This window comes from Klebsiella sp. GFKo11 (genome assembly GCF_056490265.1).
The window spans coordinates 4,704,223-4,819,565 of sequence record NZ_CM151369.1; the positions used below are offsets into that span (position 1 = coordinate 4,704,223).

A 115,343-nucleotide genomic window follows, 5' to 3' on the forward strand; every position below is an offset into this window, starting at 1 on the left:
CTTACACAAAAAAGGCCGCTTCAAATCATCGGCGACGAAACACTATTCTCGCGTCTCCTGACGATGGAGTAAATCCTGATAAATCGTCGTTAATATTCCTCCTGGACGAAACCCTTTTTTGATCCATTGCGTCACCTGGCCGGTCGCGGCGTGCTGGGTCGCCAGCAACATTCCCGAGTCCTGTCGCGGGTTGTGGATCTGGCGGGTCACCAGCAATTTCTTCTCCATCGCTTCATGCGCCATATAATCCGGCAGAAATCCGATCCCTTCACCGAGGATCTGGCACTGGCATTTGGTATTAAAGTCCGGCACCAGGATCGCCTCCTGACCGTGCAGCAGCCAGCCCACCTTTTTATTAATGGTGCTGGCGGTATCCTCAACCATGATGTTGGGGTACAGGCGCAGCTGGCTTTCGGAAATCGGCTCCGGCATAAACGCCAACGGATGATCCGGAGCAATAGCAAACACCCAGCGGATCGCACCGATCTCGGTGTAATCAATACCGCCGCCGTCGAGCAGGGTATCCGGCGCGCCGATAGCGATATTCGCCTGATTATTAATCATCGAGTCCCAGACGCCGTTATAGACCTCGGTGGTCACGGTTATCTGGCAGGTAGGAAACTGCTTTTTCAACACCTGCAGCAGCCGTGCCGTGTGGCGCGGCGTATAGAGCAACTGATTAATACAGATGCGCACCCGCGCTTCAATTCCCTGAGAGATGGTATCGATACTGCGCTTGATAGCGTGAAAATCATTCAGCAGGTCAGTGGCTTTGCGAAAAAGATAAAAGCCGGATTCGGTCAACTCAATGCTGCGGGTATTGCGGGTAAAAAGCACCACGTCCAGCCCCGCCTCCATCCGCTTGATGGTATAGCTGATGGCTGAGGTGGTCAGCCCCAGCTCATCCGCGGCTTTACTAAAGCTGCCAAAACGTGCCGCCGTGGTAAACGCCAGCAGGTTCTCTTCAGTAAAAATGGAATTCATGTGGTGCTCCTGCTTTTATTTACCCATATATACCCTAAATAATTCGAGTTGCAGGAAGGCGGCAAGGAAGAGAGTCCCCAGGAGCTTACTGAAGTAAGTGACTGGGGTGAGCTGACGCAGCCAACACACATGCAACTTGAAGTATGACGGGTATAGCTGAAGAATGTATTGGCAGTACTGATGCAGGGCAACCATTTTTGAATATCTTTTAAAAACTCTCGGCTTATTACACGTTCTCCTTCGACGTCGCCTCGCTGAGTTTTCGCCCGCTATACTCGGAAATAAAGCCCACGCAGTTACCCGCCAGGAACCCCAACAACGTCACCGTCCAGTTCAGTCCGGTGGCGAAAAATAGCGTCATGCCTAAGAAACCGCCGGGAATAAAAGAAGTCAGGGCAAACCGTCCCTGCCAGACGATAACCGCCGAAAACGGCACTGTGGTAATTACGCTGGCCCAGAAGCCCGAAATTCCCGTGACTGAAGCAATCGCCCCCGCGGCCAGCGCGGCGAGATACGCCCAGATGGCCCCGGAATAGTTAACGAAGAGGCTTTTTACCCAGCCTTCTTTACCGCCGCCCGCCGCGTAAAAACTGCAAAAGGCGACAAAGCCAATGGTACCGAGTAATTCCCAACCGTGTTGCAGCCCAACGTGCGAGGAAATCAGCTGCCAGACGCCAGCGCAGATGCCAACCGTAATCCCCGTAGCGGTAAGTCCGTTCATATCTCTCTCCTCTTAGAACCTATCTCATTAGGGCTATTTTGCTTGCCACTTTGAACCTGGGCAGTGCTCAGAATCCTCACGTACTACGTGTACGCTCCGGTTCTTCCGCGCTGTCCGTGTTCAAACTGCCTGCGCCAATAACGCCTACTGGGATAGGCTCTTAGTAAAATAGCCTGATGAAGTATTTCAGCGAGGAAACTATATCGAAACAAAACCCGATTGAGTTAAGGGACAAAGAGGGAAAGAAACAAACGTTGCACCAACGCACAGTCTGCATCGATTATTAAATAATATTCAACAATCAACCTGATTATGGCGAATAAATTTTAAGCGGGTTCTTTTCTCATAATTTCGTTGCTATTCTCAGACCATCAATAAACAGCCACAAAAATCAGGGGAATGATAATGAGCACACCAAATCTGCTGAATGAATATCTACTGGCTGCTGAACTGGGTAATTTACATCAATTAAAAACCAGTCTAACACAAGGTGTCGATATTAATGCCAGCAATCGCCAGGGACAAACGGCCATTACGCTGGCAAGTCTTAATCAACATTATGACTGCGTCTCTGTGTTAATTTCCGCTGGAGTCGATATTAATCAGCAGGACAGGACCTGCCTCAATCCTTTTTTACTCAGTTGCCTGAATAACGATATTAAATTGCTGCAATTAATACTCCCCGCAAAGCCGGATCTGAACTGTTTAACCCGATTTGGCGGCGTGGGCCTGACGCCTGCCTGCGAAAAAGGCCATATTGAGATCGTTAAAATACTGCTGGCCGAGACCGATATTAACGTCAACCACACCAACTTTGTTGGCTGGACGCCGCTGCTGGAAGCGATCGTTCTCAATGACGGCGGTCCGACGCAGCAGGCCATCGTTAAGCTGCTGCTGGAGCACGACGCCAGCCCGCATATGACCGATAAATATGGCAAAACCCCGCTGGAACTGGCTCAGGAGAAAGGGTTTGAAGAGATTGCCCAGTTGCTAATTTCTGCGGGAGCATAAACAGGAGCAGCGCTATCGACACCTTCACACCACGATGTGTGCAAGCGCTAACTGCGGATGAGGGTTTTCTCTGTGCGCGCGGTAGCGGACGGATTGAACAGGTCTTTTCCCGGGCGGTCAATATCTGGCTCCCGACAGAGCAGCAGCTCCTGACGCTGCTTGGCGAAGGCTACGATAACGCCCCCAACAGCTGTAGGTTAGCGCTCACACACTTAAACACCCTGTTCCGGCCAGGTGAAACGGTCGAATTTAGTGATTCGGGCATCAGCGTTGGCAAGAATATCTGGATAAATAACGGTACCTGCCTTCGCTGGCAGACGCCGAAAATGACGCTGAATACCGAGCGATTTGGGGCTATTCCCTGGTCACGCTGGCAAGAGTTTATTCACCTGCAACTCCATGAGGATGAAACGTTATTTCTCTATCGCGGCGACAATCCTTTTTATCGGGAGCTCGCCAGGGAATTGCAAGAGCGACGGAAAAGATTACTTAACGCCATTACGCAAAAACAAAACATCACTCAGGCGGTTAGCCAGATGATTGGGTTAGGAATTGGCCTGACGCCGTCAGCGGATGATTACCTGGTAGGGCTAAGCATTATTTTATTTATTACCGGCCACCCGGCAGAAAAATACCGGGAAGCATTTTTAACCGCACTGCAACGTGCCAAAAATAATACTACGCAGCTGAGTGCAATAACGTTAGAAGCTGCTTTACAGCAGCGTTATCGTGAAAGTATTGCCATCTTGATTAACCAGATAATTAATCAGGTGGAACATTTTTCTATTCAGACCATTGCCGAGATTAAAAATATTGGCTCAAGTTCCGGCTGCGACATGCTGTATGGCATAGCGGACGCCTGCGCGCTGAGCCAAACCTACGGAGGGAATTATGTCAGTCAAAATAGTTATTAAAAAGAACACGTATTTTGATTCCGTGTCGCTGATGTCGATATCGACACGCGCCAACCAACTCGACGGCGTCGAGCAGGCGTTTGTGGCGATGGCGACCGAGATGAACAAAGGCGTGCTGAAGAATCTAGGGCTGCTGACGACAGAGCTTGATGAGGCGAAAAACGGCGACCTGATGATCGTTATCAACGGCAAAGACGGTGCCGATAACGAGCAGACGCTGGCGGCTATTGAAGAATTATTCACTAAAAAGGCCGACAGCGGCTCGCACGAAGCGCGCTACGCCACCCTTGCCAGCGCCAAAAAGCATATACCCGAGAGCAACCTGGCGGTGATTTCGGTCAACGGTCTGTTCGCCGCCCGCGAAGCGCGTCAGGCGCTGCAAAATGACCTCAACGTGATGCTGTTCTCCGACAACGTGTCGATTGAAGATGAGCTGGCGCTTAAGCAGTTGGCGCATGAAAAAGGGTTACTGATGATGGGCCCGGACTGCGGCACCGCCATCATCAACGGCGCGGCGCTGTGCTTTGGCAACGCAGTACGGCGCGGTAATATCGGCATTATTGGCGCATCCGGCACCGGCAGCCAGGAACTGAGCGTGCGCATTCACGACTTCGGCGGCGGCATCTCACAGCTGATCGGCACCGGCGGACGCGACCTGAGTGAAAAAATTGGCGGGCTGATGATGCTCGACGCCATCGCCATGCTGGAAAACGATCCGCAAACTGAAATCATCGCGCTGGTCTCTAAACCGCCCGCCCCTGCGGTGGCACGTAAAGTACTGGAACGCGCACGGAGCTGCCGTAAACCGGTGGTCGCCTGCTTCCTCGGTCGCGCTGAGCCTTCGGCGGATGAACAAGGGCTACAGTTTGCGCGCGGGACCAAAGAAGCGGCGCTGAAAGCGGTTCTGCTGAGCGGCGTAAAAAAAGAATCTTTAGACCTGCACCCGCTGAACGAAAAGCTGATTGCCAAGGTTCGTGCGCAGCTCACGCCACAGCAAAAATATATTCGCGGCCTGTTCTGCGGCGGCACCCTGTGCGATGAAACCATGTTTGCGGTGATGGAAAAACACGGTGGCGTCTACAGCAACATTCAGCCCGACCCAGCCTTCCGCCTGACAGACATTAACCGCAGCGTCAAACACACCTTCCTCGATTTCGGTGATGACGACTTCACCAACGGCAAGCCGCATCCGATGATCGACCCAACCAACCGCATCAGCCGTCTGCTCCAGGAAGCACGCGATCCTGAAGTCGGCGTCATCGTGATGGACTTCGTGCTCGGTTTTGGCTCGCACGAGGATCCGGTTGGCGTGATGCTAGATGCAATCAAAGAGGCGAAAGCGATCGCCGCCGCCGAAGGGCGAGAGCTTGCGATCCTCGGCTACGTGCTGGGGACCGATCTTGATACGCCATCGCTGGAAAAACAGCGCCAGATGTTAAGCGACGCGGGCGTCATTCTGGCCAGCAGCAGCACCAATACCGGATTGCTGGCGCGTGAATTTATCTGCAAAGGGGAGAACGCCTGATGAGCCAGTTATTTAACCTACCGTTGAACGTGATTAACGTCGGTATCGCCATGTTTAGCGACGATCTGAAAAAGCAGCATGTTAATGTCACCCAGCTCGACTGGACGCCGCCGGGCCAGGGCAATATGCAGATTGTTAACGCACTGGATAGCATCGCCGACTCGCCGCTGGCGGAGAAAATCGCCGCCGCCAACCAGCAGGCGCTGGAACGTATTATTCAGTCCCACCCGGTGCTGATTGGCTTTGATCAGGCGATTAACGTCGTTCCTGGCATGACGCCGAAAACGATTCTCCACGCCGGTCCGCCGGTGAAGTGGGAAAACATGTGCGGCGCAATGAAAGGCGCGGTCACCGGGGCGCTGGTGTTTGAAGGGCTGGCGAAGGATATCGACGAAGCGGCGGTACTGGCGGCTTCCGGCGAAATCACCTTCTCGCCGTGCCACGAGCATGATTGCGTGGGATCGATGGCGGGTGTGACTTCCGCTTCGATGTTTATGCATATCGTCGAGAACAAAACATACGGCAACATCGCTTATACCAACATGAGCGAGCAGATGGCGAAGATCCTGCGCATGGGGGCCAACGACCAGAGCGTGATCGACCGTCTGAACTGGATGCGTGATGTACAGGGCCCGATGCTGCGCGATGCGATGAAAATCATCGGCGAAATCGACCTGCGCTTAATGCTGGCGCAGGCGCTGCATATGGGCGACGAGTGCCACAACCGCAACAACGCGGGCACCACGCTGCTGATCCAGGCGCTAACGCCAGGGATTATCCAGGCCGGTTATTCCGTTGAGCAGCAGCGCGAAGTGTTCGAGTTTGTCGCCAGCAGCGACTACTTCTCCGGCCCGACGTGGATGGCGATGTGTAAAGCGGCGATGGACGCAGCGCACGGCATCGAATACAGCACTGTGGTTACCACCATGGCGCGCAACGGTGTCGAGTTCGGCCTGCGGGTCAGTGGCCTGCCTGGACAGTGGTTTACCGGTCCGGCACAGCAGGTGATTGGCCCAATGTTTGCCGGATATAAGCCGGAAGACTCGGGCCTTGATATTGGCGATAGCGCGATTACCGAAACCTACGGCATCGGCGGTTTTGCGATGGCGACGGCCCCGGCAATTGTGGCGCTGGTGGGCGGTACGGTGGAAGAGGCTATCGATTTCTCCCGCCAGATGCGCGAAATCACGCTGGGCGAGAACCCGAACGTCACCATCCCGCTGCTCGGTTTTATGGGCGTACCGACGGCTATCGACATCACCCGCGTCGGCAGCAGCGGCATTCTGCCAGTGATCAACACCGCTATTGCGCATAAAGATGCGGGCATCGGCATGATTGGCGCCGGGATCGTGCACCCGCCGTTCGCCTGCTTCGAGAAGGCGATTTTAAGCTGGTGCGAACGTTACAACGGATAACGGATGGTCCCCTCTCCCTTTAAAAGGGAGAGGGAGCAAACCCAACAACAATAATCACATCACCTTCTGCACTGGATACCTACACCATGAAAGAACTTGTGGTCGTTGCCATTGGTGGCAACAGCATAATAAAAGACAACGCCAGCCAGTCGATTGAACATCAGGCGCAGGCGGTGAAAGCGGTCGCCAATACGGTGCTGGAGATGCTGGCGTCCGATTACAACGTGGTGCTCACCCATGGCAACGGACCGCAGGTAGGGTTAGATTTACGCCGCGCCGAAATCGCCCATGAGCGCGAGGGTCTGCCGCTCACTCCGCTGGCCAACTGCGTCGCCGATACTCAGGGCGGGATCGGCTATCTTATTCAACAAGCGCTGAACAACCGTCTCGCCGAACGCGGCGAACAAAAAGCGGTGACGGTGGTGACGCAAGTGGAGGTGGATAAAAACGATCCTGGTTTTGCCCATCCGACCAAACCCATCGGCGCGTTCTTTAATGAAAACCAGCGTGATGAGCTTCTGCAGGCCCATCCAGACTGGCGATTTGTCGAAGACTCAGGACGCGGTTACCGTCGGGTCGTGGCTTCTCCTGAGCCGCAACGTATCGTCGAGGCCGCAGCTATCAAAACCCTGACTCAGCAAGGTTTTATCGTGATTGGCGCAGGCGGCGGCGGTATTCCGGTGGTGCGCGGTGAGCAGGGGGATTATCAGAGCGTCGATGCGGTGATCGACAAAGATCTCTCCACCGCCCTGCTGGCCCGCGAGATCCGCGCCGATATTCTGGTTATCACCACCGGCGTTGAAAAAGTCTGTATCCATTTTGGTCAACCCAATCAGCAGGCGCTGGGCACAACCACCGTCAGCGAAATGACCCGCTATATGCAGGAAGGTCATTTCCCGGCGGGCAGTATGCTGCCAAAAATCGTCGCCAGCCTCGCGTTCCTGCAACACGGCGGCAAACGGGTCATCATTACCACGCCGGAACGCCTGGCCGCCGCGCTGCGCGGGGAAACCGGAACCCATATCGTGCATGACTAAAATAAAAAGGAAGAGAGATGAATAGAGACAATAGCCGCCGGGAGTTTCTCAGCCAGAGCGGTAAGATGGTCACCGCCGCCGCCCTGTTCGGTGGGGCGGTTCCGGCCGCCTATGCCGCGAACAGCCAGACTCCGGCGAGCACCTGCGAAAATAAAAGCATCAATCGCATCGCCAACAACCACTACTATCTCGACAACGTCCTGCTGGAAAGCGGCTTTGAGTATGAGAACGGGGTTGCAGTGCACACCCGCACCGAACGGCAAACGCTGGAGATTCGCGACGGCAAAATAGCGGCGCTGCTAAGCAATAAAAGCCATCCCGATGCCGCCCTTCCCCACTATGACGCAGGTGGCAAGCTGATGCTGCCGGCGATGCGCGATATGCATATTCACCTGGATAAAACCTTTTACGGTGGCCCGTGGCGATCGCTGAACCGCCCGGCGGGCACCACGATTCAGGATATGATCAAGCTGGAGCAGAAGCTGCTGCCCGAGCTACAGCCTTACACACAAGCCCATGCCGAAAAGTTGATCGACCTGATCCAGTCTAAAGGCTCCACCATCGCCCGCAGCCACTGTAATATTGAGCCGGTATCCGGGCTGAAAAATCTCGAAAATCTTCAGGCGGTGCTGGCGCGACGTCAGGCGGGTTTTGCATGTGAGATCGTCGCCTTTCCACAGCACGGGCTGCTGCTGTCAAAATCAGAACCGCTGGTGCGTGAAGCCATGCAGGCCGGTGCGCACTATGTTGGTGGGCTGGATCCGACCAGCGTCGACGGCGCGATGGAGAAATCGCTCGATACCATGTTCCAGATTGCGCTCGATTACGATAAAGGCGTCGATATTCACCTGCACGAGACCAGCCCGGCGGGCATAGAGGCGGTGAATTATATGGTGGAAACCGTCGAGAAAACACCGCAGTTGAAAGGCAAGCTAACCATCAGCCACGCCTTCGCACTGGCGATGATGAACGAGCAGCAGGTAGATGAAATCGCCACGCGTATGGCGGCGCAGCAAATCACCATTGCCTCCACCGTGCCCATCGGCACGCTGCATATGCCGCTCAAACAGCTGCGTGATAAAGGCGTCTTTGTGATGACCGGTACTGATAGCGTTATCGATCACTGGTCGCCCTATGGCCTCGGCGACATGCTGGAAAAAGCTAACCTTTACGCCCAGCTCTATATTCGCCCCAATGAGCAGACGCTGTCGCGTTCGCTGGCCATCGCCACCGGCAACGTGCTGCCGCTCAACGATAAGGGCGAGCGCGTCTGGCCCAGGGCGCAAGATGAAGCCAGCTTCGTGCTGGTTGACGCTTCCTGTTCCGCCGAGGCGGTGGCGCGAATTTCGCCGCGTACCGCGACTTTCCATAAAGGCAATATGGTGTGGGGTAACGTGGGGTAAAAAGTAGAATCGCCCGGTGGCGGCTAACGCCTTACCGGGCCTACAGATGGTTTCAGGTTTGCCAGGCCGGGCAAGGCGTCAGCCGCCGCCCGGCAAATGAACGAATCGCGGTTATTTCTGCGGACGCATGGCCGGGAACAGGATCACATCGCGGATGGTGTGGCTGTTGGTAAACAGCATCACCATACGGTCGATACCAATCCCCAGACCCGCCGTCGGCGGCAGGCCATATTCCAGCGCGGTGACGTAGTCTTCGTCGTAGAACATCGCTTCGTCATCCCCCGCCGCTTTGGCGTTAACCTGATCGAGGAAACGCTGCGCCTGGTCTTCGGCATCGTTCAGCTCGCTAAAACCGTTGCCGATTTCACGCCCGCCGATAAAGAACTCAAAGCGGTCGGTGATTTCCGGGTTCACATCGTTGCGGCGCGCCAGCGGCGAAACTTCTGCCGGATACTCGGTGATAAAGGTCGGCTGGATCAGGTGCGCTTCCGCCACTTCGTCGAAGATCTCGGTGACAATACGCCCCAGCCCCCAGCTTTTCTCCACGTGAACACCGATGGATTCCGCCAGCGCTTTCGCCGCGTCGAAGTTATCCAAATCCGCCATCTCGGTTTCAGGACGGTGTTTCTTAATCGCTTCGCGCATGGTCAGTTTTTCAAACGGCTTGCCGAAGTCGAACACCTGGTCGCCGTACGGCACTTCGGTTTTACCCAGTACGGTTTGCGCCAGAGTACGGAACAGCGATTCGGTCAGTTCGATCAGATCTTTGTAATCTGCATACGCCATATAGAGTTCCATCATGGTGAACTCTGGATTGTGGCGCACGGAAATGCCTTCGTTACGGAAGTTACGGTTGATCTCGAAAACCCGTTCGAAGCCGCCGACTACCAGCCGTTTCAGGTATAGCTCCGGCGCGATGCGCAGGTACATGTCCAGATCGAGGGCATTATGATGGGTGATGAACGGACGTGCCGAAGCACCGCCGGGGATCACCTGCATCATCGGGGTTTCCACTTCCATAAAGCCGCGCGCGACCATAAATTGACGCATAGTCGCGAGGATCTGCGAACGCACCTTAAAAGTGTGGCGCGACTCTTCGTTGGAGATCAGATCGAGATAACGCTGACGATAGCGTGCTTCCTGATCCTGTAAGCCGTGGAATTTGTCCGGCAGCGGGCGCAGCGCTTTGGTCAGCAGGCGCAGCTCGGTGCAGTGGATAGAGAGTTCGCCGGTCTGGGTTTTGAACAGCTTACCGCGGGCGGCGATGATGTCTCCGAGGTCCCATTTCTTAAACTGCTCGTTATAAACGCCTTCCGGCAGGTCGTCGCGGGCAACGTACAGCTGAATGCGCCCGCCGACATCCTGTAAGGTGACGAAGGAGGCTTTACCCATGATACGGCGGGTCATCATGCGGCCAGCAACGGCGACTTCGACGTTCAGAGAGGTGAGTGCGTCGTTATCCTTACCATCGAATTCAGCATGGAGCTGGTCAGAGGTATGGTCGCGGCGAAAATCGTTCGGGAACGCCACGCCCTGCTCGCGCAGCGCGGCCAGTTTTTCACGACGGGTTTTCAGTTCATTATTAAGGTCAATTGCCTCATCGGCACCTTGTGCTTGTTGTTCAGACATGTTGGTTCCTCATAACCCTGCTTGCAAACTTGCTTCGATAAATTGAACCAGGTCACTATCCAGCGCGGCCTGTCTCGGGTGGCAGCACCGGAGAACAATCTTAACGAACCTGGTTTCACTTCCGGCTGAATTCACTCAGCCATCGTTTCACTAACGATTTTTTGTCTTCGGCTTCCGCACTCGCCAGAATATCCTCCTCCTGATTATTGAACGGTGCAAGGAGCGGTTTTCGCTCCGCTATTGGGTATGGACCCCGGAGGCGGTGCTGCGCGCCTGTCCGGGCTACAAAACCCTCGGGCCATTCTTGTAGCCCGGACAGGCGCTACGCGCCGCCTCCGGGAACTTCACCGGCAGCCGCGCGACGCCTGCCCACGCTAAAGGCGGCGACGAAGGCGATAATGACAATCACCGCCACGCAGCCCAGCGTCCACTCGCCCATTTGCGCAAAGAAATGCTGATACGCGACAATCGCCGTATCGCTGATTTGCGACTCTGTGGTCTGCTGCGCCACCACGCCCGCCAGCCAGTTGGCCACCGCGCCGGTCGCCAGCATATAAATCCCGGTCAGCACGCCGGTCACGCCGGGCATATTGAGACGGGTGATTTGCGCCATCGCCACCGGGTCAATAAACAGCTCAGCAAAGCCCATCAGCGCCAGGCCAGCCACCATCATGCCCATCGATGCCTGCCCTTGCGCCGCACCATGGCGCGCGTTAAGCGCTAGCAGCATAAAACCGCAGCCCATCAGCACCAGACCGAAGGCGAACTTCAGCCATACGCGCAGTGCAGAACGGGTGCTGCCTTCGGGACGCATCAGCCACGCCAGCACGACGCCCGCCGCCATCACCGCGACGGCGTTGACCGACTGGAACAGCGCGGTCGGCACTTCGATATTCAGCAAGCGACGATTAACAAAGTGGTCGATAAACAGGCTTATCGAGCTACCGCCCTGCTGCGCCAACACCCAGAACAGCGTGCCGGTCAACATCAACAGAACGATTTGCCACAGCGCGCGGCGGTGTTCGGGGGATTTGATCATAATGCGCGCCACCATCTGGGCGGCGAAAACGCAGACAATCGCCAGCAGATAGCCGGACCAGTTATTCTCCAGCAGCAGAGTGAAAAACACCGGCGCGACGCAGAGCATCACCACCAGCCAGCCCCAGGTCGGCAGCACAAACTTCACCGTCCGCAGCGCCTGTTTATCAACGCCGCGCGTATTGCGGAAGTAGCGGCTACCGCTTAAGAAAATCATCAGACCGGCAAACATACCGATCCCCGCCAGCGCAAAGCCGACATGCCAACCGTACCACTGCGCCGCCAGCCCGCAGGCGATGGGCGCAGCGATGGAGCCGACGTTACCGGCGGCGTACAGCAGCGAGAAACCGCCGTCGCGGCGATGGTCATCAACAGCGTAAAGTTCGCCCAGCAGGCAGCTAATATTGGATTTGAACAGACCGTAGCCGCAGATAATGATCGCCAGCGCGAGATACAGGCTCCAGATAGAATCGGATTCGATGCCCAGCACCACATGGCCGAGGGTCATCAGCAGCGCGCCGGCAATCACCGCCGTGCGGTTGCCGAGCAGGCGGTCGGCAAGCCAGCCGCCGAGAATGGGGGTAACGTAAACCAGGGAGGCGTAAGCGCTGAACAGGCTGATGGCGTGGCTGTCATCAAAACCAAGTTGATGGGTGAGATAGAGGATGAGTAAGGCACGCATGCCGTAAAAGCTGAAATATTCCCAGATTTGGATCGCTACGATGTAGTAAATCGCGCGCGGCTGTGAGGGTGTTTTCATGGGTTCTCCTTGCAGCGTGAAAAAAGGGAAGTGGCAAGCCACTTCCCTGTTGTGCATCGATTATTTATTGTTTTCGTCTTTCAGCACTTTAACGGTGTAACGACCATCAGCCTGGCGATAGGCACCGTGGATATCGGTTTCGAAGCCCGGATAGTGAGCGCCGATTTCGCACAGCATCTGCAGGAACTCCAGCACCGGACGGCTCTCTTCGGTGATCATCTCACCCGGCATCACCAGCGGAACTCCCGGAGGATACGGCAGGATCATATTGGCGTTAACGCGACCGACCATCTCTTCGAGATAAACCTCTTCAGTCTGACCGTGCAGCTCTTTTTGGAACGCAGCGTATGGCGTGATCATCATCGCTGGCAGCACTTCGAATGCGCGGAACATCAGGTCCGGCAGGTTGTGATGCTCAACCAGTTTGTGAATGTTCTGCGCCAGTTCCTGGACACGCATGTTTTCATAGAACTCAGGATCTTCACGGTACAGCGACGGCAGCATGTTTTTCACCCGCAGGTTCAGGTCGAACGCGCGTTTGAAGTCGGTCAGCGCGCGCAGCAGGCTGAGCGCTTTGGTTTTGTCGATACCGATGCTGAACAGGAACAGCAGGTTGTACGGACCGGTTTTTTCGACCACGATACCGTGTTCGTCGAGGTATTTCGCCACGATGCTAGCCGGAATACCGAACTCATCCATGGTGCCGTCTTTCTTCATCCCCGGGGTCAGCAGCGTGACTTTGATCGGGTCGAGGTACATGTGTTCGTTGTCGATGTTTTTGAAACCGTGCCATGCGCTGTCGGAGCGCAGCGGCCAGCATTCAGCACCATCGATATGTTCCGGCTGCCAGACGTCGAAGAACCACCCTTCAGACTCGCCTTTCAGACGTTTAATCTCTTTACGGAACTTGATAGAACGCTCGATAGAACCGTCGATCAGGCGCTTACCGGCGTTGCCTTTCATCATTGCCGCTGCAGTTTCGGTAGAAGCCACCACGCCGTAGTGCGGAGAGGTGGTGGTATGCATCATGTAGGCTTCGTTAAAGGTTTCTTCGTTAACGTCGCCTTTAATGTGGATCATCGAAGCCTGGGAGAACGCCGCCAGCAGTTTGTGCGTGGACTGGGTTTCGTAAATCACTTTTCCTTCAACGCGACCGCCGCTCATCCCGCATTTACCGGCGTAAATCGGTGAGAAGTTGGTGTAAGGCACCCATGCTGAGTCAAAGTGGATGGATTTCACATCCAGGGTTTTCTTGATGAAGTCGGTGTTGTACAGCAAACCATCATAGGTGGAGTTGGTGATTACCGCATGCACCGGCCAGGTGGCGTTCGGGGTCTCTTTCACGCGTTTGGCGATAGTCGCATGCTGGAATTCGCTCTGCGGGATACCGCCGAGGATGCCGTAAGCGTTACGCGTCGGACGGAAGTAGATTGGCGTAATGTCGCTCATCATCATCAGATGGGTCAGCGATTTGTGGCAGTTACGGTCAATCAGTACGGTGCTACCTGCCGGCGCGGAGTACATCCCGACGATTTTGTTCGCGGTTGAGGTCCCGTTGGTCACCATATAGCTACGTTCAGCATTGAAGACGCGAGCGATGTACTCTTCCGCTTCTTTGTGCGGGCCGCTGTGATCGAGCAGAGAACCCAGTTCAGAAACCGAAATCGAGACATCGGATTTCATGGTGTTGGAGCCAAAGAAATCATAGAAGATGCTGCCGACCGGGCTTTTCTGGAACGCGGTACCGCCCATGTGGCCTGGAGTACAGAAAGTGTATTTGCCTTCACGCACATATTTGAACAGCGCTTTGGTCAGCGGCGGCAGAATGGTGTCGATATATTCGTCAGTGTTCTGTTTGATTTTGTCGGCGATATCATTCGCCGCGCCCAGCGCATACTCGAAGAAGCGAACCTGCATACGCAGATCGTTGAGGCTTACGTCCAGAGTGGAGTAAGTGTTAGCGAAGGCGTACAACGGCATGTATTCGTTCAGTTTGCTGATTTCTTCGCACAGTTCGAGATTGTATTTATCCCAGTCGAAGATAACGCCGCACAGACGCGCATTGTTTTCGATAAGTTTTAATAAGTCGTCACGGTCGTTCGGGTAGACAATACGGAAGTCCAGACGTTCGAGGGCGCGATGCAGTTCACGGATGGGCTCTTCTTTGAAGTAAACACCCATGTGATTCATGATTGCGATAACGTTCATAGTCAAATCTCCAGATAAAGAAAGCCCCTCCCGCCACGTCGTGACAGGTGATGGAAGGAGCCTCAGGAATAGGGTTACTGATTAATGTGCGTTGGCGGTGTTGTTATCAGCGGAATCGTTGTTGCTCTGGCGCTGGTGCATTTTGCGACCGTAGAACATCAGGATAATCAGGCTGACGATAAAGGTACCGGCCAGTTCGAAGGAGCTTGCACCCATCAGGGCGATGAAGCAGAACCCGCAGCCAAGGACTGAACAAATCAGGCTGACGAGGTTACGAATGTTGATGCCTTCGAAGCGAATCAGGTCAACGCAGGAGTAGAAGTAAGGCAGCATGGTCAGCAGAACCGCGATACCGGTCAGCTCACCGAACAGGTCGGACGCTTTACCACCGCTGGAGTTCATCAGGGTGATGAGCACCATCAGAACGGTCATTTTCACTGCGGCCAGCAGCAGGCCTTTTTTCGGGTTACCGTTTTTATCCAGTTCACCGTAGATTTTCGGGAAGTTGCCATCGTTAGCCGCACGTACACCGGCCTGGCCGACCAGCATCATCCAGGAACCGAGAGAAGTCAGACACGCAAAGGCGGTGAAAGCGGAAACCAGCGGAGCAGCCCAGCCACCGAGGATAGTCGAAGCACTCACGGCAAACGGCGCACCGGAAGCGGCCATTTCAGAGGCAGGGTACATACCGGCGATAACCTGAGTGGCGGCGATATAAACGATACCTGCCAGCGCGGTTCCCAGCATGGTGGCCAGCGGAACGGTACGTTTCGGGTTTTTCACCATCCCGGTGCTCACGGCAGCGGATTCAACACCCACGAAGGCCCACAGGCAGAGCAGGATACTTTTGATAACCGCGTGGCTATCTGTCGTAGTAGAGGTATTCCAGTTCGCCTGATAGGTGGCAACGTCAAACCAGTGCCAACCAATAACCGCCGTCATAACTACCGGAATAAGTACCAGTACCAAACCAATTGTCGTCAGGCGGCTCACCCAGGTCCCACCGAGCATATTCACAAAGGTAAATATCCACACAATGGCAATACAGGCGATACCGGCGGGAATTGGGTTATTCAGTACCGGGAAGAATGTAGAGAGATAAGATACGGCGGTAATACCGATTGCCAGATTACCGATCCAGTTTGCGTGATAATAAAGGACGCCGGTTTGAAAGCCGAATGCCGGAGATATTTCACCCGCATAGGCAATTGGACCGCCCTGCTGCGGGTTTTTGGTCGCCAGTCGGGCATATACATAAGCCAGAGACATTGCGCCAATAATAGATATCACCCAACCCCAGATGGCGATAGAACCGATACTCGCCAGGTTCGCAGGTAATAGTGCAATACCGCTCCCCATCATATTACCGGCGACGACGCCGGTACAGGCAAATAGCCCGATCTTCTTGGCAGAACTCATGTTTGCTTTTCTCCTAAGTTTATTTGGGAGGTACAGATCATGATGATGAACCTTTTATTGACCCGACCAACTGCCAACAAGATTACGGATTAGTACGAGATAAGTCCTAAAGATAAAGTGAAATAACGACAAACATCAGACAAATGACATTTTGACCTTTTTCGCGCAACATATCAGGATGACAAGTTGATATCAAAAAAAGATAAACATTGAATATTTACAGTAAGTTAGGTAGACATTCTCGTGTTGAAATTGTGTTGCAAGCCGGCTGAAAATTGCTATAGATATATAACAACAGAGATGCTCATGAGAAACATAAAATTAACCTCACCATACTTAAAACCACGAGTATGGTGAGGGTTTACTTATTCTGAAGAGAGGAAGTTATCGAGATAGGGAACAACGCGGGTCACTGAGGTCTGAAATACCGCATTTTCAATCCAGTAAAACGTATTCTCACCTGGACGCAAATTGAACGCAGTGAGATAAGCATCAGCCGCTTCCCGGTTCTGGCCTTTCATTTCGTAGACCTTACCGAGCAGCACATAGTTCATCCACGACATTTCCAGGTCAATGCCGGTATTAATGGCATTGTAGGCTTCATCCACCTTGCCTTTGCCCAGCATATCGACGGTTTTAATTTGATAGAATACTGCCATATCTTTAATCCCGGGCATATTACCCACTCGGGTTATTTCGCTATAAAGATCGGCCAGTTGTTTTTCATCCAGCGGCTGCTGCGAATGGCGTAATACATCTACCAGTGCTTTTTCCGCATAAGCATAAGTAAAGTCCGGAGACTGTTTATTAACGTCCTCCAGCAGAATGCTGGCCTTACCGAGGGAATCAACATCGCCGTACATTAATAGCTGATGGGCCTGATAGAAATGCGTGAGCGCCATACTTTGCGAGGGTTGATATTGCTTGAGCATCTCCTGCATTCGCGCTGGCCACGGTTGTTTCAGCGCCTCCGACAGGCTGCTCAGCAGGTCGTTTTGAATCGACAGCTGGTTGTCGTTAGTGACGAAGTAGCGCTTATCCATCATCGTTGAGCCGTCGGCGTTATCCACCACTTTGACAGACATAAAGCACTGCTGAGCGCGATAGTGGCGCTGGTTGACAAACTCAATGGTCAGCGTTTTTCCGGAACTGCTCGGCTCATTAATGTTGTAGTTGGTTTTATCGTGCACCATAAAGGTGGAGAAGGTGTTTAGCGAGGTGGTGATCAAGCTCCCTAAGCCAATGGCGTAGGAGTGTTGTGATGCCCAGTTGTTGCAGGTATTACCATTGATCAGATGAATATCAACATCGCGCGGGTTAAGCAGCAACCGCGTTTTAGTCACCGGGGGACGCGACTCAAGGGTCGATAGCGCCACCAACGCCACGCAGCTGCCGAGGGCCAGCAGGAAGAGCCCCCAGACGATAAAGGTGCTAATCCGCTTACGTTTTTCAGGTTTTGCGGGCGGCGCAATCTCCGGCGTAACCGTATCCGGTTGTGGAGAGTGCGTCGGCGTTTCCGATATCGCCATCGCGGTTTCAGCAGGGAGCTCCGGCGTCAGCTCCTCCCCCTCTTCCGCACACCAGATAACCGGCACCGTCAGCTTATAACCACGTTTCGGTACGGTAGCAATGTATTCAAGGCTGCTATCGTCGCCATCTTTTAGCGATTTACGTAACTCGGAAATGCTTTGCGTCACGACGTGACTGGTAACAACGTTACGGGTCCAGACGTTGTCGATAAGCTCATCCCTGCTGAGCACTTCACCAGGGTGACGGGCAAAGAAAACCAGAAGATCGATTAAGCGCGGTTCGAGAGTAAGCTGACGCCCTTTGCGGCTAATTTGGTTAACAGAAGGAGTAACCAGCCATTCTCCAACGCGAACAACAGGTTGTTGCATAAAAAAAAGCCCCAGGACGAAAAGGGAAAGGCGCGATGATAACACATTTGTCTTATCTATTTATGCCGGAACGTTTAAGCCGAGCCGCAGTGGCAATAAACCTAAAGCAAACTGTCGACATAGAGTAAATGTAGCAGACCTGGTTTTCTGTTTGCCTTTCGCGCAGATATCGTCTGCACATAATCAATAACAAAATGCCAACCAGCCATTATCGAAAAAATAGTTGAAGTAGATCACATAAACAAAACCGAAGCCGTTTTTTTTTGCGTATTTTTATGCACGGTGCTGCATAAACATGGGTGATTTTTCTTTTCTTCTGCCCAGGCCGCCGTTAAAAGTGTTTCATCCGATGACGGGGTTTTATCCCTAATGCTTAGGCGGGATAATAACATCGCCCCTGTACCGCACACTTAATAAGGTTTTTGTATGTGCAAATATTTATATTTATTTCAGAACGACTTCACTTTGATTCATGCAATAAACCCTGCATAACATCTATTTTGATTATTCGTGCGCCGTTTTTTTATTGATTAAAATCAATAAACCCTGGAACTATTAGAATCAGAATGCACGCAAATCTTCTTTGAGCCGATAAATATGGAAAACAATAGCCGAGCATGGCCACATATTAGACGCATCACGCATATCATGATGGTATGCCAACGTAGCTGCTTTGATTTTCATATCTTCAATTCTAAATAACCCTTCTTTTATGGTGTGAACTGGACATCTGCTCCGTCGCACGCTGCTTTCTTTATTCTTACTATACAAACAGTTATCAGAATAGAAAATGCACCTCGCTGCACCCTTTGCGTGATGTTTTTTCAGCGTAGCCAGGATCTTTCAATATCCTGAGCCATTCTGCTGTGCTTATTTTTGTATCGAAAAAATAAAGTAGCCCAATAAAAAATGATTCCGTTATTCCCTTTTCCGGCGACCAATAAGCCGGAGGCACCTTTTTATCTAAAATACTGATTGAGATTGTTTATGAACCCGTTTAATAACAAAATCGCCGTTAGCCCCGCTATGACATCCTGCTTTGCCAGCCGCAGAGAAACCTGCGATGTTCGCAGTACGGATTTTACCGACGTCTCCGCCGTGGTTCTCTCGGTTGCCGATGCCACCAACGGCATTCTGAAAACCATCGAAGGCACGGGTTTTGGCCTGCCGGTGTTCGTCGCCGTGTGCTGTGAAGATACGTTACCGGCAGATATCCTGCCCCGCGTGACCGGCGTTTTTGAACTTTGTGACGACAATGCGGAATATTACGGTAAACAGCTGGATGCCGCCGCCGATCGTTATGAAAGCGAAATGCTGCCGCCGTTTTTTAGCCGCATGGTCGATTATGTCGGTAAAGGCTACGCCGCATTTGACTGCCCGGGGCACCAGGGCGGGCAGTTCTATCGCCGCCACCCTGCTGGTCGCCAGTTTTTCGACTGGTTTGGCGAAACGCTTTTCCGCTCCGATTTATGTAACGCCGACGTCGCTCTGGGCGATCTGCTGATTCACGAAGGTGCCGCCTGCGCAGCTCAGCAGCATGCGGCAAAAGTCTTTAACGCCGACAAAACCTACTTCGTCCTTAACGGGACTTCTTCCTCAAACAAAGTGGTCCTGAATGCACTGCTGGCGCAGGGTGATCTGGTGCTGTTTGACCGTAATAACCACAAGTCAAACCACCACGGTGCGCTGCTGCAGGCAGGCGCGACGCCGGTTTATCTGGAAACGGCCCGTAACCCGTTTGGCTTTATCGGCGGTATCGATTCCCACTGCTTTGAAGAAAAATATCTGCGTAAATTAGTCGAAGAAGTGGCTCCTGAGCGTAAAAACACTCAGCGTCCGTTCCGCCTGGCGATTATTCAGCTGGGGACTTATGACGGCACGATTTACAACGCTCGCCAGGTGGTCGATAAAATCGGTCATCTGTGCGACTACATCCTGTTTGACTCGGCGTGGGTGGGTTACGAACAGTTTATTCCGATGATGAAAGAGTGCTCCCCGCTGCTGCTGGAGCTGAACGAAAACGATCCGGGCATTCTGGTCACTCAGTCGGTGCACAAACAGCAGGCCGGTTTCTCTCAGACGTCGCAGATTCACAAAAAAGACAGTCATATCAAAGGCCAGCCTCGCTACGTTAGCCATAAACGTATGAATAACGCCTTTATGATGCACGCCTCCACCAGCCCGTTCTATCCGCTGTTCGCCGCGCTGGACGTCAACGCCAAAATGCACTCCGGCGAGAGCGGTAAGCGCCTGTGGCTGGATTGCGTGAAGTTTGGTATCGAAGCCCGCAAGCTGATTCTGGAACTGTGCCAGCACATCCGTCCGTTTGTGCCGCCGATGGTTGAGGGTAAAAAATGGCAGGATTATGATACTGAAGTCATGACCAATGACGTCCGCTTCTTTAACTTTATCCCGGGCCAGCGCTGGCATGCCTTTGACGGTTACGCCGAAGATCAATATTTCGTCGATCCTTGCAAGCTGATGCTGACGACGCCGGGTATTAATGCAGAAACCGGGGAATATGAATCCTTCGGCGTTCCGGCAACCATTCTGGCGAACTTCCTGCGTGAAAACGGCATTGTTCCGGAAAAATGCGACCTGAACTCGATTCTGTTCCTGCTTACTCCAGCAGAAGACATGGCTAAAATGCGTCATCTGGTGGCGCAGATTGCCCGCTTTGAGCGTTTGCTGGAAGAAGATGCACCGCTGTCTGAGGTTTTACCCGCGCTGTATGCGAACTATGAAGAGCGCTATCGCGGCTATACTTTACGCCAGTTATGCCAGGAAATGCATGACCTCTACGTCAGCTACGATGTGAAACAGCTGCAAAAAGAGATGTTCCGTAAAGATTATTTCCCACGCGTGGCGATGAACCCGCAGCAGGCCAATATGGAATTTGTTCGCGGCAACGTTGAGCTGGTCGCGCTAAAAGATATTGAAGGCCAAATTGCGGCTGAAGGCGCACTTCCTTACCCGCCGGGCGTATTGTGCGTAGTGCCTGGCGAAATTTGGGGCGGCGCGGTTCAACGTTATTTCCTCGCGCTGGAAGAGGGTATTAATCTGCTGCCTGGCTTCGCCCCTGAATTACAGGGCGTTTATATTCAGGAAGATGCCGACGGCCGCAAACGCGCTTATGGGCATGTTATCAAGCGTTAATATCCAATAAACATCAATAATTAATCTATTGCCGTCGTGATATTTCAGTCCGTCGGCAATAGCTGCCCGTACAACATATTTAGAATATATACCCTAAATAATTCGAGTTGCTTAAAGGCGGCAAGGGAGTGAGTCCCCAGGAGCATAGATAACTATGTGACTGGGGGGGAATGAGCGTAGCCAACACATAAGCAACTTGAAGTATGACGGGTATATCACTGTACCGATAATGAGGTTATAGGATTATGAGTACGTCAAAAAATAAAATGGGCGTGGTTCAGCTCACTATTCTGACCGCCGTCAATATGATGGGGTCAGGGATTATTATGCTGCCAACGAAACTGGCGGAAGTCGGCACGATTTCTATCGTGTCATGGTTGGTGACGGCCGTCGGTTCAATGGCGCTGGCTTATGCCTTCGCCAAATGCGGCATGTTCAGCCGTAAAGCGGGAGGCATGGGCGGATACGCGGAATACTCCTTCGGTAAATCCGGTAACTTTATGGCCAACTACACCTACGGCGTCTCGCTGCTGATCGCCAACGTCGCGATTGCAATTTCCGCCGTCGGCTACGGTACCGAGCTGATGGGAGTGAACCTCTCACCCTTTGCGATTTGCCTGGCGACGATCGCCGTGCTGTGGATTTGCACCGTGGCTAACTTTGGCGGCGCGAAGATCACCGGTCAGATCAGCGGCGTCACCGTATGGGGCGTGATTATCCCGGTTGTCGGCCTGTCCGTTATCGGCTGGTACTGGTTTAGCCCGGAAATGTATGTTGCTTCCTGGAACCCACATCATATCCCGACCTTCGGCGCGGTTGGTTCTTCTATCGCCATGACGTTGTGGGCGTTCCTTGGCCTGGAATCCGCCTGTGCGAATACCGATGTCGTGGAAAACCCTGAGCGTAACGTTCCTATCGCGGTTCTCGGCGGCACCCTCGGCGCAGCCGTTATCTATATTGTTTCCACCAACGTGATTGCCGGTATCGTGCCGAACCTGGACCTGGCGAACTCCAGCGCGCCGTTTGGCCTGGCGTTTGCTCATATGTTCAATCCGACCGTGGGTAAAGTCATCATGGCATTGATGGTGATGTCCTGCTGCGGCTCTCTGCTGGGCTGGCAGTTCACCATTGCCCAGGTATTTAAGTCCTCTTCTGATGCGGGTTATTTCCCGAAAGTGTTCTCCAAAGTGACCCGAACCGAAGCGCCGGTGAAAGGCATGCTGGTTATCGTGGTGATTCAGACCGTGCTGTCGCTGATGACCATTAGCCCGTCGTTAAATAAGCAGTTTAACGTGCTGGTAGACCTGGCCGTGGTGACCAATATTATCCCGTATATTCTTTCCATGGCCGCGCTGGTGATTATTCAGAAAGTCGCGAAAGTCGAGCCTGGCAAAGCGCGCATTGCGAATATTATTGCCTTTATCGGCGCACTTTACAGTTTTTACGCCCTGTACTCTTCCGGTGATGAAGCGATGATGTACGGCGCGATCGTCACCTTTATTGGCTGGACCCTGTACGGCTTTATTTCGCCGAAATTTGAAATGAACAACGCAGCTTAATTCACTTTCGCCGGGGGATGCCCCGGCCCACGCATTTTTTAGGATTAAGATATGGCTCTATGGCAGGCAACGTTTATTTTTGAAAAACGCGAATACGATGATGAGTTCTATGCGCTGGATAAGCAAATTGAGCAGGCGACGCTGCAATCAACAGGCTATCTGGGAATGGAGAGTTTTCGCAGCGCCGATGGTAAACGCCTGATCAATAACTATTACTGGTCAGAGAGAGAAGGAATGGACGCGAGCATTAACGACACTCACCATTTGCAGGCCAAACAGAAAAGCGCCCAGTGGATCGCCGGGTATCAGGTAATTATCGCGCAAATTGAATCAACTCATAACCACCAGCTTGAGCACCCGCTGCAATCCTTTTCCCATCGTTAACTGGCGGTTGGCGATTCATCGGCAAATTTGTGACCGGGGCAAGGGTTAGGCATGACAACCATCGCCCATTCCCCGGAATATGCTACTTTTAGGACGCCTGACAGAGATCGGGCCGCCGAACAGAGGGCCGGAACATTAGCGCCTCACCCGTAGCGTAAAAGGAATGCCGATGATGACCTACAAATTAGTTACGCAGATTGTGCACAATGACGTCTTAAGAAATAGCTTTATTGACCTGGCGATAAAAACGTTCGATCTCTCCTTTAAAGAGTGGTATCGCAAGGGATACTGGAGCGACGCCTATATTCCTTATGCTTTGGTGAGCAACAATAAAGTGATTGCCAACGCCTCCGCCAACATTATTGACCTGGTCTGGCAAGGTGAACCCCGGCGCTATATTCAAATCGGTACCGTGATGACCGATGTCGATCACCGCAATAAGGGGTTGGCCGGGCAGTTGGTTAATCAGATTCTGCGCGACTGGCAGGATAAAGCTGAGGCATTTTTCCTGTTCGCCAACCCGACAACCGTGGATTTTTATCCAAAATTTGGCTTCGAGCGCACCGACGAACACCAATATATTATGCCGGTGATGCCCGCTGCAGGCGATTTTCGCAAGCTGGATATGGACCAACCGGAAGACGTGGCGCTATTGCAGCAGTACTATCAAAAATCGAATCCGTTTTCACAACTGCGGATAGAGGATAACTTCGGTTTATTGATGTTCTACTGCTCCGCCTTTATGAAGCACTTTGTCTATTACTCAGAGAAAAATCAGGCCATCGCCATTGCGATGCAAAACGGCCCGGCGCTGATCTGCTTTGATATTTTCTGCGATGGCGGACGCTCTCTTTCGACCATTATTAATCAGCTTGCCGACAAAAATACCTACCAAGCGATTCTCGGCTTTACGCCGAAAGAGAACCGGGTTGGCGAATACGAAACAATTGAGGGAGAAGATATTTTGTTTATCTACGGACAAAAAGAAAATATCTTCAAAGAGAATAAACTGATGTTCCCGCTGTTATCCCACGCCTGAATCTGAGCAGCAGCCGTATCCCGATGGCTGCTGCACTTCACTTCTCAGCCTCTGCAGCCTGCTGTTTTCTTCCGACCAGCTACAAAATATAGCGACTGGTATATGATAATGAAAATCGTTATCATCAGAAACAAATAATTACATCTGGCATTAGATTTTAATTAAAACGCTTTAAAAAGAGCCAGAACACGCTAATAACGGTACACCGTCCGTTAGCCGTGAGCACTGTCATCAATTTACCTTATGGATAAAGGAGAGATGACACATGGGCACGCATACCGCCGCTCAACAATACGCTTTAACCGACCAGCCGGAACTGGCTGAGTCAGAATACTTTTCAGGGATCCCCGCCCTTCTCGTCGGCCTGTGCTGCCTGCTTCCGCTCAGCGCAATTGCAGCAGAAGCCGAAGAGCAGGAGAAGAAACGCGCAGATAGCAGCTATCAGGATCAGGAGTTAATGATCGTCACTGGCGAGAAAACCGCCCGCTCGTTGCTCGATACCGGCTCAAGCGTTGAAGTGTTCGATAGTCGACGCATCGACAGCATGCCGGGAGCCGAAACGGTTTCTGACCTGATGCGCATGACCGCTAACACCGTCGATATCGGCATCGGTAACGATCTGCCCACCGTGCGCGGGGTGGATGGTTCCGGGCCCAGCACCGGGGCCGGAGCGTTTCTTAGCGGTACCCGCCCGCGCCTGGGGCTTTCTCTCGATGGCCGTTCCCTGACCTATAACGAGCAGGCTTACGGCCCGCAATCGCTGTGGGATATGGAGCGTGTGGAGATTTTCCGTGGGCCACAAAGCTATATTCAGGGACGCAATGCCATCGCGGGGGCTATCGTGATGACCTCGAAAGACCCGGATTTTGGTTGGGAGAGCGCATTCAAAGGCGGTGCGGGTAATCAGCATTCTTCTCAGCTTGCGGCGATGGTCAACGCCCCGCTGATTGAAGAACAGCTGGCCTTGCGCGCCAGCGTCGATCGCCAGCGGCGGCGCAGCGATATCGATTTACCGGCTTACGATCCGGTTGGCGACCCGAGCGAGGTACAAACCACTAACGCCCGTGCCAAGCTGCTGTTTAACCCGGCGGGCCTGCGCAATCTCACTACCAAGCTCACCTTCAATCACTCTGATAGCGGAGCGCCGCAAAACGAAAGTCTTAACCCAATGCCGCACCCAACCAACCCCCGCCACGACTGGCGACGGGCGGTGTTTAAAAGCAACGTCAATAGCGGTATCTGGGATCTTGCCTGGGAAGGCGATGACGGCCTGCGGCTGGAAAACCGCTTTATTTACACCGGATTCCACATTAACCGCTACGTCGCCGACGGCCTGCCAAAAGCCAAAATTGACGGCAGCGAACTCCATGTCGAACCCGTCGTGCACTTCGGCAATAGCGACAGCCGCCTACGGGGATTTGCCGGATTACGCTATTTCGACGCCTCGCAGGATGAGTCGGTCTATATCTTTGGCGGTTCCACCTTTACCGATGACACCCGCACCAGTTCCGCCTACGGCGAGCTAACCTGGGCGGTCACGCCGCAAGTGGATATTACTACCTCCACCCGCTTTGAGCGCGAACACCGCAAACGTCTCGGCGGCAGCCAAAGCGTGCGCATTGATTTTGACGAAACCTATAACGTCTTTTTACCGAAACTGGACGTCGCCTGGAAACCGGAGGCCAATCAGACCTGGGGGGCACGCGTCGCGCGCGGCTATAACGCCGGGGGCGCGGGGATCACGCTGAGCGCACCGATCACCAGCTACACCTATGACTCGGAATACGTCTGGAACTATGAGCTTTATACCCGCCACGCCCTGAACGATGGCAACGTAGTCTTAACTGGCAACCTTTTCTACAACGACTACAAGGACATGCAGCTCCCCTATTATCTTGCCGCCAACTCTACGGTAATCCGTAATGCCGATAAGGTTGAAACCTGGGGTGCAGAGATGGGAGCCACCTGGACACCGCGTTGGGATCTGGAGCTTTCCGGCAATATCGGTTTACTGAAAACCAAAATTGCCGAATTCCCCGGCAGCGGCGTTGAAGGTCACGAGCTGGCCCGCGCTCCTGCGTATACCGCCAACGTCGGCGCCGCCTGGCAGGTTGCCAGCGGCTGGGAGCTGAGCGGCAACGTCGCCTTCTCCGACTCCTACTACTCCGCCTACGACAACGACTCACGCGGTCGCATTGGCTCCTACTGGTCAGCAAACGCCCAGCTGGCTTACACCTTTATGTACGGTCGGGCGACGTTGTTCGCGCAAAACCTGTTTGATTCCGATCGCAAGGTGATGGTCAGCGGCAACGATGTCTATACCGCCATTCAGCAGCGCTCACGCCTGATTGGTGCCGCCGTGGAATTACGCTTTTAACGAACACCTAAATTGGAGATAACAGGATGTCTGGGATCCACTTTCGTTTATTTACCGCCTTGCTGATGGCAACGGCGACATTCGCTCAGGCGCAGGAGACGCTTATCAAGCCGGAGGATATTCATCGCGCCGCCGTCGCGCCAGCGGTGGTTGAGCTGGCCTGGAGCGCAAAACAACATGCGCTTTTTGTCAGCTCTCCGGACTGGAAAGATGAGAAAAAATCGACCGTCTTGCGCCTTGACCCGCAAACCCTGGCAAAGCAGGCTACCATCCCGATGGATGTCAAAGGCTTTGGGGTCGCGTTGGATGACGAGCATAACCGCCTGTATCTGACTGAAGGCTTCAACGGCAGCGTAGGGATAGTCGATACCGCCGCCAACCGCAGCCTCGGGTCGATAAAATTACAAGATGAGGTCAATATCGAATCCGCCTGGCGTAAAGCGGGCATGAGCGGCGAGCGCCTCGATTTTATGCTCGCCGAGCTTAAACGTTTCAAAATCAGCGAAGGCCATCTGTATAAAGTCCGCGAGGCGCGATTCGATGCACAAACCGGACGCCTGTTCCTGCCGGGCCTCGGCTACGGCGTGGATAGCGTACTGTTCGTCGTCGATACCCGCAGCGGCAAGCTGGAGAAAACGCTTCCCGGCTTCGGTTTCTATGCTGTCGGTATCGCGCTGGATGAAAAAGGACGCCGTGTGTTCGTCTCGAACATGCAGGGTCAGTTGATGACCGTCAATGCCGATACTCTGGAGATCGCTGGCAAGCGCGAGATCCAGGCCGATCAGCTACTGAACCTGGTATATGACCGGAAAAACGATCGGATTCTCGGCGTTGACCAGGGGATCGATCGCGATAAATACCGTAACTATCACCTGAAAGAGGCGTATACCCGCCGCAGCAGCGGGCATCGCCTGTTCGCCCTGAACGCGCAGGACGGCAAACTACTGACCAGCGTCGAGACCCAGGAAGTGCCGATTTCCCTGCTGCTTGATGAAGAGAAAGAACGGGTTTATGTGACCAATCGCGGCGGCGTGCGGGTGGAAAAAGGCGCGGGCTCGCTTTCCGTCTTTGATAGTAAAACGCTGGCTCATCTGCAAACCCTTCCGCTGCTTCCACACCCAAACAGCCTGGCGCTGGATAGCAAAGCGCGCGCGCTGTTTGTCACCGTGAAAAACGACGGTGCGGCAGCAAAAGCCAATACCGAAGAAAGCGTAGTACGAATTCCGCTGCGTTGATGTTTGATTGTGGCCCGGCTTTCTGTCGGGCCTTCATTGCGCCACCAGCCACTGTTCAAACGCCTGTAGCGCCGCTTCATTGATCCCGTTTGCCAGCGGCTTCACCAGACAGAAGCGCTTCCTCAGACTGCTGGCTATCGGCCACGGAGCAACCAGTAACCCGTTTTCCAGCTCTTTTTCGATATAAGCATGCGGCACCAGCGCAACGCCCTGTCCGGCCAGCGCGGCGGCAATCGCCATTTCATGCAGATCGTAACGTACACCCTGCGCCGGATTATCCAGCGCGATGGCGCACTCTTCAGCGTAGCGAGGCCAGGCGTCGGGGTTCTGCCGTCGATGAATGCGCGGTAGTTCATTCAGCAGGCTGGCGATATCCCCTCTCATCAGTAACGCGGGATGGCATACCGGAACCAGCCGTTCCTCAAACAGAAATTGCATACGCATTCCGGCCCACGCCGGGTGTTCAAAGTGAACCGCCGCATCGAAACCGCTGCCGGTGATGATAAACGGATCGGTTCTGACCGCGATATTCAATGTGATATCAGGATTTTTTTGCTGAAAGTCCCCTAAACGAGGGATCAGCCAGCGGCTGGCAAATGTCGGCGGCGCGGCAATCTCCAGGCTTCGGCTGCCGTTCGTTGCGCCCATCAGATACTGGGTATCTCGTTCAAGCCGCTCCAGAGTTTCGCGCACATGGTGCGCATAGCGCGCACCGTTCGGGTTCAGCCGCACCCGGCTTCCCGTCCGTTCAAAAAGCTGGCAGTTCAACAGAGACTCCAGCCGGGCAATTTGTCGACTGATAGCCCCTTCGGTGAGCGACAGCTCGAGCGCCGCGCGGGCAAAATTGCCATGCCGGGACGCAGCCTCAAAGGCCTGAAGAGAAGCGCTACTGGGGAGTTTCTTTCGCATTCTGGCAATCTCGGTTTTTCGGTTTTAGTGACTAAATATCATTGAGCAGTGAAAGAATATCGCTTCCGACCGCTAAATACAGAACGTAGCATGATCAAACGTCACTCTATTGATTTCTTTATCCTGCAAAAGGTATGTATGCACAATCCCTCATTTATTTCCCGTCAGATTGGTGATTTTCTGGTTACCGCCCTTAGTGATGGCAGCATGGCCGCCAGCCTGGCGCTGCTGTCCGGTATAGATAGCCATGACGCCGGGGAAATCCAGCGCTCTGCGGGCATAACTGACCCCGGTAATATTGACATTAATGGTTATCTTATCCGTGGGAGAGGACGAACCATTTTGGTGGATGCCGGTACAGGAGGACTGAATAATGCGGGCGGCGTATTGCTGGAAAGCCTGCAGGCCGCAGGCGTCGCGACGAAAGATATTGATACCGTGCTGTTGACCCACGCGCACCCGGATCATATCGGCGGCCTGCTGGATGCGAGCGGGGCGCCAGTCTATCCCAACGCCCGGCTGCATCTTCACCCTCTGGAAGCCGAATACTGGCAGGATGACTACATGCTAAAACGGGCCAATGAACGGGGGCAGCGTAACTTCGCCCTCGCCCGCCGCACGCTTGACGCCTGGGCGCACAACCTCAGTTTTCTGGATAATCGTGAAGTGGTCGAGGGTATTCGTCCGCTCTGGCTACCCGGCCATACCCCCGGGCACAGCGGATTTCGCATCGATTCGGCTCATCAAAGCCTGCTGATTTGGGGGGATATCGTCCATTTTCCACATATTCAGGCCGCACAACCCGCAGTCGCTATTGCTTTTGATTGCGATCCTTCACAAGCGCAAATGACGCGAGAGAAGATCTTTGCTCAGGCCGCAAGAGAAAACCTGCTGATTGCCGGTATGCATCTGGGGCCCGCTGGGTTTGCCCGCATCGTGCCGTCTTTGAGGGGATATCGTATCGAATACTCGGCCCCCCAATAATGGGGGATTTTTTACCTTTCCCCACTCACTTTTTCTTACTGACGAAATATTTTTTCGGCTGGCGAAAGATTGACCTTACTCGCGTTTATTTTCCAGTGAAAATATAAAATACAATTTCATTTTTAATGAAGTTTGGTTTTGTTTTTCCATAAAATATGACATTAAGGAAAATCCATGCGCAATAGCTTCAAACCTTCACGCTATATGCTGGCACTCACCCTCGCTCTGGCCGGGGTGGCAAGCGGCTGTAATGACAACAGCGGCGCGAATGATAACCACCAGGATGCGCCCGCTTCCGCGCAGCAGAATGTGATGGTTCCGATACTTTCTGCCGATGAAAACAGCCTGGTACTGGTCTGGGAAAAACCGGAGTCGGAGACGGAGCAGGTCGTGGACTACGTTATCTATCGTGACGGCGAGCGGCTGGGTAGCGCAAGAGACAATCAGAACCACTATTCCCCGGCAAAGCCCTATATTGATAACTTTTACCAGCGCGTTGCCAGCGACGGCTGGCAGCAGCCAATCGACCTGCGTACTTATACCGTCGGCGGCCTGAAGCCGGATACGGAATATGAATTTACGGTACGCGCGGTCTATGCCGAGGGTAAAGAATCCCCGGATAGCGCCGTAATTAAAGCGCGAACCAGCAAAACGCCGCACATCATAGAGGCCAAAACGTTCGGTGCAAAGGACGATGGCACGACGCTAAACACCCAGGCGTTGCAGCAGGCGATTGATAGCTGCACCGTCGCGCAATATCCGCAGGGCTGCAAAGTGGTGATTTCCGGCGGCGAATTCAAAACCGGTGCCCTCTTCCTGCATAGCGACATGACGCTGGAGATTGCCGCAGGAACCACGCTCCTCGGTTCGGAAGATCCGGCTCAATATCCGCTGGAAAAAGGCTATTACCTTTATCCCTACAGCGATCATCCGCAGCCTCGTCGACCGCCATCATTAATTAACGTGCTGGAAAGCAACGATAAAGGCGAATCCCCTGCCGGAACGTTTCGCAATATTCGCATTGTCGGTAAAGGCACTATTGACGGCAACGGCTGGACCCGGGGCGTAAAAAACGGCGGCGAGGCGACGATTACCGATGAACTGGGTAACGAGTTGCCGCAGTACCGCGCGAGCAATGCTAAAAAAGTCAGCACAGATGGCATTCTGGCAAAAAATCAGACCGAGGAAGCCATCGGCGAAGGCGTTGAAAGCAATAGCGCCTATAAAAATCGCCGTTCCAGCCTGATGACCCTGCGCGGCGTGCAAAATCTCTACCTTGCCGGACTCACCATTCGTAACCCCGCCTTCCACGGCGTGATGGCGCTTGAGTCGGAAAACATTACCCTTAACGGGCTGATCCATCAGACTTTTGATGGCAATAATGCCGACGGCGTGGAGTTCGGCAATAGTCAAAACGCTTTAGTCTTCAATAACTTTTTCGACACCGGAGATGATTGCGTCAACTTTGCCGCCGGGTTTGGTAAAGGGGCGGAAACCTTCCATCAAAAACCACAAAGCGGGGCCTGGATCTTTAATAACTATTTCCGCAAAGGCCACGGTGCCGTGGTGACCGGCAGCCATACCGGAGCATGGATCGAGAAAGTTCGCGCCGAGGATAACGTCATGTATATGACCGATGTCGGCCTGCGCATGAAGAGTCGCCCCTACTATGGCGGCGGCGTGCGCGATGTACTGTTCCGCAATAACGCGATGCAGGATATCGCTAAAGAACCGTTTGTTTTTACGATTAAATACAGCGCGGATGTGAATGATACGACGCCAGCCGATGAGCCCGCTCAGTTCCGCGATGTTCAGGTACAGAACGTCACCGTTGACGGTACTTCGGCGAAAAATAGCATTCTGGTGGATGGGATGACCATCGCCGAAATGGCGGAGTCATTTGGGCTAACTTACTCTCGCGATGCTTATCACCAGAATTTGCGTTTTTCCAACGTCAAATTCCGCAATACCAAAGCCACCAGTATCTCTTTCCTCCACGACAGTCAGTTTGATGAAGTGACGTTCGCCAACACGCCGCAGGCCTGGGAATTCTTCGCGGTAAATGACGTCACGCTCGCCGATAGCCTCCATCAGCAGACTATCACCAGCGGGGAGAATGACAAAGTGACTCTGGAAGGGGCAACGAAGTAATATCGTTCCCGGCGGCGCGAGTCGTCGGGGATTTTCAGTAATTCAAAACACAACGAATATCCGCCGCTCATCTATCCATAGTAAAGACACAGGTCATAGCCGGTGCATTAAGTGTTCCCCAGACTATATAGTCCCTACTTTTGGTAAAGATAAATATGGGCGATTTTCCTGATAGCCCCATTATATCGTAGATTGGCATAACAAGGTTACCCTGGGCGGCGGTAATCATTGCTTCACCTCCATGTACTCCTTCATGAAGCGCTCAATGGGCTGTACGCACGGGAACTGATAGCCCTCGCGATAGAACGTCACGCGGTTATGCGCTACAGCGGTCACGCTCACCATCTGGCCGTGAGCGTCGCGGTAGGAGTGATTTGGTAACGGTGTGCTGGTGGGCTTAACCATTAATGAACCTCCAGCAGATCCGGCTGATACTTGCGCCAAAGCTCGATTTCTTCAGCAGCAAGGCGGGCCTTCTCACCTTTGCACGACTGCAGGTCTTTACCGCGCTTACTGGCTTTCTTCGTGTAAATCTCTTTGCGGCGGGTATGGTCATTCAGGAATGCGAACGGCACGCCGTACGAGCCGGTTTTACGGATGGACGGGATAACCTCGCGGAATACCCAATTGCTGAAGCGGTGGGCGAACGTACCGGGCGTGGAGGCTTTACGGCTACGGGCAATCAGCTTATAGAAGCCGGATTCTGCGGCCATATTCCAGCTACGCGCCCCGCCGCGCTTACCCGAATGACCCTCAGTTAAAGTTAGGGTCATTACCTCGTCACAATCCAGAGAGGAAACGGCACTGGTTGGATTGCTGATTTCCAGCGCCTGGCAGACGTCTGAGACAACAAACCACGGTTCACCGTAAACACTCACAATGCGCACGGTATGCCCCTCAAATTTAATAACTGAAATATCGCTCTCTTCGGCTTGGAATATCTCTTTCTGGCTGGCTACAGGCTGAGGGGCAGGCATTGCGACTACCTCGGCTTTGGTAACTGAATGCTTAGTCATGAACCACCCCCAGACGCTTTGCCAGCCACCGCTGAGACAGGCGGATTAGCTCTGCTTTACGCTGGTCGTACTCCATCCCCATATCGATCAGCGTGATGTTGGTGCTCTCCAGGTAGCTGAGGTGCTCCAGTTGGCCGGCGCTCATGCTATCGCGCGGTTCGCCGTCGATACCGTTCACCTGCGCCCACTGCTTAGCGGTCATGCCACCCAGCACAATGCGGGCGATCATGTTGCTTTCGTTGCTGTAGTGGCGGGCTTGCGTCTCTTTCCCCTGTTCCGCCCGGGCAGCATCCAGAGCGGCGCACATCGGCTTAAAGAGGTTGGCAGCACCAATGCGGGCTTTGAGATGGCGGCGGTACTTCGCGGCGATTTCCGGCGCACTCAGCTGTAACGCTTCCTCGCACTGAATGAAATAGCGGCGGACGGCGCGGCCCTGCTCGTTACGCTCAACCATTGCCACTTCTTTAGCCATATCCAGCGAAAGAAGGTAATCATGCTCAATCTGCTGGCGAAATTTTGCGCTCGCCCGTTTTGGTGAGCTCAAATTTTCAACACGGATGTAGTCAGTCCCGGCTACAAATCCGTACTGGTCGATGCGGCCTTTAATCCAGTTGGTAAAGTCGCGGCCCACACCCAGCGCTTTATGCAAAGCTCTGGCGCTCGCAATATTGGTTTCACGCCCGCCAATCTGCCCGGAAATAACAGGGACAATAGCGGCAAAGTCGTTACCGTTAATTACCCCCGGGTTAACGTTGGGTTGAAGGGCGGCCTCAGAATTGAATCTGCTTTTTTCGATTTTCATTTTCTCGGCTCCGTTATGCGGCGGTGAAGTTGTCCGGGTAGAGGTTCAGAATGTCGGTAATATCCTGTTTAGTAAGCCCGTGGTGTTGGTTGACTGCGGCCATGCGGTTAACGAACTGAATCACCTTCAGCACGTCACCACGGCACGCAAACCGGTAGCGCATGTGCGCCCCGATACCATCAGGATTTTTCTCTTCAAGGCGTTCCAGGCAGATATCAAGCTCGCGCTCAAGTTCACTCGCATAGTTGCGGCCAGATGAGAGGCGGCAATTGCGCAGGATATCGTTTTCTGTCCACCCACCGGCCCCACAGCGCAGCATGTAGGTGCGGGCACGGTGTTTCTTCGGAATGCGCTTTGAGGCTTGAACGGTGTAGGCTGGTGGCGTAACATCAGATCCGCGAGTATCTGTGTTAGCCGCCTGCTGTACGGGGCGGTTTTCTTTTTTCATTAGGCCACCTCACCACGCGATTCAGCAATGCGCTGATTAATCCATTCGTCAATTTCGCTTTCAATGAATGCGATTGAGCGCGAGCCAATTTTAATTGCGGCAGGAAAACGCTGTTCACTCATAAGACGATACAACCACGCCTTACTGTAGCCAGTACGTTTCTGAACCTCAGAGAATCGGATTAATGATTGGGACATATTTACCTCGTAACGTCTATTGCGGTTTACGTGGCATATGATTACACGAATAAATGCTATTTCTTCATACCATTAGGCCTAATGGCTAGTGAGGAATGAATAACCCTAAGGGTAAGGGTTATTAAAGACTAACTAACAGTTAGCTTACCCTAAGGGTAGCTATATTAAACCCTTAGGGTAAGACTTTTCGACTAGATACAACCCTAAGGGCTGGGGTGATTAGCCACGCTTGATTGGGCATGCAACCATTTCTATTGCTTTTGCTTGGGCATTGGAAAACCCTTTACCTTCAAGGCCTTGAATAATTGCCACCTGATTCCCTCTGGTAGCTCTGTCATTATCAGGATCGTACATGTTCCATTCAGTGTTTCTTATCTGTATCGCCAGAAGGAGGGGATCATCTTTTCTGTATTCGCCTAAAAGAGTAGGCCTTTCACTCTTTAACTTTTTGATTTTCTCTTTTAAGAGAGAAATCTCGCTTCTGAGGACGCTTATATCCTCTTCCGAAAATGTTTCTGGCTTCCTATTTTCTCCTGATGTAACAATCTCCTCGATTGGAATATCAAGATTAACCCCTAATTTGTCAGCAATAGCCTTTAAGTCAGAACGACGGAAACCATATTTATCAAATTGAGTTGCTGACCAGTGTTCTTCTTTACTTTGCCCCCATCCACTCATTATCCGCTCTCCTATTATTTATATTTATCAAAAAGGAATATCGTCATCAAAATCCATAGGTGCTTCCGATGGAACAATCCTAGTCACGGTGGACGAAGTAAGCGCTGGAGGTAAAACCTCAGGCATCTCATCAAACTCATGAATTACATTCAAAAGGGAATGTAATGATGTATCAGATTCCATGTGGTTATCATCAACCCAAGTAGTTTCTATTGAACCAGCAACACCCTTTTTAACCCACTCAGGCAGTCCTCCATTGGAGTCCTCAATATAAAGGAAATCGGCAATGTCCTTAAGGCTAACATGAGGCTGATAGAGATGAATTCTTGTTATGAACTCTCGAAGACTGATAAATTCTTTTTTCCGAGCCTTTAGCAACTCAGCAATGTCCAGCATTCCGCCACCTCGCGCCCCCTGATTTTGGCGGCTATGCCAGCCCGCAGAGGTGTACGGGTTTTCGGGGATCAGCCTAGACATAGCCTATTCTTTGTTCGTCTACCTAAGTCTACTATTGTCTGCAGATACTGTCTATCCATCCAGTCACGCGCGTTTTCCGAACGAGCCATGCACCACATTTTCACCATTCTCAAGAGCCGCCATATAGTCGGCATACCACTGGAGCATTTCCCGGCGGCCATCCAGATACTGAGCGTGGTTATATGTCCCGCGGATGGAGTTCTTATCGACGTGGGCCAACTGCGTTTCAATCCAGGCTGTGTTATAGCCCTGTTCGTGGAGTATGGTACTCATGGTGTGCCTGAAGCCGTGCCCGGTCGCTTTACCGTCATAGCCAATACGCTTAATCACCTGGTTAATGCTGGCCTCACTCATTGGCTTGCCGGCATCATTTCGACCCGGGAAAACATACTTCCCTCGCCCGGTAAGCTGGTGGATCTCCTCCAGCAACTCGCGAACCTGAATCGAAAGAGGTACGAGGTGTGGGCGCCGCATCTTCATTCGCTCTGCGGGGATGTTCCAGACTCCTTTGTCAAAGTCGATATCAACCCATTCAGAAGCACGGAGCTCAATTGTCCTGAGCCCGGTAAGCATTAACAGTCGGGTGGCGTTGCGGGTAATTGTGCTACCGCTGTATTCACTTAGCGCACGGAGAAAATCCGGGATCTGGTCGGCTAAAAGATGTGGGTAGTGCTGTTGCTTGGGCGGCTTAAGCGCGCCAGCCAGATCTGATACAGGGTTGTGCTCGGCTCTACCGGTAATAATGGCATAGGTAAATATCTGCCGGCAGGCCTGACGGGTTTTCTTGAGTTTATCCAGAACGCCGCGTTGTTCCATCTTTCGCAGGACGTTAAGCATTTCGACCTGGCTGATATCAGTAATCGCCTTTTGCCCGATGAAGGGGAATATATCCTTCTTCAGGTACATCAGGAGATGCTCAGCATAGCCTTCAGACCACGATGTGCTTTTATGGGAATGCCATTCCATAGCCAGGCGCTCAAAGCTGTTTGCCACAGCCTGCTCTTTCGCTTGTTTCTCTTCCTGCTTCTCCTGCCCCGGATCACCACCAGCAGCGAGAACCTTTTTTGCATCCGCGCGTTTCTGTCTGGCCTCCGCCAGAGTGATATCAGGATATACCCCCAACGCCAGAAGCTTCTCTTTACCAGCGATGCGGTACTTAAGGCGCCAGTACCGCGAGCCATTGGGGTTCACCAACAGGTAAAGACCGCCGCCATCAGACAGCTTATAGGGTTTGTCCTTGGGCCTGGATGTGTCGACCTGGCGGGCTGTGAGCTTCATTTTGGGGGTATCTCATTTCATTGAACAGGAATCTACCCCCAAATGTACCCCCACATGAATGTGGATTTCAATAGACCATAGTAGACGTTGAGATAATGAGATATTGGCGAATGCCACGCGTATGCTGGATTTAGTAGACTTCAGGAGACGTTGATAGAAGTGAAAATGGTACGCCCTACAGGGCTCGAACCTGTGACCTACGGCTTAGAAGGCCGTTGCTCTATCCAACTGAGCTAAGGGCGCACTGAGAAGTGAGAACTTCATGATGTGCAATCGCCGGGAATTATACGGTGCACGCCTGATGAGTCAATGTATTTTGCCGTGAAACTGCGCTTGTCTGCATAACCTGTCTGGTTATGCAGCTAAAGCAGTACAAAGTTTATCCAGGTGCATGTTTCTGCACGCTAACTTCAGTACTGACTCAACTCCGGTCAGGCCAAAAGAAAGATAAAATCTCAAACGAAGACTGACAGCGGGGCTGGCTTCTGACAAAATATCGCCATCCCCCTTTCGTAAAGATACAGATGGAATCCTCTCTCTGATGGCAGCAAAAATTATTGACGGTAAAACGATTGCGCAGCAGGTACGCTCTGAGGTTGCGGAAAAAGTAAAGGCTCGCGTTGAGGCAGGAAAACGCGCGCCAGGGTTAGCCGTCGTGCTGGTCGGCAGCAACCCGGCCTCACAGATTTATGTCGGCAGCAAGCGCAAAGCGTGTGAAGAGGTAGGCTTCGTCTCCCGCTCGTACGATCTCCCGGAAACCACCAGCGAAGCGGAGCTGCTGGAGCTTATCGACACGCTGAATGCCGATAACGCCATCGACGGTATTCTGGTCCAGCTACCGCTCCCTGCCGGCATTGATAATGTCAAAGTCCTGGAACGCATTTCGCCGGATAAAGACGTCGACGGTTTCCATCCGTACAACGTCGGTCGCCTGTGCCAGCGCGCACCGCGCCTGCGTCCATGTACCCCGCGCGGCATCGTGACCCTGCTTGAACGTTACAACATCGATACCTACGGCCTGAACGCAGTCGTGATCGGCGCATCCAACATTGTCGGGCGCCCGATGAGCATGGAGCTGCTGTTAGCAGGTTGCACCACGACCGTGACCCATCGTTTTACCAAAAACCTGCGTCATCACGTCGAAAATGCCGACCTGCTGATCGTCGCGGTCGGTAAACCGGGCTTTATTCCGGGTGAATGGATTAAAGAAGGCGCGATTGTGGTCGATGTTGGCATTAACCGCCTGGAAAGCGGCAAAGTGGTTGGCGACGTGGTCTATGAAGATGCCGCCGCGCGCGCGTCTTACATCACGCCGGTTCCTGGCGGCGTCGGCCCGATGACCGTAGCCACCCTCATTCAGAACACGCTACAGGCGTGCGAAGAGTATCACGATATTAAGGAGGCCTAAGATGGCGAACTTCTCTCTGGGCAAACACCCGCACGTTGAACTCTGCGATCTGCTGAAGCTGGAAGGCTGGAGCGAAAGCGGCGCACAGGCGAAAATCGCCATTGCCGACGGTCTGGTCAAAGTCGACGGCGCGGTCGAAACCCGCAAGCGCTGCAAAATCGTCGCCGGTCAAACGGTGAGCTTTGAAGGTCAAAGCATTACCGTTACCGAGTAAAAAGCAAAGGCGCCACAACCGGCGCCTTCATTTTATCCCCGCCCAACGAACGGCATCTCGTTGGCCATGATCGTCAGCTCCAGTACGTTAGTGGTTGGCGGCAGCGCCGCAATCATCTGAATCGCCGCCGCAACATCGGCCACATCCATCATCGCCTCTGGCGCAATCGTGCCGTTAGCCTGATAAACGCCTTTGCGCATCCGCGCCGAAAGCTGCGTCTCGGCATTGCCAACGTTAATCTGCCCGCAGGCGATATTATATTGTCGACAGTCGAGCGCGATGGATTTTGTCAGCCCGGTAATCGCGTGCTTCGAGGCGGTATACGGCGCGCTATACAAGCGCGGGGTGGTTGCAGAAATAGAAGCGTTGTTAATAATCCGCCCGCCCATCGGCTGCTGCTGTTTCATTATCTTGATAGCTTCTTTGGCACAGAGGAAGCTGGCGTGCACGTTGAGATTAAACACCCTCTGCCACTCATCAAACGAGATCTCTTCAATCGATTTTGCCGGGGTGTTATTACCCGCATTGTTAAACAGCAGATCCAGACGACCATACTGCTCGCGGACGCGCTGAAAAAGAGCCTCAACCTGCTGCGGGTCAGTGACGTCTGCGGCAATCGGAATAAATCGTTCAGCGTCCAGCCCCTCTGCGCACTCAGTGAGCTGCTGCTCGTTACGTGCCACCACGATGACCGCGTAGCCCATCTGATACAGGGCCTGCGCCGCCGCATAGCCAATGCCTTTACTGCCCCCAGTAACCAACGCCACCTTCTGCATACGTCTTCTCCCTTATGATATTTAGCTTCACGCTAGCGCGTTAGCGAACGAACAGGAATGGTAGCAATGCAAAAAATCAGCGCGCCGATCCATTCATTTGCCCAAAATCAGAATCTGGAGGGAATGTCTTTACCGGGTACAGAGGCGATAATGGCAATTATTTGCTCAGGATAACGGGATATGCCAACGATCATTACCCACGCCGCCGTGCCTGTATGCTTTGGAGCCGGGCTGGGGCTGCGGATTATCCCGCCACGTCTGTTGCTGGCTGGCGTCGTACTTGCCATGTTGCCGGATGCCGATGTGCTGTCATTCAAATTCGGCATCGCCTACGGCAACGTCTTCGGCCATCGCGGCTTCACCCATTCACTGCTGTTTGCGTTTGTTGTTCCGCTGCTTTGCGTATTATTTGCGGGGCGATGGTTTCGCGTCGGTCTGGTGCGTAGCTGGCTGTTTTTGACGGTTTCGTTGCTGTCGCATAGCCTGCTGGATTCAATTACCACAGGTGGGAAAGGCGTAGGCTGGCTGTGGCCGTGGCTGGATGAGCGTTTCTTTGCACCCTGGCAGGTGATTAAAGTCGCCCCTTTTGCCTTAGCGCAATACACCACGCCATCCGGCCATCAGGTTATTATTTCAGAACTACAGTGGGTCTGGCTGCCGGGAGCCGTTCTGACGCTGTGTTTGTGGGCATACAGAAGCCGGAAAAAAACTGTAAAGAATTGAATTCAGAGAATTTGTGCTTACCGGGGTTTATATAAATGATAAGGCCGCAGTAAAGCGGCCTTAATTTCAAATAAGAGATTACTTACGACGCCAGGTGGTGCCCTGCGGGCCATCTTCCAGAACGATGCCCATCTCGTTGAGACGGTCACGCGCGGCATCCGCCGCCGCCCAGTCTTTCGCTTTACGCGCATCCAGGCGCTGCTGGATAAGCGATTCGATTTCCGCCACTTCTCCATCGTCAGACTGCGCACCGCTTTGCAGGAAGGCATCCGGTTCCTGCTCCAGCAGGCCCAGCACCGAGGCGAGCTTACGCATATGCGCTGCCATGGCGTTGGCTGCAGCGGCATCTTCGGCCTTCAGACGGTTTACTTCACGCGCCATATCGAACAGTGCAGAGTAGGCTTCCGGGGTGTTGAAATCGTCGTCCATCGCTTCGATAAAGCGCGCTTCGAACGCCTCGCCACCATCAGGCTGCGCAGTTTTGTCAGTTCCGCGTAGCGCGGTGTACAGGCGCTCCAGCGCAGAACGCGCCTGCTTGAGGTTCTCTTCGCTATAGTTCAGTTGGCTACGATAGTGGCCAGACATCAGGAAGTAGCGAATGGTCTCCGCATCGTAGTACTTGAGCACGTCGCGCACGGTAAAGAAGTTGCCCAGCGATTTTGACATCTTCTCGCGGTCAACCATCACCATCCCGGAGTGCATCCAGTAATTAACGTACTCGCCGTCGTGGGCACAGGTGGACTGGGCGATTTCGTTTTCATGGTGCGGGAACATCAGATCCGAACCGCCACCGTGAATATCAAAATGGTTGCCCAGCTGCTTGCAGTTCATCGCTGAACACTCGATGTGCCAGCCCGGACGGCCCGCGCCCCACGGCGACGGCCAGCTCGGCTCGCCCTCTTTCGACATCTTCCACAGCACAAAGTCCATCGGGTTATGCTTGACGTCAACCACATCAACGCGCGCGCCAGCCTGCAGCTGGTCGAGATCCTGGCGCGACAGCTGACCGTAGTTCGGGTCGGTCGGGACGTCGAACATCACGTCGCCGTTGTCTGCGACATAAGCATGACCTTTAGCGATCAGCTGCTCGGTAATCTCAATGATTTCCGGGATATGGTGCGTTGCACGCGGCTCGAGATCCGGGCGCAGAATATTCAGCGCATCGAAGTCTTTGTGCATCTCGGCAATCATGCGATCCACCAGCGCGACAAAGCTTTCGCCGTTTTCATTAGCACGCTTAATGATTTTGTCGTCGATATCGGTAATGTTGCGCACGTATTTCAGCTGATAGCCGAGAAAACGCAGATAGCGGGCAACCACGTCAAAGGAGACAAAAGTACGGCCATGGCCGATGTGACAGAGGTCGTAAACGGTAATACCACACACGTACATGCCAACTTCCCCGGCATGGATAGGTTTAAATTCTTCTTTTTGGCGCGTCAGTGTATTAAAAATTTTTAACATCGAAGATTCCGTGTAGACGTGTGTGGTTATAAGTCGCGTATTCTAACCTTAATTCAACCCCGAAGCAGCACACATTGCAAGGTGATCCAACCCCGCGGTTATGCTATAACAGCCCCCTATATCTCGCCCGACTCCGGGTGCAGGCACCACAATCATCGGAACAGGATGCACAAATGGTAACTTTCCACACCAATCATGGCGATATCGTAATCAAAACATTTGACGACAAAGCGCCGGAAACAGTTAAAAACTTCCTGGACTACTGCCGTGAAGGTTTCTACGACAACACCATTTTCCACCGTGTTATCAACGGCTTTATGATTCAGGGCGGCGGTTTTGAGCCGGGTATGAATCAGAAAACCACCAAATCCCCGATTCAGAACGAAGCGAACAACGGTCTGAAAAACACCCGCGGTACCCTGGCGATGGCTCGTACTCAGGCGCCTCACTCCGCTACCGCACAGTTCTTTATCAACGTCGCCGATAACGACTTCCTGAACTTCTCCGGCGAAAGCCTGCAGGGTTGGGGCTACTGCGTATTCGCAGAAGTCGTTGAGGGTCTGGACGTGGTCGACAAAATCAAATCGGTCTCCACTGGCCGCAGCGGCATGCACCAGGATGTGCCGAAAGAAGATGTTGTGATCAAAAGCGTCACCGTCAGCGAGTAATTCGTGGCGACACTTTTTATTGCGGATTTGCATCTGCAAACGGAAGAACCGGCGATTACCGCCGGTTTTCTGCGCTTTTTACAGGGTGAAGCCCGCAAGGCGGACGCTCTGTATATTCTTGGCGATCTGTTTGAAGCCTGGATTGGTGATGACGATCCAAACCCGCTGCATCAGCAAATCTCCGCCGCAATCAAAGCATTAGTCGACTCCGGCGTCCCCTGCTACTTTATCCACGGCAACCGCGATTTTCTCGTCGGTCAGCGTTTTGCCCGCGAAAGCGCCATGACTCTGCTGCCGGAAGAGAAGGTTCTCAACCTCTACGGGCGCAACGTGCTGATTATGCACGGCGATACCCTTTGCACCGACGACGCGGGCTATCTGGCGTTTCGCGCGAAAGTCCACAATCCCTGGATCCAGCGCCTGTTTCTGGCCTTACCGCTGTTTATCCGCCGCCGCATTGCCGCTAAAATGCGCGCCGACAGCAAAGCCGCCAACAGCAGTAAATCGATGGAAATTATGGATGTGAACCCACAAGCGGTGGTTGACGCGATGGAGAAACATCACGTCCAGTGGCTGATTCACGGGCATACACACCGTCCTGCCGTCCATCAGTTAGACGCCAACGACAAAGCCGCTTATCGCGTGGTTCTTGGCGCGTGGCATAGCGAAGGTTCAATGGTCAAAGTGACGCCAGAAGACGTTGAGCTGATTCATTTCCCCTTCTAACCCCAGCAAGCACTATTCCGAAAAACACTCCCCAGGCAACAGAATTGTTGTATTAACATTTAACCGCCAGGTTAATTTTCAGCCAAACCACTTTCAAGGAATGAAAATGCAAAAATGGAGTCAGCCCCTGATTTGGGGAATGATCATCGCGATCCTCAATCCGTTAGGTGTAAGCTATATTGCCTTAATCGGCGTCGCTATCGGCAACACACTGGCATTTGTCTGGTGTGCAATGCTGGTGTGGGCGATCTATTTCTATGCTATTTATTTGCTCTGTACCCGGCCCCACGATGGGCGGCTGGTACGAATCTATTTACTGATAATGGGTACCATAATGCTCCCCTGGGGGTTAGTGCTGCTTATCACTTGTATCATGAATGAGATAAAGGCCAATAAACAACGTACTTCATCGTCGACAACCGAGACAAAAGACGGCTAACCACGCGCACGCAACCGTTTTCCTCGCCGGGAGTTCATGCTATTCTCTGTGGCCTCTAAAGCAGTGTGAAACACACCCACAGGAGTTTTAAGACGCATGTCTTCCCGCAATAATTCGGCGCGTATCGCCATCGTGATGGGGTCCAAAAGCGACTGGGCTACCATGCAATTTACCGCAGAAATCCTTGATGCCCTGAACGTTCCGTACCATGTCGACGTGGTCTCCGCACATCGCACTCCCGATAAACTGTTTAGCTTCGCCGAAAGCGCAGAAGAGAACGGTTTTCAGGTGATTATTGCCGGTGCGGGCGGCGCGGCGCATTTGCCGGGCATGATTGCGGCGAAAACCCTGGTGCCGGTTTTAGGCGTGCCGGTTCAGAGCGCGGCATTAAGCGGCGTTGACAGCCTCTACTCCATTGTTCAGATGCCGCGCGGCATTCCGGTTGGCACGCTGGCGATCGGTAAAGCCGGAGCCGCCAACGCTGCCCTGCTGGCCGCACAGATCCTCGCCCAGCATGATGCAGAACTGCACCAACGCCTCAGCGCCTGGCGTCAGGCGCAGACCGATGAAGTGCTGGAGAATCCGGACCCGCGGGGTGCGGCATGAAGCAGGTTTGCGTTCTCGGTAACGGTCAACTAGGCCGAATGCTGCGTCAGGCCGGTGAGCCGCTGGGTATCGCGGTCTGGCCGGTCGGTCTTGATGCCGACCCGGAAGCGGTGCCGTTTCAGCAAAGCGTGATTACCGCTGAAATCGAACGCTGGCCGGAAACCGCTCTGACCCGCGAGCTGGCGCGTCATTCCGCCTTCGTCAACCGAGACGTCTTCCCGATTATCGCCGATCGTCTGACGCAAAAGCAGCTGTTCGATAAGTTGGGGCTCGCCACCGCGCCGTGGCAGCTTCTGGCGGATAAAAGCGAGTGGCCAGCGGTATTTGCTCGCCTTGGCGAGTTGGCTATCGTTAAGCGCCGGGTGGGTGGCTACGATGGTCGCGGCCAGTGGCGTTTGCGGGAGAACGAAACCGCTCAGTTGCCGGATGATAACTACGGCGAGTGTATCGTCGAGCAGGGGATTAACTTCTCCGGCGAAGTGTCGCTGGTTGGCGCTCGCGCCCACGACGGCAGCACGGTCTTCTACCCGTTGACCCGAAACCTGCATCAGGACGGTATTTTGCGCACCAGCGTCGCCTTCCCGCAGGCGAACGCGAAGCAGCAGGAGCAAGCAGAGTCGATGCTGTCGGCGGTTATGCATGAGCTAGGCTATGTCGGCGTGATGGCGATGGAGTGCTTTATCACTCCGGAAGGGTTGCTGATTAACGAGCTGGCGCCGCGCGTGCATAACAGCGGTCACTGGACGCAGAACGGAGCGTCGATTAGTCAGTTCGAACTGCATTTGCGGGCGATTACCGGCCTGCCGCTACCGCCGCCGGTGGTGAATAGCCCGTCGGTGATGATCAACCTGATCGGTACCGATCTGAATTATGCCTGGCTGAAGCTGCCGCTGGTGCATCTGCACTGGTACGACAAAGAAGTGCGTCCGGGCCGTAAGGTCGGGCACCTGAACCTGACCGACAGCGATACCGACCGCCTGAGCGCGACGCTGGAAGCGTTAAAGCCGTTGCTGCCGCCGGAGTATATCAGCGGTATCGTTTGGGCACAGGCGCAGCTCGCATAATCTTGCCCGTCATCCCGGCTTGCGGCGCGCTGCGCCTTAGCCGGGCTATAAAACCCTCTATGCGCACGGATTCTTCGGGTATTTTCCCGGAGGCGATGCTACGCATCTGTCCGGGCTACCAGCCCGCAGACAACTGTGAACCCGTAGCCCGGGCAAGGCGCGTTAGCGCCGCCCCCGGGGAAAGCGCGCACAATAGCCACGCATCAGGGCTTGATGCAGGTTCCCGCCAGCCCGGCCAGGGTGTCATCGATGCGCGATAGCGCGCCTATCCACGCTCGCTTGCCACGGCGGCGGACGTAGCCGCTTACCGCCGCGATTTTCGGCCCCATCGCGCCATCGTCGCGGGCAAACGGGGCCAGCTCTTCCGGCGTTGCTTCGCGGATCGGTCGCTGCATCGGCGTACCCCAGTGCTCATACACCGCGTCGGCGTCGGTGAGGATCACCAGGCCATCAGCATTAATCTGCTCTGCCAGCAGCGCGGCGGCGAGGTCTTTATCAATCACCGCCTCCGCGCCCTGCCCGCTCTCCAGCACCGGAATTCCCCCGCCGCCACAGCAAATCACCGCGTGACCTTCGCCCAGCAGGCGCTCAATCGACTCGCTCTCCTCAATCCTCACCGGTGTCGGCGAAGGAACCACCCGGCGCAGGTACTTGCCATCGCGCTTCATCGTCCAGCCGTACTCGGCTTCAAGCTGTTTCTGCAACTCCGGGTCATAAACCGGGCCAATAAATTTTTCCGGGGACGAAAAAGCCGGATCGTTCGAGGCTACCGCAATGCGCGTCATCACCGTCGACACCGGCGGCATCAGTGATTCCTGCGCCAGACGCTGCGCCAGCATATAGCCAATCATCCCCTGGCTCTCCGCCACCAGCACATCCAGCGGATAAGGCTCAACATCGCCATAGGCCAGGTTTTGCAGCGACAGCAAGCCCACCTGCGGCCCGTTGCCGTGAACAATCGCCAGCCGGTAATTTTGCGCCAGACGCGCCAGCGCCGGAACCGCGCTATCAATATTGCGATACTGATTTTCCACCGTCAGCGCTTCCCCGCGCTGCAATAAAGCGTTGCCGCCGAGGGCAACCACCAGCGTTTTCATGATTTTTCCTTAGATAATGTGTTGCGCCAACCAGAATCCCAGCAGGGTATCCGCGCCGGAGGTATGGCCCATCGCCAGCAGAGCCTCGACGGCGGGTTCAATGCGGCGTCGGCGTTGAAGAGCATGCGCGAAATGCATCAGCGGCGAGGCAAAACGCCCCTCGCTGGCGTAGCGTAAATAGTTGACGCTCACCTGGGTCGTCGTCGCATGCAGATCGCCGGAAGCACGAAAAAACGTGCGTCCGCCATGGCGCGACATCTGCCCCGCGCACCACGACGCCAGCATCATGCCAATCAGCATGTCGTCCAGGCTCGGCGTCAGGCCCGGCCCCTTTCCCAACCACAATCGCCAGTCGACGGCGCTCCCGGTCAGGGCGGAGGCAAAACAGTGGCGCAGCTGACGCAGCTCAGGGTGCTGCGGCAGACGGGTCGCCTGCGACAGCGGCCCGAACAGCCCGGTCTCTTCCGGGCGATCCACCAGCGCTTTCGGCAAGTGAGCGCCATCGGGATGAGAGCGAGGCCGCAGGGAGCAGCGCCGGCGCGGCGGCGACAGCAAAAGGCTATCGACCTGAATGCCGTTATCCCGCGCAAGCGGCAACGCCCCCGCCCGCAGCGCCGTGTGTAAGCGGATAAAATCGCGATGGCGTAATACCCATCCGCCAGGGCTCACCCCCTGCCCCTGATGATGAAGCGTCAGCAGAGCGCCGCCTTCAACATAGAGATTGATAGTGCGTTGCCAGAGGCCGCCGGTTCGCCAGGGCTGGCGATGGTCCGGCGCATCGACGCTGCCTATCAGCGGACGAATAGTCTCCATCGCGCCTCCTCAGCTCACGCCCAGCTCGTCCGCCAGCGCTTCCAGCGCCAGTTCGAAACAGGCCAGCGGCGCTCTGACGGTCCCGGCGCCAATCTGGCCGATCCCCGCCTCTTTGTGGGCGATGCCGGTGTTGATCAGCGGAGTAATGCCGGTTTCTACCACCCGACGAATATCGAGACCCAGACAGGCTCCCTGGAAATCCCAGCCCGGAATTTGCAGCTGCATATTGCGCTCCAGGAAGATTTCCGCCATCTCCTCGGAAACGGATTTCGCCGCTTCCATGCCGCCCGCGCCGACAAAACGCGTCACGCCTGGGGCCGCGATCATTGCCGCACCACCGATACCGAAGGTTTCGGTAATCGCGCTATCGCCCATATCCGGGTTGGCCTGCTCCTGAGAAAAGCCGGTGAAAAACAGCCCCTGCGGCGTATTGACCGGCGCGGTAAACCAGCGGTCACCCAGCCCGCTGACGCGGATACCGAACATATCGCCGTTGCGGGTCATCGCGGTAACGATACTGCCCGCACGAATTTGTGCCCCGCTATCCATCGCCGCTTTGCAGTAGGCCATCGCCAGGTTAAGGAAGAACTGATCGGTAATGGCAAGGAAGTCCATCACTTCAGCAATCTGCTGTTTGTCATGGTTGAGGCGCGCCAGATGCGGCGCCAGCGTGCGCATCAGCAGCGCGGAGGTAGCGATATTACGCTGGTGGAACTCATCGCCCATGGTGATGCCCTGCGCCATCATCGCGGTCAGGTCGATACCGCGATCCATCTGTTTCAGCGCCGCGCTCAGAACCGGCATCAGCACATCGCGCATCCAGCGCAGGCGCTGCTGAACATCTTCGCCGTAAGCGCCGAAACGCATCACCTTGCCAATCCCTTCATTCAGGTTGCAATACGCGCGGTTGCCCTCGGCGATGTTCTCCACCACCAGCATCGGCATATTTGGCGAAGTAATGCCGCCCATCGGCCCCACGGCGTTAACGTGGTGGCAGGGAATAAAGGTAATCTCGCCGCTTTCCAGCATCGCATGGGCCGTTTTTTCATCCTGCGCCCAGCCTTCAAACAGACATGCGCCAATACAGGCCCCTTTCATCGGGCCGGTCATCTCCTGCCAGCGCATCGGCGGCCCGGCATGAAGCAAGGTTTTATTCTGATTCAACGCCCCGATTAAAGAACCCGCTGGCTTCACATCCAGCCAGTGCGGACGTGCATTACGAATTCGTTCTATTACTGCGTCATTGGCCTGCGCCACTGATGTAAACATAGAGACCTCTTATTGCAAACGTTCTAATAAACGAGCCAGTTTCTTATTCCCCCCGGCGATCGGTGCCCACTGATAGTGGACAACCGGCGTTCCGGCGGACTGTAAATCGAGCGCGAAGCTGCGCAGGCCAGCGTTGATCACCGCCACGCCGTCCAGCAGGGTGGCGCGCGGGGCCAGTTCGGCCATCCGTTGCGGACTAATCAGCGCGCTGGCGAGCAGGGTGGCTTCGGGAAGGCTATCGACCACCACAATCCCCGCATCTTCAAGAGCGGCTATCTGGCGGGAACGGCACTGCGGGTCGGTTTCGGTGCCGGTCACCGTGGCGATGATATGCAGCGGATGGCGCTCATCTCTGACGGCCCACGCCCGCTGGCAGGCTGCCACCAGCGATTCGGCAGGATCGGCGGTCGCGCCGTAGCCAATCACCACGTCCAGCAGCAGTACGCCCACCTGCGTTTGCTCACCCAGTTCAGCAATCAACTGATTACGCAGTGAAGGGTCGATCATCGGATGCGGGCGGCCAACGGTGTAAAAATCATCGCCGAGGTCGACGATCTGGTGGCCCTGCGCATTGAGCATCATGCCCTGCGGATGATGTTCGTCAGGCGTGATACCCAGCCGTTCAGCGAGCAGCCCGGCGGATTCCGCGGCCAACGTGCCGCCGGTGTATAAACCGCGAATCTGTTTTCCCGCCACGGCGGTCAGGGTTTCCTGATGACGTACCACCCGCGCCAGCAGGCAGGCCAGGCGTCCGGCCTCATCCAGCGTGCGGGCAAACCAGACGTTCTCATCGCGGGTAGCTTTCGGCGCATAGCCAAGAAACAGCGCCACCACCGGCTTGGCGCTGCGCTTCATGGCGCTAATCATCTTCTGACGCACCGCCTCGGCGGGTGGCTTCGAGACAAAGGCCAGCACCTGGCTTTGCCCGTCCTGGGTCAGCATTTCCAGCGCCGTCTGTGCGCTGATGCCGCCCACTTCGGCGCTGAGGTCTCGTCCGCCGAGACCAATCGCATGGCTGATCCCTTCCCCGCCGAGAACAATTTGCGAGACCAGTTCCTGAATGCCGGTACCGGACGCGCCAATCACGCCGATATTGCCGTCCGGCGTGACGTTGGCGAAAGCCAGCGGGGTTCCGGCGATCATGGCGGTGCCGCAGTCCGGCCCCATCACCAGCAACCCTTTATCACGAGCACGTTTTTTGAGGGCGATTTCGTCCTCCAGCGTGACGTTGTCGGAGAAAATCATCACGTTTTTCTCACTGCTGAGCGCCTGGTGGGCTAACTCCGCAGCATACTCTCCGGCGACGGAAATCAAGGTCATATTGGCCTGCGGCAGCTTTTGCGTGGCACTTTGCCAGCGACGAACCACGCTGAGGCTTTGGCTTTGCCCACTCCCCTGCGCCAGCGCGGTTAACGCTTCATCCAGACGGGCGACAATCATTTCCGTTACCGCCGTATCGGCGCAATCGGTGCGGATCGCCACGCAAATATCATTCGGCGTGGCCGTGGCAAAATCGTCGTGCCAGAAACCGGTGGTTTCCAGCAGCGATTTATTGGCCGGTGTTCCCATCATGACCGAAACATCGTCGACATTTTCTGACTCACTCAGTTTTCTTGAAATAATCATTAAACTGACTGAATCCTGAAAACAGCCCTTTTTAATAAAGGCATGGATCATAATAACTCCCCAATAATTGCACCCATTGCAATTGAATGAGCATGGTTAATCTGCAATCAGGCTAGCGATATAAAATTATTGGTGGCGTGACCAATATCACATGGAAATTATTACACAACGCTTTCAAATAAACCCCTGGACATTAGTGCGTAATTTTCAATGAATAGATTAACCGGGTCCCTTCTGATAAACCGACGGTGATTATCAAATAAAATCTAACTAACTATTTTTACCCGTACAGATCACAATTTAAGTTTATTTTCCCCGTATTTTAGTCGTCAGTCAGGCTCTACACCGTCGTTAAAAGGAAGACAGATGAAAGTCAGTCGGGAAACACTTCATCAGCTTATTGCCAATAAGCTGAACACAGCAGGGCTTACTCATCATCACGCGGATATTATTGCCGACGTGCTGGTTTATGCCGATGCCAGGGGAATTCATTCGCACGGCGCGGTTCGCGTTGAATATTATGCGGAGCGTATTTCAAAAGGCGGAACCAATCGTAACCCCACCTTCACCTTTGAAAAGAGCGGCCCCTGCAGCGGGATTTTGCATGCCGATAACGCCGCCGGTCAGGTCGCCGCCAAAATGGGTATGGAACAGGCGATAGAAATCGCCCGGGAAAACGGCGTGGCCGTGGTTGGCATTCGGCGCATGGGGCATAGCGGCGCGATCTCTTACTTCGCACAGCAGGCGGCCCGCGCCGGGTTTATTGGGCTTTCGCTGTGTCAGTCAGACCCGATGGTGGTCCCTTTTGGCGGTGCAGAAATCTATTACGGCACCAATCCGCTAGCCTTTGCCGCACCCGGCGAGGGCGACGATATTATCACCTTCGATATGGCCACTACCGTGCAAGCCTGGGGGAAAATTCTCGACGCCCGCTCGCGTCATGAAACCATCCCCGATAGCTGGGCGGTGGATAAAAACGGCGCGCCGACCAGCGACCCGTTTGCCGTTCACGCCCTGCTGCCGGCTGCGGGACCGAAAGGCTACGGCCTGATGATGATGATCGATGTGCTCTCCGGCATTTTGCTCAACCTTCCCTTTGGCCGTCAGGTCAGCTCAATGTATGACAACCTGAGCCAGGGACGCGAACTCGGCCAGCTGCATATCGTTATCAACCCGGAATTTTTCTCCTCCAGCGCGTTATTCCGCCAGCATATCAGCGACACCATGCGCGAATTAAACGCCATTACACCAGCCCCCGGATTTAACCAGGTTTATTACCCGGGGCAGAACCTGGATATCAACGAGAAAAACAGCGCCGTCGACGGTATCGAGATCGTTGATGAGATTTATGACTATCTGGTTTCGGACGCTTTATATAACCGCTCTTATGAAACCAATTCCCCTTTTGCTCAATAAATTAAGTTACAGGAGTTGCGTATGGCTAATTATTTTCGACAGGCAATTGAAGAGACGTTGCCGTGGCTTTCCTCTTTCGGCGCTGACCCAACCGGGGGCATAACCCGCCTGCTCTATTCACCGGAATGGCTGCAAGCACAGCAGGCGTTCAAACAAAAGATGAGCGAAAGTGGGCTGGAGACGCGCTTTGATGAGGTCGGCAACTTGTATGGCCGCCTGCCCGGTACGCGCTTTCCCGACGAAGTTATCCTTAGCGGCTCGCATATTGATAGCGTGGTCAACGGCGGTAATCTTGACGGCCAGTTCGGCGCGCTGGCGGCGTGGCTGGCGGTACGCTGGCTGAAGGAGACCTACGGCGCGCCGCTGCGTACCGTCGAAGTGCTGGCGTTAGCGGAAGAAGAAGGCAGCCGCTTCCCTTATGTGTTCTGGGGCAGCAAAAATATCGTCGGCATCGCCAACCCAGCGGACGTTCGCGATATCAAAGATACCAAAGGCGTGGCTTTTGTTGATGCCATGAAGCAATGCGGTTTCACGCTACCCGCCGCGCCGCTGGCTCCGCGCCGCGATATTAAGGCCTTCGTTGAACTGCATATCGAACAGGGCCGCGTACTGGAAACCAACAAGCAGTCCATCGGCGTGGTCAACGCCATCGTCGGACAGCGCCGTTATACCATCACACTTAACGGCGAATCCAACCATGCGGGCACCACCCCAATGGGCTACCGCCGCGATACCGTCCACGCCTTCAGCCGCATCTGCTGTGAATCTATCGCCAAGGCGAAAGCCCACGGCGACCCGCTGGTTCTGACCTTCGGTAAGGTTGACCCGCAGCCGAACACCGTCAACGTGGTACCGGGTAAAACGGTCTTTACCATGGACTGCCGCCATACCGATGCGTTTGAATTAACGGCATTTACCGAAGTGATCGAAGCTGATATGCGGCGGATCTGTCAGGAAATGGAGATTGGCATCGAGATCGATCTGTGGATGGATGAAGCCCCGGTACCGATGGACAAAGCGCTGGTCACCCAGCTCACTGCGTTGTGCGAAAAAGAGAAGGTTAATTTCCGCGTGATGCACAGCGGCGCGGGACACGACGCGCAAATTTTCGCCCCCTGCTTCCCGACCTGCATGATCTTTATGCCGAGCATAAAGGGTATTAGCCATAACCCGGCGGAAAGCACGCATATCGACGATCTGGCGGAAGGCGTGAATACCCTCGCATTAATGTTGCATCAACTGGCCTGGACTGAATGAGGAAAAAATAATGGGATATTTAAATAATGTAGTGGGTTATCGCGACGATTTACTGGCCAGCCGTTCCATCGTGCGCCACGGTAATTACGCGCTGCTAACGCCGGATGGCCTGGTCAAAAATATTATTCCGGGATTTGATAATTGTGATGTGACGATTCTGTCGACGCCGAAATTAGGCGCAACCTTTGTTGATTATCTGGTCACGCTGCATGACAACGGCGGTAATCAGAGCGGCTTTGGCGGCGAAGGAATTGAAACCTTCCTGTATGTGATTCAGGGTGAAATCACCGCCCAGGCGCAAGGCAAAACTCTCCCGCTGACCGAGGGCGGCTATTTGTATTGCCCACCGGGCGAGAAAGTGACGTTCGTTAATAAATATGCAGGCGACAGCCAGCTATTCCTTTACAAGCGCCGCTATATTCCGGTTGAAAATCATGCGCCTTATCTGGTCACCGGTAACGTCAGCCAGCTTGAGCGGATTCATTATGAAGGGATGGAAGACGTTATTCTGATCGATTTCCTGCCGAAAGAGCTGGGCTTCGATATGAATATGCACATTCTCTCTTTCGAACCGGGTGCCAGCCACGGTTATATCGAAACCCACGTGCAGGAGCACGGTGCTTATATTCTTTCCGGCCAGGGCGTTTATAACCTCGACAACAACTGGGTACCGGTGAAAAAAGGCGATTATATCTTTATGGGCGCTTATTCACTGCAGGCGGGATATGGCGTCGGGCGCGAGGCGTTTAGCTATATCTACTCGAAAGATTGCCATCGCGACGTTGAGATCTGATGTATACCCTAAATAATTCGAGTTGCAGGAAGGCGGCAAGTGAGCGAATCCCCAGGAGCTTACTCAGGTAAGTGACTGGGGTGAACGAACGCAGCCAACGCACATGCAACTTGAAGTATGACGGGTATATTGCCCGGCGGCGCTTCGCTTGCGCGGGCCTACGGGTAAATCTCGCAGCTTTCGTAGGCCGGGTAAGGCGTCAGCCGCCACCCGGCGAAAGGCAGGAGCAATAGCAAAGATGCATCTGTAGAGTTCACTTTTTTGTTTAGCTATGTTGGATTTTGCCACGGTGAAAACCGTGGCATTTTTTATTCAGAAGGGGATGTTCTGGCCGAGTTTGATTACGCAGGCAATATTGCGCGCGCTGGCGTAAAGGTTTTGTTCACCGCGATCCAGCACTTCATCCAGCGGCGCGAGCGCGGGCAAAATACTGAATACCGCATCAATGCCGTGCTGGTGAACCGCTTCGACGCCATCGCCCAACACGCCCGCAATGCCGATAACCGGGATACCGTGCTTTTTGGCAATCCGCGCCACGCCAATCGGTGCTTTACCGCCAACGGTCTGCGAATCAATCCGCCCCTCACCGGTAATCACCAGATCCGCATCGCGCAGCGCCTCCTCCAGATGAACGGCTTCAATGACGATATCGATGCCCGGCTTCAACGCCGCGTTGAGGAACACGCAGGCCGCCACTCCCATCCCCCCAGCCGCACCGCCGCCGACAATCGTCGTCACATCCTGACCGGTTGCCGCCAGCAGCACCTGAGCATAGTTTTCTAATCCGCGCTCAAGAGCTTCGACCATTTGTGCGCAGGCTCCCTTCTGCGGCCCAAACACCGCCGCCGCACCGCGTGCGCCAAGCAGCGGGTTATCAACATCGCAAGCGACATCGATCCGGCATTTGCTAAGGCGCGGGTCAAGATCGCGCAAATCTATCTGCACCAGCCGCTCTAATGCGCCACCGCCGAGTCCGACGCTCTCACCGATGTTATCAAGGAAGCGTGCACCCAGCGCCTGAGCCATCCCCATTCCGCCGTCAACCGTGGCGCTGCCGCCAATACCGAGGATAATATGGCGAACCCCGGCGTCCAGCGCGTGGCGAATCAACTCCCCGGTGCCGTAACTGGTGGCCCGCATAGGGTTACGCTCCCCGACCGGGACCAGCATCAGCCCGCTGGCTGCCGCCATTTCAATAAATGCGGTTTGACCGTCACCGCTCAGGCCATAGAAGGCTCCAACAAAATCCCCCATCGGCCCCATCACCGGCAGCATCACCATTTTGCCCTCGGTGGCCTCAACCATCGCCTCAACCGTTCCCTCGCCGCCGTCGGCAATCGGCAGGCAGACGTACTCCGCCTGCGGAAAAATAGAGACAAAACCCGCTTTAATCGCCTGGGCGCAGCGGCTGGCGCTGACGCTTTCTTTGAAAGAGTCCGGTGCAATAATAATTTTCATGGTTCATCCTTTATTGATGTCATCATTTAATACGATCCCAGGGAATGAGATTTTCCATAACCACCGCCAGCAGCACGCCAATTAATAAGCCGTTACCCAATAGAGGGCGGATAGTCAGAGGCAGCGTCTGGAGATAGACCGGCGGAAGACCCATTAAAAAAATGCCGACAAATAGCGGCAGAGCCAGCCGGTAGATATTTCGTGCAGTGAAGGTAATTTGCTTGCTGAAAGATAAACTGGAATATAACAACGGCAGATAAGAGACCAGCATCACCGCGCTGCTAATTGGCAGCGGCAGGGTGGTAAAAAAATGGGTCAGCGGCGTAAATAACCCAACCAGCAGACAGCACAGGCAGCCGATAATAAACGGCTGGCGCGAGGTTTCTCCGGTTTGGGTTAATAAACCAATTGATGAGACAAACGGAGAAAACGGCACCACGCTGAGCGGCACCGTAATGAGCGTCATCACTCCGGAAATAATAAAGCTACGTCGATAGCGGGTATTGCTGGCTCCCTGTTCAGGGTAAAAAACGTCGGTGCCACGAATGGCCCCGTAGGTGTTGGTGATATTCACCAGCCCCGCCAACAATGCCGTCAGAATAATACCGGGACGTAATTCGCCGCCGTAGCCCAGAGGAAACCATTGCCAATGAATCGGGCCGGATGCCGCCGTGGCGGGCGGAGTACGGAACAGCAGATACCAGCCTGCCCATCCCACCAGCGTCCCCACCAGCAAGGCGTAGCGGGCAATGCCGTCCGGGAGGAAAATAATCATCCCCAGCACCAGGGTCATCACCGCCAGCGCGAGGCCGAATGGTGCCAGCTGAATCGCCACGTTGGCCTGCGTCGAGCTAAAAGGCAGCCCGAGCATGCCTTTGAAAAAGATAGTCGTTAGCTGTGCGCCAAGCAGCAGCATAAAAAAGACCATTACCGTCGGGCTGAAGAGTTTAGCCAGGCGATGGCCGATGCCGCTGACGCCAATGATGATAGTTAACACAGCTGAAAGAAATATGCCGACCGCGAGGCTGGTCGCAATGCTGTCGAACGCGGTGCCGCGCGCGGCTTCGCCGACGGTAACGGTGAGGATGGTGCTCCACCAGAGTCCCGTCGGGCCCTCCATAATGGCGCGCCGGTGACCTGATATCGCCTGCGCCAGGCAGGCCAGACCGGTGGTGATAAAACCATATTGGGTGAGCGTAATCAGCGCGCTGGCCGGAAGCTGAAAAGCGGATTGTAATGTCGGCGGTACCACAACGGTGTTGCAGAAAATAAAGAAGAACCATTGAAATCCCGCCAGGGTGTTTCGTTTAGTTAGCGGAAATACCACCATGATGAAATCCTGAAAAAGCGCCTGCCGTAAACAGGCGCTAAATATAGAATGGGGCGAGGAACGGTCCCCTCTCCCCTTTTGGGGAGAGGGTTAGGATGAGGGGAAATATGCCCACAAATGCCCTCACCCCGGCCCTCTCCCAAAGGGAGAGGGAGAAAACCATCCCCAGCTGTTTATTCGCCCATTACTGCTGATGCTTGAGGATAAATTTCCCTTTCGGCGCGTGCGGGAAGCCCTGCTCGATGTCATAAATTACATCGCCGCGCAGGATGGTTTTGGTGATACGCGCGCCAATCTTACGCCCCACGTACGGGCTGACTTTATGGCGATACTCAAGGTCTTCCGCCTGCAGAACGTAGCTGCTGTTCGGCTGAATAAACACCAGGTCGGCATCTTTGCCCGGAGCAATACGACCTTTATGCTTAAGGCCGAAAATATCGGCAGCGTTAGTCGCCATCAGGCGAGCAAACTGCGGCAGAGGCATGCCGCGCTTCTGCACCGCTTCGTCGAACATCACGTCCATGCAGCTTTGCAGACCGGCAATACCGCCCCAGGCCTGCATGATGTTGCCAGCCTTCATTTCCGGCGGGCACGGAGAGTGGTCGGAGACCAGGCAGTCGATTTCGCCGTTGAACAGCTTCTCCCACAAGCCTTTCTGGTTTTCCGCATCGCGAATCGGCGGAGAGCACTTCGCCAGGGTGCCAATCTCTTCGAACTGATCGGTATCCAGTACAAAGTAGTGTGGGCAGGATTCACAGGTGACGTCCTGGCCTTCCTGACGGGCGCGCGTCACTTCGGCAACCCCTTCCGGGCTACTAACGTGGCACACGTGCAGGCGGCAACCGGCGACTTTCGCCAGGTACAGAATGCGGCGAATAGCTTCTACTTCAGTAAATACCGGACGCGACGCGACGTAATCATGGGCAGTCACGCGGCCTTCCCTTTTCGCCTCTTCGCCCAATTCATCGCAGATCAGCGCGTTTTCGCAGTGCACCAGCACGGTTTGCTTCATCTCGGCCAGCTTTTGCACGCCTTTGAAGAACTGCCAGTCGTTAACATCGCGGAAGTCATTGTCTATTCCACGGTCGCCGCAGGTGGCGACGAAGCATTTGAAGCCGACCACACCCACTTCATCCAGCTCGTGCAGACGATCCAGATTGTAGGAAACCAGGCCGCCAAGCTGCGCGGCGTCAATGGTCAGCTTGCCCTTCGCGGCGTCAAATTTCAGCTCGATAGTTTCACGATCGACGGTAGCTGGCAGCTGGTTCAACGGCATTTCAATCATCGTGGTGATGCCGCCTTTTGCCGCCGCGCGAGTGCCGGTCTCGTAACCTTCCCAATGGGTACGGCCCGGTTCAGAAATATGCGTATGCGCATCGACCATCCCCGGCGAAACGATCAGGCCCGAAGCATCCATCACCTGCTTTGCTTCGCCAAGGTTTTCACCGATAGCGGCGATTTTGCCGTCGGTAACCGCGATATCCACCACCCGAGATTCGTTTTCCAGAATAACGGTGCCGTTTTTAATGATTAAATCAAAAGACATATAAAACTCCTTGTATGTGTACAGACGAGTTACCCGCCATACTTCTGCTTGCATCCACGCAGGTTGCAATGCGAATGGCTTTGGGTATTAATTCTTCATCCATGAAATAAATCTTCCTGGTAATAATAAAATCAGTTAGCCACACCCGGGCGCGAAACATTATTCGGCAGCGTCCGTTTTTTCAGTAATGAGTACGCCGCAAAGGCGACAATAACGCCAACAAACCATGACACTCGTGAGAATGGCTCCAGTAGCGGAATAAACTTCCCACCCAGCGACAAAATAACCGCCACAATCGTGACAATAAATGCAGTAACGTTAAAGCCATTATCAAAATATTTATAATCACCGGGCGCGGTATACAGCTCATCAAGATTAATTTGCCCGCGCATCACGACAAAATAGTGCGCCATCATCACCCCAATAACCGGGCCAAGCATGCCGCCGATAATATCAAGGAAGAGATAAATGCTGTCCTGGTTTTCCATTAATTTCCATGGGCAGATCAGCAGACTAATAATACTGGCGATGAGCACGCCGTTTTTATACGTCAGTTTACTTGGGGCAATCGCTGCGATTTGATAACCCGCCGGAATAATATTACCGGTGGCGTTGGTCGAAATCGTGGTCATTAATATCACCAGTACCGCAAAGAATGAGGCAAACAGGCTGTCCCATTTCTGCACAATATCCAACACGTTCCAGGTATCCATGCCGTAATGGATACTGGCTCCGGCGATAATGCACACCCCGGCGACTGCAAACAGAATATAAGCCACCACTAAGCCAAGCGTTTGGCCAAGAGCCTGATCGCGAAACGAGCGCGCGTTCTGGGTAAAGTCCGACGCGCTCACCGCTGGAGCCGCCCATACGGCGACGACCGCGTTAATCACCACCAGGAACAAGAAGCCAGTATGTTCCGCTTTTGCCACCCCGGTCGGCAGGTAGTCGAGGATCGGACCGATCCCTACCAACGAGATAGCCCAGATTGCCATGCCGCCGAAGACAATATAGATACAGGGATTCAGTATCGCGGTGAATTTATTGAGAACTTTTCCGCCACCAAAACCAATACCAACGTTAATCAACCAGAAAACCAGAAAGGCGATCAGCCCCGGTAGCGACAGCCCCAGCAGCTTGAAATCACCGCCGAGCGTCAGAAACGACGGCCACAGTTTTCCTAATAAGATCAGAAAGGCCAGCGATCCTGCGTAGCATTGCAAGCCAAACCACATAATCGCCGCAATGCCGCCTCTGAGCAGTCCGGGTAATAATGCCCCGCGCACGCCATAAGAGGCTCTTAATATCATGGCAAACGGTACGCCATATTTACTCCCGGCGGCACCATTAAACACCATCACCAGCGCAATAATAAATGCACTTAATATTATCGCCATCATAATACTAAACGTCGACAGACCAAGAATAAAAAACCCACCAACCATCACATAATTAGGTACGTTGTGTACGGAGCCCATCCATAAAGTAAAGTAGTTAAATGTTTTCCAGTTACGCTGCGATTCTACTTTTGGTAATAGATCGTCGCTGTAACCTCTGGCTTTATATAGATCTTGAGTTTGTTCCATAATTCCCTCTTAATACGCATCGGATTACGTTTGTAAATAGGTTTAGCTATGTGGAACAAAAAACTTATTATTATGATTATTATTTTTATTATACTGGGATTGTCTTAGGCTGTATTTTGTTCTTACGCAAAGTAATCAGCGCAAACACTAACGTTCCGGTGATAACTAACCCGGCAGACATCACAAAACTAATTTCTTTTGATCCAGTCAGGTCGGAAATAAAACCGGTGAGCGTCGGTGCAACCACTGCTGAACTCATACCAAAGAAATTAAATAAGCTGAAGGCGCGACCTAATGTTTTCGCTGACGCCTGTTCGGAGACAAATGAGATCAGAATCGGGTCAACGGCCATTTTGCCCAGCAGGCCGTAGAGCACCAGGCTAATCATCAGCATGGTGGTATTCGGCGACAGAACGGTAAACATCAGCATTGCTGCAGCGACGATCTCCAGCCCGAGGATCACTTTGACTTTACTGTCGCGGAATTTATCCGAGAGATGACTAAAGAACAGCGCGCCCGGAACCCCGACCACCGCCACCAGCGCTGAAGCAAGACCAATGGCGCCGCCGTCAAACCCGCGTTCGGTTTGCAGATAAGAAGGCAGCCAGGTGACGATCAGATAGTAGCCGTAGCAGGTGCAAAAATAGAGAAAGTAGACGCTGCATAGCAGCGGGGAAAACAGCGGTGCTGATTTATCCTCAACGGGAGCTGACGCCACGGCGCTATTTTTATTGACCTCTGCGGCTGGCTCTTTCAGCTTGCGACGAATCACCAGGGTAAAGACGCAGAGCATTACCACCAGAATCGCGGCGACGATAAACAACACGTTTTGCCAGGCCATATGCATACTTTTGACCAGGATGCTCGAACCAATCAGGCCAATCCCCATCCCAATGGCGGAGCCGCTGTTGATGATGGCGTTAGCCAGCGCCCGGCGCTCCTGCGGTACGTTAGCTGACGACAGCGAATAGGCAGAGCTAAAGAAGGAAGCGCAGCCCGCACCGGCCAGCAACGAACCAATATAAATTAGCGTCAGATTTCCTGCATTAGCGATGCTCAGCGTGCCGATAATGAACAGTGAGAAACCACACATCAGCATAATTTTCTGGCCCAGCTTATCAACCAGAATTCCACAGGGAATTTGCATTCCGCAGTAGGCCAGAAAATAGAAGCTGGCAATTGCGCCAATTTCAGCATTGCTGACGTTGCCCAGCGAGGCCTGAATTTCAGGGTAAATAGGCGTTAATACGGTTCGGTAAATCCATATCGCCACCCAACCCAGACTCATTACCACGACTATTTTCTTCCAATAGTCGATACCCGTTTTATTGTTAGTATCCATAAACTCACCACAGAGGTTTAGAAATGCTGCCTGAACCGGCAGCATTTTCTTATTAAGATATTTTATGATTTGCCATTAATTCCAGGGCCTTAACTAAAGACGAGTGATCTAATTCACTACCACTGTTTGCGGCACAGGTGTTAAATAGCTCCTGACAGGTTGCGGTATTTGGTAAATTAATCGCCAGCGCTTTCGCACTTTGCAGTGCAAGGTTAAGGTCCTTCTGGTGCAGCGAAATTTTAAAGCCCGGATTAAATGTCCGGTTCAGCATTCTTTCGCCATGCACTTCCAGAATGCGCGAAGACGCGAAGCCGCCCATCAGCGCCTGACGTACGCGAGCGGGATCGGCACCGGCTTTCGAAGCAAAAACCAGCGCTTCAGAGACCGCTTCGATATTCAGCGCCACGATAATCTGATTGGCGACTTTACAGGTTTGCCCGTCACCATTGCCGCCAACGAGGGTGATATTTTTCCCCAAAATATCGAACAGCGGCTTCACGCGATTAAACACGCTTTCTTCACCGCCAACCATAATCGAGAGCGTGCCTTCGCGCGCGCCGATTTCGCCGCCGGAAACTGGCGCATCCAGATAATCCGCGCCTAAATCCCGAATCTGCTGCGCAAAGCGTTTGGTTTCAATCGGCGAGATAGAGCTCATATCAACAAGCGTTTTTCCCTTCAACGCCGCTTTGGCGCAGCCGTGTTCGCCAAACAGCACTTCGGCAACCTGCGGGGTATCCGGGACCATAATAAAAATAATCTCAGATTGCTCCGCGACCTGCTCTGCGGTGGCCAGATGCTGTGCGCCCTGCAAAAGCAGCTCGTCGGCAACCGGGCCAATGGTGGTGACATGCAGAGCGTGGCCTGCTTTAGCGAGGCGAATCGCCATCGGGGTGCCCATAATACCCAGACCAATAAATCCCAGTTTCATAAGTGTCCTCTTAGAATTTCTGTTTCGATTTATTTGGGCAATAGTTATCCCTTCCTGGAAATGGAATAATAAATACTGCCCAAAGATAAATTAAGAATTAACGGTAGTGATTAAACCATGTCAGTCCCGCTTCAGTGGTGCTCAACGGTTTATATTCACAGCCAACCCAGCCGTCATAATTAGATTTATCGATAAATTTAAAAAGATAATCATAATTAATTTCACCGGTTCCCGGCTCGCCGCGGTTTGGGTTATCGGCAATCTGTAAATGGCCAATACGATTGGCATAAGTTTGCATCGTATGGGTTAATTCCCCTTCCATGCGCTGCATATGGTAAATATCGTACTGGATTTTCAGATTATCGCTGCCCACTTCATCAATCAGCGCCAGCGCCTGATGAGTCGTATTCAAATAAAAACCCGGCATATCGAAATAATTAATCGGCTCAATCAGCAGAAGGATGCCTTCCTGGGCCAGCGCAGCGGCGGCAAAGCGTAAATTCGCCACCAGCGTCGCGCGAATGTGCTCTTCGCGATAGCCCATCGGCGTTTTACCGACCAGACAGTTGATTTTGCGATTGCCCAGCGCTTTGGCGTAGCGGATAGCGGCATCAACGCCTTCGCGAAATTCCGCTTCGCGGCCGGGAATACAGGCAATGCCGCGCTCCCCTGCCGCCCAGTCGCCAGCGGGTAGGTTATGTAAGGTATGCTCCAGCTGGTTGTCGCTCAGCTTTTGCTTTAATACCTCGGGCGCATAGTCATACGGGAACATAAATTCAACGGCGCGAAAACCGCAGGCTGCCGCTTTCTCAAAGCGGTCCAAAAAATCATATTCCAGAAATAACATTGATAGGTTGGCAGAAAAGCGCAACATAGGTTCACCTCATTTATTCATATTTCATAAAGCAGGTTTCGGTCGGCGCATCGATGGCGCTATCGGCAACGTCTTCGAATTCCATGACGTTATCCAGCTCGCTGCCCATCGAGATATTGGTGACGCGCTCAAGGATCACTTCCACGACTACCGGGACGCGATACTCTTTCATCCACGCTTTCGCCTGTTCAAATGCTGGCGCAATGTCTTCAGGTTTGATGACGCGGATCGCTTTACAACCGAGGCCTTCAGCGACCTTCACGTGGTCAACGCCATAACCGTTGACTTCGCTGGAGTTAATATTTTCAAACGCCAGTTGGACGCAGTAATCCATGTCAAACGCGCGCTGCGACTGACGAATTAAGCCCAGGTAGGCGTTGTTCACCAGCACGTGAACGTAAGGGATATTGAACTGCGCACCTACCGCCAGCTCCTCAATCATGAACTGGAAGTCGAAGTCGCCGGAGATCGCCACTACGTTGCGTTCAGGATCGGCGGCACACACGCCCAATGCGGCAGGAAGCGTCCAGCCCAGCGGCCCCGCCTGACCACAGTTGATCCAGTGGCGGTCTTTAAATACGTGCAGAATCTGCGCGGCAGCGATTTGCGACAAACCGATAGTGGTGACGTAACACACGTCGCGGCCAAAGGACTTGTTCATCTCTTCGTAGACGCGCTGCGGTTTAACCGGCACGTTATCGAAGTGCGTTTTACGCAGCAGCGTGCGTTTGCGTTGCTGGCACTCATCTACCCAGCTCTCACGGCGCGGCAGGCGGCCCTCTTTTTGCATCTGCTGCGCGATTTCCACCAGTTGGGTTAACGCGGCTTTCGCATCGGAGACAATGCCTAAATCCGGGCACAATACGCGGCCAATCTGCGTGGGTTCGATATCAATGTGGATGATTTTGCGCCCTGCGGTGTACTTCTCTACCGAACCGGTATGGCGGTTAGCAAAGCGGTTACCGATACCGAACACCAGGTCGGAGGCCAGCAGCGTGGCGTTACCGTAGCGATGGGCGGTCTGTAAACCAACCATTCCCGCCATCAGCTCGTGGTCGTCCGGGATACAGCCCCAGCCCATCAGCGTCGGGATCACCGGCACATGAGTGATTTCCGCAAATTGCTGCAACAGCGCCGCGGCGTCGGCGTTAATCACCCCGCCACCGGCGACAATCACCGGGCGCTCCGCCATCAGTAACATCGCCAGCGCACGTTCAATTTGTGGACGCGTGGCAACAGGTTTATAAGCCGGGAGCGGCGAATACAGCTCAGGATCGAACTCGATTTCCGCCACCTGGACATCATAAGGCAGGTCGATCAGCACCGGACCCGGTCTGCCGGAACGCATCAGGTGGAAAGCCTGCTGCAGCACGCCCGGCACCAGCGCCGCTTCGCGCACGGTCACCGCCATCTTGGTGACCGGCTTGGCGATAGACTCAATATCCACCGCCTGGAAATCCTCTTTATGCAGACGAGCGCGCGGTGCCTGACCGGTAATGCACAGAATGGGAATGGAATCGGCGGAGGCAGAGTAAAGGGCAGTAATCATATCCGTACCCGCCGGGCCGGATGTTCCCAGGCATACGCCGATGTTACCGGCAGTGGCGCGCGTATAGCCTTCCGCCATATGCGACGCACCCTCTACGTGGCGAGCCAGGATATGACGAATACCGCCGTGCTTGCGCATCGCTGAGTAGAAAGGGTTAATGGCCGCGCCAGGCACGCCAAATGCGGTGTTAACCCCTTCTTTTTCAAGTATATACATTGCCGCGTCGACGGCTCTCATTATTGCCATTTTCACTACCTCACTATGTTGGAAAAATTTTCCAAATTTGAATACAGCCAAAAAAGTCCCGCTCCTGCGAGCGGGTCGAATCTGCTATCAATCCGCCTGAGTTTTAAGACCCAACGCCGTACTGATATTCCTTGCGGTCTCCCTCACCAGCTCTCCCTGGCTGACAAAGCGGTCCGCAGTGAGTCTGGAAGCGGGCCCGGAAATCGAAATGGCCGCCACTACGCTCCCCACATCATCGTAAACCGCTGAAGCAATACAGTTTAATCCTGTCACGTGCTCCTCCTGGTCGATGCAGTAGCCGCTGACTTTTGCCTCATCCAGATTGCGCTGTAGCGCGGGTAAATCGACAATGGTCGTCGGCGTAAATTGCTGCAACCCGGTCTTCACGATGACATCTATCAGCTCTTCTGCTGACAGCGGATACAGCAGCGCTTTCCCCGCCCCCGACGCGTGCAGCGGCAATCGGCTTCCCAGCGGAGCGCACATCCTGACCATCGATTTGCACTCCTGCTGACCAATCAACACCGCTTCGTTACCGTTGCGAATGGCCACGTTGACCGTCTCACCCGACATCAGCATCAATCGGCGCATAAACGGCCCGCCTACTGATAAAACATCCCGGTTGTGGATATACGCCGAGCCGATGTTAAATGCGCCAAGACCGATGTGCCACCAGCCTAACTGACTGTCCTGATACACAAAATCTGCGCCTTCCAGCACCTTCAGCAGGCGAAAGGTGGTCGATAACGGTAAGTCCAGATTCAGGGAAATATCGCTAACCGACGAACTGCCGCCGCTCTTTTCAAGGTATTGCAGTATCGCGATCCCTCTCTCCAGCGCCTGTGCGCCTTTTTGCGCGGTCGGCTCCTGCTGGCCCGGCCTTCCGCGCCTTCTAACTTCTGTCATACCTCGATTATCTCCGGCTCAAAACCTGAGCATAAATAGTGTGTAAGCGCCCACATGTTATGCAAGATAATCGGTAGCGTCACGTGCAACCTCACGCAAAGCTCAACTCCACGGTCGGGATCTCCACGACATCACAGTTATCTTTTCCACCGCGATCGACAGTTAAAAAATCAGTTTCGGTTTGCCAGGCAAACAGTGGGTGATGCCAGACATTGCGGTGATAATTGACGCCCTGACAGCCGTTAGAGATAAAGGCCCGCAGGGTGTTCATATCCGGCTCATCGCCCCCCGCCGCGACCACCACGACAAAGGCTTCACCATTCATCGGCATAAACGCCTGGGTGCCTAACGGATGGCGTTCCAGTTCGGTAACCACAATCGGCAATACCGCTGGCTGGGCGCGATTAATGCTGATCAGCGTCCGATCCTGCTGGAGCGTCTCGACCTTCGCCAGATCGTGAAAGCGCTGCACTTTGCCATCATTAATATGGAAAAAATCTTGTCCTTGCGTTTCGATAACATCTCCATAGAGGCGGAATGCTTCGCGCGTCAGCGGCAATACTTCAAGCTTCATTGCATTTTCCTTAGTCATTAAAAACTGTTCTACCGTCTTACACATCGCGGGTAATGTCAGTAGCGGTCAATCCAGAGTCATCTAAAAGTGACATCAACTATAAGTTGGAATAATTTTCCAAAACCTGATTTAAGCCACATTATTGAAAAGGATATTATGAAAAAATACTTAAAAATCAGGGGTGAATTATTAAATAACGAGGAAATTGGCGATGCTAGATCCCGAAACACTGCGCACATTTGTGAGCGTCGCGGAGACCGGCAGCTTCTCCAGAGCAGCGGAAAAACTGTACAAAACCACCGCCACCATCAGCTATCGCATTAAGCTGCTGGAAGATAACACCGGCGTGGCGCTCTTTAGTCGTACCACCCGCAGCGTCCTGCTAACCCCGGCGGGAATGCACCTGCTGGCGCAGGCCAGAGAGTGGCTGGGCTGGATTGACAGCATGCCCGGAGAACTGCAGCAGATTAACGACGGCGTTGAGCGCCAGGTCAATATTGTCATCAACAACCTGATGTACGACCCCAGCGCAATTGCGCGGCTGCTCTCCTGGCTCACTCAACGCTACCCCTTTACGCAATTTCATTTTTCACGCCAAATTTATATGGGCGTCTGGGATACGCTTCTTCACGATGATTTCTCGCTGGCGATTGGCGTGACCGGCACCGAACCCTTATCGGAAAACATTGCGGTTAATCCGCTGGGCGAGGTGACCTGGCTGTTCGTGATGTCGCCGCATCACCCACTCAGCCAGCAAACCGATCCTCTATCTGAGGCGCAACTGCGTCGCTATCCGGCGGTGAATATAGAGGACAGCGCCCGCCGGTTGACCAAGCGCGTCGCCTGGCGTCTGCCGGGGCAAAAAGAGATTATCGTTCCGGATATTGAAACCAAAGTCGCGGCGCATATCGCAGGCGTCGGTATTGGTTTTTTACCCGAGCCGCTGTGCCAGCCCCTTATCGCCCGCGGCGAGCTGATTGCCCGACAAATTCCGGCCATGCGCCCGCCCTCGCCTCTCAGTCTCGCCTGGCGTAAAGATCATCCCGGTAAAGCGGTGCAGGATATCGCTTCGCTGTTCAGCCATTCGGCCCCGGAAATTCAGGGATTCCTGACGCTATTCAGCGATACACCGTGAAAAATCAATCCAGCATTCCGCTCACCGCGTACAATAGACGGATTATCGCGTCGAGCGACGCGTCAGGATTGATTAACGGTTTGGATGATGGAATTAGTACCACAGAATATTCGACAGATTCTTGCCAGCGATACGCCGCTGATTGACGTACGCGCCCCCATTGAGTTCAGGCAAAGCGCCATGCCTGCGGCGGTCAATCTACCGCTGATGAACGATGACGAACGCGCCGCCGTCGGCACCTGCTACAAGCGCCAGGGCGCGGAAGCCGCGCTCGCACTGGGCCACCAACTGGTGAACGGCGAGGTTCGCGCCAGCCGCCTTGCCACCTGGAAAGAGGCCTGCGCACGCCATCCCGATGGCTACCTGTGCTGTGCCCGCGGCGGCCAGCGTTCGCATATCGTGCAGCAGTGGCTGAAAGAAGCGGGCGTTGATTACCCGCTGATCGTCGGCGGTTATAAAGCACTGCGCCAGGCGGCTATTCAGCTCACCGAAGAGCTGGTGCAGCGCCCTATCGTGCTGATCGGCGGCTGTACCGGTAACGGAAAAACCCAGTTGGTCTGCGCCCAACCTGACGGTATCGATCTCGAGGGCCTCGCTCATCATCGCGGCTCTTCGTTTGGCCGGACTTTGCAGGAGCAACATCAGCAGGCGACCTTTGAAAATCACCTGGCGGTGGCGATGCTTAAAAAGTCCGCGCAGCAGACGCGCTGGGTGCTGGAAGATGAAGGGCATATGATCGGTGCGAATCATCTGCCGGAGTGTATGCGTCTGCGTATGGCGCAGTCGCCGCTGGCGGTGGTGGAGGACCCGTTTGAGATCCGTCTTGAGCGGCTGCGCGAGGAGTATTTCACGCGGATGCATCGTGAGTTTATTGATGCATATGGCGAGGAGCCAGGGTGGCAAGAGTACAGCGAATATTTGCATCATGGTCTGTTCGCCATTCGCCGCCGCCTGGGGTTACAGCGTTTTGCCCAGCTCACCGCTCTGCTTAATGAGGCGCTGGCTGAGCAGCAGCGTACCGGCAGCACCGAAGCGCATTTCAGCTGGCTGGTTCCCTTGCTGAACGAGTATTACGATCCAATGTACCGCTATCAGCTCGGGAAAAAGGCGGAGAAGATTATCTTTCGCGGCAGCTGGCAGGAAGTCGCCGCCTGGTTAAAAAGTGCAGAAGAATGATCTCCTATCTCTTTTGAGGAGAGGGTGATGGTGAGGGGGGAAAGTCTCCCAATGCCCTCACCCCAGCCCTTATGTCTTGACCTTCTCCGTTCCGGCGGAGAAGATCCCCGACTGATCATCGGGAGGTTACCGGTGAGCATCACCCAGCCCTGGAGCCCCTGAGCCCGCGGGAGAGATTATGCCCCGGTAACCTGTTTCCCTGTCGCCTCAAGACCGAACGGTATCCTGTGCCCTGAGCACCCACATATAAGGATGGTCCGGCGATAATATTCATAAGGTTACGGAGTACCATGATGAATCTTGTCCCTGTCGGCGTTGATATCGCCAAACTCAAATTCGACGTTGCTGTCCAGCTGCCAAACCAGAAGTACAAAACCAAAAAATTCGCCAATACCCCAGCCGGATGCCGCGAATTTCTGAACTGGCTGGCGCGTTTTGGTCACTGTCACGTCTGCATGGAGGCAACAGGTTGCTACAGCACTGAACTGGCCACCCTGCTGGCCGATAATGGCTGCTGCGTCAGCCTTGAAAACCCGGCACGTATCCATGCGTTCGCAAACACTGAACTGACCCGCAATAAAACGGACAAAAGCGACGCGGCGCTGATAGCGCGCTACTGCGCTCTGTATCAGCCGGCCCCCTGGCATCCTGCGCCGCTGAGCGAACGACAACTGACGGCTCTGGTACGCCACCTGCGTAACCTGGAAGAGATGCGTCAGATGGAGGTGAACCGCCTTGAGGCGGCAGATGAAGTCATCGTTCCTTCCCTGAATGAACACGTTACGATGCTGGATGAGCTGATTGAAGAAACCCTCAATAAAATCAACCGGCATATCGATGATAACCCGGACCTGAAGTGGGACCGGGAGCTACTGAAAAGTATCCCCGGAATAGGAGACATGCTGAGTGTGAGCCTGCTGGCGTTCGCAGGAAATCTGCGACGGTTCAGCAACAGCAAGGCACTGGTGGCGTATGCTGGTTTGAATCCTCGTCGTTGTGAGTCGGGGATGTGGAAAGGGAAAAGCAGGCTGTCGAAAGTGGGCCATGCAGAGCTGCGTAGCGCACTGTATATGCCAGCGGTAGTGGCAGGAAGATGCAATAAGGTGGTGAAAAACCTGATGGAAAGGCTTGCAGCCCGGGGTAAGACAGGGAAAGAGCGAGTGTGTGCAGGAATGAGGAAATTACTGCAGCTGGCTTATGGTGTGGTGAAATCCGGGCATGAATTTAACGCTGAAATACCACTTGCCGGATAACCGGCAAGACGGTATCTCTCCCACAGGGAGAGGGAGAAAACCAGCTCGCCGCCTGGTTAAAAAGTGCAGAGGAGTGATCCCCTCTCTCTTTTGAGGAGAGGGTGATGGTGAGGGGGGAAAGTCTCCCAATGCCCTCTCCCACAGGAAGAGGGAGAAAACCAGCTCGCCTCCTGGCTAAAAAGTGCAGAGGAGTGATCCCCTCTCCCTTTTGGGGCTGTCTCTTATACACAAATCCTCCGACAACATTGCCGGAGGATTTTTTGAATCTTTTCCCTGTTTATTGATCTCTGTTTAATACTCCCCCGACTTCTGGTGTTCTGCTATGGTGCTTTCTGATTGTTATTCATGGGCTAACGACATTTTTGGATCCGCTGAATTAGGGGATTTACGCCGTACCCGGCGGCTTGTCACTCTGGCCTCTTCACTGGCTCAACATACCGGACTTTCTATTGTGCAATCCTCCCGTTCTCCTGCCGAAGTTGAAGGTGCCTACCGCCTGATGCGTAACCCCGCAGTTTCACCTGATGACATCGCCGATGCTGGTTTCACCGCGACGGCCAGAGCCGCTGCTGAATACTCGCTTCTGCTCGCACTGGAAGACACCACCGCCCTGAGTTTTGGCCACAGCTCTGTCACTGACGAGCTGGGTAATATTGGCACCAGTCAGCGCACTTATGGGCTGCTGGCCCACTCTGTCCTGCTCTGTGCACCAGACAGTGCCCGTATGGTGGGTCTCATTGACCAGCAACGCTGGTGCCGTGCGCCAGCCAGCTATGGCAAAAAACATCAGCGCAGTCAGCGTCCTTATGAAGAGAAAGAGAGCTATAAATGGCAACGGGCTTCTGAGCATATGGCGCAACGGTTGGGTGAAACCCAGTCACGGGTTATCTCGGTCTGCGACCGGGAGGCGGATATCTGGCATTACCTTAGCTATAAACTCAGCCACGGGCAGCGGTTCGTTGTGCGGGCGGCACAGAATCGTCTGCTGGCAGAGGCACCCGGCAAACTGTTCAGCCTGCCGGAGTCTCTGACAGAAGCCGGGAGCCACAGACTGAATGTGGTGCAGAAGGGAGGCCGGGCGGCCAGGCAGGCACAGATGAAGGTCAGCTACAGTGAAATACAACTGAAATCAGAGAAAGGGACGCTGTCATTAACCTATATCTGCTGCCGCGAAGACGAGCCGGAAGGGGCCTGCTGGCATCTTCTGACGTCAGAAAAAGTGGAGAACTCAGCGGAGGCGAGAACGGTGGTGAGCCACTACGAACGGCGCTGGCTGATAGAGGAATACCATAAGGCCTGGAAAAGCGGCGGCGCACAGGTGGAAGCGTTGCGGATGCAGACGCGGGACAATCTGGAACGAATGGTGACAATCCTGGCCTTCGTGGCGGTGAGGGTGCTGGCGTTACGGCAGGGAGGTGTAAGTGAGGAAACGCAGAATGAAAGCTGTGAGTCGGTACTGAGTCCGGTGGAATGGAAGTTGTTGTGGGTGAAGCAGGAAGGAAAAGCGCTGCCGGAAAGGCCGCCGACGCTGAAATGGGCCTGTCTGTCTCTGGCAAAACTGGGCCGATGGTATGACAGTAAACGAACAGGAAGACCCGGCTGGATAGTGATATGGGATGGCTGGTTCAGGCTCCAGGAAATGGTTGAGGGTTACAGACTGGCCCTGTCTCTTGAGCAGAAGATCTGATCAAGAGACAGCTTTTGGGGAGAGGGAGAAAACCGACGCATCGCGCCACCGGGGAGCTGCCACAACTTAGAAGTCGTAACGCAGACGCACCAGGTTCATATCGCCCAGGTTGTCGGTGCTGGACGTGAAGACGTGTTCGTAATCAACGCGGAAGCCGTAATCCAGCTGGAAGCTCACGCCGACGCCGTTATCAATGCGCTGGTAGTTGCGGCCATTCACGTACTGCAGGCGGTCGCCCATAAAGTACGGCTGAATAGATTTCAGCGCATACTGACCAATCGGGAATTTATAACCGGCAAAGTACTCAATCCCCCAGGCATCGCCCGCAAAGTAGTTGTGTACATCGGTTTTCTTGGTGGTCAGGAAGTTTTGATACCAACCGCCGCCGAAGGAGAAGGTCCAGTTATCCGGCGTCCAGCTCAGCGCGGTACCGACGATATTCTGGTCGTAAGATTTGCTGTCCGAATTTGACGGGTTACGCATATCGGCGCGGGTATAGTTCCACGCTGTGCCCCAGGTCAGGTCCTTCATGATGTGGTAATCCGCACCGATGGAGCCGCCGCCTTTACGCTTATAGCGCAGACCGTTGCCCGGCAGATATTCGCTGTCTTCAAACAGATAAGAAGCATAGAGATCGACGTCACCGACGGTTTTCTTATATTTCAGCATATTGCGTGAACGGTAAGATCCATCGTAATCGCCGTTGATCCCGTTGCCCGGAGCCTGACCGACCATGTCGTAATCCCAGATATCGGTTTTCACGCCCACCACATCGTAATAAACGCTGTTCTGCTGACCGTAAGTTAACGTCCCCCAGGTATCGCTTTTCAGGCCGGTGTAGAGCATACGGCGGCTGGTGTCGTTTGCGCCTTCGGCATAGTGGTTATCCCAGTCGAAGAGCGCCGGAATATTGACACCCAGCTCGTAGTAGCTGATCCAGCTAATATCATCAAACAGATAGTAGTCAGCCGCGAAGCGGAAACGGGTGCCGCCGTCGAAACCGTTACGTTTATAAGAGCCTTTATCGCCATCGCCGGACATCATATTGAACTGCGGACGAATACTCCCGCCGACGGTGAAGTTCAGTCGACTTAACGGATCGCCCGCTTGAGGGTCTTGTTTTAATAGCGTAATTTCAGCCTGGGATGCAAAGGAGGTTAACGCCAGGGCTGCGCCGATCGATATCGCCAGCGCTTTGATTTTATGTGCCATACTTTTTCCTTGATTAATAAGCAACCTTATATTTGCCAGTTGAATATTAACTGCGATTTAGCATGCCGTGTTGTTGGTTTTTTAATGTTTCGTGCGGTTAAAAATCAGTGACTTAGCATTTCGTGCCGTTAAAAAATAAGTGGTGATAATTTCACCCTTGTGTCACTAAAATGAAGCATTACCGCTGTACACCATCCAAGGAGGAACTATGTCGAAAAAACTACTGCAGCTGCACTTTGCCTTTAACGGGCCCTTCGGTAGCGAGATGTCCCGTCAGCTTGTGGAGCTGGCCGAGTCAATTAATCAGGAACCGGGGTTTATCTGGAAGGTTTGGACTGAAAGCGAACAGAATCATGAAGCAGGCGGAATTTATCTTTTCCAGGATGAAGAGACCGCGCTTGCTTACCTCAATAAGCACACCGCGCGCCTGAAGTCTCTGGGGGTGGATGAGGTTATCTGCAAAATCTTCGACGTTAATGAGCCGCTGACTGCGATAAACCACGGTCATCTGTAATTTCGATAATTTAGCAATTGTGCTCGTATTCTTGCCGGGCGGCGGCAAACCGCCTGACCCGGCCTACAGTTTCCTCAATATCATCAGGTTACGTTTTTTCGTAGACCCGGTCGGGCACTAACCCTATCCCTGGCTAAACTGGCGAAACAGCGCCTTACCTTTTAACAGACGCAGCCCCAGCCAGCCGCCGCACAACGACAGCAGTATCGCTCCGCAGAGCGGCAGCATTACCCACAGCCGCCAGTCCGGAGACCATGGAAAATCAAAGATTTTGGTTTGCAACAGCGCCAGCGCCACCTCTGCGCCAATCGCCGCCACCACGCCGGAAACCACGCCCAGCAGGGCAAATTCAGCCCACAGCGTGGTGCGCAGCAGAGACTTCCCTGCCCCCAGCGTGCGCCAGACCACCAGCTCCTGATAGCGCTGACGCATCCCCACCTGCACCTGAGCCAGCAGCAGCAAAACGCCGCAGGCCGTCACCAGAATCACCATCACCTCCAGCGCGCGGCTTACCTGAGTCAGCACCTGACCAATCTGCTGCAAAATCGCCCCAATATCCAGCAGGCTGACGGTCGGGAACTCGCGGTTGAGCTGCGTCAGCATCCCGTTGCCGTTATCCCAGCGGAAGCTGGTCAGCCAGCTTTGTGGCTGTCCATCGAGCGCCCCCTGCGGGAAGATAAAGAAGAAGTTCGGCCGCAGACTCTCCCAGTCGACTTTGCGCACACTGGTCACTTTGGCGCTAAAATCCTGAGTATCGCCGGTAAAGGTCACGCTATCGCCGAGCTTAATACTCAGCCGCTGCGCCAGCCCCTCTTCAATCGAGACCTCGCCCGCTTTCGGCGGCCAGCTTCCAGCTACCAGCGGATTATGATCCGGTCTCTCGCTGCTCCAGGTGAGGTTCAGCTCGCGATTCAATGCTTCATCTTTATTACCTGCAGCTTCCTGACCGTTAATTTTCGTCAGGCGGGCACGCACAATCGGGTAGAACTCGGTCGCGCGAGTCTGATGCTCGGCGAGGAACGTTTTCACCGGCACCACCTGCTCCGGCGCAATGTTGATTAAGAAGTAATTAGGGCTTTCCGGCGGCAGCTGTTGCTGCCAGCGGTCAAGCAGATCGCCGCGCAGCACCAGCAGCAAGGCCAGCAACATAAACGACAACGAGAAGGCCGCCAGCTGGCTTAGCGTCGACCACGGCTGACGCAGCAGGCGGTTGACCGCCAGACGCAGCGGCAGCGCTTTCAGCGTCACGCGCTTCAGTAACCACAGGACGCCCCACCCCGCCAGGCCACACAGCAGCGCCAGCACCACCGCCCCCGCCAGTACCGCCCACAGCAGTGGACTGCCGCCCATCAGCAACGCCAGCAGCCCGACAACAATTACGCAGACCAGCGGGATATAGAACTTCAGCGGCCAGACGTTAGCCACCACATCCTGACGCAGCACCCGCAACGGCAGCGTCGCCAGCAGCAGCCGATAAGGACGCAGCCCGACCAGCAGGGAAATCACCACCATCGCGCCAATCGCCCACAGCCACGGCCAGGCGCTTGCTGCCGGAAGCGCCGCCGGGAGCACCGGCTTAAGCATCACCAGCAGGATATTTTCCAGTCCGACGCCCATCGCCCCACCGGCAATCACCGCCAGCGCCAGCAGCATCAGCCATTGCCCGACAATCAGCTTGCGCAGCTGTGTCCGCCCGGCACCGAGGGTTTTGAGGATCGCCACCAGATCGTAACGGCTGCGGCAGTAATGGCTCATCGCCACCGCCACCGCGGCAACCGCCAACAGCAGCGTTAACAGCGCCGAGAGCAGCAAAAACTGCTGCGAGCGCTCCAGCGATTTACCTAATGCGCTATCATCCTGCTCGAGGCCGATCCAGCGATGTTCCGGCCCCAGCTTTGGCAGCAGCCACTTTTCATAGTCCGCCAGTTGCTGCGGAGTTCCGGCATATTTATAGCGCCACGAGACGCGACTACCGGGCTGCACCGCGCCGGTTTTCGCCACATCAGCGGTATTCATCATCAGCCGTGGCGCCATCTGGAAGGGGTTAAACCCGGCATCAGGCTCCTGAATGACCTCCCCGGCAATGCGCAGCGTGGCGTCCCCCACGTCAATGGTTTCGCCGGTTTTCAGATTCAACAGCGCCATCAATCGCGGTGCCAGCAGCACGCTTCCGGCCTGCGGCTTCAGACCCGGCGGCTGGGTTTGCAGCTGACCATATAGCGGATAGGTGTCGTCAACCGCTTTCACCTCCGCCAGCTGCGGCGTATCGCCGGAAAAGGTCATAGTGGCGAAGTTCAGCTGCTCGCCAACGGTTAAACCGAGCCGACGCGCTTCGTCAATCCATGCGGCTGGGACCTCGCGCGAGCTACGCAGCGTGCGGTCTCCGGCCATAAATTCGCGGCTCTGTTGGCTAAGTCCTTTCTCCATGCGGTCGCTTATCGAACCCAGCGCCAGCACGCAGGCCACCGCCAGGCTCAGCGCCAGCCAGACAATCAGCAGCGACGGCGAGCGCCATTCTCGCCAGAACCAGCGGGCAATCATGCTTCCTCCTGCAACAGACCATCCACCAGGCGCAGCCGCCGGTCGCAGCGCGCCGCCAGCAGCGGGTCATGGGTGACTAAAATCAGCGTGGTACCGTGCTCGCGATTCAGTGAAAACAGCAGGTCGGCGATTTTATCTCCGGTGTGTCGGTCAAGATTGCCGGTGGGTTCATCGGCGAACAGCAGTTCCGGACGACCGTTGAACGCACGGGCCAGCGCGACACGCTGCTGTTCGCCGCCGGAAAGCTGTACCGGTAGATGATGCAGACGTTTTCCCAGCCCCAGCTGTTCCAGCAACGCGCGGGCGCTACCGCGGCTCTGGCTGTCGCTTTCACCGCGCAGCAACGCTGGAAGCTCGACGTTTTCGAGGGCGTTGAGGGTGGGTATCAGCATAAAAGATTGAAAAACAAAGCCGACGTGCTTAGCGCGCAGCTTCGCTCGCGCCTCTTCGTCCATCTGATGTAGCGGTTGTCCGAGCAGCGAGACTTCACCGCTGCTGCCGTCGTCCAGCCCGGCGAGGATCGCCAGCAGCGTCGATTTACCGGAACCCGACTCGCCAATCAGGGCAATGGTCTGCCCCTGTTTGACAACCAGCTCAACTCCGGTAAGGATGGAAAGCTGATGCTCACCCTGACCGACGGATTTCTTAAGATGATGAACTTCAAGTATGTTTTCCGCTGGCATTTGCCTTTCCTGTTTCTGGTCCTGTTTACCTGCCGCGCGATGGCGGCCGACACGCTGTTGGTTCTCGGCGACAGTCTGAGCGCCGGTTATCGAATGGCGGGCAATACCGCCTGGCCTGCGCTGCTTAACGATAAGTGGCAGACCAAAACGCCAGTGGTTAACGCCAGCATCAGCGGCGATACCTCGCAGCAGGGGCTGGCAAGGCTTCCGACGTTGCTCAAACAGCATCAGCCGCGCTGGGTGCTGGTTGAGCTGGGCGGCAACGACGGTCTGCGCGGTTTCCCGCCGCAGCAGACAGAGCAGACCCTGCGTACCATTATTCAGGATATCAAAGCGGCGAACGCCGAGCCGTTACTGATGCAAATTCGCCTGCCCGCTAACTATGGTCGCCGTTATAATGAAGCCTTTAGCGCAATCTATCCGGCACTGGCCAAAGAGTTTGATATTCCTCTGCTGCCCTTTTTTATGGAAGAGGTTTATCTGAAACCGCAGTGGATGCAGGACGATGGAATTCACCCTAATCGCGATGCCCAGCCGTTTATCGCCGACTGGATGGCCACGCGTTTGGCTCCCTTAGTTAATCATGACTCCTGACAGCCGGGAGTCGTTTGCAGGTAAAGTTATGCAAAAATCGGTTTTAGTTACAGGATGTTCCAGCGGAATTGGCCTTGAAAGCGCGCTGGATTTAAAGCGCCAGGGCTTTAACGTGCTGGCCGCCTGCCGCAAAACGGACGATGTCGCGCGGATGCAGGAGCTGGGACTGACCGGTGTTTTGCTGGATCTTGACGATCCGCAGAGCGTGGAGCGCGCCGCCGCAGAGGTTATCGCCCTGACAGACAATCGCCTGTATGGCTTGTTTAATAACGCAGGCTACGGCGTCTACGGCCCGCTACCAACCATCAGCCGTCAGCAGATGGAGCAGCAGTTTTCCGCCAACTTTTTCGGCGCGCATCAGTTAACGATGCTGCTGCTTCCGGCGATGGAGCCGCACGGCGAAGGGCGTATCGTGATGACATCATCGGTAATGGGGATTATCTCCAGCCCGGGTCGCGGCGCCTACGCCGCCAGTAAATATGCGCTGGAAGCCTGGTCAGACGCCCTGCGCATGGAGTTACGTCATAGCGGGATTAAGGTCAGCCTGATTGAGCCGGGGCCCATCCACACCCGCTTTACCACTAACGTTAACCAGACTCAGGCCGACAAGCCCGTGGAAAATCCCGGTATTGCCGCCCGCTTTACCCTTGGGCCGGAAGCGGTAGTGGAAAAGGTACGCCATGCATTTGTCAGCGATAAACCGAAACTGCGCTACCCGGTGACCCTGGTGACGCACGCGGTGGCTCTGCTTAAACGCCTGCTGCCGACCCGCGCGATGGACAAAATTATCCAGGGTTGAGTTGAAGCGCCTGCCGCTGCCCCCATATATCCAGATAAGTATCGACTAAAGAGATTCGCTCATGTCCGCACAAAATATTATCAATATTACCGAAGCCAACCTACACCAGACGCTGCAGCAATCCGCGACTACGCCGGTGCTGTTCTATTTCTGGTCCGCACGCAGCCAGCATTGCGAACAACTGACGCCGGTGCTGGAAAGCCTGGCCGCGCAGTACAACGGTCTGTTTACTCTCGCGAAGGTTGACTGCGATGCCGAGCAAACGCTGGCTTCACAGTTTGGCCTGCGCGCGATTCCTACGGTATACCTGTTCCAGAACGGTCAGCCGGTCGACGGATTCGAAGGCCCGCAGCCGGAAGAAGCGGTTCGTGCGCTGCTGGATAAATTCCTGCCCCGCGAAGAGGAGCTGAAGGCGCAGCAGGCCATGGCGCTGATGCAGGAAGAGAACTACGCCGAGGCGCTGCCGCTACTGAAAGATGCCTGGCAGTTGTCGAATCAGGAGAGCCAAATTGGCCTGCTGCTGGCGGAAACGCTGATCGCGCTGCACCGTTCCGATGAAGCGGAAGCCGTGTTAAAAACCGTGCCGTTGCAGGATCAGGATACCCGTTATCAGGGACTGGTGGCGCAGATTGAGCTGCTGAAAAAAGCCGCCGATACGCCGGAAATTCAGCAGTTACAACAGCAGGTTGAACAAAACCCGGAAGACGCGGCGCTGGCTTCCCAGTTAGCATTGCAGTTACATCAGGTTGGACGCAACGAAGAAGCCCTGGCGCTGTTGTTCAGCCATCTGCAAAAAGATTTGGACGCAGGAAACGGTGAGGTTCGTAAGATGCTTCAGGAGATCCTCGCCGCGCTCGGCACCGGAGACGCGCTGGCAGCGAAGTACCGCCGTCAGCTCTATTCACTGCTTTATTAATAGTCAAGACCCCGGTGGCGCTGACCGGGCTACGGGTTCACCGCCGTCTGCGAGCCGGTAGCCCGGACAGATGCGCAGCATCGCCTCCGGGAAATGTGCCGGGTCTGATACCCAGACGTGGCATCTTCCCGGTGGCGCTGTGCTGACCGGCTACGAGTTCACCGCCGTCTGCAGGCCGGTAGCCCGGGTAAGGCGTTTACGCCGCAACCCGGGGAAAACTTACGAGCGCTTTTTCAACTGCGTCACCACCAGCTGATGGCGAGCGTTGAAGAACTTGAGGTAGGTCAGATACCCGGCGATAATCGTTGACAGGCTGGCGGTCGATAGCAGCATAAACGTCACCATAATCTGATACTTAATCGCTTTTACCGGGTCAATTCCGGCAAAAATCAAGCCTGACATCATCCCCGGCAAACTCACTAACCCAACCGTTTTCGCCGAGTCCACCGTCGGGATCAGCGCGGCGCGAATGCTATCGCGAATCAACCTTGCGGAAGCCATCTTCGGCGTCGCCCCCAGGCTCAATTTCTCCTGAATCTGCTGCTGTTCGCTGCTAAAACGCTGGCCCATATTGTTGTAACACAGCCCCACCGCCACCATCGCGTTTCCGGCGACCATCCCGGCAATCGGAATCACCTGCATCGGCACAAAAGCAATCGACCCGGAAAAGACCAGTACCGCCAGGGTTAACCCGGCCCCGGTCGTTATCGCAATAAAAGAAGACAAAAAAGCTTTATCGATATATTTGCTGCGTTTTTTCGCATTCCACGCTGCGTTAAAACAGATAAACAGCACCATCAGCAACGTCAGTACGGCATGATTAACGTTAAAGATATATTTCAGCACGTAGCCGACGATAATCAGTTGCACAATCGCCCGACAAATACTCCAGATAATATCTTTTTCCAGCGCCAACTTTTCCCGATAGCTGACCACAATCGCCACCAGCACCAGAACCATGGATAACGCCAGCGACTCATTGGTAATATTATGCCCGTTCATTTTTCACCTCCTGAACTTTCCCTGCGGCAGGCTGAAGCGTAATCACTTCATCCGCATGAGCAATTTCATTTTGATCGTGAGTCACCCACAGCACGGCAATATTTTTTTCCGTCACATAACGATGAATAATGTCATTCACATTGCTTTTATTGCTCTCGTCCAGCGCGCTGGTAATTTCATCAAGCAACAACACCTGCGGTAAAAATTGCAGATTACGAATCAACGACACGCGCTGTTTTTCGCCGCCGGAAAGTTCATTGATTGATTTTTCCAGCGTGTTTTCCGCCAGCCCAAAGCGCAGCAGATCGGCCACCAGTGCTTTCTGATCCGGCTGTTTATTGCGGATTTGCCACGGAAAGACCAGATTGTCATACACCGAATCACCAAATAGCGCGGGAGTCTGTGCGCAGTATGAAACCTGCTGGCGGTAGGTTTCCGGCGATAAGGTATTAATATCCTTACCCTCAAAAAAAATCCGCCCTGAGGTTGGACTGAGCAGCGAGGCGATAATTTTTAATAGCGTGCTTTTCCCACAACCGGAAGGTCCGGTAATCAGTTTAAATTCCCCGGCCCTGAGCTGAAGATTAACCTCGTTGAGAATCACCACATCGTCAGCCTGAAACCCCACACCTTCAAGGTGCAAAATAGCGTTACTTTCCGTCATTATTTTTCCTATTTTTTCCACAACAACGCTAGTTTACTCCAGTTTTCTTTCACCTGGATGCGCAGAAAGATATACTCTGATTAAACATGCGCCACGCTCTCGGCGCGCCAACAGGCAACAAGACAGGAGGTTTTTGATGCTGGTTTTTATCCCCATTCTTATTTTCGTCGCACTGGTTATCGTTATTGCCGGTGTAAAAATCGTCCCTCAGGGATTTCAGTGGACCGTCGAACGCTTTGGTCGCTATACGAAAACGCTTCAGCCAGGCTTAAACCTTGTTGTGCCGTTTATGGATCGCGTCGGGCGCAAAATTAACATGATGGAGCAGGTCCTCGACATCCCTTCGCAGGAGGTCATTTCGCGCGATAACGCCAACGTTACCATCGATGCGGTGTGCTTTATTCAGGTTATCGACGCGCCGAAAGCCGCTTATGAGGTTAGTAATCTGGAGCTGGCCATCATCAACCTGGCGATGACCAATATTCGTACCGTACTGGGCTCTATGGAGCTCGATGAAATGCTCTCCCAACGCGACAGCATCAATACCCGCCTGCTGCATATCGTCGACGAAGCGACGAACCCGTGGGGGATTAAAATTACCCGCGTTGAGATCCGCGACGTGCGCCCACCGGCTGAACTGATCTCCTCAATGAACGCCCAGATGAAGGCCGAACGAACCAAACGAGCCTATATCCTTGAGGCCGAAGGGGTGCGTCAGGCTGAGATCCTGAAAGCGGAAGGTGAAAAGCAATCACAGATCCTTAAAGCCGAAGGTGAGCGCCAGTCGGCGTTTTTACAAGCTGAGGCCCGCGAACGTTCTGCCGAAGCGGAAGCCCGCGCCACGCAGATGGTTTCTACGGCGATTGCCGAAGGCGATATTCAGGCGATCAACTACTTTGTCGCGCAGAAATATACCGACGCGCTACAGCAGATTGGTGCCGCCAACAACAGTAAAGTGGTGCTGATGCCGCTGGATGCCACCAGCCTGATGGGCTCTATCGCCGGGATTAGCGAGCTGATTAAAGAAGGCGCTGGCGACCGGAAAAAATCATGATTGAGATGATTATGGCCCATCCGCATATTTTCTGGCTCAGCCTCGGCGGGCTGCTGCTGGCGGCGGAAATGCTTGGCGGCAACGGTTATCTGCTGTGGAGCGGCATCGCCGGGGTCATTACCGGCTTGTTAATCTGGATGCTACCGTTTAGCTGGGAGTGGCAAGGAACACTGTTCGCCGTGCTGACCCTACTGGCAGCCTGGCTGTGGTCACGTTGGTTGCGTAACAGCGTCAAGCGCCAGAAACCCGCAGACGCCCAGCTCAATCAGCGAGGACTGCAGCTGATTGGCCGTCGCTTCACGCTGGAAACCCCGCTGGTCAACGGCCACGGGCACGTGCGCGTTGGCGATAGCTCATGGCCGGTGATTGCCGATGACGACCTCGCGGCGGGAAGCAAGGTTGAAGTGATCGCCATCGAAGGCATAACCCTACATATAAGAGTCGTATCACGATAATCACGCCACAGGACACCCGTCATGGTCAGGAAGACAACGTTTACCCTTTCGCTCTGCGCCCTGCTCGCGGCAGCCGCCCAGGCATATGCTTCTTCTGATATCGAAGATTGCTCGTGGAGCGACGAGCTATGCCTGTTAAAAGGCGACCCAATCCTCACCCCTGAAAACGATTCTCGCGACAATCTGTTGCGCCTGCTGAGCGAAGCGAAATCTTTCGCCCTGCCCGTTCAGGCCATTCCCGCTGATGTCAGCCGTACCCGTGATGTTTACTTCGCCTGGCATCCTGAGTGGGATAGCGCGCCGCCGCCTCCCGCGCCGCCTGCGCAAAGCGAAGACGAAACCTTTACCCGACAAATGGCGGCGCTGAATATCGATCCCGCACAGGTCATGGTAGCCGGTTCGGCTGAACGGCTGGGAACATCCGGCTATGAACTGGAAAACCGCTTTGTCAGCAACACCCTTGACGCCGTCAGCCAGTTCAACGACGCCCTGCTGGCCGCACCCTCTGTGACCCCGCAGCAGCGTCATGACCTGGCGCTGGCGCGGCTGAAACTGTTTTATGGCGCCAATATCACCGCAGTCGTTGATATCCTCAATAGCTTCCCGGCAGATACGGACGCCGATTTATTCGCTTATTACCTTTCCGGCATCGCCCACTTCTATGACGGCAATTACACCGCCGCGACCCAAGATTTCACCCTGTTGCTGGAAAGTAAGCAACCCTGGCTGACCGAGACCGCGCAATATATGCTGATGCGCACGGCGCTCAACAAAAGTAGCCAGAACAGCGTCGGGCAGTACGGCGATTTTGATATCGCGCGGATCAATCGTGATGATGCCGCGCAAGCGCAAAAAGAAGCACAAGTCTATTTGCAACGCTGGCCCGCAGGGCTTTATGCCGACTCCGCGCGCAACATGTTGCGCCGCATTAACTGGTATCTGCAGGCGTGGCCGCAGCTGGCCGGACTCTATGAGCAGGCCTTCCGGCAAGCTGCCGACGCCGGGGAACTGCGTAGACTGGTGAGTGAATATGATAATGTCTTTGGCATGCCGTTCTACGCGCAGCCCGTTCTGGCAGCATTTCCGGACGCGCCGCAGGTCAGCTATGTCGAACTTCTCCGCGCCCTGCGCCTGAATGCTGACAATAAGCCGACCTTAACCCAGGCACAGCTTGACGCCAGCAAAGCCGTGTTTGAGAAGAGCGGAAATCTGCCGCTATGGCGCGACCTACAGCTGCAGTTGTGGAGCGCGACGGGCAACGATGCCGCCATCCTGCAGGCTGTCACGCCAGCGAAAACGCTGCCGGCGAATGATATTCTCGCCTTCAGCGAACAGGTCCTCTACGGCGAAGCGCTAATGGGACAAAAACAGTGGCCCGCGGCGCGCGATTTTTGGCAGCAACTACTACAACTTAGCCAAAACCCCGAGCAACAGCAGTATACCCAGGCAAAACTGGCGGCAACACTGGTTTACAGCGGTAACGCGGCAGCTATTTTTGCCGCCGATAGCCAGGTGACCAATCTACGCTTTCGCTCCCGAGTGCTTAAAACCCAGGCCTCGCCAGAACTGCTACGCCAACAGGCAGCCAAAGGTCCCAACAATGAAGAACGTACTATCGCTCTGCATACGCTGCTAGTGCGGGATCTCACGGAAAGTCGTTTCAGCGACTGGCTGAACGACAAAAAGCTCGCTACCGCAATTACCCAGCCAGTAATCGGCGAGGCCTTTAACGACGTCAACCTTAGCAACTTCGACTGGAATGGCGAGGCGACCGAAGCCGGCTATGCCTGCCGCAGCCTGGATGACACCGTCGCAGTGCTCAGTAAAAACGCCGACGATGCCCATGCGCTTAACTGCCTGGGCGAGTTCTTTCGCACCACCCAGACGCATGTTGATCTATGGAAAGACCAATCCGGCAACGATATGCTCGAGACCGCCATCGACCGCGAGCAGCCTCTGGGACAGTACGATCGCCAAAGCTATTACCAGCAGATTATCACCTCGCCGAAAGCGGAGCCGGAAGATAAAAGCTATGCGCTCTATCGGGCGATTCTCTGTTACGCCCCCTCCGGTAGCAACGAATGCGGCGGCGAAGATGTCGAAAAACTGCAGCGTAAGGGCTGGTTCACGCAGTTGAAAACGCAGTACCCGGGAAGCCCGTGGGCACAAAAACTCAAATATTACTGGTAATCGCGCTGCTGTCCGGGCCAGCGCAGGCGGCGGAGCGCGTTGATGCGCGCCAGCATTCTGCCTTCTGGCTGTGGTCCGGGGTGAAAGCCAGCAACGATCTGCAGAACGCGCAGACAGTGTATCTGCATCAGGGCGAGGTGCTGACGCGCGCTGGTGAGGTAATATTCCAGCGCCTCGGCTTGCCAGTCAGCCGCCTGACGTTTCCCGCAATCTGGCTTACCGTCCGATTTACCACACTTGATGTGCCGCAGACGATTGTGCCACGGATCGTACGCCTGATGCAGCGTTGGCGGGCGGCTGGCAATCAGGTGGTTGGTCTGCAGGTTGATTTTGACGCAGCCACATATCAGCTCGCCGACTACGCCCAGTTTTTGCAACAGCTACGCCAGCAGCTGCCGCCTGAGTTCGCACTGGGGGTAACAGGCCTGCTGGACTGGGCCAAAACCGGTGATATTGCCACACTGAACGCACTTGCGGTTGATGAACTGGTAGTGCAAAGCTATCAAGGACGCCACACGGTGGCGAATTATCAGGACTATCTCCCCGCGCTCAGCCGACTGCGTATTCCATTCAAGCTCGGGCTGGTACAAAACGGCAGTCGCGATCGGCAGGCGGAAATGCAGTTGAATGACTCCCTCTATTACCGCGGCACAGTGGTGTTTATGCTCAACCCAGCGCGGCGCTAAGCCTGCGCCTTGCGATGACAGCAGCCTGAGAGATTATCGATTATCGGGCAATCCGCGCTGTCATCGCCGGGGCAGGACTCCGCCAGCGTCAGCAGTTGCGCACGCATACTTTGCAGCTCGTTGATATGGCGCTCAATCTCCGCCACCTTCTCCAGCGTCCGGCGTTTCACGTCGGCGCTGTGCCGGGAGGGATCGTTGAACAGAAATACCAGCTCGCGGCACTCTTCGAGATTAAACCCCACCTGGCGGGCCTGCCGTAGCAACGTCAGCTCATTCAGATGCTGCTGGCTGTAGCTACGGTAGCCGTTTTCGCTACGCAGCGGCGGCGTCACCAGCCCCTTCTCTTCGTAAAAACGAATCGCTTTACTGGTTAAGCCGGTTTTTTTCGCCACATCGCTAATATTCATGTTTCCTCCTGACGGAACAGCCAACGGTGTTACTCCGTCATTCTAGCGCCAATCATCATAAAAACTATAGCGCAGTCTGCTGGCATATCAGGGAGAAGGAAACCGGCAATACGCGAACATCATTATTGTAATCATTAATATAGCGATAAATCATGGCACCATCGGCCGGAAAAAACGTACTGGCATCCATATAATTCCCAATATGCGGGCACATAATGCTCCAGGGATTTTGACCATTATACGCGGGGCTATTATCGACAATCGTTTTCGCCACAAATGCCGCTGGGTTTAGCGTAATATTTGCACTCTGAGAGTAGTAATGAATTTCATAGACCAGTGAATGACCATCAATGAAAATATCCCCTAAGCTCAGGCCTTTATTTTTATAGGAAGAGCCAGCTTTTTGCCTGACCTCACCTTCATTACTCAGCAGCGAGCGCATAAAATTATTACTGGCTGTTTCCTGGCTAATAACCGGTGCTGGCGTATTTACCACGCTTTCAACTGCCGTTTTACTGACTTCACGGCCAATCACTCTAACTACCCCAATGACAATAAGCAGCACCACCAGGCCAAGGGTGAATTTAAAAATTCGCACGATCAGTCTTTTTCCGGCGTTCACCACCGGCGCGCCTTTCTGTTTAACAAAATCTTTGCCTTTACCAAATATCTCTTCCGCTGCGGTATAGGCTTCACTGGCTTTCGCCTGGTAAGAGTAATCAGGATCCTGCTTGCGTCGTTGGTGCATCCACTCCTCTTTACGCTTTTGCAGTTGATACTCTTCTTCCCATTCGGCTTCCATCTTCTGCCAGAAATCACGATAGGCGCGCTCTTCCTGCTGGCGTTCACGCTGGCGATCGTATTGTGTGAATGCGCTGTTTTCCCGATTCTCCTGCTGAGCAATCCACGCATCGTGCTGGGCGCGCAGTACCGGATCGGCAAGGGTACGCCAGGCTTCGTTTAATAGCTGGATGATTTTGGTTTTTTCATCTTTTAGTTCAGGCGGATGGCGATCCGGATGGTGAATAAAAATAAGGCGTTTATACGCTTTCTTAATCTCCTCCACCGACGCGGTGCGAGAAACTTTAAGATTATCGTAATGAGTTTGCACTTCTCTTCTCCCGGGATACTGCGTGAAACACCTTCCCTTTTCCTCAATCAGGGTCGGCATCCGGCTCGCCCTGTAAATAAGCTCTTTCTGCAAACAAAAAACACTGAGGCCGTACATTCATATTTGAGTGTTATGGGGTTGGCCTGGGGATAATTATCAGCGAGCAAGCCTGCCATTTTACGCTGGTCGCTCTTTTATCCGCTATTCCTTATTTAACGTGGGGGGCAGGCGATAAAAATCACCAGGATTAACGCTTGACCTTCCAGTTGCTGGAAGGTTTAAGCTTAAGCACAGTTGTTAAACCAAGGAGTCAAAACCATGTCTCATACTATTGACCTGGCGCTTGATGGCCTCTCCTGCGGCCACTGCGTTAAACGCGTGAAAGAAAGTCTGGAACAGCGTCCTGATGTAGAACAGGCGGACGTTACCGTTACCGAAGCCCACGTAACGGGCAGCGCCAGCGCTGAATCGCTGATTGAAACCATCAAACAGGCCGGATACGGCGCGGAGCTCAGCCACCCAAAGGCTAAACCGCTGGCAGAATCATCAATCCCGTCGGAAGCGCTGACAGCGGCCACCTCTGAGCTTCCGGCAGCCCGTGACGAGGATGACAGCCAACAACTGTTAATCAACGGCATGAGCTGCGCCAGCTGCGTCTCCCGGGTACAAAACGCGCTTGCCGCGGTACCAGGCGTGTCGCAGGCGCGGGTCAACCTTGCGGAACGCACTGCGCTGGTGATGGGCAGCGCGTCCGCAGCAGAATTAGTCCAGGCGGTGGAGAAAGCAGGCTACGGCGCGGAGGCTATCGAAGATGATCTCGAACGTCGCGAGCGCCAGCAGGAGACCGCCGTCGCCACCATGAAACGCTTCCGCTGGCAGGCCATTGTCGCCCTGCTGGTCGGTATCCCGGTGATGGGCTGGGGGATGATCGGCGACAACATGATGGTCAGCGATGACAACCGTTCGCTGTGGCTGGTTATCGGCCTTATCACCCTGGCGGTGATGGTCTTTGCTGGCGGTCATTTCTACCGCAGCGCATGGAAAAGCCTGAAGAACGGTACTGCCACCATGGATACCCTGGTGGCGCTGGGTACCGGGGTCGCCTGGCTCTACTCGATGAGCGTCAACCTGTGGCCACAGTGGTTCCCGATGGAAGCCCGCCACCTCTATTATGAAGCCAGCGCAATGATTATCGGCCTGATTAACCTCGGCCATATGCTGGAAGCGCGTGCGCGTCAGCGTTCTTCTAAAGCGCTGGAAAAATTGCTCGATTTAACCCCGCCGTCAGCGCGGGTCGTCACCGACGAAGGCGAAAAAGATCTGCCGCTGGCGGAAGTTCAGGCAGGAATGACCCTGCGCCTGACCACCGGCGATCGCGTCCCGGTCGACGGCGTGATTAGCCAGGGCGAAGCGTGGTTTGATGAAGCCATGTTGACCGGTGAACCAATACCGCAGCAAAAAGGCAACGCTGACGCCATTCACGCCGGGACCGTGGTGCAGGACGGCAGCGTGCTGTTTACCGCCAGCGCCGTCGGCAGCCAGACCACTCTGGCGCGAATCATCCGTATGGTGCGCCAGGCGCAAAGCAGCAAACCGGAAATTGGCCAACTGGCAGACAAAATCTCCGCCGTGTTCGTCCCAGCGGTGGTAGCGATTGCGCTATTCAGCGCCGCGATCTGGTACTTTTTCGGCCCGGCGCCGCAAATCGTTTATACCCTGGTGATCGCCACTACGGTACTGATCATCGCCTGTCCGTGTGCGCTGGGGCTGGCGACGCCGATGTCGATTATCTCCGGCGTAGGTCGCGCAGCGGAATACGGCGTGCTGGTTCGTGATGCCGATGCCCTACAGCGAGCCAGCACCCTGGATACGCTGGTCTTTGATAAAACTGGCACCTTGACCGAAGGTAAGCCGCAGGTGGTGGCGATAAAAACCTTTGCCGCGATTGATGAAACAAGCGCTCTGCGCCTGGCCGCCGCGCTGGAGCAAGGTTCCAGCCATCCGCTGGCGCGGGCGATTCTCGATAAAGCTGCTGGCAACTCGCTGCCGGTGGTTAATAATTTCCGTACCCTGCGCGGGTTGGGCGTCAGCGGTGAAGCCGAAGGTTATAGCCTGCTGCTCGGCAATCAGGCGTTACTCAATGAGAACAATGTGCTGACCGCCGAAATAGAAAGCGAAATGACCGCCCAGGCTTCGCAAGGGGCAACGCCGGTGCTGCTGGCAGTCGATGGTCAGGCGGCGGCACTGTTCGCCATTCGCGATCCGCTACGTGAGGATAGCGTGGCGGCACTCGCCAGATTACATCGTCAGGGCTATCGGCTGGTGATGTTGACCGGGGATAACCCGACCACCGCCAACGCCATTGCCAAAGAAGCGGGCATTGATGAGGTGATTGCCGGGGTGCTACCGGATGGTAAAGCCGATGCCATTAAGCGTCTGCAAAGCCAAGGGCATCAGGTGGCGATGGTTGGCGACGGTATCAACGATGCACCTGCGTTGGCGCAGGCCGACGTCGGTATCGCCATGGGCGGCGGCAGCGATGTGGCCATTGAAACGGCGGCTATCACCCTGATGCGCCATAGCCTGAACGGCGTCGCCGATGCGCTGGAAATATCAAAAGCGACGCTGCGTAATATGAAGCAGAACCTGCTGGGGGCGTTTGTTTATAACTCGCTGGGTATTCCGATTGCCGCCGGGATCCTCTGGCCGCTGACCGGAACCCTGCTCAATCCGGTAGTCGCCGGAGCGGCAATGGCGCTCTCCTCAATTACGGTCGTGAGTAATGCTAACCGGTTGCTGCGCTTTAAGCCGAAGTCATAAGGCAGATTCCGTTCACCATCATCCCGCGGAGGATGATCCCCTCGCCCCTTTGGGGAGAGGGTTAGGGTGAGGGGAAAATGTGCACGCTGATGCCCTCACCCCGACCCTCTCCCACCGCTGTCTCTTATACACAAATCCTCCGACAACATTGCCGGAGGATTTTTTGAATCTTTTCCCTGTTTATTGATCTCTGTTTAATACTCCCCCGACTTCTGGTGTTCTGCTATGGTGCTTTCTGATTGTTATTCATGGGCTAACGACATTTTTGGATCCGCTGAATTAGGGGATTTACGCCGTACCCGGCGGCTTGTCACTCTGGCCTCTTCACTGGCTCAACATACCGGACTTTCTATTGTGCAATCCTCCCGTTCTCCTGCCGAAGTTGAAGGTGCCTACCGCCTGATGCGTAACCCCGCAGTTTCACCTGATGACATCGCCGATGCTGGTTTCACCGCGACGGCCAGAGCCGCTGCTGAATACTCGCTTCTGCTCGCACTGGAAGACACCACCGCCCTGAGTTTTGGCCACAGCTCTGTCACTGACGAGCTGGGTAATATTGGCACCAGTCAGCGCACTTATGGGCTGCTGGCCCACTCTGTCCTGCTCTGTGCACCAGACAGTGCCCGTATGGTGGGTCTCATTGACCAGCAACGCTGGTGCCGTGCGCCAGCCAGCTATGGCAAAAAACATCAGCGCAGTCAGCGTCCTTATGAAGAGAAAGAGAGCTATAAATGGCAACGGGCTTCTGAGCATATGGCGCAACGGTTGGGTGAAACCCAGTCACGGGTTATCTCGGTCTGCGACCGGGAGGCGGATATCTGGCATTACCTTAGCTATAAACTCAGCCACGGGCAGCGGTTCGTTGTGCGGGCGGCACAGAATCGTCTGCTGGCAGAGGCACCCGGCAAACTGTTCAGCCTGCCGGAGTCTCTGACAGAAGCCGGGAGCCACAGACTGAATGTGGTGCAGAAGGGAGGCCGGGCGGCCAGGCAGGCACAGATGAAGGTCAGCTACAGTGAAATACAACTGAAATCAGAGAAAGGGACGCTGTCATTAACCTATATCTGCTGCCGCGAAGACGAGCCGGAAGGGGCCTGCTGGCATCTTCTGACGTCAGAAAAAGTGGAGAACTCAGCGGAGGCGAGAACGGTGGTGAGCCACTACGAACGGCGCTGGCTGATAGAGGAATACCATAAGGCCTGGAAAAGCGGCGGCGCACAGGTGGAAGCGTTGCGGATGCAGACGCGGGACAATCTGGAACGAATGGTGACAATCCTGGCCTTCGTGGCGGTGAGGGTGCTGGCGTTACGGCAGGGAGGTGTAAGTGAGGAAACGCAGAATGAAAGCTGTGAGTCGGTACTGAGTCCGGTGGAATGGAAGTTGTTGTGGGTGAAGCAGGAAGGAAAAGCGCTGCCGGAAAGGCCGCCGACGCTGAAATGGGCCTGTCTGTCTCTGGCAAAACTGGGCCGATGGTATGACAGTAAACGAACAGGAAGACCCGGCTGGATAGTGATATGGGATGGCTGGTTCAGGCTCCAGGAAATGGTTGAGGGTTACAGACTGGCCCTGTCTCTTGAGCAGAAGATCTGATCAAGAGACAGCTCCCACCGGGAGAGGGAGAAAACCGCCCCGATTTTCTATTCGTGCTCGCGACCTGGATGCGGGGTCGGATAATCAAAGTCAACGTTGATCGGCTCCGCGTAGCGGCTGTTCCATAGCTGACTGTAAAGCGCGTCCACACGCTCGGCCATCGGCACGCTGTTCAGCACCAGCTCAAGGTTGCGTGAGTTATCAAAGTAGCCCCCGCTCCAGTTGCTGGTTCCCACCCACGCCGTCGAACCGTCGATAGTCATCAGCTTACTGTGCACCACCCTCGCAAACGGGATAAATCCCCGACTGGCGGGAGGAATAGTCACTACCTTTAACTGAACGTTAGGCACCAGCGACAGGCTCTTTAACCAGAACACCTCCGGTTTTTTCAGATTCCAGCTGGCAACCATCAGCTCAACCTGCACGCCGCGAGCCGCCGCGCTGCGTAGAGCGTTATCAATGGGGGCATAAAAGGGACGTTTCCCCTTCTCACCCCATGAGAGCGGCGCGTAGTCCATCACCTGCACCCGGATCCGCGACTTCGCATTGGCCAGCAGACGCGGCAGTTCAATCTGCGAATCGATCACCCCGCTCGGGTTGTAATCGCGCGGGCTGGCAACCAGATAATTGCCCTGCGGGGCTGATTCCGGAGCCTGCCATGCCAGCTTCGGCACCAGTTTATTTTCTGCAAGCAGGGCCTGCGCCTGCCAGTCCTGATCGAAAATAGCCTGAATCTGCCGTACCGCTTGCGCATCGCTGATGCGCAGACCGGTTTCCTGAATCTGCTCCAGCGCACGCCAGTCAAAATTCTGGCTGCCGACAAAGGCTTCTTTACCATCCACCAACAGATACTTGGCGTGGACAATACCCCCAGTCAGCCGATGGAACGGAATAATTCGCAGCTCCAGATTCGGGATCGTTTTCAGCGCCGCCAGCGTTTCCGGCGTCGACAGGCCAATGCCCTTCTCCTCCATCAGAAAACGAATTTTCACCCCGCGTTCACCGGCTGCCCGCAGATGATTCAGCACGCCGTCCAGCAGAGAGCCTTTTTCATTTGCCACGTAAAACTGCGCCACATCGATATGGTTGTGCGCCGCATCAAACATCTGCTGCCAGACTTCGGCAGCATTGCGCAAATCACTATCCTGTAGCGTGGTTTCCTGCGGTGCGTTATACACCAGCTCATAACCCGGTATCGAAAACGCCGCCTGGGCGGGCAGACTTAGCAGTATCCAGGCACCCGCGACCAGGCTCAACAGGTGGCCTCCCGGCCACCTGCATCGACGATAATCAGGCATAGCGCTGCGCCTCACGACCTTCCCAGCGGTTGCTGCCCTGCTCCGGACGACTAGCCGGACTTCCGGCGCGGATCAGCAGCACCTTCAGCAGTTCGTTAATGCGTTCCATGCGGCTTTGCAGGTAGTTATTACCCACCAGGCACAGCAGAGCTATCGCAATCCCCAGGCCGGTGGCGTACAGCGCAGTGCCCATCCCGGCGGAAACCATGCTGGCATCAGAGACGCCCGAGGCGGAGAGCGCCTTAAAGGTATCCATAATCCCCAGAATCGTACCCAGCAGGCCAAGCAGCGGCGCGGCGGTGACGACGGTTTCGAGCATCCATAGCCCGCGCGACATCTGCGGTTTACTCAGCAAGTACTGAGCATCAATCAGATCGCTCATCGCTTCCCGGTCTTCCGCCGTCTGCTTTTTCTCCAGCACCGGCAGAATAAGGGTCAGCGGAAGACTGCTACGACTGGTCAGCGATTCCGGCAGGTCAGCCACGCGGCGGACCTCCGGCGTCAGCGCCTTCTCAAAGCGCTGCGCCTGACGCTGGGCCCATGAAAAATAGAGCCCGCGTTCCACCAGAATCACCACGGCGATCGCCAGCGCGGCATACATAACGTAGAAAATAATGTCGTGAATCAGGTTGGCATCCATCAAAGTGCCCTCCGGTTAATTAAAAGGTGGCTTCCAGCGAAACGCTAAAGGTGCGCTCTTCGCCGACGTTGTAATACGGGGTGCTGGCCCTCACGCCGTCGTAAGGTACCGCGTTAAAGGTCGTCGAGCGTACGGAGGTCAGGTACTGTTTATCGAACAGGTTATCGATGCCAAAACGCAGGGTGGCATTTTTGACAATCTTTTTATCCACCGGCAAATGAACGCCTGCGGAGACATCAAACACCGTGCGCCCGCCGATTTTTTCATCGTTGGTCAAATCGCCATAGAACGAGCTGACGTATTTGCCGCCAAAGCTGCCGTAATAGAGGCCATCGTCATAACCCAGCGACGCGTTGAGCATGTTTTTCGGTACGTTCGGAACCGTTTTGCCCGCCGTTGGCAGCGGATGACCGCCGTTGCTGACAATGTCATCCTTTTGTTCGGAATGGGTATAGGTGTAAGAGGTGTAGTAGTTGAAGTTGTACGGTAGCTTACCGCTCCACTCCAGCTCCACGCCTTTGCTTTCGACGCTGCCGATATTCATCATTTCGTAGTCGCCGTCCGCATTGGTGGTCGAAATCTGACGGTCGGTATAGCGCATGTAGAAAAGCGTAGCGCTCAGCAGCATATCTTCACGCTGGAAACGCCAGCCCAGCTCGTGGTTCCAGCTCAGCTCCGGCTTGGTGTTAATTGAATCGCCGACGTTGTAGAGCACGTAGTTTGGCGGCGTACGCATGTTGCGCGTCAGGTTATAGAACAGCTGGTTTTCCATATCCGGCTTATAGCTGATGCTAAAGTTCGGCAGGAATTCATGGTAGGTCGCATTACGTTTTTCCGGGGCGTTATACAGGCTGCCTTTGTTATCGCCTTTACGTTCGACGTACTGGTACGCCAGCCCGCTCACCAGCGTCCAGTCCGGCGTCACAAACCAGGTATCCTGAAGCCATACTTTTTGCGCCGGAGTGACGGTGTACTGGTTACGGCCTTGCACCGTGTTGCCGTTGGCGTCTTTCACCTGATCGGAACCGCCCGGTTTACCGGAGACGTTCGCCGGGTTGCCGTCATCCTGAATGCTGATAAACGGCTGGGTCTGCGACTGGCGCGCTCGCTCATACCAGTAGCCGATATCCAGGCTGTGCTCGTCGTTAATGTCCCACTTAAGCTTAGTGGTGACACCCGGTCGCCAGGTCTGGGTCCACGAAGGTCGGTAGTAAGTATTGGAACTTAAATTGCTCAGGTCGTACTGCCCGGCTTTATCAGAAGTATTCGACAGTACCGAGGCCGTTTGCCCGGTAAAACTGCCGCCGTTACCCCAGTAGTAATAGGGCTGAACGGTCAACGCAAGATTGTCGCGCAGCTGCAATCTTTGTGAGAAAGAGAGAGTAAAGGTTTCAAACGGGTTACGGTTGAGCTTGTAATATTTGCTCAGCTGACCTTTGTTGTTATAGACCGGCGAGGTCGAGTAGTCCTGACGCGGGTCTTCGTCAAACTGCGCTTTGCTTAGGGTGTTGTAGTTGCTGTTATCCTGCCGGTTGTACTTCATGATCAGGTTACTGCTGTTGCCGTTCCCGTCCTCATAAAGCGAGTTCATCTCGAACTTATCGGAATAGTTACGTCCTTCTCCGCGCCATTTTTTGGCTTCAGTGTGCGAGTAAGAGAGCCAGTTGCTGAAACCGTTGTACTCACCGGTCTCCAGGCGGGCGAAAGTTTTGCTGAGATTATTGCTGCCCAGCGTTTGCTTGACGAAGCCGCCGAACTCTTTGGACGGGCGCTTTGTGACGAGGCCAATGTTACCGCCGCTGGATCCGATATGCGGGCCGTCTGCTTCAGAAGACCCCTGAGTAACAAAGATCTGCTCAAGGTTTTCCGCATCGCCCAACAGGTTCGGATAGACCGCGTAGTTACCCGAGTCGTTAATCGGGATGCCGTCCATCGACAGACCGATTTGATCCGAGTTCATCCCACGCATGGTGTAGTCGATGCCGCTCAGGCCGCTGGCGTCATTACTGTTAACGTTCATACCCGGCGTATATTTCAGCATGTCGATGGCATTGCTGGCACCCGGCGCTTTATCCATCGCTTCTTTGGTCAAAGTGGAGCGCGCTTTGCTGCTGTCCTCCTGCACCATCAGACCGCCGCCGAGCGACTGCCCTTTGACGTTAATCTCCCCCACATCGCTACTTTCCGCCGCCAGCGAGGAACCCGATAACAATGCCGACACCACAGCTAACGCAATCCCAGAATAACGAAAGTTCTTCATTTCTTTTCCTATAAAAAACAAATGATTAATTAGGCTTTATGGCGCCTGATAATTAAACGTCGCGGTAAATCTTTTGCTTCTTTGTCCAGCAAAAGCCTCTTCAGGAAAGGGCTTCAACTGACTGATACTTTGTAAGGAGCTCAGCGCCGCACGATTGAGCAGCATGCTCGGCGCTTTGTTGGCAATACCTGAAGCCAGCACTCTGCCGCTGCGGTCGACCTCCAGCCACACCTCGACGTTGCCCTGCGGGCGCTCCAGCGAAGCCTGACGGCCGCTCGGGTAGCGTTTGCGCTGCTCCAGCTCGCGGCGCAGCACCTGCAGATAGCCGCTTTCCACCGCTTGTGCGTTCGCTTTCGGCGTCGGAGGAGAGGGCGGCGCGGCGGGTTTACTCACCACCGGACTGCGCACGACGGCAGGCTGCGGAGCCACGCGCTCCTGCGGCTTCACTGCTTTCTCCTGAACCGGTTTTGGCTTCGGCTTAGGTTTGGGTTTAACAACCGGTTTGGCCTGGATAATCGGTTCCGGGGCAGGAACGACGGGCTCGGCAATCGGCTCCGGTTCCGGCTCAGGTTGGGGTTCCGGCGGCGGCTCTGGCTGCGGTTCCGGGACAGGTTCAGGCTGCGGTGGCTCGGGTTCGGCCAGCGACAGTTCCATCACCGTATCGTCATAATGCGGTTTCACCTGCAGCACGGCCTGCTGGCTGACGAACAGCAAGCATCCGGCGATGACTATCGCGGGTAACCAGCTAACAACGTGACGTGAGCGATAAAGCAGATACATATCACTGCATCCGTGTGGCGATGGAAATGGAGAAGAAACCGCCCTGACGCAAGGTATCCATCACTGCGACCAGGCGTTCCACCGCGACCTCTTTATCGCTGTTGACGATAATGGTGGTGGTTTGGTTTTCCTGCTGCTGTTGCTTCAGGGTATTGACCAGCGCATCAAGAACCAGCGGCTGGCCATCCAGCTGCAGCTGATCACCGGCGCCGAGGGTGATAATGGCTTTTTTCTGCGGCTTAAGCTGTTGGGCGCTGCTGGCCGACGGCAGCTGGGTTTTCAAGCCCAGAGCCGGGATCACATTCAGGCTAATCAGGACAAAGAAGACCAGTAAAAACATCATCACATCGATCATCGGGATCAGTTCGATATGGGCTTTATTCTTTTTAGGCTCACTCCAGTTACGCATGACACTCCCCCCAAAAATTGAAGGGGCCAATATAGAAGCGCTTTGTTTATCTTTCGTTACAGATTTTTTATTTTATTATCACAATTGAGCCTTTTTTGAGAAAAAAGCACCATTCGCGACTTGCGCAACTAAACATATATATTTGATTTTAATTAATAATTACCATAATAACGTCATTGCAAGAATTATAAAAAACCAGAGCATCAAATTTTTTTGTTATTTTTATGACATTGAAAAACGTATCTTCCGTCGCGTTCCCTTAGCCCTATTGCGCCTCTGCCCCCCACGCGCTAGCATGAGTTCTTCACACTACGGAGCACGTATGGGCCTGTTAAACCGAATAAAAATGCTGTGGCAAGCCGCTGTCGGCTCGTCTTATTCCTGGCCCGCGCTGGATGTCACTCTTCCCGGCGAACGCTATTTGCACCTGGTCGGCAGTATTCATATGGGCACCCGCGATATGTCGCCGCCTCCAGTACGACTGCTGAAACTGATTCGCCAGGCCGATGCGCTGATTGTTGAAGCGGATATTACCGGCAGCGAAACGCCGTTCAGCAACCTTCCCTCTTATCCACCGCTGGCGGAACGCCTGAGCGCATCCCAGCTCGCTGAACTGGAAGAGCGAGCGGGAGAGATGGGCCTGTCTATCGCGCTATTTGATAGCCAGCCGCTGTGGCAAGTAGCAATGGTGTTGCAGGCCACCCAGGCGCAAAAGCTGGGGCTAAGAGCGGATTATGGTATTGATTACCAGCTGCTAATGGCGGCCCGCGAGAGCAATATTCGGGTGATGGAACTGGAGGGGGCCGACAGCCAAATCGCCCTGTTGCGCAACCTTCCAGATGGGGGAATGGCTTTGCTGGAGGATACGCTGACCCACTGGCGCACTAACGCCCGTCTGTTACAGGTGATGATCGGCTGGTGGCTGGAGCAGCCACCGTCAAAAGGTGCAACCGTGTTGCCAACGACCTTTAGCCAGTCGCTATATGATGTGCTGATGCATCAGCGCAACCTGGCCTGGCGCGAAACGCTGCTGGCGCTGCCGCCGGGCCGCTACGTAGTTGCCGTAGGGGCGCTGCATTTATACGGGGAAGGGAATCTGCCGGATATGTTAACGTAAAAAAATGGCCAATATTTCTATTGGCCCGTCAAAGAGGAATTTCATCATTATTATTATCCCGAGATTTGCACCTCGGATCGCTTGATTGTCGCTCAAAGTGACCATCACTGCCAACACTATTGCGCAAGATGATACTATTTTTTAGACAACCGTCGGGCGTATGCTTATGCCACATCAAATCGGTTGGTAAGAAGGATAACGATGACTCCCGCCGTTAAGTTACTCGAAAAAAACAAAATCGCTTTTAACATCCATAGTTACGACCATGATCCTACCGAAACCAATTTTGGTGACGAGGTCGTACGCAAGCTGGGGCTAAACGCCGACCAGGTTTATAAGACGCTGCTGGTCGCGGTCAATGGTGATATGAAGCATCTTGCCGTCGCGGTGACCCCGGTTGCCGGTCAGCTGGATTTGAAAAAGGTGGCGAAAGCCTTAGGCGCAAAGAAAGTGGATATGGCGGACCCGATGGTTGCGCAACGCGTCACCGGCTATCTGGTGGGCGGTATCAGCCCGCTTGGGCAGAAAAAGCGCCTGCCGACGGTAATTGACGCTCCGGCCCAGGCGTTTGCCACCATTTTTATTTCTGGCGGCAAGCGCGGGCTGGATATTGAGCTGGCGGCCAGCGATCTGGCGAAGATCCTTGACGCGAAATTCGCCGATATCGCGCGGCGCGATTAATCACAACTTACTGTACATGGATGTATATACATGAAAAGAACAAGAGAAACATTATTGATTCGGGACGCTGGAGATATCCCTCCCATTGATCTGCTGAGAAAAATACCTAGGACAAAGAAGTTACGCCTGCTGTTTGAAGGCTCGGTAACAGAGCAAAGAGAAGCTGTGGGCAAGCAGCTAAAAGAGCAGTTGGAAGATTTTTTAGTCGGCATCCATACCCAGGATCCGGAAATCAACATTGCCAGACTCATCTCAGCGGAAGAAATCGCCCCATATCAGGATTTTTTTGAAAGCTGCGCCAAAGACTACCGTAAGCTGGCGACCGAACTCATTTACGCCCTAGCCCACAAGCTGAACGTTAATATTGCAGAAAACTATCCGCTATTAACCTTTAATGCCTTTAAAGCCGGGCGCAAGCAAACCGGCAAAATGGATGACTGGCGATACTTTCTACATGGATATCATTGTGGGTTCGAAAACCAGGTTACCGGACAAAGTATAGAAGTTCCGCTTATTTACGGTTTAGATTTTGGCGATCTGGATCCATACTTTTTCTCACACTTCATAAAATCAACAAACCAGTATCAGCCTTTGCCCGTGGCAATCTACGAGGACTTCCATGACGGCGTAATAATAAATCAAACAATGCTGGAGTTCGGTAAGTTTGAAAAAATAGCAGCCTCAATTCCAGGCTATGTTGGTATCGCCGCTTCAGACAGAAGCAACGTTGATATTGCACATTTTAAATCGGCGCAGCGTAAAGTAATACGCCGGTTTAGCCTGATGAGGCTTCTTGGCAAAAAAGATATTTAGATGTGGATTGCAGGAAAAGCGCGATCTATGGCGTTGCCGGGCGGCGGCTAACGCCTTGCCCGGCCTACGGTTCACAGTTGTCTGCGAGCTAGTAGCCCCGGTAAGCGTAAGCGCCACCGGGGAGTTTCAGACGTTACTGCCAGCTCACCTCGCCTTTCGGCTCAAATGCTTCAATGTCCAGCGGAGAGTTTTTCTGGATGTACTCCTTCAGCACTTCGGCGTCGATAAAACCGGTATTGACATAGCCCGGTTTAGTATCGATGTGCGGATAACCATCGCCGCCGGTAGCGTTAAAGCTCAGGGTTGCCATACGGTAGGTTTTCGCTGGGTCTACCGGCTCGCCCTTGATAGTCAAATCGTTAAGCTTGCCGTCTTTAGCCACAAAACCAACGTTAGCAAACTGCGGATACGCGCCTGAATCTGGCTTCATTTGCGCCACAGCGGTCAGATACTCTGTCACTTCCTTGCCGCTCATATCGACATACACCAGCACGTTGCCGAAGGGTTGCACCTTCATCACGTCTTTATAGGTAATATCACCCGCTTCGATAGAATCACGCACCCCGCCGCCGCTCATCACCGCAAAGTCGGCATTACTACGCGCCATTTGCGCTGCCAGCAGCAGACGACCCATATTGGTTTGCACGAAACGAACTTTGCTGCGATCGCCCTCCAGATGCCCGTTCACGCTGCCAATTTTCACCTGCAGCTGCGCTTTACCTTTATTCTGGAACGGCGTCAACAAGGAAAGCATCTGTGGGTTTTCGGCGATTTGCGGCGTGTAGAGCACACGCTCGCTCTCACCGTTATCGTAAGTGATCTTCTTCTTCAGGTTGACCGGGATCAGCTGATAGTGCACCAGCTTCATTTCACCATTGCGGAATTCAAAGTCGGCACGACCAACATATTTACCCCACTCGTGGGCCTGGACTATCCAGATACCGTTCTGTTTGTCCGGCGCGCACGGGCTGCCCGGCACATAATCCACCTGTTTTTTATTCTCAGACGCCATACATACTGGGTCCTGAGAGTGACCACCGACAATCATCGCCAGCGATCCTGCGGGCAGGCTGCGCGCCATCTCTACATCGCCCGGCGCATTGGAACCATGGTCGCCGTTGTCATAATGGCCCATATGGGTGGTTGCCAGAATGACATCTGGCTTTTCATTCTGCTGAAGTTCTTGAATCACCAGCTTGGCTTCTTCCGCCGGTTTACGGAATTCGATATCCGTAAAGTACTCAGGATTACCAATTTTAGCCGTATCGTCGGTCGTCAGGCCGATGACCGCAATATTCAGCCCACCGCGTTTAAACAGCGCCCACGGTTTAAACAGACGCTCACCAGTGCTTTTCTGGTAAATATTGGCGGAGAGGAACGGAAACTTCGCCCATTTTTCCTGCTGACGCAGTACGCTAAGCGGATTATCAAACTCATGGTTGCCCACCGCCATCGCATCGTAGCCAACCAGGTTCATACCGCGAAAATCGGGCTCCGCATCCTGTAAATCTGATTCCGGCACGCCGGTATTAATATCGCCGCCGGAGAGCAACAACACGCTGCCGCCCTCTGCTGCCACCTCTTTACGAATACCGTCCACCAGCGTTTTTTGTGCCGACAGCCCATATTCGCCGTAATCGCTACGCCAGAAGTGACCATGATGATCGTTAGTATGCAGGATGGTAATTTTGTAGGTTTTATCCTGCTCATAAGCCTGTGCTGACAGGCTTCCTAGCGATAGCGCGGTGAATAATGCCAGCGCAACGCCCCGTTTGATCAATTGCATATTTCTCTCCCTGACAAAGTAACAAGTGCCGAAAGTATAGCGAGTTGGTGAATTAGACAACTTTGTTTTCAGAAATGAGACTTTATTCAAACCTTAGGGGCAGGTATGTTAGGCAGATAATAGTTTCATTTAAACAAAATATAAAAGCATGATATAATTCAATGAATAGATGAAAAAAGAGTATTAATCAGTATGATAGAAGCCTTTAGTTATGTACGATTTAGTACCAAATCTCAAGCAACAGGAACGTCATTAGAACGTCAGTTAAATGCATCCCGTCTATTTTGCACACAGCACGGATTGAGGCTTTCAAACCAGTCTTATCATGATCTAGGGATTTCAGGGTTCAAAAATGTGCGTCGTCCTGAACTTGAACAGATGTTCGAAGCGATTCAAACTGGTGTTATCCCAGCAGGTAGTTTTATACTTATTGAAGCTATCGACCGTTTAAGTCGTAAAGGAATTAGCCATACACAAGATATTCTAAAGAAAATTCTTCAGCACGACATCAAAGTTGCTTTTGTTGGGGAGGATGCAAAGACACTACAAGGCCAAGTGCTTAAAAAGGACTCTCTAAATGATCTAAGCTCAGTCATCATGGTTGCATTAGCAGCCGATTTGGCCCATAAAGAGTCGCTTAGAAAATCAAAACTAGTCAGAGAGTCTAAAGCGATAGCAAGAGAAAAAGCGCAAAATGGTGTTATACTCCCCGGAAAATCGATGTTTTGGCTTGATTACGATAAGGAGCAAAGGCATTATGTCTTAAACGATCGCGCAACCATAGCTAAAGAGATAATTGAACTAAGATTACTAGGGCATGGGCCAAGAAAAATAGCAAAAATATTAAATGAAAGACAAATTCCGGGACCTACAGGAAAAGAGTGGTATCAACCCACAATTAAAAGAATAATCACAAGCCCCGTACTTTACGGAGCATATCAATCACACCAAGTTATAGAAGGGAAATATATCCCGGTAGCTCTGGTTGAAAATTACTACCCAGCTCTTATAGATTACAATTTATTTTCTCAGATTCAGTTTGACAATAAACATGCATCAAAAGGACGCCCATCTCGAGTTAATCCATTCGGAGGGGTTTTCTATTGTGAATGCGGCAATGCAATATGTTTTAAAAAGAGTTATAGCAAAACTGCAAAAGAAGATAAAAATGAATACCACTATCACTATTGTATCGCTGCGAGAGAGGGGCGCTGTAAAAATACAAAGGCCATACCCAACTTTACGCCTATACTTATTAATTTATTAGACAAACTTGAAATAAAAAGCACATCGACTAAAAATATCAGGACTGAATCAATAATATCAAAAAGAAATAAGATAGAACAATTAAACGAAATGCTTTTGAAACTTGACTCTCCTCCGGTTTCAGTACTAAAGACCATTAGTAATTTAGAAAAAGAACTACAAACATTACTTGAACAACCAGAAATTACTGCACCAAAACAAGAAGACATCGTGGTGCTAAGTACAATAAAAGATCCTTTAAAATATAACATGCATCTAAAACGTCTAGTGAAACGCATTACTGTTTATCAGATAAATGGCCCCAAAAGTCTACGCATAAAAGTAGACAAAACAGATGGACATTATCAGAATTTTTTGATACAAAATGGAAAGACTATATTTAAGTCTGATACTGAAAGATTGAAGAAATTACTTGCAGGATTTAAAGATGGATTTTGAAGAAATTAAAAAAATGTATTACTTTGCATCAAAAAAAATTTTCATTTCTCATGAAGAACCGTTTAAATGGGTTATTATTCACTATGATGAAATTACTAGTAATAAGAATACGAAAGAATTTATAGATCTTTGGATCGAAAGCGATAAATGCAAAATTATCCACCGATTAAACTTCGAAAAAGAATTGTCTAACGATCCAAACGTACTAAATTTCTTAGATAATTAATTAATTAAGGGGCCAAATGGCCTCTTAAATTTTCTTCAAAACCACACTACAACAGTTCATATTATTATATCGTGCATTCCTAACTAATAAGTCAAAAAACACATTCAATTTACTAAATATGATAATCCATTAAAAAACATAGCCCAGATATATTTTCTCATAATGACCAGAAGTGCTTATACATTAACTGTATTGGGCCAAAATCCTCCTTCTATCTGACTCGCTTAACGAACCAAAGAGAAGTATAAACTGAGCCAAGTCATCTTCCGGGGTGTACAAAAAAGAAACAGGCACGTTTAATGCTTTTGCCAAGTTGCAGACTGTTTCGAAATTTGGCGCGTGCTTCCCCTTTTCATACTGGTTGATCCTTGTACTAGCAGATGCTTCATCCAGCCCAGCAAGGATACCAAGTTTTTCCTGAGTCAGCCCTGCTCGCCGCCGGGCTTCTTTCAACCTTGTAATCAGCATAGTACCAACCCCAATGAACTACGCTGATTATGTTTTTAATTGGTGTACAATTTACTAAGAATTACTTAGTATTGATTGCGAAGAGAAACTATGTGTCTGTTGTGACATTGTCCACCGAGTACCTAGTGTCACTCGGTGGACAACATCTCTGTAAACAAGCTACAGGGGCAATGCAGGTATAGTTTTAACAAATTTTATACAAGGAGTTTTCAACGTGTTACAAACAGAATTTTTCCACAAAGCTAAATCAATCTTCTCTTCAAAGCTGACTCTGGCTTTGATACTAACGTTTCCATCAATCGCGATGAGTGCGCAAACAACACAGGCTGATATCGACAGGTTGATGAATTTCAACCCGAGGGCAGAGATAGAACAGGCGATAAGAAATCGAGAAGCTCTGGAGCAACAGAATGCACGAAGAGATCCAGCTAACCCACGCTGGACATGCAATGGAAAACTAACGAACGAGCAGACAGGAACCTGGAAAAAAGTGACTGTACCAACTTTTGGTACAGGTGTTGAAACAACTCAAACTGCTACTGAGTATCACTTTGAAGAGCAAGACGATACAGGAGCTACTTCATTAACCATTAATAAACGAACCAGAAAAGGCTCTGTGACGATTTTTGATGCGAATGGTAGGGTTACTCATACTGGTACTTTAAGTAATTGCCGTTAACTCTATAATAACGATGGGGCATAGCCCCATCTGTTTTATTTAATTAGATAATACAATATTACGCCTACGGCGTAAGCAGCAAGCTGCTATCTTTCTTTTTCTGATTAGTTAGTATTAGTAGCAAGGACTTAGATTCATTATAATACTGATTATTTAAAGCATTTATTCATGCTAATACAATATTACGCCTACGGCGTAAGCAGCAAGCTGCAAGCTGCTATCTATCTTTTTCTGGTTAGTTAGTATTAGTAGTAAGGGCTTAGATTCATTATAACACTGATTTTTTAAAGCATTTACTAATCAAAAATTATTTTTAGTTAGTATAGGTTTGAAACCTATTATACACATGATAGCATACTTTTTTTGAAGCAAACTGTATGCTTTGTGAGCTATCATTTACCCAAAGCCTTACGCAAAGTGTTCCTACTCACCGGAATCCCGGCTTGCTCCAGGTGAGCAAGCATAACTCGTTCAGATGGTTTTTTAGCAGGTAATTTTCTAAGGCATTCTAGTATTGATTCGTACCGAAGTTGAGTTTCGATTTGTCTTTTTGAGTTTCTCTTTATCACTCCTGCTTTTGTATTTTTATTATTATAGCCATACTTTTTCCCTTTGCTACGACCAGTACTAAAACCGTCTTTTATTCGTTCAGCGATTCTTTTTCTTTCAAAAGTTGCAACTGAAGCCATGATAGTAAGAATCATCTCACCAATTGGTGAGGATAAATCTAAAGAAATATCTAACACTTTAAGAAATATTTTTTTCTTCTTCAATAAGTTTACTGTGTTCAGGCAATCAGCAGTATCTCGGAAACCTCTGTCTAATTTCGCTATAACAACGGTATCACCCTTGTTGAGATAGTTTAAGAGTTTTTTTGCTTCTGGACGATCGATAAAAGGCATAGAACCTGAGATATTGACGTCAGAAAAGATCATATCAATATCCAGTTGCGATCGTATTAAATGAATCTGATTGTCGGTAGTACCATTCTCAGAATCTGCTTTTGACACCCGAGTATATGCATAAGTTTTCATTACCTTCTCCTTTTAGTTATTATATCTAAAGGAAGTGTAATGTACACCGTAATTTGGACATCCCTTATATTTCAACTATTACGAATACTTTTGTAGTTGATTGAAAACTGTAATAGCAAAGATGTGGAATTACATTATAAGAACAGCATTGAAATTATTTTAATTTTCCTTCAAGTAGCTATTATCGAACTCATTTTCTGTAGGGTGCATGGATTAGGATAACATTTGAACTCAAGATTTATTGCCTTATGAAGAGTAAAAGATATTTATCCTTCATTGCAGATATTGGTTTCTCCGGCATGTTGAGATTATTCAATAGGGGATTGAATCAATATCAACCGGAGAGTTTACTGTTCGCACACCTCCTGGCGATTCATGGACAGTGAGTAATAACGTAATGCTTTCATTCAGCTCCTCTGCTAACTCGTAAATCATCAATACGGCATAGCCGTCAGGGTGAATGTCTGGAAGTAGGGGAACGTTAGGAGTTTACGATAAAATAGTTGAAATGACCTTCCCCTTGAAAAAAGTGCGTGGAGCTCCCCCCCTCATAATTAGTAGGGCACAAGTAAATAGGCTATTTTTTGTTGAGATTTTTCTTACAAACAAAGTATCTTACTTGTTGTACTGATGGATATGGAGTCACGCTATGACAAACCTGCTTGCACTTCTGGCTGTGATTGTTCTGTTCTTTATCGCCGTATACTCGTTGCTTTCTTATGTACGAGATAGAAAAAAAACGAAAGGTTTCTTTAAACGTTGAAACGCACTGGACTAACTAACAATGAGGGGCTGGATAAGTTCTTATGCATGCCCTGAGTACAAAACAGGGAGTAAAATAGGGGATGGTTTACGTTCTTACGGACAACCAATTTCTGTTCTTGGGAATTGAGTTACTTCTAAGGAAACATGGCGTAACAGCCTCCCGACTCTCGGTTAATGAGATCCGCGGTCAGATGATGTCTAGGGAGCATCTATTTATCATTGGATGCCCTCTCCATGAGGAGAACATTCAGTTTCTGATTAAGCTTTATAATTCGGGGGCTCAGGTCTGCTTTTTGCAGCAACGGGTAATTGAGTGTATGAGAGAAGATCCCCCTAGTTTTATAGACATAAATTCAATGATGAATGATTGTTTTCCAACAGAGTTCAAGAAGATCGTCTACAGCATATCAGATCTATTGAAAACAAATGAACTTAAGCTTACAAATCAGGAAATTATGGTTTCCCGTCTAGTCCTTTGTGGACTCTCTGGCGAAGACATTGCTTCTGTCTTGTCCATCTCAAAACGCACCGCTCAGCACCATATTAACCGCGTACTGAAGAAGCTTGGTAGCAAATCTGTTGCTGATATCTTCTTACAGAGAAATGTGATTTATGCCAGTTTATCCTTAAGTTTGGAAAACTGTGTTTAACCAGATATCAAGACAATTCGTTGTTAATATTGCCACGCTGACTAAACTCTGGCTATATCTTCCCCCCATTTAAGTCACACATTCTACCAGTAGGATAAAGTAGTTTTTGGATTTAATGGGGTTCAAGGTGTGACAACTCCACCATGCCATGTATCCCGAAAAGTAGCGGCATGACAGAATCCTTTGTTGAGACGTTTAGCCAGATTTTATTTAAATGAAACTGTTTTACAGATAATAATTCCACCTGCATCCTCTATAAAAAACACTTAAGTGAACCTATGGCAATGAATCAGACCGCACAACCCTTATCCGGCCCCGCTGCTGCGCCGCAAAAAGCACGCACCTCGTTTCGCATTCTGGGGGCCATCAGCCTCTCTCATTTGCTAAACGATATGATCCAGTCGCTCATCCTGGCTATCTACCCGCTGCTACAGGCCGAGTTTTCCCTGTCCTTCGTACAGATTGGGATGATCACCCTCACCTTCCAGCTGGCATCGTCACTTTTGCAGCCGGTGGTTGGCTATCTGACCGACAAACACCCGATGCCGTGGTCGCTGCCCATTGGCATGTGCTTTACGCTTTGCGGTCTGGTGCTGCTGGCGATCTCCGGAAGCTTCGGAATGGTTCTGCTGGCCGCTGCGCTAGTGGGTACCGGCTCGTCGGTGTTTCACCCGGAATCTTCTCGCGTTGCGCGAATGGCCTCGGGCGGACGCCATGGCCTGGCGCAGTCAATATTCCAGGTTGGCGGTAATTTTGGTAGCTCGTTAGGGCCGTTACTCGCCGCTCTCATTATCGCCCCGTATGGCAAAGGTAATGTTGGCTGGTTTGTACTGGCTGCGCTGCTGGCCATCGTGGTGCTGGCGCAAATTAGTCGCTGGTATTCCGCCCAGCATCGTATGAACAAAGGTAAACCAAAACCGGTAATTGTTAATCCGTTGCCGAAAAACAAAGTGATTCTTGCAGTTAGCATCCTGTTAATGCTGATTTTCTCGAAATACTTCTACATGGCGAGCATTAGCAGCTATTACACCTTTTATCTGATGCAAAAATTCGGATTATCGGTGCAAAACGCCCAATTCCACCTGTTCGCCTTCCTTTTTGCTGTAGCCGCCGGGACGGTAATTGGCGGGCCTTTGGGCGATAAAATTGGGCGAAAATATGTTATTTGGGGCTCTATCCTTGGCGTCGCACCGTTTACCCTTGTTTTACCCTACGCCACATTGGAATGGACCGGTATTTTGACGGTGATCATTGGTTTTATCCTCGCATCGGCCTTTTCCGCCATTTTGGTCTACGCACAGGAGCTACTGCCGGGCCGTATTGGCATGGTTTCTGGTCTGTTCTTCGGTTTTGCCTTTGGCATGGGCGGACTCGGAGCCGCGGTACTGGGGCTGTTAGCTGACCATACCAGTATCGACCTGGTCTATAAAATCTGTGCTTTCCTGCCTCTTCTCGGCATCCTGACGATATTTCTTCCTAATAACCACCAAAAATCGTGATTATCCGGCAGCCAAAGTGAATCTTTGGCTGCCGCAACCCCTTACCCCATCAGCATCACCCCGCATTATCTTCTGCCATTTTGCTGTCTGTGCTTTTTTGCGGATTAATTCCACTTTTCTGCAAAATTCAACAATTATTCATAAACAAAACCGCTGAAACTGTCATAAACTATTACTCGGTTTTTTGGTTTTTATACCCTAAATAATTCAAATTGCAGGAAGGCGGCGACGCAGGGAATCCCCAGGAGCTTGACTTCCGTAAGTGACAGGGGTGAGCGACAAATCTGTCAGGAACAGATTTGAACACCGTATCGCGGTGGCCCGTAAGGGCGAGGCTCATGGATGAGCCGAGTAACAAAGCCAACGCCCATGCAAATTGAAGTATGACGGGTATATACCGAAAATGGATCAGCTCACCACTGCAAGGAGACGGAATGCACCACGCAACACCGCTAATCACCACCATTGTCGGCGGCCTTGTGCTCGCCTTTATTCTCGGCATGATTGCCAATAAGCTACGTATTTCTCCTCTGGTGGGATATTTATTAGCGGGCGTGCTGGCCGGACCTTTTACCCCTGGCTTCGTTGCTGATACCAAGCTGGCGCCTGAACTGGCCGAGCTTGGCGTGATCCTGCTGATGTTCGGCGTGGGTCTGCACTTCTCCTTAAAAGATTTGATGGCGGTAAAGGCCATCGCTATTCCCGGCGCCATCGCCCAGATAGCTGTGGCGACGCTGCTGGGTATGGCGCTCTCGGCAATGCTTGGCTGGTCGCTGATGACCGGCATCGTCTTCGGTTTGTGTCTTTCTACCGCCAGTACCGTGGTGCTGCTGCGCGCGTTGGAAGAACGACAGCTTATTGATAGTCAGCGGGGGCAAATCGCCATCGGTTGGCTGATTGTTGAAGATCTGGTGATGGTGCTGACGCTGGTCCTGCTACCGGCCGTCGCAGGTATGACGGAGAAAGGCGACGTTGGCCTGGCTTCTCTGGCTGTCGATATGGGTATCACCATTGGGAAAGTCGTCGCCTTTATCGCAATTATGATGCTGGTAGGCCGCCGCCTGGTGCCGTGGATTATGTCACGTAGCGCGGCGACCGGCTCACGCGAGCTGTTTACGCTGTCAGTGCTGGCGCTGGCGCTCGGCATTGCCTTCGGTGCGGTCGAACTGTTTGATGTCTCCTTCGCCCTGGGTGCCTTCTTTGCCGGGATGGTGCTCAATGAATCCGAGCTCAGCCACCGCGCGGCCCACGATACGCTACCGCTACGTGATGCGTTCGCCGTGCTGTTCTTTGTCTCTGTCGGCATGCTCTTTGACCCAATGATCCTGGTAGAGCAGCCGCTGGCGGTACTGGCGACGCTGGCTATTATTATCTTTGGTAAGTCGGCCGCGGCCTTCTTCCTGGTGCGGATGTTCGGTCACTCGCCGCGAACCGCCCTGACTATCGCCGCCAGCCTCGCGCAAATCGGGGAGTTCGCCTTTATTCTCGCCGGGCTGGGCATGGCGCTGAATCTGCTACCGCAGGCCGGACAGAATCTGGTGCTTGCCGGGGCGATAATCTCGATTATGCTCAACCCGATTCTGTTTACTCTGCTGGAAAAATACCTCGATAAAACCGAAACGCTGGACGAGCAGACGCTGGAAGAAGTTCTGGAAGAAGAGAAACAGATCCCGGTCGATATTTGCAACCATGCGCTGCTGGTCGGTTTTGGTCGCGTTGGCAGCCTGCTTGGCGAAAAACTGATGGCCCAGGGGATGCCATTGGTGGTTATCGAAACCTCACGCACTCGCGTAGACGAACTGCGCGCACGCGGCATTCGCGCGGTTTTGGGCAACGCTGCCAATGAAGAAATTATGAATCTGGCGCATCTGGACTGCGCCCGCTGGCTGCTACTGACCATACCTAACGGCTATGAAGCCGGGGAAATCGTGGCTTCGGCACGCGAGAAGTGCCCAAATATCGAGATCATCGCCCGCGCCCACTATGACGATGAAGTGGAATACATTATTGAACGCGGCGCGAATCAGGTGGTGATGGGCGAGCGTGAAATTGCCCGCGCGATGATAAAACTGCTGGAAACACCACCAGCGCCACTGGAAGTAACCACGGGATAAGACTGAAGCGGAGCCGATATCGACAGGGTGTCGGCTCTCCCCCTATACTGACTCAGTTCAAACCCTTGGTACGTTCCTGACTATTTATTTCCTCGTCATAATTATTACTAATTCAATTTACTTTATCATCTAAATACGTTTTCACGATTGATTATTAGTCACTCTTGTAATTTAAAATACATAGTAAAAACAATCGCAACCGTGAGTTAAAATAAATAAGCACATCAAGTCCGTTAATATATTTACCTGAAGACAGTTCTCCATTAATCTCTAAAGAGAACATCCGAATTATACTAATGGAAGCCATAACAATGGAAATCAAAAAAACAATATGGAGTAGCATAATCATTTTTATTATGCTATCGACTAATGCGCAAGCCGCTGATGGCACCATGATATTCAGAAGTACATTGTATGCCGGTGCCTGCATGATTAACGCTGACACGCCGGAAGTTTATAAGGGGTTACGCAACCTCACTATTCCGCTACCCGCCGTCTCAACCAGCAACCTTAGCGGTAGCGTGCAGTTTAATATCTATATCTCGTGCCAATGGACGGAGTTAGTTAATCTCGACAACGTGAAAGTCAGTATGACGTCCGATGCAACCAACGGTGACGGCGTTTTGCTGAATACCGCAACCAACGGCGCTACCAACGTTGGCATCCAGATCAGCCATGATTCAGGAGCGCGGGTGAAAGTGAATGGCCCCGCCGAAAGCAGCGATGCTGCACCCCGCTACAGAACCCACTCCTCATGGGACATCCACAGAAGTTACCTGACAATGAAATATAACGCCTCTTATCAAAAGCTGGATCCGACTCAGGAAATTACACCGGGTCCCGTACAGAGCGTACTGAATTATGAAGTTATCTACTTTTGATACCAGCGGATACAAATGAATAAAGGGACGACATTATGCTAAGCGTTGTACGAATAACAATAATGATATTCACGCTATTTTCTACCGCCGTATGGGCTACCGACGGCAGTCTTAATATTGAAGGTCATATTATTAATGGAACCTGTAAAGTCGAAGGCGTCGTTATAGACCCTGATGAAGGCGGCAGCGGTGTTCCCAGCCCGAATATTGACTTTGAGTTTGCATCTCACGTTTTTATTGATGGTGATACGCAAAGCACCGACCAGACAGGTGACGTCCGTTTTTTTATCCGACTCGCCCATTGCCAGGCAACGGCAGAGATACAAAATGTCCGTCCGCGATTTATTACCTCAGGCACACTTGATAGCGGAGGTAGATTAATCAATATGGATAAAAATGGCCCACAGAACTTTTCGATGTATATCTATAGTAACCAGGATATGGGTTATCCCGCCGACATGATCGGTTTTAACCAGAGCACCGGAAAGAGCTACGCCCTTCCAGTATCCCCTGAAAAAATTGATATGTATTACATATTCAGAATATGGAAAACCGACGGACAGCCCACAAAGCTCGGGCCAATTCTAGGCATTATCAGTTATGAAATAGAATATTTTTAACCCCCGGAACCGGCATCGAAGCGCTTTCCGGGGGACGTCTTTACATCTTGCCTGGGATTAACGCTCCCAGTAGGCCTCTTCCAGGCTATCTTCACGCTCCGGCAGGCCGCGGGTCAGGCGCGGCGAGTGCTGATTCAGCACCTGATAACTCACACGGTTAGCGTATTTGCATACCTGGGCCAGCGATGAATAAGTCAGCCACTTGCACTTGTGCTTACTGGAGTTCGGCACGTTATTACGGTGATAGTTATTGGCGGTAATATCGTGCAGCAGTGCCGCCAGCGCGCCGTCGCCTGCGCCGTTGGTATTCATGATCTTCTCCGGTCCGCCCATATACGGGGCGATGTGCGAGAAAATACGCAGCGGGTTTTCGCAATCCTGGTGGCGCATCGCGCGGCTGAATTCATACTGGTTGAACTCAGCAATGGCCCCAGGCAGTAGCGGATGCTGAGTTTTGCGCTTAGCCTCATCCTCGGTAAAGCTCGCCATATAGAGCCCGGCAGGCCCGGCGGTGCAAAGCACGAGGTCAACCCACTCCAGCGCCTTATCCGAAGCCAATAGCGGATCAGAGATCCCCGTCAGCGCTTGCGCTTCCTCTTCGTTCATCGCCAGAATCGAAACGTGTTCTTTCAGGAACTGCTGCCACCACTCTGGGTTATCGACAATCACATATTTAGTACCTAGCGTCAGGACCACCGGCACGTCATGCTTTTTCGCATATTCGATGGCTTTCATCGTAGCGTCCGGCATCGGCTCGCCCGGTTTGCAGCGCACGAGATAGGAGGTCAGTACCAGCGCGGATGCTCCGGCAATAACGGCTTCCGGGATACTTTCCGGACGCAGCTTATTCATATGGCCGGGACTAATCGCAAAGGTTCGCTCGCCGGAATCGCTAATCAGCGTAAAGCAGCGGCCAATCGCGCCCTCTACGCCTTGCAGGTAGTTCAAATCGGTTCGGCTGGAGGTATTACATAAATAGCGATAGGCGTAGCCACCAATTTCTATATTGCTGCACATGACGCCAAGCAAAACCGAGCGATCATCCGCCAGCACCGAGTAGTTGTGCATGGTGTTACCAATGGTGCCGCCGGCAAACTGATGGGTGATCAGGCCATTGCGTACCAGCTCCTGATACAGCGCCTCAGCAACATCATCTTCAATCACCAGCGAATGACCGGCGCTCAGACCGTAGCGTACGATAAACGACTCATCCACTTTCGCCTCGATATCCACCAGCGTTTGATCGATACCAACCACCCAGGCGACGTTAGACTCATTTTCTGGCTGAATTTGTTGCAGCAGCGGATCGCGAGCGTTGACGGGAAAGTAGTGTTTAGACTTGCGTTTACCGGGAAATTTCATAGTGATGGTTTATGGACAGTGAACAAGCGGGAAATAGTAGCATACTCCCCGCGACAGGCGCGATCAGCGATAGGTTGCTGTCAGGTTAACCATCATTTCGATATGCGCAGAGTCCGCGTTAAGTGCAGGAATATATTCATATTGCTGCCCACCGGCTTCAAGGAAAAATTCCCGGTTCTGTACCGCTATCTCTTCCAGCGTTTCCAGACAATCAGCGGAAAAGCCCGGGCAGATAACCTGAACATGCTTCACGCCCTTCTCACCAAGCATTTTCAACGTTTCATCGGTGTAGGGTGTCAGCCAGGGTTCGCGGCCAAAACGCGACTGAAAAGTCATCATCACGCGGTCCGGAGGGAGCCCCAGAGCCGAAACCAGCTCACGTGTCGTGTCGCGACAGCGCTGCGGATAGCTATCCCCTTCATGGGCATAACGCTGCGGTATCCCATGATAGGAGAGCAGGAGTAAATCCGGTTCGCCATGCACTGCAAACGAAGCGCGAACGCTGGCGGCCAGCGCGTGGATATAATCCACATCGTCGGCATAATCGCGAATAAAAGAGACGCCTGGAATCAACCGCTTTTTAGCAAGAATTCGCGCCAGTTCATCCCACACGGCCGCCACGGTAGAGCAGGAGTACTGCGGATAGAGCGGGAGCACCACAATATGGTCAACGCCCTGCTCCATGAGTTCATCCACTGCGCTTTCCAGCGACGGCGAGCCATAGCTCATCCCCAGCGCAACGGGGGTATCCGGAAGGCGTTCTGCCAGCGCCTGCTGCTGCTGACGACTGTAGACCATCAGCGGCGACCCTTCTTCCATCCAGATAGACTGATAGAGTTTGGCAACTCGGGGCGCGCGCAGAGGCAGTATCACACCGCGCAGCAGCGGCCACCACAACAGACGAGAGGTATCCACCACCCGCTTGTCGCTAAGAAATTGTCGCAGATAGCGCTTCACCGCATCGGGCGTGGGCGCATCGGGGGTGCCTAAATTGGCTAATAAGATACCTGTTTTAGTCTGATGCATTACCGCCTCTTAACCATTTGAATCGCTGACAATTGTAGCTGAAATGGCGCTAAACGGAACCAATCATAGAAAAAGGTAATATGAGAGGAGTTCTCATCCCGCAGTTGCAGGATGAGAACGGACTGGATTAACCGAGGATTTTTTCCAGTTCTACGCGAACGTCAGCCACCGCTTTGGTGCCGTCGACTTTCGCGTATTGGGTGTTGCCCGCTTCGGCTTCTTTCTGGTAGTAGCCGATCAGCGGAGCCGTCATCTGATGATACTCAACCAGACGCTTACGCACGGTCTCTTCCTGATCGTCTTTACGGGTGGTCAGCTCTTCGCCGGTCACGTCGTCTTTGCCTTCAACTTTCGGCGGATTAAATTTGATGTGGTAAACGCGGCCGGAAGCGGCGTGGACGCGGCGACCGATAATACGGTCAACGATTAGCTCGTCGGGAACGTCAAATTCCAGAACGTAATCAACGGCGATGCCTGCTTCTTTCATGGCGTCAGCCTGCGGAATAGTGCGCGGGAAGCCATCCAGCAGGAAGCCGTTACGGCAATCTTCCTGAGTAATACGCTCTTTGACCAGGGCGATAACCAGTTCGTCGGTCACCAGCTTACCGGCATCCATGATGTCTTTTGCTTGTTTGCCCAGCTCGGAGCCAGATTTCACCGCGGCACGCAGCATGTCGCCGGTGGAGATTTGCGGAATACCGTATTTCTCCATGATGAACTGAGCCTGAGTTCCTTTACCCGCGCCCGGAGCGCCAAGCAGAATAATACGCATTACGAAAATCCCCTCAAAAGTTGATTCAATTCTTCAAAAAGCGCTAAACCATACCACCAGAACGCGGATGGCTCAAGGAAGGTGGGGCGGCTGAAACGGTTAATGGTGAGATATTTTACGTAGAGTGCGGTTGGATGCCCTCACCCCGGCCCTCTCCCACAGGGAGAGGGCGAAAATCAGCTCAGTGCCAGCAAGCCAGCGCCGGGCCAGTCCCCTCTCCCTTCAGGGAGAGGGTTAGGGTGAGGGTAAAGATTACGACGCCAGCAGCTGGTTCATACGGCGGATAAACTGGTTAGGATCTTCCAGCGTCCCGCGCTCGGCCAGCAGCGCCTGATCGAGCAGCAGCTCAACCCACTCGCTGAACTGCGCATCGTCCTGAGTATCGGCCGCGCGTTTCACCAGCGGGTGGACCGGGTTCAGTTCAAAGATATATTTCACTTCCGGCGCAGCCTGGCCCGCAGCGGCAAACAGTTTTGCCATCTGGGTACTCATTTCATCTGCATCAGTCGTAACGATAGCGGGTGTATCGGTCAGACGATGGGTCAGACGGACTTCTTTCACTCGATCGCCCAACAGGGTTTTCGCTCGCTCAACGAACGGCTCCAGCGCCTTCTCGGCTTCTTTGGTGGTTTCATCCACTTCATCCGTCAGCTTATCCAGCGACTCATCAGCTTTCGCGACCGACTGGAACGGCTTACCGTCGAACTCGGTCAGATAGCTCATCATCCACTCATCGATGCGATCGGAAAGCAGCAGAACTTCGATGCCTTTCTTACGCAGCAGCTCCAGATGCGGGCTGCTCTTCGCAGCGGCGTAGCTGTCGGCAGTGATGTAATAAATCTTCTCCTGCCCTTCTTTCATGCGCGATACGTACTCTTCCAGCGACACGGTCTGCGCAGCGGAATCGGTATGCGTGCTGGCGAAGCGCAGAAGTTTGGCGATAGTCTGCAGGTTGGCGTTGTCTTCCGCCGGGCCTTCTTTCAGCGCCAGGCCAAACTGCTGCCAGAAGGTCTGATATTTCTCCGCGTCGTCTTTCGCCAGTTTTTCCAGCATCTGCAGCGCGCGCTTACTCAACGCAGTGCGCAGGTTGCGGGTTACGCTGCTATCCTGGAGGATTTCACGCGATACGTTCAGCGGCAGATCGCTGGAATCCACAAGGCCGCGCACAAAGCGCAGGTAATTCGGCATAAACTGCTCGGCGTCATCCATAATGAAGACGCGCTGCACGTACAGTTTCAAACCATGTTTGTGATCGCGATTCCACATATCCCAGGGCGCCTGCGACGGGATATACAGCAGGCTGGTGTACTCCTGCTTACCTTCTACGCGGTTGTGGCTCCAGGTCAACGGATCGCTGTAGTCATGAGCAATGTGCTTATAGAATTCGTTGTATTCGTCGTCTTTAATTTCCGACTTATTGCGGGTCCACAGCGCCTGAGCTTTGTTAATTTTCTCCCAGGAGATAACGGTTTCGCCATCAACCTCTTCCTGCTTTTCAATCTCAACCGGCAGCGCAATGTGATCGGAGTATTTGCTGATGATCGAACGCACGCGCCAGTCGTTGAGGAAATCGTCCTCACCTTCGCGCAGGTGCAGCGTGATCTCCGTTCCGCGATCGGCTTTAGTGATGTCGGCAACCGTATAATCGCCTTCACCAGCAGATTCCCAGAATACGCCGTTTTCGGCGCTATCGCCCGCCGCGCGGGTACGCACGGTGACTTTGTCAGCGACAATAAACGCCGAATAGAAGCCTACGCCGAACTGGCCGATCAGCTGACTGTCTTTCGCCTGATCGGAGCCCATTGATTCAAGGAATGATTTGGTTCCGGATTTCGCAATCGTCCCCAGGTGATCGATAACTTCATCACGGTTCATACCGATTCCGTTATCGGCGATGGTCAGGGTGCGGTTGTCTTT

At 53.3% G+C, this 115,343-nt stretch carries 103 protein-coding genes and 1 tRNA gene (1 of these 104 running past the window's edge); 52 read left to right on the top strand and 52 right to left on the bottom strand.

The window, feature by feature from the left end:
• Positions 1-42: 42 nt before the first annotated feature.
• Positions 43-984, bottom strand: a complete 942-nt coding sequence (locus tag AC07P6_RS22715) for a LysR substrate-binding domain-containing protein (RefSeq protein ID WP_110273165.1) — start codon at positions 982-984, stop codon at positions 43-45.
• Positions 985-1,210: 226 nt separating this feature from the next.
• A complete protein-coding gene (locus tag AC07P6_RS22720; RefSeq protein WP_478314786.1) occupies positions 1,211-1,705 on the bottom strand; it encodes a DUF1097 domain-containing protein in 495 nt (164 codons plus the stop codon).
• Between the two features lie 405 nt (positions 1,706-2,110).
• On the opposite strand from AC07P6_RS22720, the gene AC07P6_RS22725 reads away from it, so the two are divergent.
• The 6 genes from AC07P6_RS22725 (at position 2,111) to AC07P6_RS22750 (ending at position 9,010) form a co-directional block, all read left to right on the top strand.
• Positions 2,111-2,716 (top strand): ankyrin repeat domain-containing protein, encoded by a 606-nt coding sequence (locus tag AC07P6_RS22725; protein WP_478314787.1) that lies wholly within the window; start codon positions 2,111-2,113, stop codon positions 2,714-2,716.
• A gap of 38 nt (positions 2,717-2,754) precedes the next feature.
• Positions 2,755-3,630 carry an oxamate carbamoyltransferase subunit AllH family protein gene (locus tag AC07P6_RS22730; RefSeq protein WP_478314788.1) on the top strand — a complete coding sequence of 292 codons (876 nt, stop codon included), beginning with the start codon at positions 2,755-2,757 and terminating at the stop codon, positions 3,628-3,630.
• On the top strand, positions 3,608-5,155 hold the full coding sequence (gene fdrA / locus AC07P6_RS22735) for an acyl-CoA synthetase FdrA (protein WP_478314789.1): 1,548 nt from the start codon (positions 3,608-3,610) through the stop codon (positions 5,153-5,155). The genes AC07P6_RS22730 and fdrA overlap by 23 nt, the downstream gene beginning before the upstream one ends.
• Positions 5,155-6,570 (top strand): YlbE family protein, encoded by a 1,416-nt coding sequence (locus AC07P6_RS22740; protein WP_478314790.1) that lies wholly within the window; start codon positions 5,155-5,157, stop codon positions 6,568-6,570. Before fdrA ends, AC07P6_RS22740 begins: the two co-directional genes overlap by 1 nt.
• An 86-nt stretch (positions 6,571-6,656) precedes the next feature.
• On the top strand, positions 6,657-7,607 hold the full coding sequence (locus AC07P6_RS22745) for a carbamate kinase family protein (protein WP_434659901.1): 951 nt from the start codon (positions 6,657-6,659) through the stop codon (positions 7,605-7,607).
• A gap of 17 nt (positions 7,608-7,624) precedes the next feature.
• Positions 7,625-9,010 (top strand): amidohydrolase family protein, encoded by a 1,386-nt coding sequence (locus tag AC07P6_RS22750; protein ID WP_478314791.1) that lies wholly within the window; start codon positions 7,625-7,627, stop codon positions 9,008-9,010.
• Positions 9,011-9,121: 111 nt separating this feature from the next.
• Here the strand turns inward: AC07P6_RS22750 and lysS are convergent, their stop codons facing one another.
• From lysS to cadC, 5 genes are all read right to left on the bottom strand, one after another.
• Positions 9,122-10,639 (bottom strand): lysine--tRNA ligase, encoded by a 1,518-nt coding sequence (gene lysS / locus AC07P6_RS22755; RefSeq protein ID WP_304256765.1) that lies wholly within the window; start codon positions 10,637-10,639, stop codon positions 9,122-9,124.
• Between the two features lie 322 nt (positions 10,640-10,961).
• Positions 10,962-12,437, bottom strand: a complete 1,476-nt coding sequence (dtpD, locus tag AC07P6_RS22760; RefSeq protein ID WP_434659903.1) for a dipeptide permease DtpD — start codon at positions 12,435-12,437, stop codon at positions 10,962-10,964.
• Positions 12,438-12,497: 60 nt separating this feature from the next.
• Positions 12,498-14,645, bottom strand: a complete 2,148-nt coding sequence (gene cadA / locus AC07P6_RS22765) for a lysine decarboxylase CadA (protein WP_110273155.1) — start codon at positions 14,643-14,645, stop codon at positions 12,498-12,500.
• Between the two features lie 81 nt (positions 14,646-14,726).
• Positions 14,727-16,064, bottom strand: a complete 1,338-nt coding sequence (gene cadB, locus AC07P6_RS22770; RefSeq protein WP_110273154.1) for a cadaverine/lysine antiporter — start codon at positions 16,062-16,064, stop codon at positions 14,727-14,729.
• Between the two features lie 365 nt (positions 16,065-16,429).
• The gene (gene cadC, locus AC07P6_RS22775; protein WP_478314792.1) at positions 16,430-17,962 is read right to left on the bottom strand and encodes a lysine decarboxylation/transport transcriptional activator CadC; all 1,533 of its coding nucleotides are present in this window, start codon (positions 17,960-17,962) and stop codon (positions 16,430-16,432) included.
• A gap of 651 nt (positions 17,963-18,613) precedes the next feature.
• Here cadC and AC07P6_RS22780 point away from each other — a divergent pair.
• From AC07P6_RS22780 to AC07P6_RS22810, 7 genes are all read left to right on the top strand, one after another.
• Complete coding sequence (locus AC07P6_RS22780; protein ID WP_434664192.1) at positions 18,614-18,664, top strand: hypothetical protein; 51 nt, start codon at positions 18,614-18,616, stop codon at positions 18,662-18,664.
• Between the two features lie 285 nt (positions 18,665-18,949).
• Complete coding sequence (gene speF / locus AC07P6_RS22785) at positions 18,950-21,118, top strand: ornithine decarboxylase SpeF (RefSeq protein ID WP_478314793.1); 2,169 nt, start codon at positions 18,950-18,952, stop codon at positions 21,116-21,118.
• Positions 21,119-21,363: 245 nt separating this feature from the next.
• Positions 21,364-22,677: a putrescine-ornithine antiporter gene (gene potE, locus AC07P6_RS22790; RefSeq protein WP_478314794.1), complete on the top strand. Its 1,314-nt coding sequence runs from the start codon at positions 21,364-21,366 to the stop codon at positions 22,675-22,677.
• A 51-nt stretch (positions 22,678-22,728) separates the two neighbouring features.
• Positions 22,729-23,061, top strand: coding sequence for a hypothetical protein (locus AC07P6_RS22795; RefSeq protein WP_304256753.1), 333 nt, complete (start codon positions 22,729-22,731; stop codon positions 23,059-23,061).
• A gap of 172 nt (positions 23,062-23,233) precedes the next feature.
• Positions 23,234-24,100: a GNAT family N-acetyltransferase gene (locus AC07P6_RS22800; RefSeq protein ID WP_434664194.1), complete on the top strand. Its 867-nt coding sequence runs from the start codon at positions 23,234-23,236 to the stop codon at positions 24,098-24,100.
• 265 nt (positions 24,101-24,365) lie between these two features.
• Positions 24,366-26,477 carry a TonB-dependent receptor gene (locus AC07P6_RS22805; RefSeq protein WP_434659906.1) on the top strand — a complete coding sequence of 704 codons (2,112 nt, stop codon included), beginning with the start codon at positions 24,366-24,368 and terminating at the stop codon, positions 26,475-26,477.
• 26 nt (positions 26,478-26,503) lie between these two features.
• Positions 26,504-27,712 (top strand): YncE family protein, encoded by a 1,209-nt coding sequence (locus tag AC07P6_RS22810; RefSeq protein ID WP_478314795.1) that lies wholly within the window; start codon positions 26,504-26,506, stop codon positions 27,710-27,712.
• Positions 27,713-27,745: 33 nt separating this feature from the next.
• Here AC07P6_RS22810 and AC07P6_RS22815 read toward each other — a convergent pair whose 3' ends face one another.
• Positions 27,746-28,621 (bottom strand): LysR substrate-binding domain-containing protein, encoded by an 876-nt coding sequence (locus AC07P6_RS22815; RefSeq protein WP_478314796.1) that lies wholly within the window; start codon positions 28,619-28,621, stop codon positions 27,746-27,748.
• Positions 28,622-28,759: 138 nt separating this feature from the next.
• Here AC07P6_RS22815 and AC07P6_RS22820 point away from each other — a divergent pair, with 138 nt between their 5' ends.
• Complete coding sequence (locus tag AC07P6_RS22820; protein ID WP_434664197.1) at positions 28,760-29,605, top strand: MBL fold metallo-hydrolase; 846 nt, start codon at positions 28,760-28,762, stop codon at positions 29,603-29,605.
• A 174-nt stretch (positions 29,606-29,779) separates the two neighbouring features.
• Positions 29,780-31,756 carry a glycosyl hydrolase family 28 protein gene (locus AC07P6_RS22825; RefSeq protein ID WP_478314797.1) on the top strand — a complete coding sequence of 659 codons (1,977 nt, stop codon included), beginning with the start codon at positions 29,780-29,782 and terminating at the stop codon, positions 31,754-31,756.
• 225 nt (positions 31,757-31,981) lie between these two features.
• Here AC07P6_RS22825 and AC07P6_RS22830 read toward each other — a convergent pair whose 3' ends face one another.
• From AC07P6_RS22830 to AC07P6_RS22870, 9 genes are all read right to left on the bottom strand, one after another.
• The gene (locus tag AC07P6_RS22830; protein ID WP_220979151.1) at positions 31,982-32,161 is read right to left on the bottom strand and encodes a DUF4222 domain-containing protein; all 180 of its coding nucleotides are present in this window, start codon (positions 32,159-32,161) and stop codon (positions 31,982-31,984) included.
• On the bottom strand, positions 32,161-32,733 hold the full coding sequence (locus tag AC07P6_RS22835; protein WP_142523918.1) for a BRO-N domain-containing protein: 573 nt from the start codon (positions 32,731-32,733) through the stop codon (positions 32,161-32,163). The genes AC07P6_RS22830 and AC07P6_RS22835 overlap by 1 nt, the downstream gene beginning before the upstream one ends.
• Before the next feature lie 31 nt (positions 32,734-32,764).
• A complete protein-coding gene (locus AC07P6_RS22840; RefSeq protein WP_478314798.1) occupies positions 32,765-33,574 on the bottom strand; it encodes an antA/AntB antirepressor family protein in 810 nt (269 codons plus the stop codon).
• A gap of 13 nt (positions 33,575-33,587) precedes the next feature.
• Positions 33,588-34,022 (bottom strand): hypothetical protein, encoded by a 435-nt coding sequence (locus AC07P6_RS22845; protein WP_148854898.1) that lies wholly within the window; start codon positions 34,020-34,022, stop codon positions 33,588-33,590.
• A complete protein-coding gene (locus AC07P6_RS22850) occupies positions 34,022-34,219 on the bottom strand; it encodes a helix-turn-helix transcriptional regulator (protein WP_148854897.1) in 198 nt (65 codons plus the stop codon). The genes AC07P6_RS22845 and AC07P6_RS22850 overlap by 1 nt, the downstream gene beginning before the upstream one ends.
• 219 nt (positions 34,220-34,438) lie before the next feature.
• Positions 34,439-34,897 (bottom strand): hypothetical protein, encoded by a 459-nt coding sequence (locus AC07P6_RS22855; protein ID WP_262368342.1) that lies wholly within the window; start codon positions 34,895-34,897, stop codon positions 34,439-34,441.
• A gap of 27 nt (positions 34,898-34,924) precedes the next feature.
• Positions 34,925-35,374 (bottom strand): hypothetical protein, encoded by a 450-nt coding sequence (locus tag AC07P6_RS22860; RefSeq protein ID WP_148854895.1) that lies wholly within the window; start codon positions 35,372-35,374, stop codon positions 34,925-34,927.
• 63 nt (positions 35,375-35,437) lie between these two features.
• Positions 35,438-36,652 carry a tyrosine-type recombinase/integrase gene (locus AC07P6_RS22865; RefSeq protein ID WP_148854894.1) on the bottom strand — a complete coding sequence of 405 codons (1,215 nt, stop codon included), beginning with the start codon at positions 36,650-36,652 and terminating at the stop codon, positions 35,438-35,440.
• A gap of 166 nt (positions 36,653-36,818) precedes the next feature.
• A tRNA-Arg gene (locus AC07P6_RS22870) sits at positions 36,819-36,895 on the bottom strand.
• Positions 36,896-37,193: 298 nt separating this feature from the next.
• On the opposite strand from AC07P6_RS22870, the gene folD reads away from it, so the two are divergent.
• On the top strand, positions 37,194-38,060 hold the full coding sequence (folD, locus tag AC07P6_RS22875; RefSeq protein ID WP_182236919.1) for a bifunctional methylenetetrahydrofolate dehydrogenase/methenyltetrahydrofolate cyclohydrolase FolD: 867 nt from the start codon (positions 37,194-37,196) through the stop codon (positions 38,058-38,060).
• Position 38,061: 1 nt separating this feature from the next.
• The gene (gene ybcJ / locus AC07P6_RS22880) at positions 38,062-38,274 is read left to right on the top strand and encodes a ribosome-associated protein YbcJ (protein WP_110273138.1); all 213 of its coding nucleotides are present in this window, start codon (positions 38,062-38,064) and stop codon (positions 38,272-38,274) included.
• 32 nt (positions 38,275-38,306) lie between these two features.
• On the opposite strand, the gene AC07P6_RS22885 is transcribed toward ybcJ, so the two are convergent.
• A complete protein-coding gene (locus AC07P6_RS22885) occupies positions 38,307-39,050 on the bottom strand; it encodes an SDR family oxidoreductase (protein WP_304256724.1) in 744 nt (247 codons plus the stop codon).
• Positions 39,051-39,230: 180 nt separating this feature from the next.
• Here AC07P6_RS22885 and AC07P6_RS22890 point away from each other — a divergent pair, with 180 nt between their 5' ends.
• A complete protein-coding gene (locus AC07P6_RS22890) occupies positions 39,231-39,773 on the top strand; it encodes a metal-dependent hydrolase (RefSeq protein ID WP_478314799.1) in 543 nt (180 codons plus the stop codon).
• A gap of 78 nt (positions 39,774-39,851) precedes the next feature.
• Here the strand turns inward: AC07P6_RS22890 and cysS are convergent, their stop codons facing one another.
• Positions 39,852-41,237: a cysteine--tRNA ligase gene (gene cysS / locus AC07P6_RS22895; RefSeq protein WP_434659917.1), complete on the bottom strand. Its 1,386-nt coding sequence runs from the start codon at positions 41,235-41,237 to the stop codon at positions 39,852-39,854.
• A gap of 173 nt (positions 41,238-41,410) precedes the next feature.
• Between cysS and ppiB the strand changes: the two genes are divergently transcribed.
• The 5 genes from ppiB to purK all read left to right on the top strand — a co-directional run bounded on the left by ppiB (position 41,411) and on the right by purK (position 44,740).
• Positions 41,411-41,905, top strand: coding sequence for a peptidylprolyl isomerase B (gene ppiB / locus AC07P6_RS22900; RefSeq protein WP_110273134.1), 495 nt, complete (start codon positions 41,411-41,413; stop codon positions 41,903-41,905).
• 3 nt (positions 41,906-41,908) lie between these two features.
• Positions 41,909-42,631, top strand: coding sequence for a UDP-2,3-diacylglucosamine diphosphatase (gene lpxH / locus AC07P6_RS22905; protein ID WP_304256722.1), 723 nt, complete (start codon positions 41,909-41,911; stop codon positions 42,629-42,631).
• A gap of 100 nt (positions 42,632-42,731) precedes the next feature.
• Positions 42,732-43,070: a hypothetical protein gene (locus AC07P6_RS22910; protein ID WP_434659918.1), complete on the top strand. Its 339-nt coding sequence runs from the start codon at positions 42,732-42,734 to the stop codon at positions 43,068-43,070.
• Between the two features lie 96 nt (positions 43,071-43,166).
• Complete coding sequence (gene purE / locus AC07P6_RS22915; RefSeq protein ID WP_181483232.1) at positions 43,167-43,676, top strand: 5-(carboxyamino)imidazole ribonucleotide mutase; 510 nt, start codon at positions 43,167-43,169, stop codon at positions 43,674-43,676.
• A complete protein-coding gene (gene purK / locus AC07P6_RS22920) occupies positions 43,673-44,740 on the top strand; it encodes a 5-(carboxyamino)imidazole ribonucleotide synthase (RefSeq protein ID WP_304256717.1) in 1,068 nt (355 codons plus the stop codon). The genes purE and purK overlap by 4 nt, the downstream gene beginning before the upstream one ends.
• 203 nt (positions 44,741-44,943) lie before the next feature.
• Here purK and AC07P6_RS22925 read toward each other — a convergent pair whose 3' ends face one another.
• Genes AC07P6_RS22925 through AC07P6_RS22940 form a run of 4 tightly spaced genes read right to left on the bottom strand, consistent with a single transcriptional unit; the run spans position 44,944 to position 49,596 of the window.
• Positions 44,944-45,837 carry a carbamate kinase gene (locus tag AC07P6_RS22925; RefSeq protein WP_478314800.1) on the bottom strand — a complete coding sequence of 298 codons (894 nt, stop codon included), beginning with the start codon at positions 45,835-45,837 and terminating at the stop codon, positions 44,944-44,946.
• A 9-nt stretch (positions 45,838-45,846) separates the two neighbouring features.
• Complete coding sequence (locus AC07P6_RS22930) at positions 45,847-46,650, bottom strand: oxamate carbamoyltransferase subunit AllH family protein (RefSeq protein ID WP_478314801.1); 804 nt, start codon at positions 46,648-46,650, stop codon at positions 45,847-45,849.
• A gap of 9 nt (positions 46,651-46,659) precedes the next feature.
• Positions 46,660-47,919: a YlbE family protein gene (locus tag AC07P6_RS22935; protein ID WP_304256711.1), complete on the bottom strand. Its 1,260-nt coding sequence runs from the start codon at positions 47,917-47,919 to the stop codon at positions 46,660-46,662.
• A 9-nt stretch (positions 47,920-47,928) separates the two neighbouring features.
• On the bottom strand, positions 47,929-49,596 hold the full coding sequence (locus AC07P6_RS22940; RefSeq protein ID WP_478314802.1) for an acyl-CoA synthetase FdrA: 1,668 nt from the start codon (positions 49,594-49,596) through the stop codon (positions 47,929-47,931).
• Between the two features lie 315 nt (positions 49,597-49,911).
• Here AC07P6_RS22940 and allD point away from each other — a divergent pair, with 315 nt between their 5' ends.
• Genes allD through allE form a run of 3 tightly spaced genes read left to right on the top strand, consistent with a single transcriptional unit; the run spans position 49,912 to position 53,011 of the window.
• Positions 49,912-50,961: an ureidoglycolate dehydrogenase gene (gene allD / locus AC07P6_RS22945; RefSeq protein WP_478314803.1), complete on the top strand. Its 1,050-nt coding sequence runs from the start codon at positions 49,912-49,914 to the stop codon at positions 50,959-50,961.
• Positions 50,962-50,982: 21 nt separating this feature from the next.
• On the top strand, positions 50,983-52,218 hold the full coding sequence (gene allC, locus AC07P6_RS22950; protein WP_478314804.1) for an allantoate deiminase: 1,236 nt from the start codon (positions 50,983-50,985) through the stop codon (positions 52,216-52,218).
• 10 nt (positions 52,219-52,228) lie between these two features.
• Positions 52,229-53,011: a (S)-ureidoglycine aminohydrolase gene (gene allE, locus AC07P6_RS22955; protein WP_434659924.1), complete on the top strand. Its 783-nt coding sequence runs from the start codon at positions 52,229-52,231 to the stop codon at positions 53,009-53,011.
• 312 nt (positions 53,012-53,323) lie between these two features.
• On the opposite strand, the gene glxK is transcribed toward allE, so the two are convergent.
• The 10 genes from glxK to allA all read right to left on the bottom strand — a co-directional run bounded on the left by glxK (position 53,324) and on the right by allA (position 65,353).
• Entirely contained in the window at positions 53,324-54,469 is a 1,146-nt protein-coding gene (glxK, locus tag AC07P6_RS22960) for a glycerate 3-kinase (protein WP_478314805.1), read from the bottom strand.
• 22 nt (positions 54,470-54,491) lie between these two features.
• The gene (locus tag AC07P6_RS22965; protein WP_434659926.1) at positions 54,492-55,799 is read right to left on the bottom strand and encodes a uracil/xanthine transporter; all 1,308 of its coding nucleotides are present in this window, start codon (positions 55,797-55,799) and stop codon (positions 54,492-54,494) included.
• 184 nt (positions 55,800-55,983) lie between these two features.
• Entirely contained in the window at positions 55,984-57,345 is a 1,362-nt protein-coding gene (allB, locus tag AC07P6_RS22970) for an allantoinase AllB (RefSeq protein WP_434659927.1), read from the bottom strand.
• Positions 57,346-57,476: 131 nt separating this feature from the next.
• The gene (locus AC07P6_RS22975; RefSeq protein ID WP_434659928.1) at positions 57,477-58,931 is read right to left on the bottom strand and encodes an allantoin transporter; all 1,455 of its coding nucleotides are present in this window, start codon (positions 58,929-58,931) and stop codon (positions 57,477-57,479) included.
• Between the two features lie 88 nt (positions 58,932-59,019).
• The gene (locus tag AC07P6_RS22980) at positions 59,020-60,273 is read right to left on the bottom strand and encodes an MFS transporter (protein WP_304256698.1); all 1,254 of its coding nucleotides are present in this window, start codon (positions 60,271-60,273) and stop codon (positions 59,020-59,022) included.
• A gap of 52 nt (positions 60,274-60,325) precedes the next feature.
• Entirely contained in the window at positions 60,326-61,204 is an 879-nt protein-coding gene (gene glxR / locus AC07P6_RS22985; protein WP_478314806.1) for a 2-hydroxy-3-oxopropionate reductase, read from the bottom strand.
• Positions 61,205-61,301: 97 nt separating this feature from the next.
• Positions 61,302-62,078 carry a hydroxypyruvate isomerase gene (gene hyi / locus AC07P6_RS22990; RefSeq protein ID WP_434659930.1) on the bottom strand — a complete coding sequence of 259 codons (777 nt, stop codon included), beginning with the start codon at positions 62,076-62,078 and terminating at the stop codon, positions 61,302-61,304.
• A gap of 13 nt (positions 62,079-62,091) precedes the next feature.
• A complete protein-coding gene (gene gcl / locus AC07P6_RS22995; protein ID WP_478314807.1) occupies positions 62,092-63,873 on the bottom strand; it encodes a glyoxylate carboligase in 1,782 nt (593 codons plus the stop codon).
• Positions 63,874-63,960: 87 nt separating this feature from the next.
• Positions 63,961-64,779, bottom strand: a complete 819-nt coding sequence (allR, locus tag AC07P6_RS23000; protein ID WP_181483249.1) for an HTH-type transcriptional repressor AllR — start codon at positions 64,777-64,779, stop codon at positions 63,961-63,963.
• Positions 64,780-64,870: 91 nt separating this feature from the next.
• A complete protein-coding gene (gene allA, locus AC07P6_RS23005) occupies positions 64,871-65,353 on the bottom strand; it encodes an ureidoglycolate lyase (RefSeq protein ID WP_110273115.1) in 483 nt (160 codons plus the stop codon).
• A gap of 211 nt (positions 65,354-65,564) precedes the next feature.
• Between allA and allS the strand changes: the two genes are divergently transcribed.
• The 4 genes from allS (at position 65,565) to AC07P6_RS23025 (ending at position 70,604) form a co-directional block, all read left to right on the top strand.
• Positions 65,565-66,488 carry an HTH-type transcriptional activator AllS gene (allS, locus tag AC07P6_RS23010; RefSeq protein WP_434659932.1) on the top strand — a complete coding sequence of 308 codons (924 nt, stop codon included), beginning with the start codon at positions 65,565-65,567 and terminating at the stop codon, positions 66,486-66,488.
• An 87-nt stretch (positions 66,489-66,575) separates the two neighbouring features.
• Complete coding sequence (mnmH, locus tag AC07P6_RS23015) at positions 66,576-67,664, top strand: tRNA 2-selenouridine(34) synthase MnmH (RefSeq protein WP_478317072.1); 1,089 nt, start codon at positions 66,576-66,578, stop codon at positions 67,662-67,664.
• A 290-nt stretch (positions 67,665-67,954) separates the two neighbouring features.
• Entirely contained in the window at positions 67,955-68,917 is a 963-nt protein-coding gene (locus tag AC07P6_RS23020; protein ID WP_478314716.1) for an IS110 family RNA-guided transposase, read from the top strand.
• Positions 68,918-69,239: 322 nt separating this feature from the next.
• Entirely contained in the window at positions 69,240-70,604 is a 1,365-nt protein-coding gene (locus AC07P6_RS23025) for an IS4 family transposase (protein WP_478314718.1), read from the top strand.
• A gap of 66 nt (positions 70,605-70,670) precedes the next feature.
• On the opposite strand, the gene AC07P6_RS23030 is transcribed toward AC07P6_RS23025, so the two are convergent.
• Positions 70,671-71,816, bottom strand: coding sequence for a porin (locus tag AC07P6_RS23030; protein WP_182236876.1), 1,146 nt, complete (start codon positions 71,814-71,816; stop codon positions 70,671-70,673).
• Positions 71,817-72,024: 208 nt separating this feature from the next.
• Between AC07P6_RS23030 and AC07P6_RS23035 the strand changes: the two genes are divergently transcribed.
• Complete coding sequence (locus AC07P6_RS23035; RefSeq protein ID WP_110273111.1) at positions 72,025-72,330, top strand: monooxygenase; 306 nt, start codon at positions 72,025-72,027, stop codon at positions 72,328-72,330.
• 123 nt (positions 72,331-72,453) lie between these two features.
• Here AC07P6_RS23035 and ybbP read toward each other — a convergent pair whose 3' ends face one another.
• Both ybbP and ybbA read right to left on the bottom strand, forming a co-directional pair.
• On the bottom strand, positions 72,454-74,871 hold the full coding sequence (gene ybbP, locus AC07P6_RS23040) for a putative ABC transporter permease subunit YbbP (protein ID WP_434659933.1): 2,418 nt from the start codon (positions 74,869-74,871) through the stop codon (positions 72,454-72,456).
• Positions 74,868-75,554 (bottom strand): putative ABC transporter ATP-binding protein YbbA, encoded by a 687-nt coding sequence (gene ybbA, locus AC07P6_RS23045; RefSeq protein ID WP_181483255.1) that lies wholly within the window; start codon positions 75,552-75,554, stop codon positions 74,868-74,870. Before ybbA ends, ybbP begins: the two co-directional genes overlap by 4 nt.
• Here ybbA and tesA point away from each other — a divergent pair.
• The 3 genes from tesA to AC07P6_RS23060 all read left to right on the top strand — a co-directional run bounded on the left by tesA (position 75,522) and on the right by AC07P6_RS23060 (position 77,863).
• Positions 75,522-76,148: a multifunctional acyl-CoA thioesterase I/protease I/lysophospholipase L1 gene (gene tesA, locus AC07P6_RS23050; protein ID WP_139541395.1), complete on the top strand. Its 627-nt coding sequence runs from the start codon at positions 75,522-75,524 to the stop codon at positions 76,146-76,148. The two genes, ybbA and tesA, sit on opposite strands and share 33 nt — an antisense overlap.
• Entirely contained in the window at positions 76,138-76,947 is an 810-nt protein-coding gene (locus AC07P6_RS23055) for an SDR family oxidoreductase (RefSeq protein WP_181483256.1), read from the top strand. The genes tesA and AC07P6_RS23055 overlap by 11 nt, the downstream gene beginning before the upstream one ends.
• A gap of 61 nt (positions 76,948-77,008) precedes the next feature.
• On the top strand, positions 77,009-77,863 hold the full coding sequence (locus AC07P6_RS23060) for a co-chaperone YbbN (protein ID WP_478314808.1): 855 nt from the start codon (positions 77,009-77,011) through the stop codon (positions 77,861-77,863).
• A gap of 219 nt (positions 77,864-78,082) precedes the next feature.
• Here AC07P6_RS23060 and fetB read toward each other — a convergent pair whose 3' ends face one another.
• Together fetB and fetA are read right to left on the bottom strand one after the other, a co-directional pair.
• Complete coding sequence (fetB, locus tag AC07P6_RS23065; RefSeq protein ID WP_478314809.1) at positions 78,083-78,865, bottom strand: iron efflux ABC transporter permease subunit FetB; 783 nt, start codon at positions 78,863-78,865, stop codon at positions 78,083-78,085.
• The gene (gene fetA / locus AC07P6_RS23070) at positions 78,852-79,529 is read right to left on the bottom strand and encodes an iron efflux ABC transporter ATP-binding subunit FetA (protein ID WP_478314810.1); all 678 of its coding nucleotides are present in this window, start codon (positions 79,527-79,529) and stop codon (positions 78,852-78,854) included. Before fetA ends, fetB begins: the two co-directional genes overlap by 14 nt.
• Before the next feature lie 136 nt (positions 79,530-79,665).
• On the opposite strand from fetA, the gene AC07P6_RS23075 reads away from it, so the two are divergent.
• Genes AC07P6_RS23075 through AC07P6_RS23090 form a run of 4 tightly spaced genes read left to right on the top strand, consistent with a single transcriptional unit; the run spans position 79,666 to position 83,914 of the window.
• Positions 79,666-80,583 carry an SPFH domain-containing protein gene (locus tag AC07P6_RS23075; protein WP_182236865.1) on the top strand — a complete coding sequence of 306 codons (918 nt, stop codon included), beginning with the start codon at positions 79,666-79,668 and terminating at the stop codon, positions 80,581-80,583.
• Positions 80,580-81,038 (top strand): NfeD family protein, encoded by a 459-nt coding sequence (locus AC07P6_RS23080; RefSeq protein WP_478314811.1) that lies wholly within the window; start codon positions 80,580-80,582, stop codon positions 81,036-81,038. Before AC07P6_RS23075 ends, AC07P6_RS23080 begins: the two co-directional genes overlap by 4 nt.
• Positions 81,039-81,059: 21 nt before the next feature.
• Positions 81,060-83,228, top strand: coding sequence for a PA5441 family protein (locus tag AC07P6_RS23085; protein WP_478314812.1), 2,169 nt, complete (start codon positions 81,060-81,062; stop codon positions 83,226-83,228).
• The gene (locus AC07P6_RS23090; protein WP_182236859.1) at positions 83,198-83,914 is read left to right on the top strand and encodes a DUF3142 domain-containing protein; all 717 of its coding nucleotides are present in this window, start codon (positions 83,198-83,200) and stop codon (positions 83,912-83,914) included. The genes AC07P6_RS23085 and AC07P6_RS23090 overlap by 31 nt, the downstream gene beginning before the upstream one ends.
• Here AC07P6_RS23090 and cueR read toward each other — a convergent pair.
• Both cueR and AC07P6_RS23100 read right to left on the bottom strand, forming a co-directional pair.
• Positions 83,911-84,321 carry a Cu(I)-responsive transcriptional regulator gene (gene cueR, locus AC07P6_RS23095; protein ID WP_182236857.1) on the bottom strand — a complete coding sequence of 137 codons (411 nt, stop codon included), beginning with the start codon at positions 84,319-84,321 and terminating at the stop codon, positions 83,911-83,913. The two genes, AC07P6_RS23090 and cueR, sit on opposite strands and share 4 nt — an antisense overlap.
• Before the next feature lie 64 nt (positions 84,322-84,385).
• On the bottom strand, positions 84,386-85,432 hold the full coding sequence (locus tag AC07P6_RS23100) for a DnaJ domain-containing protein (RefSeq protein WP_478314813.1): 1,047 nt from the start codon (positions 85,430-85,432) through the stop codon (positions 84,386-84,388).
• 318 nt (positions 85,433-85,750) lie between these two features.
• Between AC07P6_RS23100 and copA the strand changes: the two genes are divergently transcribed.
• Both copA and AC07P6_RS23110 read left to right on the top strand, forming a co-directional pair.
• Entirely contained in the window at positions 85,751-88,252 is a 2,502-nt protein-coding gene (gene copA, locus AC07P6_RS23105) for a copper-exporting P-type ATPase CopA (RefSeq protein ID WP_478314814.1), read from the top strand.
• Positions 88,253-88,477: 225 nt separating this feature from the next.
• The gene (locus AC07P6_RS23110) at positions 88,478-89,842 is read left to right on the top strand and encodes an IS4 family transposase (RefSeq protein WP_478314718.1); all 1,365 of its coding nucleotides are present in this window, start codon (positions 88,478-88,480) and stop codon (positions 89,840-89,842) included.
• A gap of 47 nt (positions 89,843-89,889) precedes the next feature.
• Here AC07P6_RS23110 and AC07P6_RS23115 read toward each other — a convergent pair whose 3' ends face one another.
• Genes AC07P6_RS23115 through AC07P6_RS23135 form a run of 5 tightly spaced genes read right to left on the bottom strand, consistent with a single transcriptional unit; the run spans position 89,890 to position 95,229 of the window.
• A complete protein-coding gene (locus tag AC07P6_RS23115; RefSeq protein WP_478314815.1) occupies positions 89,890-91,140 on the bottom strand; it encodes a phospholipase D-like domain-containing protein in 1,251 nt (416 codons plus the stop codon).
• Complete coding sequence (locus AC07P6_RS23120; protein ID WP_304260825.1) at positions 91,133-91,780, bottom strand: MotA/TolQ/ExbB proton channel family protein; 648 nt, start codon at positions 91,778-91,780, stop codon at positions 91,133-91,135. Before AC07P6_RS23120 ends, AC07P6_RS23115 begins: the two co-directional genes overlap by 8 nt.
• Before the next feature lie 19 nt (positions 91,781-91,799).
• A complete protein-coding gene (locus AC07P6_RS23125) occupies positions 91,800-94,040 on the bottom strand; it encodes a TonB-dependent receptor family protein (RefSeq protein ID WP_478314816.1) in 2,241 nt (746 codons plus the stop codon).
• A gap of 36 nt (positions 94,041-94,076) precedes the next feature.
• On the bottom strand, positions 94,077-94,820 hold the full coding sequence (locus tag AC07P6_RS23130; RefSeq protein WP_478314817.1) for an energy transducer TonB: 744 nt from the start codon (positions 94,818-94,820) through the stop codon (positions 94,077-94,079).
• A gap of 1 nt (position 94,821) precedes the next feature.
• Positions 94,822-95,229 (bottom strand): ExbD/TolR family protein, encoded by a 408-nt coding sequence (locus AC07P6_RS23135; protein ID WP_478314818.1) that lies wholly within the window; start codon positions 95,227-95,229, stop codon positions 94,822-94,824.
• A gap of 322 nt (positions 95,230-95,551) precedes the next feature.
• Between AC07P6_RS23135 and AC07P6_RS23140 the strand changes: the two genes are divergently transcribed.
• The 3 genes from AC07P6_RS23140 (at position 95,552) to AC07P6_RS23150 (ending at position 97,840) form a co-directional block, all read left to right on the top strand.
• Positions 95,552-96,346, top strand: coding sequence for a TraB/GumN family protein (locus AC07P6_RS23140; RefSeq protein ID WP_478314819.1), 795 nt, complete (start codon positions 95,552-95,554; stop codon positions 96,344-96,346).
• Positions 96,347-96,547: 201 nt separating this feature from the next.
• Positions 96,548-97,027 carry a Cys-tRNA(Pro)/Cys-tRNA(Cys) deacylase YbaK gene (ybaK, locus tag AC07P6_RS23145; RefSeq protein ID WP_181483268.1) on the top strand — a complete coding sequence of 160 codons (480 nt, stop codon included), beginning with the start codon at positions 96,548-96,550 and terminating at the stop codon, positions 97,025-97,027.
• A gap of 30 nt (positions 97,028-97,057) precedes the next feature.
• A complete protein-coding gene (locus AC07P6_RS23150) occupies positions 97,058-97,840 on the top strand; it encodes a DUF6896 domain-containing protein (protein WP_434659943.1) in 783 nt (260 codons plus the stop codon).
• A gap of 133 nt (positions 97,841-97,973) precedes the next feature.
• Here the strand turns inward: AC07P6_RS23150 and ushA are convergent, their stop codons facing one another.
• Positions 97,974-99,626 (bottom strand): bifunctional UDP-sugar hydrolase/5'-nucleotidase UshA, encoded by a 1,653-nt coding sequence (gene ushA / locus AC07P6_RS23155; protein ID WP_478314820.1) that lies wholly within the window; start codon positions 99,624-99,626, stop codon positions 97,974-97,976.
• A 192-nt stretch (positions 99,627-99,818) separates the two neighbouring features.
• Here ushA and AC07P6_RS23160 point away from each other — a divergent pair, with 192 nt between their 5' ends.
• Both AC07P6_RS23160 and AC07P6_RS23165 read left to right on the top strand, forming a co-directional pair.
• Positions 99,819-101,330, top strand: coding sequence for a recombinase family protein (locus tag AC07P6_RS23160; protein WP_134897056.1), 1,512 nt, complete (start codon positions 99,819-99,821; stop codon positions 101,328-101,330).
• Positions 101,320-101,556 carry a hypothetical protein gene (locus AC07P6_RS23165; RefSeq protein WP_134897058.1) on the top strand — a complete coding sequence of 79 codons (237 nt, stop codon included), beginning with the start codon at positions 101,320-101,322 and terminating at the stop codon, positions 101,554-101,556. The genes AC07P6_RS23160 and AC07P6_RS23165 overlap by 11 nt, the downstream gene beginning before the upstream one ends.
• A 183-nt stretch (positions 101,557-101,739) precedes the next feature.
• Here the strand turns inward: AC07P6_RS23165 and AC07P6_RS23170 are convergent, their stop codons facing one another.
• A complete protein-coding gene (locus AC07P6_RS23170) occupies positions 101,740-102,024 on the bottom strand; it encodes a helix-turn-helix transcriptional regulator (protein WP_094309449.1) in 285 nt (94 codons plus the stop codon).
• Between the two features lie 214 nt (positions 102,025-102,238).
• Here AC07P6_RS23170 and AC07P6_RS23175 point away from each other — a divergent pair, with 214 nt between their 5' ends.
• On the top strand, positions 102,239-102,703 hold the full coding sequence (locus AC07P6_RS23175) for a hypothetical protein (protein ID WP_110093569.1): 465 nt from the start codon (positions 102,239-102,241) through the stop codon (positions 102,701-102,703).
• Positions 102,704-103,095: 392 nt separating this feature from the next.
• Here the strand turns inward: AC07P6_RS23175 and AC07P6_RS23180 are convergent, their stop codons facing one another.
• Positions 103,096-103,737: a recombinase family protein gene (locus AC07P6_RS23180; RefSeq protein WP_134897059.1), complete on the bottom strand. Its 642-nt coding sequence runs from the start codon at positions 103,735-103,737 to the stop codon at positions 103,096-103,098.
• A 649-nt stretch (positions 103,738-104,386) separates the two neighbouring features.
• Between AC07P6_RS23180 and AC07P6_RS23185 the strand changes: the two genes are divergently transcribed.
• The 6 genes from AC07P6_RS23185 (at position 104,387) to AC07P6_RS23210 (ending at position 110,266) form a co-directional block, all read left to right on the top strand.
• Positions 104,387-104,500, top strand: a complete 114-nt coding sequence (locus AC07P6_RS23185) for a small membrane protein (RefSeq protein WP_151397962.1) — start codon at positions 104,387-104,389, stop codon at positions 104,498-104,500.
• A gap of 82 nt (positions 104,501-104,582) precedes the next feature.
• Entirely contained in the window at positions 104,583-105,152 is a 570-nt protein-coding gene (locus tag AC07P6_RS23190) for a helix-turn-helix domain-containing protein (protein WP_134897061.1), read from the top strand.
• Between the two features lie 278 nt (positions 105,153-105,430).
• On the top strand, positions 105,431-106,651 hold the full coding sequence (locus AC07P6_RS23195) for an MFS transporter (protein ID WP_181483271.1): 1,221 nt from the start codon (positions 105,431-105,433) through the stop codon (positions 106,649-106,651).
• A 434-nt stretch (positions 106,652-107,085) separates the two neighbouring features.
• Complete coding sequence (gene ybaL / locus AC07P6_RS23200; protein ID WP_110273684.1) at positions 107,086-108,765, top strand: YbaL family putative K(+) efflux transporter; 1,680 nt, start codon at positions 107,086-107,088, stop codon at positions 108,763-108,765.
• Between the two features lie 428 nt (positions 108,766-109,193).
• The gene (locus AC07P6_RS23205) at positions 109,194-109,646 is read left to right on the top strand and encodes a fimbrial protein (RefSeq protein WP_478314821.1); all 453 of its coding nucleotides are present in this window, start codon (positions 109,194-109,196) and stop codon (positions 109,644-109,646) included.
• 35 nt (positions 109,647-109,681) lie between these two features.
• Positions 109,682-110,266 (top strand): fimbrial protein, encoded by a 585-nt coding sequence (locus tag AC07P6_RS23210; RefSeq protein ID WP_478314822.1) that lies wholly within the window; start codon positions 109,682-109,684, stop codon positions 110,264-110,266.
• A 57-nt stretch (positions 110,267-110,323) separates the two neighbouring features.
• Here the strand turns inward: AC07P6_RS23210 and AC07P6_RS23215 are convergent, their stop codons facing one another.
• The 4 genes from AC07P6_RS23215 to htpG all read right to left on the bottom strand — a co-directional run.
• Positions 110,324-111,628 (bottom strand): inosine/guanosine kinase, encoded by a 1,305-nt coding sequence (locus AC07P6_RS23215; protein ID WP_478314823.1) that lies wholly within the window; start codon positions 111,626-111,628, stop codon positions 110,324-110,326.
• 63 nt (positions 111,629-111,691) lie between these two features.
• Positions 111,692-112,654, bottom strand: coding sequence for a ferrochelatase (gene hemH, locus AC07P6_RS23220; protein ID WP_478314824.1), 963 nt, complete (start codon positions 112,652-112,654; stop codon positions 111,692-111,694).
• Positions 112,655-112,781: 127 nt separating this feature from the next.
• Entirely contained in the window at positions 112,782-113,426 is a 645-nt protein-coding gene (gene adk / locus AC07P6_RS23225) for an adenylate kinase (protein ID WP_009653605.1), read from the bottom strand.
• Positions 113,427-113,678: 252 nt separating this feature from the next.
• A protein-coding gene (gene htpG, locus AC07P6_RS23230; RefSeq protein ID WP_434659945.1) for a molecular chaperone HtpG crosses the window boundary here: on the bottom strand, positions 113,679-115,343 show its 3' portion. The gene runs 210 nt beyond the window's last position; only the last 1,665 of its 1,875 coding nucleotides appear in the window; the start codon falls outside the window, past its right edge; its stop codon occupies positions 113,679-113,681.

Bases quoted from the DNA above. Each gene is read 5' to 3' on its own strand.
- AC07P6_RS22715 (WP_110273165.1), bottom strand. From the start codon at position 984: ATGAATTCCATTTTTACTGAAGAGAACCTGCTGGCGTTTACCACGGCG.
- AC07P6_RS22720 (WP_478314786.1), bottom strand. From the start codon at position 1,705: ATGAACGGACTTACCGCTACGGGGATTACGGTTGGCATCTGCGCTGGC.
- AC07P6_RS22725 (WP_478314787.1), top strand. From the start codon at position 2,111: ATGAGCACACCAAATCTGCTGAATGAATATCTACTGGCTGCTGAACTG.
- fdrA (WP_478314789.1), top strand. From the start codon at position 3,608: ATGTCAGTCAAAATAGTTATTAAAAAGAACACGTATTTTGATTCCGTG.
- AC07P6_RS22740 (WP_478314790.1), top strand. From the start codon at position 5,155: ATGAGCCAGTTATTTAACCTACCGTTGAACGTGATTAACGTCGGTATC.
- AC07P6_RS22745 (WP_434659901.1), top strand. From the start codon at position 6,657: ATGAAAGAACTTGTGGTCGTTGCCATTGGTGGCAACAGCATAATAAAA.
- AC07P6_RS22750 (WP_478314791.1), top strand. From the start codon at position 7,625: ATGAATAGAGACAATAGCCGCCGGGAGTTTCTCAGCCAGAGCGGTAAG.
- lysS (WP_304256765.1), bottom strand. From the start codon at position 10,639: ATGTCTGAACAACAAGCACAAGGTGCCGATGAGGCAATTGACCTTAAT.
- dtpD (WP_434659903.1), bottom strand. From the start codon at position 12,437: ATGAAAACACCCTCACAGCCGCGCGCGATTTACTACATCGTAGCGATC.
- cadA (WP_110273155.1), bottom strand. From the start codon at position 14,645: ATGAACGTTATCGCAATCATGAATCACATGGGTGTTTACTTCAAAGAA.
- cadB (WP_110273154.1), bottom strand. From the start codon at position 16,064: ATGAGTTCTGCCAAGAAGATCGGGCTATTTGCCTGTACCGGCGTCGTC.
- cadC (WP_478314792.1), bottom strand. From the start codon at position 17,962: ATGCAACAACCTGTTGTTCGCGTTGGAGAATGGCTGGTTACTCCTTCT.
- speF (WP_478314793.1), top strand. From the start codon at position 18,950: ATGAACCCGTTTAATAACAAAATCGCCGTTAGCCCCGCTATGACATCC.
- potE (WP_478314794.1), top strand. From the start codon at position 21,364: ATGAGTACGTCAAAAAATAAAATGGGCGTGGTTCAGCTCACTATTCTG.
- AC07P6_RS22795 (WP_304256753.1), top strand. From the start codon at position 22,729: ATGGCTCTATGGCAGGCAACGTTTATTTTTGAAAAACGCGAATACGAT.
- AC07P6_RS22800 (WP_434664194.1), top strand. From the start codon at position 23,234: ATGACCTACAAATTAGTTACGCAGATTGTGCACAATGACGTCTTAAGA.
- AC07P6_RS22805 (WP_434659906.1), top strand. From the start codon at position 24,366: ATGGGCACGCATACCGCCGCTCAACAATACGCTTTAACCGACCAGCCG.
- AC07P6_RS22810 (WP_478314795.1), top strand. From the start codon at position 26,504: ATGTCTGGGATCCACTTTCGTTTATTTACCGCCTTGCTGATGGCAACG.
- AC07P6_RS22815 (WP_478314796.1), bottom strand. From the start codon at position 28,621: ATGCGAAAGAAACTCCCCAGTAGCGCTTCTCTTCAGGCCTTTGAGGCT.
- AC07P6_RS22820 (WP_434664197.1), top strand. From the start codon at position 28,760: ATGCACAATCCCTCATTTATTTCCCGTCAGATTGGTGATTTTCTGGTT.
- AC07P6_RS22825 (WP_478314797.1), top strand. From the start codon at position 29,780: ATGCGCAATAGCTTCAAACCTTCACGCTATATGCTGGCACTCACCCTC.
- AC07P6_RS22830 (WP_220979151.1), bottom strand. From the start codon at position 32,161: ATGGTTAAGCCCACCAGCACACCGTTACCAAATCACTCCTACCGCGAC.
- AC07P6_RS22835 (WP_142523918.1), bottom strand. From the start codon at position 32,733: ATGCCTGCCCCTCAGCCTGTAGCCAGCCAGAAAGAGATATTCCAAGCC.
- AC07P6_RS22840 (WP_478314798.1), bottom strand. From the start codon at position 33,574: ATGAAAATCGAAAAAAGCAGATTCAATTCTGAGGCCGCCCTTCAACCC.
- AC07P6_RS22845 (WP_148854898.1), bottom strand. From the start codon at position 34,022: ATGAAAAAAGAAAACCGCCCCGTACAGCAGGCGGCTAACACAGATACT.
- AC07P6_RS22850 (WP_148854897.1), bottom strand. From the start codon at position 34,219: ATGTCCCAATCATTAATCCGATTCTCTGAGGTTCAGAAACGTACTGGC.
- AC07P6_RS22855 (WP_262368342.1), bottom strand. From the start codon at position 34,897: ATGAGTGGATGGGGGCAAAGTAAAGAAGAACACTGGTCAGCAACTCAA.
- AC07P6_RS22860 (WP_148854895.1), bottom strand. From the start codon at position 35,374: ATGTCTAGGCTGATCCCCGAAAACCCGTACACCTCTGCGGGCTGGCAT.
- AC07P6_RS22865 (WP_148854894.1), bottom strand. From the start codon at position 36,652: ATGAAGCTCACAGCCCGCCAGGTCGACACATCCAGGCCCAAGGACAAA.
- folD (WP_182236919.1), top strand. From the start codon at position 37,194: ATGGCAGCAAAAATTATTGACGGTAAAACGATTGCGCAGCAGGTACGC.
- ybcJ (WP_110273138.1), top strand. From the start codon at position 38,062: ATGGCGAACTTCTCTCTGGGCAAACACCCGCACGTTGAACTCTGCGAT.
- AC07P6_RS22885 (WP_304256724.1), bottom strand. From the start codon at position 39,050: ATGCAGAAGGTGGCGTTGGTTACTGGGGGCAGTAAAGGCATTGGCTAT.
- AC07P6_RS22890 (WP_478314799.1), top strand. From the start codon at position 39,231: ATGCCAACGATCATTACCCACGCCGCCGTGCCTGTATGCTTTGGAGCC.
- cysS (WP_434659917.1), bottom strand. From the start codon at position 41,237: ATGTTAAAAATTTTTAATACACTGACGCGCCAAAAAGAAGAATTTAAA.
- ppiB (WP_110273134.1), top strand. From the start codon at position 41,411: ATGGTAACTTTCCACACCAATCATGGCGATATCGTAATCAAAACATTT.
- AC07P6_RS22910 (WP_434659918.1), top strand. From the start codon at position 42,732: ATGAAAATGCAAAAATGGAGTCAGCCCCTGATTTGGGGAATGATCATC.
- purE (WP_181483232.1), top strand. From the start codon at position 43,167: ATGTCTTCCCGCAATAATTCGGCGCGTATCGCCATCGTGATGGGGTCC.
- purK (WP_304256717.1), top strand. From the start codon at position 43,673: ATGAAGCAGGTTTGCGTTCTCGGTAACGGTCAACTAGGCCGAATGCTG.
- AC07P6_RS22925 (WP_478314800.1), bottom strand. From the start codon at position 45,837: ATGAAAACGCTGGTGGTTGCCCTCGGCGGCAACGCTTTATTGCAGCGC.
- AC07P6_RS22930 (WP_478314801.1), bottom strand. From the start codon at position 46,650: ATGGAGACTATTCGTCCGCTGATAGGCAGCGTCGATGCGCCGGACCAT.
- AC07P6_RS22935 (WP_304256711.1), bottom strand. From the start codon at position 47,919: ATGTTTACATCAGTGGCGCAGGCCAATGACGCAGTAATAGAACGAATT.
- AC07P6_RS22940 (WP_478314802.1), bottom strand. From the start codon at position 49,596: ATGATCCATGCCTTTATTAAAAAGGGCTGTTTTCAGGATTCAGTCAGT.
- allD (WP_478314803.1), top strand. From the start codon at position 49,912: ATGAAAGTCAGTCGGGAAACACTTCATCAGCTTATTGCCAATAAGCTG.
- allC (WP_478314804.1), top strand. From the start codon at position 50,983: ATGGCTAATTATTTTCGACAGGCAATTGAAGAGACGTTGCCGTGGCTT.
- allE (WP_434659924.1), top strand. From the start codon at position 52,229: ATGGGATATTTAAATAATGTAGTGGGTTATCGCGACGATTTACTGGCC.
- glxK (WP_478314805.1), bottom strand. From the start codon at position 54,469: ATGAAAATTATTATTGCACCGGACTCTTTCAAAGAAAGCGTCAGCGCC.
- AC07P6_RS22965 (WP_434659926.1), bottom strand. From the start codon at position 55,799: ATGGTGGTATTTCCGCTAACTAAACGAAACACCCTGGCGGGATTTCAA.
- allB (WP_434659927.1), bottom strand. From the start codon at position 57,345: ATGTCTTTTGATTTAATCATTAAAAACGGCACCGTTATTCTGGAAAAC.
- AC07P6_RS22975 (WP_434659928.1), bottom strand. From the start codon at position 58,931: ATGGAACAAACTCAAGATCTATATAAAGCCAGAGGTTACAGCGACGAT.
- AC07P6_RS22980 (WP_304256698.1), bottom strand. From the start codon at position 60,273: ATGGATACTAACAATAAAACGGGTATCGACTATTGGAAGAAAATAGTC.
- glxR (WP_478314806.1), bottom strand. From the start codon at position 61,204: ATGAAACTGGGATTTATTGGTCTGGGTATTATGGGCACCCCGATGGCG.
- hyi (WP_434659930.1), bottom strand. From the start codon at position 62,078: ATGTTGCGCTTTTCTGCCAACCTATCAATGTTATTTCTGGAATATGAT.
- gcl (WP_478314807.1), bottom strand. From the start codon at position 63,873: ATGGCAATAATGAGAGCCGTCGACGCGGCAATGTATATACTTGAAAAA.
- allR (WP_181483249.1), bottom strand. From the start codon at position 64,779: ATGACAGAAGTTAGAAGGCGCGGAAGGCCGGGCCAGCAGGAGCCGACC.
- allA (WP_110273115.1), bottom strand. From the start codon at position 65,353: ATGAAGCTTGAAGTATTGCCGCTGACGCGCGAAGCATTCCGCCTCTAT.
- allS (WP_434659932.1), top strand. From the start codon at position 65,565: ATGCTAGATCCCGAAACACTGCGCACATTTGTGAGCGTCGCGGAGACC.
- mnmH (WP_478317072.1), top strand. From the start codon at position 66,576: ATGGAATTAGTACCACAGAATATTCGACAGATTCTTGCCAGCGATACG.
- AC07P6_RS23020 (WP_478314716.1), top strand. From the start codon at position 67,955: ATGATGAATCTTGTCCCTGTCGGCGTTGATATCGCCAAACTCAAATTC.
- AC07P6_RS23025 (WP_478314718.1), top strand. From the start codon at position 69,240: ATGGTGCTTTCTGATTGTTATTCATGGGCTAACGACATTTTTGGATCC.
- AC07P6_RS23030 (WP_182236876.1), bottom strand. From the start codon at position 71,816: ATGGCACATAAAATCAAAGCGCTGGCGATATCGATCGGCGCAGCCCTG.
- AC07P6_RS23035 (WP_110273111.1), top strand. From the start codon at position 72,025: ATGTCGAAAAAACTACTGCAGCTGCACTTTGCCTTTAACGGGCCCTTC.
- ybbP (WP_434659933.1), bottom strand. From the start codon at position 74,871: ATGATTGCCCGCTGGTTCTGGCGAGAATGGCGCTCGCCGTCGCTGCTG.
- tesA (WP_139541395.1), top strand. From the start codon at position 75,522: ATGATGAACTTCAAGTATGTTTTCCGCTGGCATTTGCCTTTCCTGTTT.
- ybbA (WP_181483255.1), bottom strand. From the start codon at position 75,554: ATGCCAGCGGAAAACATACTTGAAGTTCATCATCTTAAGAAATCCGTC.
- AC07P6_RS23055 (WP_181483256.1), top strand. From the start codon at position 76,138: ATGACTCCTGACAGCCGGGAGTCGTTTGCAGGTAAAGTTATGCAAAAA.
- AC07P6_RS23060 (WP_478314808.1), top strand. From the start codon at position 77,009: ATGTCCGCACAAAATATTATCAATATTACCGAAGCCAACCTACACCAG.
- fetB (WP_478314809.1), bottom strand. From the start codon at position 78,865: ATGAACGGGCATAATATTACCAATGAGTCGCTGGCGTTATCCATGGTT.
- fetA (WP_478314810.1), bottom strand. From the start codon at position 79,529: ATGACGGAAAGTAACGCTATTTTGCACCTTGAAGGTGTGGGGTTTCAG.
- AC07P6_RS23075 (WP_182236865.1), top strand. From the start codon at position 79,666: ATGCTGGTTTTTATCCCCATTCTTATTTTCGTCGCACTGGTTATCGTT.
- AC07P6_RS23080 (WP_478314811.1), top strand. From the start codon at position 80,580: ATGATTGAGATGATTATGGCCCATCCGCATATTTTCTGGCTCAGCCTC.
- AC07P6_RS23085 (WP_478314812.1), top strand. From the start codon at position 81,060: ATGGTCAGGAAGACAACGTTTACCCTTTCGCTCTGCGCCCTGCTCGCG.
- cueR (WP_182236857.1), bottom strand. From the start codon at position 84,321: ATGAATATTAGCGATGTGGCGAAAAAAACCGGCTTAACCAGTAAAGCG.
- copA (WP_478314814.1), top strand. From the start codon at position 85,751: ATGTCTCATACTATTGACCTGGCGCTTGATGGCCTCTCCTGCGGCCAC.
- AC07P6_RS23110 (WP_478314718.1), top strand. From the start codon at position 88,478: ATGGTGCTTTCTGATTGTTATTCATGGGCTAACGACATTTTTGGATCC.
- AC07P6_RS23115 (WP_478314815.1), bottom strand. From the start codon at position 91,140: ATGCCTGATTATCGTCGATGCAGGTGGCCGGGAGGCCACCTGTTGAGC.
- AC07P6_RS23120 (WP_304260825.1), bottom strand. From the start codon at position 91,780: ATGGATGCCAACCTGATTCACGACATTATTTTCTACGTTATGTATGCC.
- AC07P6_RS23125 (WP_478314816.1), bottom strand. From the start codon at position 94,040: ATGAAGAACTTTCGTTATTCTGGGATTGCGTTAGCTGTGGTGTCGGCA.
- AC07P6_RS23130 (WP_478314817.1), bottom strand. From the start codon at position 94,820: ATGTATCTGCTTTATCGCTCACGTCACGTTGTTAGCTGGTTACCCGCG.
- AC07P6_RS23135 (WP_478314818.1), bottom strand. From the start codon at position 95,229: ATGCGTAACTGGAGTGAGCCTAAAAAGAATAAAGCCCATATCGAACTG.
- AC07P6_RS23140 (WP_478314819.1), top strand. From the start codon at position 95,552: ATGGGCCTGTTAAACCGAATAAAAATGCTGTGGCAAGCCGCTGTCGGC.
- ybaK (WP_181483268.1), top strand. From the start codon at position 96,548: ATGACTCCCGCCGTTAAGTTACTCGAAAAAAACAAAATCGCTTTTAAC.
- AC07P6_RS23150 (WP_434659943.1), top strand. From the start codon at position 97,058: ATGAAAAGAACAAGAGAAACATTATTGATTCGGGACGCTGGAGATATC.
- ushA (WP_478314820.1), bottom strand. From the start codon at position 99,626: ATGCAATTGATCAAACGGGGCGTTGCGCTGGCATTATTCACCGCGCTA.
- AC07P6_RS23160 (WP_134897056.1), top strand. From the start codon at position 99,819: ATGATAGAAGCCTTTAGTTATGTACGATTTAGTACCAAATCTCAAGCA.
- AC07P6_RS23165 (WP_134897058.1), top strand. From the start codon at position 101,320: ATGGATTTTGAAGAAATTAAAAAAATGTATTACTTTGCATCAAAAAAA.
- AC07P6_RS23170 (WP_094309449.1), bottom strand. From the start codon at position 102,024: ATGCTGATTACAAGGTTGAAAGAAGCCCGGCGGCGAGCAGGGCTGACT.
- AC07P6_RS23180 (WP_134897059.1), bottom strand. From the start codon at position 103,737: ATGAAAACTTATGCATATACTCGGGTGTCAAAAGCAGATTCTGAGAAT.
- AC07P6_RS23185 (WP_151397962.1), top strand. From the start codon at position 104,387: ATGACAAACCTGCTTGCACTTCTGGCTGTGATTGTTCTGTTCTTTATC.
- AC07P6_RS23190 (WP_134897061.1), top strand. From the start codon at position 104,583: ATGGTTTACGTTCTTACGGACAACCAATTTCTGTTCTTGGGAATTGAG.
- AC07P6_RS23195 (WP_181483271.1), top strand. From the start codon at position 105,431: ATGGCAATGAATCAGACCGCACAACCCTTATCCGGCCCCGCTGCTGCG.
- ybaL (WP_110273684.1), top strand. From the start codon at position 107,086: ATGCACCACGCAACACCGCTAATCACCACCATTGTCGGCGGCCTTGTG.
- AC07P6_RS23205 (WP_478314821.1), top strand. From the start codon at position 109,194: ATGATTAACGCTGACACGCCGGAAGTTTATAAGGGGTTACGCAACCTC.
- AC07P6_RS23210 (WP_478314822.1), top strand. From the start codon at position 109,682: ATGCTAAGCGTTGTACGAATAACAATAATGATATTCACGCTATTTTCT.
- AC07P6_RS23215 (WP_478314823.1), bottom strand. From the start codon at position 111,628: ATGAAATTTCCCGGTAAACGCAAGTCTAAACACTACTTTCCCGTCAAC.
- hemH (WP_478314824.1), bottom strand. From the start codon at position 112,654: ATGCATCAGACTAAAACAGGTATCTTATTAGCCAATTTAGGCACCCCC.
- adk (WP_009653605.1), bottom strand. From the start codon at position 113,426: ATGCGTATTATTCTGCTTGGCGCTCCGGGCGCGGGTAAAGGAACTCAG.